The 95,981-nt window shown below is 59.0% G+C and carries 87 protein-coding genes and 2 pseudogenes (1 of these 89 only partly in view); 39 read left to right on the top strand and 50 right to left on the bottom strand.

Features of this window, described 5'->3' with window-relative positions; translation table 11 throughout:
* Positions 1-809 precede the first annotated feature (809 nt).
* The 4 genes from ACXAIC_RS12225 to ACXAIC_RS12210 all read right to left on the bottom strand — a co-directional run bounded on the left by ACXAIC_RS12225 (position 810) and on the right by ACXAIC_RS12210 (position 6,721).
* Positions 810-1,889 carry an IS5 family transposase gene (locus ACXAIC_RS12225; RefSeq protein ID WP_475178780.1) on the bottom strand — a complete coding sequence of 360 codons (1,080 nt, stop codon included), beginning with the start codon at positions 1,887-1,889 and terminating at the stop codon, positions 810-812.
* Between the two features lie 418 nt (positions 1,890-2,307).
* Entirely contained in the window at positions 2,308-3,357 is a 1,050-nt protein-coding gene (locus ACXAIC_RS12220) for a helix-turn-helix transcriptional regulator (protein ID WP_475178776.1), read from the bottom strand.
* Between the two features lie 59 nt (positions 3,358-3,416).
* A complete protein-coding gene (locus ACXAIC_RS12215; protein ID WP_475178772.1) occupies positions 3,417-4,496 on the bottom strand; it encodes an alpha/beta hydrolase in 1,080 nt (359 codons plus the stop codon).
* A 77-nt stretch (positions 4,497-4,573) separates the two neighbouring features.
* Complete coding sequence (locus tag ACXAIC_RS12210) at positions 4,574-6,721, bottom strand: TonB-dependent siderophore receptor (protein WP_475178771.1); 2,148 nt, start codon at positions 6,719-6,721, stop codon at positions 4,574-4,576.
* Positions 6,722-7,468: 747 nt separating this feature from the next.
* Between ACXAIC_RS12210 and ACXAIC_RS12205 the strand changes: the two genes are divergently transcribed.
* Genes ACXAIC_RS12205 through ACXAIC_RS12195 form a run of 3 tightly spaced genes read left to right on the top strand, consistent with a single transcriptional unit; the run spans position 7,469 to position 8,405 of the window.
* The gene (locus ACXAIC_RS12205; protein WP_475178766.1) at positions 7,469-7,678 is read left to right on the top strand and encodes a hypothetical protein; all 210 of its coding nucleotides are present in this window, start codon (positions 7,469-7,471) and stop codon (positions 7,676-7,678) included.
* A gap of 5 nt (positions 7,679-7,683) precedes the next feature.
* A complete protein-coding gene (locus ACXAIC_RS12200) occupies positions 7,684-7,893 on the top strand; it encodes a hypothetical protein (protein ID WP_475178763.1) in 210 nt (69 codons plus the stop codon).
* The gene (locus tag ACXAIC_RS12195; protein ID WP_475178759.1) at positions 7,893-8,405 is read left to right on the top strand and encodes a hypothetical protein; all 513 of its coding nucleotides are present in this window, start codon (positions 7,893-7,895) and stop codon (positions 8,403-8,405) included. The genes ACXAIC_RS12200 and ACXAIC_RS12195 overlap by 1 nt, the downstream gene beginning before the upstream one ends.
* Here the strand turns inward: ACXAIC_RS12195 and ACXAIC_RS12190 are convergent.
* Both ACXAIC_RS12190 and ACXAIC_RS12185 read right to left on the bottom strand, forming a co-directional pair.
* Positions 8,326-8,898 (bottom strand): hypothetical protein, encoded by a 573-nt coding sequence (locus ACXAIC_RS12190; protein WP_475178757.1) that lies wholly within the window; start codon positions 8,896-8,898, stop codon positions 8,326-8,328. The genes ACXAIC_RS12195 and ACXAIC_RS12190 overlap by 80 nt on opposite strands.
* A gap of 906 nt (positions 8,899-9,804) precedes the next feature.
* Positions 9,805-10,008: a hypothetical protein gene (locus ACXAIC_RS12185; RefSeq protein ID WP_475178753.1), complete on the bottom strand. Its 204-nt coding sequence runs from the start codon at positions 10,006-10,008 to the stop codon at positions 9,805-9,807.
* Positions 10,009-10,266: 258 nt separating this feature from the next.
* Here ACXAIC_RS12185 and ACXAIC_RS12180 point away from each other — a divergent pair, with 258 nt between their 5' ends.
* The 3 genes from ACXAIC_RS12180 (at position 10,267) to ACXAIC_RS12170 (ending at position 14,813) form a co-directional block, all read left to right on the top strand.
* Positions 10,267-11,502 carry a cytochrome P450 gene (locus tag ACXAIC_RS12180; protein ID WP_475178750.1) on the top strand — a complete coding sequence of 412 codons (1,236 nt, stop codon included), beginning with the start codon at positions 10,267-10,269 and terminating at the stop codon, positions 11,500-11,502.
* Between the two features lie 39 nt (positions 11,503-11,541).
* Entirely contained in the window at positions 11,542-12,741 is a 1,200-nt protein-coding gene (locus ACXAIC_RS12175; RefSeq protein ID WP_475178748.1) for a glycerophosphodiester phosphodiesterase family protein, read from the top strand.
* 581 nt (positions 12,742-13,322) lie between these two features.
* Positions 13,323-14,813, top strand: a complete 1,491-nt coding sequence (locus ACXAIC_RS12170; RefSeq protein ID WP_475178745.1) for a hypothetical protein — start codon at positions 13,323-13,325, stop codon at positions 14,811-14,813.
* A gap of 288 nt (positions 14,814-15,101) precedes the next feature.
* On the opposite strand, the gene ACXAIC_RS12165 is transcribed toward ACXAIC_RS12170, so the two are convergent.
* The 6 genes from ACXAIC_RS12165 to ACXAIC_RS12140 form a co-directional block, all read right to left on the bottom strand.
* The gene (locus ACXAIC_RS12165; protein WP_475178741.1) at positions 15,102-15,686 is read right to left on the bottom strand and encodes a MerR family transcriptional regulator; all 585 of its coding nucleotides are present in this window, start codon (positions 15,684-15,686) and stop codon (positions 15,102-15,104) included.
* 10 nt (positions 15,687-15,696) lie between these two features.
* Positions 15,697-16,011: an integration host factor subunit alpha gene (locus ACXAIC_RS12160; protein WP_023003819.1), complete on the bottom strand. Its 315-nt coding sequence runs from the start codon at positions 16,009-16,011 to the stop codon at positions 15,697-15,699.
* A 143-nt stretch (positions 16,012-16,154) separates the two neighbouring features.
* Positions 16,155-17,132: a beta-ketoacyl-ACP synthase III gene (locus ACXAIC_RS12155; protein ID WP_475178738.1), complete on the bottom strand. Its 978-nt coding sequence runs from the start codon at positions 17,130-17,132 to the stop codon at positions 16,155-16,157.
* Entirely contained in the window at positions 17,129-18,193 is a 1,065-nt protein-coding gene (gene plsX / locus ACXAIC_RS12150) for a phosphate acyltransferase PlsX (protein WP_475178736.1), read from the bottom strand. The genes ACXAIC_RS12155 and plsX overlap by 4 nt, the downstream gene beginning before the upstream one ends.
* A gap of 212 nt (positions 18,194-18,405) precedes the next feature.
* Entirely contained in the window at positions 18,406-18,984 is a 579-nt protein-coding gene (locus ACXAIC_RS12145; RefSeq protein WP_475178732.1) for a YceD family protein, read from the bottom strand.
* A 77-nt stretch (positions 18,985-19,061) separates the two neighbouring features.
* Positions 19,062-19,610, bottom strand: a complete 549-nt coding sequence (locus ACXAIC_RS12140; protein WP_475178730.1) for a ubiquinol-cytochrome C chaperone family protein — start codon at positions 19,608-19,610, stop codon at positions 19,062-19,064.
* A gap of 114 nt (positions 19,611-19,724) precedes the next feature.
* On the opposite strand from ACXAIC_RS12140, the gene ACXAIC_RS12135 reads away from it, so the two are divergent.
* Positions 19,725-20,162 (top strand): outer membrane protein assembly factor BamE, encoded by a 438-nt coding sequence (locus tag ACXAIC_RS12135; RefSeq protein WP_475178728.1) that lies wholly within the window; start codon positions 19,725-19,727, stop codon positions 20,160-20,162.
* 433 nt (positions 20,163-20,595) lie between these two features.
* On the opposite strand, the gene ACXAIC_RS12130 is transcribed toward ACXAIC_RS12135, so the two are convergent.
* Positions 20,596-20,763, bottom strand: coding sequence for an HPF/RaiA family ribosome-associated protein (locus ACXAIC_RS12130; RefSeq protein WP_475178726.1), 168 nt, complete (start codon positions 20,761-20,763; stop codon positions 20,596-20,598).
* A gap of 361 nt (positions 20,764-21,124) precedes the next feature.
* On the opposite strand from ACXAIC_RS12130, the gene ACXAIC_RS12125 reads away from it, so the two are divergent.
* The 6 genes and pseudogenes from ACXAIC_RS12125 to ACXAIC_RS12100 all read left to right on the top strand — a co-directional run bounded on the left by ACXAIC_RS12125 (position 21,125) and on the right by ACXAIC_RS12100 (position 25,689).
* Positions 21,125-21,568, top strand: a complete 444-nt coding sequence (locus ACXAIC_RS12125; protein ID WP_475178722.1) for a nuclear transport factor 2 family protein — start codon at positions 21,125-21,127, stop codon at positions 21,566-21,568.
* 185 nt (positions 21,569-21,753) lie between these two features.
* Positions 21,754-22,104: pseudogene (locus ACXAIC_RS12120) on the top strand (dioxygenase family protein); the annotation flags it as partial.
* A gap of 357 nt (positions 22,105-22,461) precedes the next feature.
* Positions 22,462-22,772, top strand: a pseudogene (locus ACXAIC_RS12115) (integrase core domain-containing protein); the annotation flags it as partial.
* A gap of 292 nt (positions 22,773-23,064) precedes the next feature.
* On the top strand, positions 23,065-24,009 hold the full coding sequence (locus ACXAIC_RS12110) for a UDP-glucuronic acid decarboxylase family protein (RefSeq protein ID WP_475178718.1): 945 nt from the start codon (positions 23,065-23,067) through the stop codon (positions 24,007-24,009).
* 6 nt (positions 24,010-24,015) lie between these two features.
* Positions 24,016-25,014, top strand: a complete 999-nt coding sequence (locus ACXAIC_RS12105) for a glycosyltransferase (RefSeq protein WP_475178715.1) — start codon at positions 24,016-24,018, stop codon at positions 25,012-25,014.
* Positions 25,015-25,068: 54 nt separating this feature from the next.
* Entirely contained in the window at positions 25,069-25,689 is a 621-nt protein-coding gene (locus ACXAIC_RS12100; RefSeq protein WP_475178711.1) for a hypothetical protein, read from the top strand.
* Between the two features lie 142 nt (positions 25,690-25,831).
* Here ACXAIC_RS12100 and ACXAIC_RS12095 read toward each other — a convergent pair whose 3' ends face one another.
* From ACXAIC_RS12095 to ACXAIC_RS12020, 16 genes are all read right to left on the bottom strand, one after another.
* Positions 25,832-27,970 (bottom strand): sodium-translocating pyrophosphatase, encoded by a 2,139-nt coding sequence (locus tag ACXAIC_RS12095; protein ID WP_475178706.1) that lies wholly within the window; start codon positions 27,968-27,970, stop codon positions 25,832-25,834.
* A gap of 218 nt (positions 27,971-28,188) precedes the next feature.
* Positions 28,189-29,424 carry an MFS transporter gene (locus tag ACXAIC_RS12090; RefSeq protein ID WP_475178704.1) on the bottom strand — a complete coding sequence of 412 codons (1,236 nt, stop codon included), beginning with the start codon at positions 29,422-29,424 and terminating at the stop codon, positions 28,189-28,191.
* A gap of 245 nt (positions 29,425-29,669) precedes the next feature.
* On the bottom strand, positions 29,670-30,668 hold the full coding sequence (thiL, locus tag ACXAIC_RS12085) for a thiamine-phosphate kinase (protein ID WP_475178701.1): 999 nt from the start codon (positions 30,666-30,668) through the stop codon (positions 29,670-29,672).
* Between the two features lie 2 nt (positions 30,669-30,670).
* Entirely contained in the window at positions 30,671-31,189 is a 519-nt protein-coding gene (nusB, locus tag ACXAIC_RS12080; protein ID WP_475178696.1) for a transcription antitermination factor NusB, read from the bottom strand.
* Positions 31,190-31,195: 6 nt separating this feature from the next.
* A complete protein-coding gene (ribH, locus tag ACXAIC_RS12075) occupies positions 31,196-31,645 on the bottom strand; it encodes a 6,7-dimethyl-8-ribityllumazine synthase (RefSeq protein ID WP_475178691.1) in 450 nt (149 codons plus the stop codon).
* Between the two features lie 163 nt (positions 31,646-31,808).
* Positions 31,809-32,420 (bottom strand): riboflavin synthase, encoded by a 612-nt coding sequence (locus ACXAIC_RS12070; protein ID WP_475178687.1) that lies wholly within the window; start codon positions 32,418-32,420, stop codon positions 31,809-31,811.
* Position 32,421: 1 nt separating this feature from the next.
* A complete protein-coding gene (gene ribD / locus ACXAIC_RS12065) occupies positions 32,422-33,546 on the bottom strand; it encodes a bifunctional diaminohydroxyphosphoribosylaminopyrimidine deaminase/5-amino-6-(5-phosphoribosylamino)uracil reductase RibD (RefSeq protein ID WP_475178683.1) in 1,125 nt (374 codons plus the stop codon).
* A gap of 23 nt (positions 33,547-33,569) precedes the next feature.
* Positions 33,570-34,043 carry a transcriptional regulator NrdR gene (nrdR, locus tag ACXAIC_RS12060; RefSeq protein WP_475178681.1) on the bottom strand — a complete coding sequence of 158 codons (474 nt, stop codon included), beginning with the start codon at positions 34,041-34,043 and terminating at the stop codon, positions 33,570-33,572.
* 31 nt (positions 34,044-34,074) lie between these two features.
* Positions 34,075-35,382, bottom strand: a complete 1,308-nt coding sequence (gene glyA / locus ACXAIC_RS12055) for a serine hydroxymethyltransferase (protein WP_475178676.1) — start codon at positions 35,380-35,382, stop codon at positions 34,075-34,077.
* Between the two features lie 218 nt (positions 35,383-35,600).
* The gene (locus ACXAIC_RS12050) at positions 35,601-35,828 is read right to left on the bottom strand and encodes a DUF6898 family protein (RefSeq protein ID WP_475178674.1); all 228 of its coding nucleotides are present in this window, start codon (positions 35,826-35,828) and stop codon (positions 35,601-35,603) included.
* A gap of 97 nt (positions 35,829-35,925) precedes the next feature.
* Positions 35,926-37,152: a L,D-transpeptidase family protein gene (locus ACXAIC_RS12045; RefSeq protein ID WP_475178670.1), complete on the bottom strand. Its 1,227-nt coding sequence runs from the start codon at positions 37,150-37,152 to the stop codon at positions 35,926-35,928.
* A 490-nt stretch (positions 37,153-37,642) separates the two neighbouring features.
* The gene (gene ldtR, locus ACXAIC_RS12040) at positions 37,643-38,158 is read right to left on the bottom strand and encodes a transcriptional regulator LdtR (protein ID WP_475178666.1); all 516 of its coding nucleotides are present in this window, start codon (positions 38,156-38,158) and stop codon (positions 37,643-37,645) included.
* Between the two features lie 153 nt (positions 38,159-38,311).
* The gene (mmsB, locus tag ACXAIC_RS12035) at positions 38,312-39,229 is read right to left on the bottom strand and encodes a 3-hydroxyisobutyrate dehydrogenase (RefSeq protein WP_475178794.1); all 918 of its coding nucleotides are present in this window, start codon (positions 39,227-39,229) and stop codon (positions 38,312-38,314) included.
* A gap of 138 nt (positions 39,230-39,367) precedes the next feature.
* Complete coding sequence (locus ACXAIC_RS12030) at positions 39,368-39,781, bottom strand: DUF6163 family protein (protein ID WP_475178662.1); 414 nt, start codon at positions 39,779-39,781, stop codon at positions 39,368-39,370.
* Between the two features lie 18 nt (positions 39,782-39,799).
* Positions 39,800-40,834: an enoyl-CoA hydratase/isomerase family protein gene (locus tag ACXAIC_RS12025; protein ID WP_475178657.1), complete on the bottom strand. Its 1,035-nt coding sequence runs from the start codon at positions 40,832-40,834 to the stop codon at positions 39,800-39,802.
* 53 nt (positions 40,835-40,887) lie between these two features.
* Positions 40,888-42,027 (bottom strand): isobutyryl-CoA dehydrogenase, encoded by a 1,140-nt coding sequence (locus ACXAIC_RS12020; protein WP_475178653.1) that lies wholly within the window; start codon positions 42,025-42,027, stop codon positions 40,888-40,890.
* A 270-nt stretch (positions 42,028-42,297) separates the two neighbouring features.
* On the opposite strand from ACXAIC_RS12020, the gene hemB reads away from it, so the two are divergent.
* Complete coding sequence (gene hemB / locus ACXAIC_RS12015) at positions 42,298-43,293, top strand: porphobilinogen synthase (protein ID WP_475178790.1); 996 nt, start codon at positions 42,298-42,300, stop codon at positions 43,291-43,293.
* Positions 43,290-44,543, top strand: coding sequence for a threonine ammonia-lyase (locus ACXAIC_RS12010; RefSeq protein ID WP_475178649.1), 1,254 nt, complete (start codon positions 43,290-43,292; stop codon positions 44,541-44,543). The genes hemB and ACXAIC_RS12010 overlap by 4 nt, the downstream gene beginning before the upstream one ends.
* 215 nt (positions 44,544-44,758) lie before the next feature.
* Here the strand turns inward: ACXAIC_RS12010 and ACXAIC_RS12005 are convergent, their stop codons facing one another.
* Positions 44,759-45,271, bottom strand: a complete 513-nt coding sequence (locus tag ACXAIC_RS12005; RefSeq protein WP_475178646.1) for a hypothetical protein — start codon at positions 45,269-45,271, stop codon at positions 44,759-44,761.
* Positions 45,272-46,019: 748 nt separating this feature from the next.
* On the opposite strand from ACXAIC_RS12005, the gene ACXAIC_RS12000 reads away from it, so the two are divergent.
* Positions 46,020-46,523 (top strand): RDD family protein, encoded by a 504-nt coding sequence (locus ACXAIC_RS12000; protein ID WP_475178644.1) that lies wholly within the window; start codon positions 46,020-46,022, stop codon positions 46,521-46,523.
* Positions 46,524-46,546: 23 nt separating this feature from the next.
* Here ACXAIC_RS12000 and ACXAIC_RS11995 read toward each other — a convergent pair whose 3' ends face one another.
* Complete coding sequence (locus ACXAIC_RS11995; RefSeq protein ID WP_475178642.1) at positions 46,547-47,032, bottom strand: TspO/MBR family protein; 486 nt, start codon at positions 47,030-47,032, stop codon at positions 46,547-46,549.
* Positions 47,033-47,303: 271 nt separating this feature from the next.
* Between ACXAIC_RS11995 and ACXAIC_RS11990 the strand changes: the two genes are divergently transcribed.
* The 6 genes from ACXAIC_RS11990 to ACXAIC_RS11965 all read left to right on the top strand — a co-directional run bounded on the left by ACXAIC_RS11990 (position 47,304) and on the right by ACXAIC_RS11965 (position 53,681).
* On the top strand, positions 47,304-48,461 hold the full coding sequence (locus ACXAIC_RS11990) for an ABC transporter substrate-binding protein (RefSeq protein ID WP_475178640.1): 1,158 nt from the start codon (positions 47,304-47,306) through the stop codon (positions 48,459-48,461).
* Positions 48,462-48,513: 52 nt separating this feature from the next.
* Complete coding sequence (locus tag ACXAIC_RS11985) at positions 48,514-49,584, top strand: FecCD family ABC transporter permease (RefSeq protein ID WP_475178635.1); 1,071 nt, start codon at positions 48,514-48,516, stop codon at positions 49,582-49,584.
* Positions 49,581-50,354, top strand: coding sequence for an ABC transporter ATP-binding protein (locus ACXAIC_RS11980; protein ID WP_475178633.1), 774 nt, complete (start codon positions 49,581-49,583; stop codon positions 50,352-50,354). Before ACXAIC_RS11985 ends, ACXAIC_RS11980 begins: the two co-directional genes overlap by 4 nt.
* A complete protein-coding gene (locus ACXAIC_RS11975) occupies positions 50,338-50,829 on the top strand; it encodes a pseudoazurin (RefSeq protein WP_475178630.1) in 492 nt (163 codons plus the stop codon). Before ACXAIC_RS11980 ends, ACXAIC_RS11975 begins: the two co-directional genes overlap by 17 nt.
* Positions 50,830-51,019: 190 nt before the next feature.
* On the top strand, positions 51,020-52,855 hold the full coding sequence (locus ACXAIC_RS11970) for an SLC13 family permease (RefSeq protein ID WP_475178628.1): 1,836 nt from the start codon (positions 51,020-51,022) through the stop codon (positions 52,853-52,855).
* A gap of 52 nt (positions 52,856-52,907) precedes the next feature.
* Positions 52,908-53,681: an arginyltransferase gene (locus ACXAIC_RS11965; RefSeq protein WP_475178624.1), complete on the top strand. Its 774-nt coding sequence runs from the start codon at positions 52,908-52,910 to the stop codon at positions 53,679-53,681.
* A 59-nt stretch (positions 53,682-53,740) separates the two neighbouring features.
* Here ACXAIC_RS11965 and ACXAIC_RS11960 read toward each other — a convergent pair whose 3' ends face one another.
* Complete coding sequence (locus tag ACXAIC_RS11960; RefSeq protein ID WP_475178619.1) at positions 53,741-54,403, bottom strand: uracil-DNA glycosylase; 663 nt, start codon at positions 54,401-54,403, stop codon at positions 53,741-53,743.
* 9 nt (positions 54,404-54,412) lie between these two features.
* Positions 54,413-55,006, bottom strand: coding sequence for a LabA-like NYN domain-containing protein (locus tag ACXAIC_RS11955; protein WP_475178615.1), 594 nt, complete (start codon positions 55,004-55,006; stop codon positions 54,413-54,415).
* A gap of 388 nt (positions 55,007-55,394) precedes the next feature.
* Between ACXAIC_RS11955 and rpoZ the strand changes: the two genes are divergently transcribed.
* The 9 genes from rpoZ to recO all read left to right on the top strand — a co-directional run bounded on the left by rpoZ (position 55,395) and on the right by recO (position 63,631).
* Complete coding sequence (gene rpoZ / locus ACXAIC_RS11950) at positions 55,395-55,796, top strand: DNA-directed RNA polymerase subunit omega (protein ID WP_475178610.1); 402 nt, start codon at positions 55,395-55,397, stop codon at positions 55,794-55,796.
* 108 nt (positions 55,797-55,904) lie between these two features.
* Complete coding sequence (locus tag ACXAIC_RS11945) at positions 55,905-58,205, top strand: RelA/SpoT family protein (RefSeq protein ID WP_475178607.1); 2,301 nt, start codon at positions 55,905-55,907, stop codon at positions 58,203-58,205.
* A gap of 147 nt (positions 58,206-58,352) precedes the next feature.
* On the top strand, positions 58,353-58,934 hold the full coding sequence (pyrE, locus tag ACXAIC_RS11940; protein ID WP_475178602.1) for an orotate phosphoribosyltransferase: 582 nt from the start codon (positions 58,353-58,355) through the stop codon (positions 58,932-58,934).
* A gap of 32 nt (positions 58,935-58,966) precedes the next feature.
* Positions 58,967-59,569: a DUF2062 domain-containing protein gene (locus tag ACXAIC_RS11935; protein ID WP_475178598.1), complete on the top strand. Its 603-nt coding sequence runs from the start codon at positions 58,967-58,969 to the stop codon at positions 59,567-59,569.
* A gap of 62 nt (positions 59,570-59,631) precedes the next feature.
* A complete protein-coding gene (gene acpS, locus ACXAIC_RS11930; protein WP_475178594.1) occupies positions 59,632-60,063 on the top strand; it encodes a holo-ACP synthase in 432 nt (143 codons plus the stop codon).
* Between the two features lie 116 nt (positions 60,064-60,179).
* Positions 60,180-60,932 (top strand): signal peptidase I, encoded by a 753-nt coding sequence (gene lepB / locus ACXAIC_RS11925; protein ID WP_475178590.1) that lies wholly within the window; start codon positions 60,180-60,182, stop codon positions 60,930-60,932.
* 112 nt (positions 60,933-61,044) lie between these two features.
* Positions 61,045-61,752 carry a ribonuclease III gene (gene rnc / locus ACXAIC_RS11920; protein ID WP_475178585.1) on the top strand — a complete coding sequence of 236 codons (708 nt, stop codon included), beginning with the start codon at positions 61,045-61,047 and terminating at the stop codon, positions 61,750-61,752.
* A 91-nt stretch (positions 61,753-61,843) separates the two neighbouring features.
* Positions 61,844-62,770, top strand: coding sequence for a GTPase Era (gene era, locus ACXAIC_RS11915; protein ID WP_475178786.1), 927 nt, complete (start codon positions 61,844-61,846; stop codon positions 62,768-62,770).
* Between the two features lie 99 nt (positions 62,771-62,869).
* Positions 62,870-63,631 (top strand): DNA repair protein RecO, encoded by a 762-nt coding sequence (gene recO, locus ACXAIC_RS11910; protein ID WP_475178583.1) that lies wholly within the window; start codon positions 62,870-62,872, stop codon positions 63,629-63,631.
* 44 nt (positions 63,632-63,675) lie between these two features.
* Here the strand turns inward: recO and lepB (ACXAIC_RS11905) are convergent, their stop codons facing one another.
* A complete protein-coding gene (lepB, locus tag ACXAIC_RS11905; protein WP_475178579.1) occupies positions 63,676-64,338 on the bottom strand; it encodes a signal peptidase I in 663 nt (220 codons plus the stop codon).
* A gap of 229 nt (positions 64,339-64,567) precedes the next feature.
* Here lepB (ACXAIC_RS11905) and parC point away from each other — a divergent pair, with 229 nt between their 5' ends.
* Entirely contained in the window at positions 64,568-66,820 is a 2,253-nt protein-coding gene (parC, locus tag ACXAIC_RS11900) for a DNA topoisomerase IV subunit A (protein WP_475178577.1), read from the top strand.
* 86 nt (positions 66,821-66,906) lie between these two features.
* Here parC and ACXAIC_RS11895 read toward each other — a convergent pair whose 3' ends face one another.
* Positions 66,907-67,818 (bottom strand): AraC family transcriptional regulator, encoded by a 912-nt coding sequence (locus ACXAIC_RS11895; protein ID WP_475178572.1) that lies wholly within the window; start codon positions 67,816-67,818, stop codon positions 66,907-66,909.
* Between ACXAIC_RS11895 and ACXAIC_RS11890 the strand changes: the two genes are divergently transcribed.
* Positions 67,817-68,224 (top strand): DUF2000 family protein, encoded by a 408-nt coding sequence (locus tag ACXAIC_RS11890; protein ID WP_475178569.1) that lies wholly within the window; start codon positions 67,817-67,819, stop codon positions 68,222-68,224. The genes ACXAIC_RS11895 and ACXAIC_RS11890 overlap by 2 nt on opposite strands.
* Positions 68,225-68,355: 131 nt before the next feature.
* Positions 68,356-68,814 carry an acyl-CoA thioesterase gene (locus ACXAIC_RS11885; RefSeq protein ID WP_475178567.1) on the top strand — a complete coding sequence of 153 codons (459 nt, stop codon included), beginning with the start codon at positions 68,356-68,358 and terminating at the stop codon, positions 68,812-68,814.
* A 222-nt stretch (positions 68,815-69,036) separates the two neighbouring features.
* Here the strand turns inward: ACXAIC_RS11885 and smpB are convergent, their stop codons facing one another.
* Together smpB and dapA are read right to left on the bottom strand one after the other, a co-directional pair.
* Positions 69,037-69,516: an SsrA-binding protein SmpB gene (gene smpB / locus ACXAIC_RS11880; protein WP_475178564.1), complete on the bottom strand. Its 480-nt coding sequence runs from the start codon at positions 69,514-69,516 to the stop codon at positions 69,037-69,039.
* Positions 69,517-69,651: 135 nt separating this feature from the next.
* Positions 69,652-70,530 carry a 4-hydroxy-tetrahydrodipicolinate synthase gene (dapA, locus tag ACXAIC_RS11875; RefSeq protein ID WP_475178561.1) on the bottom strand — a complete coding sequence of 293 codons (879 nt, stop codon included), beginning with the start codon at positions 70,528-70,530 and terminating at the stop codon, positions 69,652-69,654.
* A gap of 672 nt (positions 70,531-71,202) precedes the next feature.
* Here dapA and ACXAIC_RS11870 point away from each other — a divergent pair.
* Positions 71,203-72,132: an alpha/beta fold hydrolase gene (locus tag ACXAIC_RS11870; RefSeq protein WP_475178556.1), complete on the top strand. Its 930-nt coding sequence runs from the start codon at positions 71,203-71,205 to the stop codon at positions 72,130-72,132.
* 265 nt (positions 72,133-72,397) lie between these two features.
* Here ACXAIC_RS11870 and ACXAIC_RS11865 read toward each other — a convergent pair whose 3' ends face one another.
* The 10 genes from ACXAIC_RS11865 to phnC form a co-directional block, all read right to left on the bottom strand.
* Positions 72,398-73,594: a porin gene (locus ACXAIC_RS11865; protein WP_475178553.1), complete on the bottom strand. Its 1,197-nt coding sequence runs from the start codon at positions 73,592-73,594 to the stop codon at positions 72,398-72,400.
* 652 nt (positions 73,595-74,246) lie between these two features.
* Positions 74,247-76,394: a penicillin-binding protein 1C gene (pbpC, locus tag ACXAIC_RS11860; protein WP_475178550.1), complete on the bottom strand. Its 2,148-nt coding sequence runs from the start codon at positions 76,392-76,394 to the stop codon at positions 74,247-74,249.
* Between the two features lie 6 nt (positions 76,395-76,400).
* Complete coding sequence (locus tag ACXAIC_RS11855; RefSeq protein WP_475178546.1) at positions 76,401-81,941, bottom strand: alpha-2-macroglobulin family protein; 5,541 nt, start codon at positions 81,939-81,941, stop codon at positions 76,401-76,403.
* Positions 81,942-82,202: 261 nt separating this feature from the next.
* Complete coding sequence (locus tag ACXAIC_RS11850) at positions 82,203-82,613, bottom strand: hypothetical protein (RefSeq protein WP_475178542.1); 411 nt, start codon at positions 82,611-82,613, stop codon at positions 82,203-82,205.
* Positions 82,614-82,764: 151 nt separating this feature from the next.
* Positions 82,765-83,406 carry a ParA family partition ATPase gene (gene parA, locus ACXAIC_RS11845; RefSeq protein WP_475178537.1) on the bottom strand — a complete coding sequence of 214 codons (642 nt, stop codon included), beginning with the start codon at positions 83,404-83,406 and terminating at the stop codon, positions 82,765-82,767.
* Positions 83,407-83,545: 139 nt separating this feature from the next.
* Positions 83,546-84,745 carry a lytic murein transglycosylase gene (locus ACXAIC_RS11840; RefSeq protein ID WP_475178535.1) on the bottom strand — a complete coding sequence of 400 codons (1,200 nt, stop codon included), beginning with the start codon at positions 84,743-84,745 and terminating at the stop codon, positions 83,546-83,548.
* Between the two features lie 156 nt (positions 84,746-84,901).
* A complete protein-coding gene (gene phnE, locus ACXAIC_RS11835) occupies positions 84,902-86,242 on the bottom strand; it encodes a phosphonate ABC transporter, permease protein PhnE (protein WP_475178531.1) in 1,341 nt (446 codons plus the stop codon).
* Positions 86,243-86,253: 11 nt separating this feature from the next.
* Positions 86,254-87,126: a phosphonate ABC transporter, permease protein PhnE gene (gene phnE / locus ACXAIC_RS11830; protein WP_475178528.1), complete on the bottom strand. Its 873-nt coding sequence runs from the start codon at positions 87,124-87,126 to the stop codon at positions 86,254-86,256.
* 114 nt (positions 87,127-87,240) lie between these two features.
* Positions 87,241-88,170 carry a phosphonate ABC transporter substrate-binding protein gene (gene phnD / locus ACXAIC_RS11825; protein WP_475178524.1) on the bottom strand — a complete coding sequence of 310 codons (930 nt, stop codon included), beginning with the start codon at positions 88,168-88,170 and terminating at the stop codon, positions 87,241-87,243.
* Between the two features lie 58 nt (positions 88,171-88,228).
* Positions 88,229-89,062, bottom strand: coding sequence for a phosphonate ABC transporter ATP-binding protein (gene phnC, locus ACXAIC_RS11820; protein ID WP_475178521.1), 834 nt, complete (start codon positions 89,060-89,062; stop codon positions 88,229-88,231).
* 403 nt (positions 89,063-89,465) lie between these two features.
* Here phnC and ACXAIC_RS11815 point away from each other — a divergent pair, with 403 nt between their 5' ends.
* The 4 genes from ACXAIC_RS11815 (at position 89,466) to ACXAIC_RS11800 (ending at position 91,966) form a co-directional block, all read left to right on the top strand.
* A complete protein-coding gene (locus ACXAIC_RS11815) occupies positions 89,466-90,092 on the top strand; it encodes a DapH/DapD/GlmU-related protein (RefSeq protein WP_475178517.1) in 627 nt (208 codons plus the stop codon).
* Between the two features lie 61 nt (positions 90,093-90,153).
* Positions 90,154-90,513, top strand: a complete 360-nt coding sequence (locus ACXAIC_RS11810; protein WP_475178514.1) for a VOC family protein — start codon at positions 90,154-90,156, stop codon at positions 90,511-90,513.
* Positions 90,514-90,693: 180 nt separating this feature from the next.
* Positions 90,694-91,266: a helix-turn-helix domain-containing protein gene (locus ACXAIC_RS11805; protein WP_475178511.1), complete on the top strand. Its 573-nt coding sequence runs from the start codon at positions 90,694-90,696 to the stop codon at positions 91,264-91,266.
* A gap of 64 nt (positions 91,267-91,330) precedes the next feature.
* The gene (locus ACXAIC_RS11800; protein ID WP_475178509.1) at positions 91,331-91,966 is read left to right on the top strand and encodes an HD domain-containing protein; all 636 of its coding nucleotides are present in this window, start codon (positions 91,331-91,333) and stop codon (positions 91,964-91,966) included.
* 22 nt (positions 91,967-91,988) lie between these two features.
* Here the strand turns inward: ACXAIC_RS11800 and ACXAIC_RS11795 are convergent, their stop codons facing one another.
* The 3 genes from ACXAIC_RS11795 to ACXAIC_RS11785 all read right to left on the bottom strand — a co-directional run.
* Positions 91,989-92,777 carry a class II glutamine amidotransferase gene (locus ACXAIC_RS11795; RefSeq protein ID WP_475178506.1) on the bottom strand — a complete coding sequence of 263 codons (789 nt, stop codon included), beginning with the start codon at positions 92,775-92,777 and terminating at the stop codon, positions 91,989-91,991.
* A 23-nt stretch (positions 92,778-92,800) separates the two neighbouring features.
* On the bottom strand, positions 92,801-94,267 hold the full coding sequence (locus tag ACXAIC_RS11790) for an aminotransferase class V-fold PLP-dependent enzyme (protein WP_475178504.1): 1,467 nt from the start codon (positions 94,265-94,267) through the stop codon (positions 92,801-92,803).
* Positions 94,268-94,544: 277 nt separating this feature from the next.
* A protein-coding gene (locus ACXAIC_RS11785) for an SH3 domain-containing protein (protein WP_475178500.1) crosses the window boundary here: on the bottom strand, positions 94,545-95,981 show its 3' portion. 1,245 nt of this gene lie beyond the right edge of the window; only the last 1,437 of its 2,682 coding nucleotides appear in the window; the start codon falls outside the window, past its right edge; it ends in the stop codon at positions 94,545-94,547.

Here is a 95,981-nt window from a genome sequence, read left to right as displayed (position 1 = left end):
CGCGTCTGCGATAGACGCAGTCACGCCCTCAGAGGCAAGAAACTACTTCGCTGCCGCAGGATATGAGCCGGAGTAAGCGGGAAACGCTCTAATGGGCGCAGAGCTCTGCAGTTATCCATTCCAAATACCTATACTGCGACTTTGCTCGTGCCCAGGCTACGAAGATCAAACGCTCGCCAATGCAATTGTTGACAGGCAGCGTCAACTTGGGAATTTACATTTTTTTCGAGAAGCTATTCTTCTCGGATTTCAACAAATGGATCGCCAGCGTGTCAGGCGTTTAGCAACTGAAGTTTTTGGCAATTCAGCTCCACCGCTACAACGCGCAATCGCTTACGCTGTAAGGAATTATGAACGAATGAATGATCAACAGAGAAACCCGCTTTTGAGAAACCTCTTACAAAGCTCACAAGACTGGTTCATCAGTCGACTTTAGAATCGTTTTCAAAATCAGAACCACCGAATTCTGCGCTCATAAACCACTCAAAAACTGGCTATTTTTTTGTACTTTTCATCGGTATTTGTTTGTAAAAACGGCTGATTACTGCGTTTTTTTCTGAAACATCACTCTCTGGGGGTGAAGGGGTCGTCGGTTCAAATCCGGCCTGCCCGACCATTTTTCAAAAATTCCCCGAAATATTCGAATTGATCCGGCCTGGAGCTGGACACCCGCAAAAACCCTCCATTTTGATGCGGCATTCGCGGGTTTCGGCTTTTTCAGTCTGGTGAGTGCGATTTTTCCGCGTTTTCTCTGGTTTTGGGGGTTTTTGACCCGCCAAAATGCGCTCTGCGCCCGATACCAGACGCACCTATGCTGTGGCCTTGGCGCGTTCAGGGAAAATCAGACGGTCAAAGTTGTAAGCCAGGTTGGCCAGCGTCAGTTTCGCCTCGGCGCGTGCGAGGCCGATCGTGCGGATGAACAGACCGTAGCGGTTTTTCTGATGGGCAAAGACATGCTCCACCCGCGCGCGGACCGTGGACTTCTTCGCATTGGCGCGCGCGGCCGCCTCTGGCATGGACTTGTTCGCAGGCTTGCGCCGGTGGATGCGGCTCACCAGCATGTTGCCTGCCAGCCATTTCTCGTTTGTCTGCGAACGGTAAGCGCTGTCGGCCCAAACATCCGAGGCCGTGTTGTCCTTGGTGACGACGTGCTTCAATTGCCGGCCATCGGCATCCGCGGCCGATGTCACATGGCATCCCCGGATGAAGCCAAAACGCCGGTCAATGCTGATATGACTTTTGTAGCCGAACACCGGCAGGGCGATTTGCGGCAGCGGCGTGCCATCGGGCCGAAAGCGCGGCTTGCCGCCAACCTTCAGCGTCCAGCGGGCATTCGTGTCCTTCTGAGCCGCCTTGCTGGGCGCATCCGGCCAGATTTCCTTGGCCGTTTTACCCGCCTTGACCGCTTCCTTCTCGTCTTCGGTATTACGCTGCTTGGGCGCGGGAACCAGGGTCGCATCGACGATCTGGCCGGACATGGGGATGTAGCCCTTCTTCTTCAGTTGCCAGTCGAAGGCCTTCATGACGCGCTTCAAGGTGCCGGTCTCCGTCATCCGGTTGCGGAAGTGACGGATCGTGTTCTCATCCGGCGTGGCCCCGCCCAGTTCAAACCCCAGGAACCGCATCCACGACAACCGGTCCCGGATCATGAACTCCATCTTGGCATCGCTCAGATTGTGCTGCGCCTGAAGGATCAGCACCTTGAACATCGAAACAGGATCGAACGGCGGGCGCCCGCCCTTGGACCCATTGCCGTATCCCAGCCCCTCTACGAGCCAGTCACGGAAATACTCAAAATCGACTGTGGCAGACAGAACCTCAAGCGGGTCGCCGTCCTTGCTCAGACGTTCAAGATGCTCGGATAAACTGAAAAGGCTCATTGGATGCATCACCGCACCTCCATGGAGCCAGTGAATCAGATATCACCGCTCAACGCGAGGGTTTTTGCGGGTGTCCAGCTGGTTGCATTGGCGTTTTGCGGCGCTCGTTGCATTTGCCGTTAGCTGAAGAAGCAAAAGCGTACTTGGCGCGATCCGCGCCCCATCAACACATGCGCTGCGACGGACATAATTGCTTTTTCCGGATACGGGAACCTCACAACTCAAGTTCAAGGCCACTTGCACATTATTTCCGGCTAGATGTTGAGCCTCAGGCGATCAATCTGCACAGGCGGAAAAACGATAAGTCCAAGAACGTTGCGGCCGCCAGCGTCCCATTGCGGTCGAACCAAAGCATCAATCCCAATAAACGCAGCGGCCAGAACAGACCGGTAAGCAGGTAAAACAGCTTTGTCTTCGATATCCGAGCCTACCGTTTCGACAGCGCGCTTGGGCAGATGTTGAAGTGGCGTTTGAAGGCGGTGGTGAAGTTGCCGGGGGAGGAATAGCCCGCCAGATAGGCGGCTTCAGCTATGGAGACGCCGTCCATCTCAAGCGCCTGACGGGCATAGGCCAGCATGAAGGCGCGGATATATTTGCCCGGCGACATGCCACGGGCCGTCAGGATCAGGCGGCGCAGGGCGTTGAGGCTGAGCCCCACCCCCTTGGCCAGGTCCAAGGCGGACACGGTCTGTCCGGTGTGACTGTTGAGGAAATGGTCAATGGCCTTCAGCCGCTCGTGGTCATGGGGCCGCAGCCGAGACGCAGGGCCCTCCTGACCGTGCGTGCGCAGCTGGCTGAACGCCTCGCTGATCAGCGCCAGAACCCGGCTTTCCAGGGCGAGGCGGCGGACATGCTCCGGCCCCTCTGGCAGGCTCAGGATCTGCTCGGCCTGGGCAATGCTGTGGGCGGAGGGCTCCCAGGACCGGATGGCCAGATCCGTGCCGCTCAGATGCGTCTCCCTGACCGTCTGACCGTCGGTCTCCTGGCCTGACAGGTTGACAAGAGCCTGAAGGTCGGTGCCGCTGGCCTCCGCCAGCTTTGCCAGCCAGCCGGCGGTCATGGTGATAACGATTTTCCGCAGGCGGTCGCCACGCCGGCTCTGCCGCCTGAAGGGCTGGGGCTGTGCGTTCCACCTGAGAAGCGCCACTGGCTGCCACGCCTTTTTCTCAGCGCAGTAGACCGGCATGGGGATCGGCAGGCCGCCAAAACTGGCCGAGATATGGCCTTGCAGGAAAATCGACAGGACGAGCCGCGGATCGCAGACATTTTCAACCGTCATGCCCTTCAGCTCTTCCGTATCGGCGAAATGTACGCTCAAGCCGGGCTGAAGCTGCAAATAGCCGATATTGCCGCGCAAAAGCCTCGTCTCCCCTGCCAGCGCCGGTTCGACGACCTGCCAGCCGGGCGCCGTCAGGGTCAAAGTGTCGAGTTTTTGGCGCGTGACATAGTGATTGCCGTGGCTGACGGGCACAAACATGCTGCTCTCATAAGTGTATCTTTGCTGATTACCTCTAATACTTGAGTTTAAAAGTCAAGTTAATCTTTGCCGCTGTCAGCCCCGCCCGCTTTGAACACATCCGGGTCGGCGGCAAATTGCACCGCATGATAGAGCGCCGGCAGGCTGGCGGGCATGTGCTCCAGTCCGGAATAGACTTCAAAGGAGACATCAACAAACCCGTCCACCTTTTTGAGGTGGCTGGCAAGCTCCGACGCGTTTGTGACCATCTGATTGGCGTCAAGCCAGGCCTGCCGGTCTTTCGCAGACATGCCGCTCTTCAGCGCCCAGCTGGAGATTTTTTCCTCATGGCCACCAACACTGAGGCGCAGGGGAATTTTCCTCTGGCCGCCGCCAGACCCCTTGCTCGGCCCCTCCTCCTGGCGCGCCATCAGCGCGGTCATGGTCGCACGGCCGTTGAACCAGAGCGACGGGCTGGCCGCCACATAGCGGTCAAAGGCCTCCGGCCGGGTCAGAAGAATATGGAGGGTCAGGAGCCCGCCCAGAGAATGCCCGGCCAGGGTCTCATTGTCCGGATCGATTTGATAGCGCGCGGCAACAAAGGGTTTGATCTCGTCAATCAGAACCTTTGCAAAGGCCTCCCCTCCGCCCAGTTTTGGCCAGGGGCGGCCATTGGGCCGCTCGGGAAGATCATAGCGGTCAGCAGGCGGGGTCAAGTCATAGGTGCGGCGTGTTTTGAAATCCGCCGGGTCCTTGTAGCCGATGCCGACAATCAGTGGCGGTGTCAGACGCGCGCGCCGTGCGGAAAGCGCCGTCAGGCGGGCAATGCCAGCGAGGGGAATGAATGACAGATCCGCGTCAAAGACATAGAGCACCGGATAGCCCTGAGGCGGCGGAGGGCCCTCCGGCCTGGACACATAGAGGGTCAGCCCGGTTTCAAGCCCCTTTGGCGTGAAGGGATAGGCCACCGCCCCAGGCACGGCGACGGCCGCAGGCAGGGGCTCTGCCGGTGCTGCGGCTTTGGTTTTTGCCGCTGCCGCTTCGGTGACTGTGATGGTGGTGGTGCTCTTGGCCGGGGTGCCGGAACCAGCATCCGCTGGCGGCGCGCAGGCAGACGACAGGAAAATCATGGTGATGGGGACCAGAGCTTTTTTGAGCATTTTTCTCATATTTGGAATCGATAGAAGGCCGTGCTGTTCGACACTCCGCCGGGCTGGCGCGCGGCAGGGCGCGGCGGTCAGAACTTGACCGCCAGCTTGAGATTGAAGGTGCGCGGCTTGCCATAGAAATTGAATACGGTGGTGCCGCCGATCCGCTCGTAATATTTCTTGTCGAAGACATTATCGACATTGAATTGCGCGCTCAGGTGCTCGTTGAGGTCATATCCGGCAAAGGCATCCACGACCGCATAGCCCGGCGCTTTGATGGTCGTGCCCCGGCTGACATTGTAAAAGTCGGAGAATGCCCGCAAGCCCGCGCCGACATAAAGCCCGTCCAGATGTGCGTTGAACCGGTCGTCAAAGGTGTATTTGGTCCAGAGCTGTAACATGTGGCGCGGTGTAACGGTGCTGAACGCCTCACCGCTGTCCAGGTCTTCGGTGTCCGTATAAGTGTAGCCGGCCATGACATCCCAATTCTCCAGCGGACTGCCTGACACCTCCATCTCCACCCCGCGCACCCGGACCTTGCCTTGCGACAGATAGGCGCCCGGATTGTCCGGATCGGAAATCGCCCGGTTGGTGTCCTCGATCCAGAACAGGGCCGCGCTTGCAAACAGGCGGTCATCCAGAAACTGGCTCTTCAGCCCGGTCTCATACTGATACCCCTCGCGCGGATCGATGATGTTGCCGTTGATGTCAGTCTCCGACTGGGGCTGGAAGATGGCGCTGTAGGAGCCATAGACCGTGGCATAGTCGGTCAGGTCGAACGTCGCCCCGGCATAGGGGGTGAAGTGGTTGTCGATGTCGATCTTGTCGGAGACATCGCCGGTGGTGTTGTCCGTGGTTTCCGAATTGTACCAGGTGAGCCGGGCTCCGCCGACCAGCGTCAACCGGTCCATGGGCCGGATGCGCAGCTGGCTGTACAGGCCCAACTGGCTGGGATCGGAGCTTGTGTCGGTGGAATAGTCGAGATCCGGTTCGGCAACGGCCGTGTTCCAGTTGTAGATATTGAAGCTGCCGCTGATATTGCCGCGTGCCTGCTTCATGTCGCTGATCACCTTTCGGTAATCCGCACCGACAATGATATTGTGCTCCTGGCCGAACAGCTCGAACGGCTTGCTGACATGGGCATCCAGCGCCAGTGACTGCTCATGGAACTTGCGCCCCAGATAAGACATGCGCGACACGTCGCCATTGGCGGCCGCTGAACTGCCCGCATAGCCATAGAGAAAATCGACATAGCGGTCTGAAAACCGGCCGGAAACCTTGGCGTGGCCGCCGCCGTCAAACTCGTGCTCCAGCTCCGCGATGTAATCGGTCACGTTGTTGTTGAACCGGTTCCAGTCGGCAATGGTGGTGGTGGAAATATCGACATCCAGCAAAGTGCCATCCGCCAGGGTTGGCAGGCCGTTGAAAGGGGTGATGTCCTTTTGCATATGGCTGACGCTGAGGGTGGCCTTGGTGCTGTCATTCAGATCCGCCTGGAGCGTGCCATAGGCCACCCCGACCCCGTTCTCAACGCCGTCCACCCAGCTGTCCTGATGCTGCAGGGCACCGACAAAACGGCCGCGCAAGGTGCCGCTTCCGTTCAGGGGTCCGGTCACATCCACATCCCCGCGGATATTGCCGTAGGACCCGCCGGAAACGGATCCGGAGGCGCCGAACACATCCCGGGCCTGTTTCAGGCGCATGTTGATCGCCCCGGTCGGCTCGCCCGTGCCACCAAAAAGACCGGACGGCCCGCGCAGGATCTCCACATGGTCGATGATCGCCATATCCGGCTGAGTGCCGTAAATGCTGGAAAGGGGCGCGGGCAGACCGTTGAAATAGAGCACGTCATATTCAAAGCCCCGGGAATACAGGCTGGAGCGGCCATCATCATTGGCCAGCACCAGCACGCCAGGCGTTTCCCTCAAGGCCGTATCGAGGGACGTATAGCCGCCATCTTCCAGCTTCTCCCGGGTGATCACATGGGTGGATTGCGGGATCTCACGCACCGGGACCACTTCCTTTTCCCCCACGCTCACCAGCTCGCTGGCATAGCTTTCCGTGCCTTCCGTCTCATAGCTGGTCCCTTTTACAACGATTGTTTCCAGCACCGTTGCCTCTTCGTCTTCTGCCAGCGACGCGGACGGCGCCGCCCCCAGAATGGTGCTCGCCATCAGCGCCGTCATGAGAGAGCTGCGCGCTCTGCGGCCGGTTCTGTGTGCGGTTTCGTATGTCATCGTGACAGCCCCCAAGCAGCGCAAGCTGCATAAACATGAGTATTCTTTTCAGGTTTGCGCAAGCTACGGAGACGGGCCTTAAGGCTCAAGACCGTCCCCCTCTGCCAAAACACCGATTTCCTTTGCGAAATGCCCCCTTGCCGATTGCTTCCATCCGCACTGACCAGCGCTGCGGGGAGCTGCCCGCTCCCTTTCTTGCCTTTCTCGTTTGAGGCAAATTTCTGTATTGAATAGGCTTTTCCCTTCCAGAATCTCCCAAGGGCAAATCCGGGGGAAACACCCGGCTCGTCCTGCGCGCAGAAGAAAGGGATTTCGGGGATGTCCCCCGCCAGACAGAAGCCGGACACAGGACGGTGGCGAATTTGAAGGGGCCGGTTTGAACAGGGCGTCGCCCTTCAAAATTCCGTCCTGCTGGCGCTTCGGCATTCCCGAGAGGGAGACGCATGGTCGCAGACGAGCCAAGAATCACCATCGCCCCGGATGCGGGAGACGCATGCTCCAACACCTGATTCCGCTAGGTCACTCTCGGGAAAATTACAACCACAAAAGGAGAAAATTTGACGATTTACGCAACATATTATCCATTTAACGAATTTTCCCTGGGTTTCTTGTTCAAATTTCCTTGCCTCTACCCCAAATGAAAAGAATTGTTAGTTTTCCTGTTGCACACATGGCCAAGGGTCGTGATGCAGCAGAGTAGCGGCGCCCCGCGTTCCCAGTCGAGACGTGATTCCGGACCTGTGCTCTATGTCCCTGTTTGAAGACATGATTGATGAGCTGACCAGCGGCCCCAGCGGGTCAGGTGCCGGGGGCTATGCGTGCATGAGCGATGACGTGCTTTTGAGCGACCTGCGCGAACGGCTCGACATGCTCTTGAGCCGCCGCCAGCAGACCCTCTCCATGGAGGTCTACACTTTTGTTGTGCTGCGGGCCTTCCGCAGCCTGAAAGAGGCCTAAGCGCGATGGATACGCACAGCTTTCTTTCCAGAGAGGCAGAAGCCTATGCGGACCTCTTCGATGGCGGTTTTGTCATCCGCAGCTTTGTGCGTTCCGTCATTGAAGGCTATGATGGCCGTACGGACTGGCGGGACTTTTCGCCCGAAGAGCGAACCGAGATCCTGCTGAATTGCCACAGAATGATCGAACTCTTGCGTCAGGCGGAGGCGCATTAATGCATATAAAACGCGTAGATCCTGCGAATATGCAAGGCTTGGCCGGAGACTATATCCGGGAGCTGGAAGCGTTCTTGCGCCATACTGGCAGCGTCTTTCAATCCCACATGCCTCAATTCCACCGGGTGGTCTTCACTTCGGCCGCTGCCGATGGCGATCATATTCCGCAGATCGGCTATGTGGGCAAGGAAAGCTACATCAAGAACGTGATGGAAGGGCATTTCGGCAGCGACATTGCCAGTGCAATCCGCCATCAGGACCCGGCATTCGACCGGGCCGTGGCCGGAGGCTTTGCCAGAGCCACCCAGGGCGACCGGGTGTTTGAGCTTGTGGAAATGGATGTGGCGCCCCCCGGCGCCCTCACCCACCTGCCTGTCAGCTACTACCGATATATCGAAAAGCTTTGGCTGGGAACGCCAAAGCCGGTTCTGGTCAATCTGACGCTTCCGACGTCGGCCCAGTTTCACGACAATCTATTTTTGCGAGATAAAGCACGTCTCTTGGCAAATTGAAGAGAAAAACATCATCCTGTTTGCGGTCCTCCGGCGGATTGAGCCAGCGCGTTGCATAGGGATAGGTGTGGAACGCCCCATAGACGCCGCCGAGGGACTTGCTCACCCGGTCCGCCCGCGCCAGCCCCAGGCAGGCAGTTGCATCCTTCCAGGTGGCCAGTCCCAGATAAAGGTTCATGCGCGCAATCAACCCCAGACGCTCCAGAGACTTGCGGGCCGAGCCATGCCCGGACACGTTGAGCGCATCTCCTGAATAAATCACCTTGCCCTGAATGTCGGTCATCGGTGGACAGACCCAGTCCAGATCGACCGGATATTCGGGCCCGTAAAGCCGGCTCAATTGCGTGCGGTGATACGCCAGATAAGTCATACTGCCGGTGTCGAACAGCTGGCTGCAATAGAATGACACCGGCTCATCGCCCTCCAGCGCCACATGGCAAAACCCGTTATGGCCGTTGAAATCAAAAAACCGGGTGTGGAAAAAAGGAGTCACATTCTTTCCGCACGCCTCAAGCAGCGGCACAACCTCGCCGAAGTCCCTCAGCACCCTCACGGAGCATCCAAGAGTATAAAGCCGCGCCCGGCAGGCGGAATAAGCGTTAAACAACGTAGAGACGTCTTCAGGTCCCAAGGAACCCCCCATTTGGCTGACAAACTGATCCGAATGGATGCGGACGGTGAGAATAAACGGGACGATCTTTTTCCAGTCTTCCTGAGAAACCGGCTGCTCACGGCCCCAAAACAGCGCCAAGCAACCCCTGACTTCAAGGGGACACATTTAATCGGTATCGTTTTTTTTGACTAGAAAAAAGTACCTAATTTACCATAAATTGAAGATTTCTTGGAAAACAGAGCCGCCTCAATTTCAGTAAAATTTTATATATTTTAAGAAACCATCAAAAATCCGCGCGACACTCGCACCCTAATACAGAATTTTGTTAGGATGCAGCCTTAGATATACCACCTCAAGAGCATTCAAGATGCTAAATCTATTTAAGTATTCAAATACAGTCAAAGCCACAACTATGACATGAACATTCCCTGGAAAGACGCAATCACTCTCCTGCCCGGCAGCTGAGCGTATTCTGAAGATGAAGAGCAAAGCGGCATTTCTCCCAACCAGCCTTGCTAGACATCGGTCAGGGAACGCTCAGCTGGAGGCAATAAACAGGCTCCTCACCGCTGCTGATCATTGCGCCGCAAGTCACGCCGCAGATGCAGCGCCAGCAACCCGGGCTCCAGTGTGTACCGCATTCATCCGGATTGAACCCACTTTGTCTTTCACGTTGAAAAATCTGAAGGAAAGGCAGCGAAAGGCCAGCCTGTTCGCGGGTCGACAACCTCCAAGCCGCCTCTCAAATCCCGGCTTGCGCCTGATGGACTTCGATCAGCCCGTTCCTCAAGCCGCTTCTTCGGCATTGCTGGTCACCTTGCCGATAAATTCGGACAACCAAGCGATTTCCTTGAGATAAACTTCCATGCTGAGGGAGGCGAGTTCCATGAGCAGTGCTTGAGGATCCGGATTGTCGAAGCCGGTTTCCTTCAAAAAGGTATTGTACTCTTCCCTCAAAGCCTTTGGCACTTGCATTTCGGCCTCACGCATATTTGGTCGCCACACACTCACCGGCGCCCCACCGACACCCGTTAAGGCATCGTTAAGAACCTCCAGCCAAAGCCGGTATCGTCAGTTTTTCCCTTTCCACGCTATCCCCAGTTCTGCACAGTGCAGCTCTGAAAAACGCAAGAAATTGGCGAAAACTCAGATACAAAGCCTTAAACCTCTTGCAATATCGCGGCCGAATCTTCGACCGTGATAAGAATCGCAAGTATAAACCCTTAAAGCCTCGCTGATGAGCCCGGAATGAGCCAGTCCACAGACCTTTCATTCGATCCCCTGTCGGCCGCCTTCGCGCAAGACCCCTACCGGTTCTATGCAGATCTTCGCGCCCGGCCCGGTTTGACTTATTTCAACGCGTTCGATGTCTGGCTCGCCTCCCGGTTTGAGGATGTCAGTCAGATCGTGATGCATGACAAAATGGTCCGGTCCATGGAGGACATCGCATCTGCGGAGGAAATTGCGGCCCAGAAGCGGGCTGACAACTGGCATGACATGCCCCATCATGCACGCTTTGTGCAGTTCTCCCTGCTCGATAGCGACGGGCCGGTCCATGACCGTTTGCGCAAACAAGTGTTCAAATTGTTCACTCCGAAAATGGTGAACACGCTTCGCGAGCACATCCAGACCTATGTGAGCGGCCTGATCAACGGGCTGGCGGAGCGGGACGGGATTGACTTCATCGAGGATCTCGCCGCCCATGTCCCGGGCCACATCATTGGCCGGGTTCTGGGCCTTCCCGACGAAGACTGCCCGCAATTGCGCATCTGGTCGGAGAACATCGTCCAGTTTTTCGACATTGACCGGTCCGATGCCCGCAAGGAGCTGGCGGAGCGCAACACAACCGAGTTCTACCTGTATCTTCAAGAGCTGAAGGCCAAACGAGAAGCCGCACCGAAGGACGATCTCCTCTCCCTGATGATCGAAGCGGAACGCCAGGGGCAGATCTCCCATGACGAGTTTTTCTCCACCGCCATGCTGATCCTGATGGCCGGTCACGGCTCGACCATCGATGTTCTGGGTAGCGGCCTTCATGCACTGCTGACCTTCCCGGACCAGATGCAGCGGCTGCGGGAGGAGCCCGCCCTGATCAAGACAGCGGTCCAGGAAATGTTCCGATATGAATCACCCCTGCCCTTTTTCCACCGCTACGCGAGCGAAGAGGTGGAGATTTGCGGCCGCATGTTTGCGCGCGGAACCAAATTCGGTGTGCTTTACGGATCTGCCAACCGGGATCCGGCGCAGTTTCCGGACCCGGACAGATTTGACGTCGGCCGCGCGCCCAACTGGCACATCGCCTTTGGCCGCGGCGCCCATTTCTGCCTTGGCAACCACCTGGCCCGGCTCGATATGGATATTATTTTCTCATTCCTCCTCAATCGGTTCAAGACAATCGAGCTGGCCGATGCCACAGTGCCCTACAAACGCGGGCTCTCTGTGCGCGGGCCGGAGAGACTTCGGATTGCCTGGCAACCGGCATAGCTGAGCGCAGATACACAAACGGACAAAAGGCTGACTTTGATGCGCTTCTGGACATTTCTCATTGCCTTTGCAACCGGCAGCTTTCCAGCCGCTCTTCTTGCAGACACGATCTCTCTCGGGCCCCGCCCTGCCTATCTGGTCAGCCAGATGGCGGACACACCCTTGAAGGAGAAGCTGGCAAGCTGCATCGGCCAGCCGGTAAAACGGAGCCTTTTTTCCATCAGCCATCGCGGCGCGCCGCTACAATTTCCCGAACACACCGAAGAAGGCTATCGCGCAGGAGCCATGATGGGGGCTGGCATTCTGGAATGCGACGTCACCTTCACCAAGGACAAGGAACTGGTCTGCCGCCATTCCCAGAATGATCTGCACACCACAACCAACATTCTGACCACGGACCTTGCCGGGAATTGCACCTCCGGTTTCACGCCTGCAAAAGATGGTACGCTGGCCTCTGCCGAGTGCCGCACGTCGGACCTTACCCTTGCCGAGTTTAAGAGCTTGCGTGGCAAGATGGACAGCGCCGACAAGACGGCCCAAACGGCAGACGACTACCAAAAAGGCACGGCACCCTGGCGCACGGAGCTTTATGGCGGCACTGGCACTCTGTTGTCGCACGCGGAGTCCATTGCCCTATTCAAGCATCTGGGGGTCAAGTTCACCCCCGAGCTGAAAGCGCCCAAAGTGGCCATGCCCTTTGACGGCTTCACCCAGGCCGCCTATGCCCAGAAACTGATCGATGCATACAAGGACGCGGGCATTCCGCCCGAAGATGTCTTTGCTCAGTCCTTTAATCTCGATGACATTCTCTATTGGATCCAAAACGAACCGGACTTCGGCAAACAGGCCGTTTATCTCGATGGGCGCAGGGATCTCGACCCTCAAGATCCGTCGACCTTCCAACCTTCCATGGCGGAGTTGAAGGCCATGGGGCTGAACTATCTGGCCCCGCCGCTCTTTGTTCTGTTGAGCCTTGAGGACGGCAAAATCGTGCCATCCGTCTACGCGCGGGAGGCCAAGGCCGCCGGGCTCAACCTGATCACCTGGACCCTGGAACGCTCCGGACCTCTGTCCAGCGGCGGCGGCTGGTACTATCAGACGGTGAGCGCGGCCATTAACAGTGATGGCAAGATGCTGGAAGTGCTCGACGTGCTCGCCCGAGATGCGGGTGTCAAAGGGGTCTTTTCGGACTGGCCGGCAACAACCAGTTTCTACGCCTCCTGCATGGGCTTACCCTGACGCGCCCCTGCCGCCCGTTGCCGCCTGCCTCCGCCGCTGCCCGGCTCCAAAACTGGCAGACTTCTGCCGGTTGCCAGCCGGTTTTTACAGCTCATTTCTAGTCTGCCCGTAGATTTCCAAGCCTGTGTGCGGTCAGACACTTGAAAACATTTCCGCTGCATAACGTAAACGGCCAGCTTCTTCATTCGCAAACCGCCCCTCTGACCGTGTCAGATAGGAATACCAACCGCAATGAACAGGACCCCATCTCACCTTGTGCTCAAGTCAGTTCATATGGTGGGCGTTCCAGAGGAAAGCTGCCGCCTGCTTTCCAGTGCCAATGATACGGATGTGGAAATGCTGATCTGTGGTGATGCGATGAACCTCATCCTGTCCGGTTGTACCGTGCACAGATGCGCACCCCCTGCTCGATGTTTCCACACGCCCTGTCCGGCCGCTGCGTCACTTAAGTTCCATCAGCAACCCTGCAGCCCTCGCGGCCTCTAAAATTCAAATCAATTTGTTTCGAAGTCTGATAAGTACTTCTTCACCTATTCTGTTTACGCTTCGTCCGATTTCGTTGAACATTTATGGTCAAACCGTTGAAAACGCACCCGCTTGCAAGCGTGGACTGTCAGGTCCTTTTCCGGGACCTCCAGCCGCTCCCCCGTCCCGCCCTCACGGCCCTCGTCGAGGAAGCTGCAGCAGGCATCGGCCTTGAGCCCGAAACCTGTTCGCTGATCGCAAGTTCTGCGAATCTGGATTTCTGTTTTCTGTGCGGCGGCCTGCAGCTTCAGATTACCCAGTCAGTGCCGTTCAAGGAAGATGACTATCTCCAGATCGCGCTGGACACATTTTCCTTTGAAAGCAATGTCAGCTATGCACCCTCCATTGATCCGGACCTGATCGCCTGTACCCATATTTCTGTTCAGCCGCGCTCCACGGCCTCCAGTGAAGACGGCCAGGCCGGTGGAGCAAAAGCCGCGTTTGAAACCGCTGCTGAAAGTTTCAAAGCCATGGCGCTGGCAAAGGCGGTTGCGCTTCTGATTCTTGCAGAAACAGACGCCGAGGCTGTCTTCTGGGGCCCAAGCACATTTTACCTGGACGCCGCATCATTCAAACGGATCGCCGAAGCCAGCAATCCGTTGCTGCTCTATCTCCATTGCCTCATCCATGTGCGCAAGGACCCCCATACGGGTGAAGCGCTTACCGGCGTTGCCACATCCGGCGCCCAATGGCTGACGGGTCACATGATTGACATTCCGCCCTGTCCGGAACCTGCGAACGTTCTGGTGGAACAGGCGTATGACTTTGTCGCCCAGTCCCTGAAGGCCGGGGACGTTGTGCGGGAGGCAAGCCAGTTGGAGACCGGCGCTCTTGATCTGCCCCTCACCCGGCAACCCGCGGAAGGGGTGCGGCCCGCACGGACCACCCTCACCTTTCAGCCGCCTTTAGCGCCCAGCCATATCTATACGCCGCCTGCTCTGGACGAGGACGAGAGCGCCTTCGCAGAAGACGGGTTGAAAGAGCCGCAAGACGAACTGGAAGAGGTGTTCGCTGATACAAGCCCTGGCAATCCGGACACCACGCCCGAGCCGAAGCTTGATCCGGGTGACCCGATTGATGCAGCCATCTTGGACCGGCTTGCGGCGATAAAATTTACGCCCCCGGAGGAACGCGGCGCGGACGAAGCCCCGCAAGCCGCTGAAGATGCTGTCCCGGAAATGTCCGGCCCCGCGCCGGAGATCACCCCGGTGGCGCATAGCGGCGAGGATGACCACACTCCCTCTCCTGACGACTTGCCGGAGCCGGAAACGGCTTTCACCGAAGATGCGGCTGCGCTGACTGCCCGGCTGGCGGTAACAGAACCGGCGAACACCGGCACTCCTGTTCCTGACACCCCGCCCTCACCAGAGAGCAGTCGGCCACAGCCCGTCAAACGAGCGAATGGGCGTATGTCCATGGCCGAACTCAGGGATTTCGCCCGGGAAGCTCAGGTCAGCCTACCGATAGAAAAATCCCGGCGCGCGAAAGCAAACGGGGCCAATGGCTCCCGCCTCATGGGTAAGATTTTTCCAAGAAAATCCGGTTGACCGCCGGATCAGCGCCATCGTGGCAAATCGCGTTTTAGCGAAGCTGCCCTTGGCGGCCTGATACATAGCGTCATTCCGGCGGTCACTCTCCTGATACATAGCGTAATTCCGGCGGCCACTCTCCTGAGCCTATGATGCGGGGTCGTAGCACACGCCCCAAGAGGGCTTAAAGGAGAGTGAACCCCGGAATGACGCTATGTATGAGATCAAAGAGTTAAAGTGAAAGGCAAGACTGTTTGTCTTCACAATAACGCGGCAGGTTCCAGCGTTCTGCCCGCCTAAGAAGCGTCAGCGCGCCTGGTCCAGAGTGCGCTTGCATTCCAGCAGTTCGAACAGGGTTGCCTGTAGCCGACGGATATCTTCCCGGGACACGGCGGCCTGCCCCACTCCCTGGGAGGCTTTATCGCCCCGCAAACGGTTGAGAATGTTCAGCCCACCAGTTTGAGAATGCGCCTGGGCGGCGTCCGGCCCGTCATCCGCCAGCACCCCGCTTGGCAAGGCGTCTGTGTGAGCCGGCATCTGTGAAGGCGCTGGGGCTACGGCCTCCTGGGCATCATTTGCCTGACTGGCCACGGCCTGGAGCGGCGAGGCGTCTTCCCGCCAGATCTGCATAACAAATCGCTGGCCCTGCTCCTTCAGGATGCGCTGGACACCCTTGATCGTATAGCCTTCGCCATAGAGCAAATGGCGAATGCCTTTCAGGAGCTCGACATCATCAGGACGGTAATAGCGCCGTCCGCCTCCCCGTTTCAGCGGCTTGATCTGGGAAAATCTGGTCTCCCAGAACCGGAGCACGTGCTGCGGCAAGTCCAGATCTTCTGCGACTTCGCTGATTGTTCGAAAGGCGTCCGGGCTTTTGTCCTGAGAGCTCATTCCGTTCCGATTACTTGCTTGCCTGTCCTGTCAGCGCATCATTGATCCGCTGTTTCAAAACGTTGGACGGCTTGAAAACCATCACACGGCGCGGTGAAATCGGTACTTCCTCGCCGGTCTTCGGATTGCGGCCTATGCGTTCCCCTTTGGAACGGACCACAAACGACCCGAAGCTCGACAATTTTACCGATTCTCCAGTCACAAGACAGTCTGAAATTTCAGAAAGTACACGTTCGACCAATTCTGACGATTCTGTGCGCGACAAGCCGACTTTTTGATAAACGGCTTCGCACAGATCCGCACGGGTAATAGTCCGATTGCCCATAACCCCTCCACAATGACGCCATTGATCTGGCTGATTTTGAAAGAGAACTTCAACGCAGGCGCTTACGGTATTGCCTCAAAGCGGGCCGGTCAACCGCAACTCTGCCTCAAGATCACATTTGTCGGAAAAACGCGTCCGGCGTGCTACCAGCGCAACAGAACCGAGCCCCAGGTAAACCCGCCGCCCATGGCCTCCAGCATCACAAGATCGTTCTTTTTGACACGTCCGTCCCGCACCGCCGTATCAAGGGCAAGGGGAATGGATGCGGCCGAGGTGTTGCCATGCAGTTGCACCGTCGTCACAACCTTTTCTGACGCAATTCCGAGCTTCTTTGCGCTGGCATCAATGATGCGCTTGTTAGCCTGATGCGGGATGAACCAGTCCAGATCGTCCGATGTCAGTCCCGTGGCCTTATAGGCATCTTCAATCACATCCGTGATCATGCCCACCGCATGTTTGAAGACTTCCCGGCCTTCCATGCGCAGGTACCCGACAGTCTGGGTAGAGGACGGCCCGCCATCTACATAAAGCTTGTCCTTGTGGCGCCCGTCGGAGCGCAGATGAGACGTCAGAACGCCACGGTCGCTGTTCAGGCCGGCCCCTTCGCTGCGCTCCAGAACCACGGCCCCAGCGCCATCGCCGAAGAGAACACAGGTCGTCCTGTCTTCCCAGTCCAGAATGCGCGAAAAGGTCTCCGCGCCAATCACCAGGCAGCGCCTGGACAGACCCGCCCGGATATAGGCATCCGCCGTGGTCATGGCATAGACGAACCCGGAGCAGACCGCCTGCACATCAAAAGCAAAGCCTTGGGTGATGCCCAGCCGGGCCTGCACGGTGACGGATGTGGCCGGAAAGGTGTTGTCCGGGGTCGCCGTCGCCAGAATGATGGTGTCGATCTCGCCCGCCTCGCGGCCGGCACTCTCAAGCGCCCGTTGCGCAGCCGCAAAAGCCAGATCGGAGGTCACTTCACCATCGGCAGCCACATGGCGCTGGCCAATTCCGGTGCGTTGAACGATCCAGTCATCGGAGGTGTCCACCATCCGGGCCAGATCACTGTTTGTCAGAATTTTCTCCGGCAAATAGCTGCCGCAGCCTGTCACGATTGAACGAATTACGCTCACAAATCACCTTCCACTGCCGGCCCGGCTTCTGCGAAGCGGCCACGATGGTAATGCACAAGATCCTGGGATATTTTTTGTGTCAGGTCGTTTTTCACCATGTCATAGGCCAGATCGATTGCAGACGCATAGCCTTCCGCATCCGTCCCGCCGTGGCTTTTGATCACGATGCCGTTCAGCCCCAGAAAGACGCCCCCATTGACCTTGCGCGGGTCCATTTTCTCCCGCAGCAAATCAAAGGCGCCCTTGGCGAACAGATAGCCTATTTTGGACATGAATGTCCGGTTCATGGCCGAACGCAGGTAACTGCCGATCTGTTTGGCCGTGCCTTCTGCCGTTTTCAGGGCAATGTTCCCGGCAAAGCCTTCCGTCACCACCACATCGACCGTGCCCTTGCCAAGGTCATCCCCTTCCACGAAGCCCGCATAGTCAAGTGAACGCAGCGGGGTTTCGCGCAGCAACCGGCCTGCCGTGCGCACTTCTTCCAAGCCTTTGACCTCTTCCACACCAATATTCAACAGGCCAACGCTCGGGCGCTGAATGCCAAACAGGGCCCGGGCCATGGCGCCGCCCAGAATCGCAAAATCGATCAGCTGCTGGGCATCGGCGCCAATGGTCGCCCCCACATCCAGAACAACCGACTCCCCACGCGTGGTCGGCCAGATGGCCGCAATGGCGGGGCGCTCGATATTGGCCATGGTGCGAAGGCAAAATTTTGACATCGCCATCAATGCACCGGTATTGCCGGCAGACACGGCAACCCGGGCATCCCCGGTTTTGACCGCTTCGATCGAGCGCCACATGCTGGAGCGCCAACGGCCCTGCCGCAGCGCCTGGCTGGGTTTGGTGTCCATTGCAATCGAGATGTCGCAATGATGCAGCTCCGAAGCCTCCCGGACACGCGGATATTGATCAAGAAGCGGGCGGATGACTTCCTCATTGCCATATAGCAGAAACCGGATATCCGGGTGGCGCACGAGTGCGATTTCCGCTCCGGGAATGACGACGTCTGCCCCGTTATCACCGCCCATGGCATCCAAGGAAATCGGAATTGTGTTCGCCATTCAAAAGGTCTTTTAACGTTTCGCTATTGCAGGCCTCACCGGATGGGACGCCCAGGAAGTACGGCCTTTTCCGGAGGGCCCGGATCGGGCGCGAACATAACGGTTTTGGTCCGGGTGACAACCGTTTTCATGAAGTCTTGCAGAACTGAATGTCAAAACCGGTCTGCAAAACTGACCTTGTACACATATTCCTTAGTCATTCGCTTTCCAAATCAGTCTTCGGCTTTGTCTTTCAACGCCTTCAGCGCCGCAAAGGGGGATGGCTCTGCTCCGCTGTCGTCTTCAACCTCGAGCTCTGCTTCCGTGCCCCCGCCGAATTCCGCTCCGGGCTTTCTGGGAAAGGTGTCGAGCGACAGGGCCAATTCCTCGCAGATGACAGCGCCGAGATCCAGAACGCCATCCATCATCACATCGGGCGGATCAAGAGAGTCCAGGTCAATTTCGATCTCACCGTCGTCATTCAGATCTTTGATCTTGCGGGGACGGCTGGACACGGGTTCAAACGTGCGGTCGACTTCCAGCGCAAGGTCCGTTTCAAACGGCTCCAGAGAGACAACACAGGTCTGCCGGATCCGGGCCTTGAGGGTTCCAACCACCCGAACCCCTTCCTTCCGGTAGGGCTTCAAGGTGAAGCGGGCTGCCAGAGCCGGAAGGCCCAGAAGGTCATAGGTGCTGGCGATATGCTTCAAGGCAGCTTCGTCCGGCTGAACCGTCAAGGTCTCGTCCTTGTCCACCACCCGCTTTGCCGTGACGGGAAAGGAATAGGGAAAGCTCTCTGCTGGGTTTGTCATTCTTGTTCTTTCTGCTTCATCTTTCATGCGTCTTCTGACGCCTTCAATGTGCGGGCATTAAGGGCGCGCAGCCGCATCTAAACAGGCGCTTTGGAAAAAGGGGCCGGATCGGGCCAGTCCAGTCCCCCTGACAAAAGGTCTGCGGCCGGCTGGCTGGACAAGCGGTCTGCGACCTCCAAGGTATAAAGCGCCAGACGCATTTGCGCGATGGGCTCTTCCTGCCCGGGAAAGAGGTTCCGGCCGATTGCCGCTGCCAGGGCGTCCGCGTTCCGAGCGTCAATGGCGGGCATATAGGCGTCAGCACGGCCATAAAAAGCCTCGCCCATCGCCTTGATCTTTTTCGGCACCCGGGTGTCACTTACGCCCATTTCGCGCAAGGAGGCGTCCATATCCTGGAAAAACAGGTCAAACACCTCCTGCGCAAACCCGGATGCCTCTGCGTCTTCACCGCGCATCCGGCGGAAATACATGACCGCATGCAGCACGATCAGGTCGAAACGCCCGTCGATCGTGTCGGGCACAAGAAAGTCTGTGTAAAACACCGGTTGCCGCGCTTGAGCCACGATTTCACAGTAGATCTTGTGCTCTGCGTCTCGGGACCGGCGGCGGAACAAGCCAAAAACCATCTCGGGTTCCTTGTAACTCAGGTGTTGCCTTGTGCCCTATCCCAAGATAGTGACTTTTAAAAGCAACGAAATTCAAGATAAGCCAGACAGGTCTGGCGAAACGGGACTTCTTAGATGAACCTCAAGGCAAGCGCCCTGTTCCTTCCGCTTCTGGCCACGCTGCCGCTTGGTGGCTGCTTCACCTCCACCTATACACATGGACATGTGGTCACCACTTCCATGCTCAACCAGGTGCAGGTCGGCTCCAGCCGCGAGCAGGTGGAACTGGTTCTCGGGTCCCCGTCGACTACGTCCAGCCTCAGCGGCGATGCTTATTATTATATCTCCCAGAAAACGGCGACCACCGCCTTTCTGGCCCCCGACATTGTCGAACAGCGCGTCGTTGCGATCTATTTCGACAAGGATGGCTATGTTCAGGACATCGGCAACTACACACTGGAAGACGGCAAGATTGTCGACATCGTCACCCGCAAGACCCGCACCGGCGGCGCTGATTACGGCTTCCTGACCCAGATCCTCCGCGGCGCCACAAACCCAAGCCTCGGGCTCTAAACCGGGGGGCAGCCCCCTCTCCCCTATCAAGGGGTTGGTTTGACCGGTGCGGGACGCAGTTGTGAGCTTTTTTGGATTTGCTGCTGAGTTTCTTCCAGCGGAATTGCAGCAAAAAGGGTCCCGACGGCTAGGACACTGCACCGGACAGAAAAGTTTTTCATTTTCGCAAAGTGGTTTAATACAGCGATCAGAGGTGGTCGCGCGGAAGAAGAAGCGTCGGCCGTTTGCCTCCTCAATGAAACCATAGGCCTCGTCGCGGAAGAGATCGGTCACCTTGCCCCTGGCCTTGCGGACATGGTCCTCCAGCTGCTGCTGGGCGGCGTTGAAGGCATCGCGGCCCCGCAACGAGGATGTCCTAGTGGGCATGGTTCCTGCCGTGCTCCCTGTTGACGACGATGGCCCGTTACGGCACCTGGATGTCGATGGCGCCCCTTTAGATATCGCCTTTCCGCCCGTGGTACTGCAGTGCTTCGACCGTTACCCGGCAGGCCGTGATACGGTCATGAAATTCTTCGAGCTTCTCGATCCGCTCGCGGATGTTTGCTTCCACATGCGGCGCCGGTTCAACACCGCGAAAGGTCACTTGAGGCTGCACCTGCACGGTCTTTGTCCCCATTGGAACGACGCGGGGTTGTCATCGTCGGCCAGTCGCGCTGGACTTTCATTGACGAAGGTCAACCGGTCTGTGCCGCCTCAGCCCAGTCAGGGCCAGATCGACGAGTTCGAAACTCCGGAAGCGCCTCGCCGCTTCGCGCCCCTCACGTGGCCGGACTTTGGCAAAGGCGCTGGTACGCGTTGGGTCGTAGCCCAGGCGAGATCAAGATGACATCCAGAAACTCCGCCTTTCGCAAAGCTGTTAAAAATATTGTGATCAAACTTACTTTTTGGTGGGTACTTTCTTTTTTGCAGTTTTTGTGGCCCCTCTTCGGCACCAGTATCGGCAACTTGGAGGGACAACCACAATGCCACTGAAATCGACACTTTCCGCAGCCGTTCTGGTCGCGGCGCTCGCGATGGGGCCGAGCCCTGCCTTTGCAGAAACAACCAAGGAATTGGTGGTAAGGGCGGTTACAGAATTGTTCGGACAGGGCGACCTTTCCGCGCTCGATCGTTATTGGGCCGAAGACTACATCCAGCACAATCCAGGACTGGCGTCGGGCCGTGATACGCTCAAGCAGGCTCTTGCCAACATGCCTGAGAACATGACCTACGAAATCGGAATGGTGATTACGGAAGGCAATCTTGTCGCCATTCACGGTCGATACTCCGGCTGGGGTCCGAAACCGATGATCGCCGTTGACATCTACCGGGTGGAAGACGGAAAGATCAAGGAACACTGGGATGTTTTGCAGGAAGAAGTGCTTGAAACCGCTTCTGGCAACCCCATGTTCTCGGCTCCGAACTGATACATGGCAAGTGATACAAGTCTCGGGACCGCCGGCAAACCGGCCGGGCCCGGGACACCCAAAGGGAGCAAGTCCTTACAATGAACAGGCGTTCGTTTCTGGCTTTCCTTTCCACGCTTTCCTTGCTCTGATCGGCAAGAAACGCTCATGCACAGCGCACACCTCAAGCGAGCGAGGGACCGTACTACCCGACCCGCGCGATGCGCTTTGCCGATGCCGACAACAACCTCATACGCATCACCGGCTTGGTTCGGGATGCCGGCGGTGAGGTGATGATCCTGAAAGGCCGCGTTCTCGGCCCCGATGGAAGCGCCGTCGGCGGGATACGAGTGGAAATCTGGCAATGCGAAACGAATGGCATATACCTACACACACGCGACAGAAATCGCGGCGGCTATGACGAGGCATTCCAGGGGTTTGGACATGTGACGACAGGCTCTGACAGCGCCTATGCCTTCCGGACCATCAAGCCAGCCGTCTACCCGGACGCAAGCCACATATTCACGTTAAGGTCTTTACCCAGGGCCGTGAGTTGACCCCCCAGTTCTATCTATCGGATCATCCGTTGAACGAACAAGACAGCGTCTATCGTCGACTGAGCGCAGACGAACGTGAGGCGGTCACCATGCGTTTTTCAGACGGGCCCGACGGACCGGAAGCAACGGTCAACATCCTGCTTTGACTGCAGAGCGGTCCGCTGCGGCAATCAATGCCGCTCCGTCAAAAGGCTCGTGTCCGGACGGGACTTGACGTGGACCCCGCCAATCACACGGTCTTTCTCCCTATTGGAACGACGCGAGTTCACCATGGCCGGCCAGTAGGCCAGAATTTCATTGACAAAGGTCAGCCGGTCCGTGCCGTCTCACCCAGGTTTGCCCTGGAGGTAGGGCACCGCGCCGTCCAAACCGATGCAGAGCGGCTTCGTGCGGAGCTTCAACGGCCGAATGCGCTATGAACTGCTCAACGAGGCCCTATTCCGCAACCTTGCCCATGCGCGTGCCGTGATCGGCGCCTGGGCGGCAGACGACAACACCGAGCCCCGCACACGGCCCTGGACTATCAGACACCGGCTGACTATGCACAGACCCTGACCTCCGCAATCGCCCACCACGCTACGCAAGATGAAAGCTCCACACGTCGGGCGATTGCTCAACCTGCGCCAATCGGCGTAAACACAAACCGGACTCCGGTCCCGGCTGGATGAAAGTTCAGTGGCAGGTCACCGGCTAACAATCAAGGCGGGTTCTCACTGAAAGGGCTAACCCGGTTCCAACTGCTGACAGTGCCCTCCACAGAGGTGGTTCCCGATGCAGTCTACGGTGTTCGTCCCAGAGATGGTGACGGATGCTGGACTGCAAAACACTGCAGTCCATATGACAGACCTGCTCCGCAAGAAAAGTCGGGCTACTTGTTTTTTGCTCCCGTCTCTGACTAACACTAGCGGTCCTGGGCAATACACACGCCAACCAAGCCAATGCGACTAAGGCATCGACGAAATGAAAGTATCTAACCGCAAAAGAACACTTGTAACCGGTGGAGCGGGTTTTCTTGGATCTCACCTGTGCGAACGCTTGTTGAAAGACGGGGCAGATGTCTTGTGCCTGGACAATCTTTATAGCAGCACCAAAGACAATATATCTCACTTGCTCTCCGACCCGCATTTCGAGTTTCAGAGGCATGACGTTACGTTTCCCATCTATGTAGAAGTCGATGAGATCTACAATCTTGCATGTCCCGCCTCTCCCGTTCACTATCAGCGCGATCCCGTCCAGACGACAAAGACAAGCGTGCATGGCGCAATCAACATGCTTGGACTGGCCAAACGAACGGGTGCGCGCATTTTCCAGGCTTCAACGAGCGAAGTTTATGGTGATCCGGAAGTTCATCCGCAAAGGGAGGACTATTGGGGCCGGGTCAATCCAATCGGCGTCCGCTCATGCTACGACGAGGGGAAGCGCTGTGCCGAAACCCTTTTTTTCGATTATCACCGCCAGCATGGCATGGACATCAAGGTCGCGCGAATCTTCAATACGTATGGCCCCCGAATGCACCCAAATGACGGACGGGTCGTCAGCAATTTCATCGTTCAGGCCCTGCAGGGCAAGGATCTCACCCTGTATGGAGACGGGCAGCAAACCCGCAGTTTCTGCTTTGTCGACGATTTGATTGAGGGCTTCGTTCGCCTTATGGCGACCCCCGCAGACACAACCGGCCCGGTCAATCTTGGCAATCCAGTTGAATTTACAATTCGGGAACTGGCGGAAACGGTTCTGGAGCTTGTTGGTGGACCTTCAAAGCTGGTGTTCCACCCGTTGCCGCACGATGACCCAAAACAACGGCAACCAGACATCTCACTTGCACGTCAGCATCTTGACTGGACCGCAGAAATCCAGCTCAAAGAAGGCTTGGAACGCACTATCGCCTATTTCAGGAACAGGTAGCTTGACATGATCCCCAGCGACGCACACGTCGTCATTGTAACGCCGGTCTACGAGGACTTTGACGCCAGCAGCCGCTTATTCATGGAGCTGCACTCGGAGTTCGGAGACCGCGTATATGTTGTTGCCGTTGATGACGGTTCCGTTCATCAGCCCCTTGATCGGTCTGGACTGGAGAAGGCTGGTGCACGGGGCGCTATCCTGAAGCTAAGACGCAACGTTGGCCATCAAAAAGCAATTGCCATAGGTCTTGGCTACGTTTCAGCGCATCTTCAGGATCACCAGCGCGTCGTTGTGATGGATTCTGATGGGGAAGACCTTCCCGGTTCTATCGGGAGTTTGCTGGCACAACTGCGTTCCGAAACTGTCGACGTTGTCGTTGCACGAAGAAAAAACAGGGTGGAGACGGCCCGTTTCAAAACATTCTACTCCATCTACAAACGGCTGTTTCGTTTGGTCACCGGCAGAACCATCAGCTTCGGAAATTTCATGGCCGTTTCGCCGCAAGGCGTAAAACGCCTTGCTTCAATGCCGGAAACCTCCATTCATGTTGCCTCTGCTGTTCTGGCCTCGAAGCTGCGCCTTCAGACATGTCCTCTTGACCGGGGTCCGCGATACGCCGGGAAATCGAAAATGAATTTCGTCGGCCTGGCTCTTCACGGTTTCAAGGGAATGATGGTCTTCGCAGAAGACGTTCTGGTGCGCGTTGGAATCGCCTCAGCATTGGTAGCTCTCTTGTCTGTTGCCGGTGGGGCGGCTGCGATCATTCTGAAAACCATCGGGTACTCAACACCGGGCTGGTTTTCCGTGGCCTTTGGTATCCTCGTTCTCATGTTCATGCAGACGGGTGTTCTCGCCCTGATGACCCTCATGCTCACAGGCGTCGTTCGCAGCGGCACTGTAACTTCAGAGCTGGACTACCGGGACTTTATCGACGAAATCCTGTTGGAAGAGAACACCAATCCGTCAGAAATCGCAAAGCAACCGTCGCAGCCTGTCGCCGTGTGATTTTTGAACCAGCCACACTCCGGACCGCATTCTCCGCAACAAGGCCAACTCATATTGAAAATTGTCTCCAGCCTTATCGCTACTTTGGCGTTTATTCTGTTCTTGCTGGGGGCCTATTGCCTGCACGTCTGGTATTTTCCAGTCAATGTCGTTTTCTATGCAGCGCTTGTTGACGCACTGATAGCGGCCTTTTTGGCTGCACTCCTCCTGTTCGGAAGCCACCTATGCGCCCGGCTCAGCACATTTGAGAAAAGCCAGCTTGTCGCAATCTGGCTGCTGGGTGGATATGCCTTTGCGATTTCTATCCCAACCGTGGTCGACCGTTCCCTGTCCTTCTACATTCTGGAAAAACTGGATCAAAGAGGCGGGGCTATCAGAGCCGACCGGTTCGAAGATGTCTTTACCAAGGAATATATGCACGAATACAGACTGGTGGACGTCCGGCTGACGGAACAGGAGGAATCCGGCACCATCGATATCAGGAACGGCTGTGTTGTTTTGACAGCCCGTGGCCGCAGGCTTGCCGCGATGAGCAGATTTTTCAGGACCCACCTGCTGCCCCCGCAACGGTTGTTGCGCGGTGAGTATACCGACGCTCTCACCGATCCATTCAAAAACAGTATCGAAGCTCCGGACTACACTTGCAACGCAGGCTCTGAGGAGGCCCAAGACTAAGCCTCTGGTGGTTCAGTTCTCCTCCGTGCGAACATGCATCGCGACAAGAGGAAAACCAATTTTATCAACGTTATACATAGCTCAGTTCCTTGCCCCCTCAAAAGCGGCCGGCCGGGCAGACGCCCGGCCGGATTTGCGTTTGTCAATGGGCCAGGATGGCCAGAAGCAGGAGGGCCATTATGTTGGTGATCTTGATCATGGGGTTCACGGCTGGCCCGGCTGTATCCTTGTAAGGATCGCCGACCGTGTCGCCGGTCACCGAGGCCTTGTGGGCCTCCCCGCCTTTTTGATGGGTCACACCGTCCTTGTCGGTGAAGCCGTCTTCAAACGACTTCTTGGCGTTATCCCAGGCGCCGCCACCGGCGGTCATGGAGATGGCCACGAAGAGGCCGGTGACGATCACTCCGAGCAGCATGGCCCCCAGGGCGGCAAAGGCATCGGCCGGGGTTGCCACCGCGCGCACCACATAGAAGACGACGATGGGCGACAGGACCGGCAGCAGCGAGGGAATGATCATTTCCCGGATCGCAGCCTTGGTCAACATGTCCACCGCCCGGCCGTAATCCGGCCGTTCCGTGCCCTGCATGATGCCCGGCTTTTCCTTAAACTGGCGCCGGACCTCCTCCACCACGGCCCCGGCAGCCCGCCCGACGGCGGTCATGGAAATACCGCCGAAGAGATAGGGCAGCAGGCCACCAAACAGGAGACCGGCCACCACATAGGGGTTGGAAAGAGAAAACAGGGTATCCACATTGATCCCCGCGAAGATCGACCCCTCTTCAGCGGTGCTGGAAAAGTATTTCAGATCCTCCGTATAGGCAGCAAAGAGCACCAGCGCCCCGAGCCCTGCCGAGCCGATGGCATAGCCCTTTGTAACCGCCTTGGTGGTGTTGCCGACCGCATCCAGCGCGTCCGTGGTCGTACGCACTTCGTCCGGCAATTCGGCCATTTCCGCAATGCCCCCGGCATTATCGGTGACCGGACCGAAGGCATCAAGCGCCACCACCATGCCCGCAAGGGCCAGCATCGTGGTCACCGCAATGGCAATGCCGAACAACCCGGCAAAGCTGTAGGTCACCAGAATCCCGGCAATGATGATGATGGCGGGCAATGCCGTGGCCTCCAGCGAGACCGCGAGCCCCTGGATCACATTGGTGCCGTGGCCGGTGACCGAGGCCTGGGCAATGGAGCGGACCGGCCGGTATTCCGTGCCAGTGTAATACTCCGTCACCCAGATGATCAGCCCGGTGACAACCAGACCGGCCAGACCGCAGATGAAGAGGTCAAACCCGCTGAAAGTGGTGCCGCCGGATGTGGTGTATTCGGTGCCGCCTCCAAGCCAGCCGAACACAATCACGGCCAGGGCGACGGCGGAAAGCACCGCTGTAGCGATAAAGCCCTTGTAGAGCGCCCCCATGATGGAATTGTTCACGCCCAGCTTGACGAAAAACGTTCCGATGATGGACGTCACCACACAGCTGGCGCCGATTAACAGCGGTAGCAGCATCAGATCCGTTGCCTGGGTTCCGGTGAAGAAGATCGAGGCCAGAACCATGGTGGCCACGACAGTCACCGCATAGGTTTCAAACAGATCCGCAGCCATGCCCGCACAGTCGCCGACATTGTCACCCACATTGTCGGCAATGGTGGCCGGATTGCGCGGATCATCTTCAGGAATGCCCGCTTCCACCTTGCCGACCAGATCACCGCCGACATCAGCGCCCTTGGTGAAGATGCCCCCGCCAAGACGGGCGAAGATGGAAATCAGGGAAGCCCCGAAGCCCAGGGCCACGAGCGCGTCGATCACGGTCCGGTCGGTGGCCTGGTAGCCCATCACTCCCGTCAGCAGCGCATAGTAGACGGCGACCCCCAACAGCGCGAGGCCGGCAACCAAAAGGCCGGTGACGGCACCGGCCTTGAACGCAATTTCCAGCCCTGCCCCGAGGCTTTGGCTGGCGGCCTGGGCCGTGCGCACATTGGCGCGGACCGAGACCATCATTCCGATGTAGCCGGCTGCTCCGGACAGAACTGCCCCAATGGCAAACCCGATGGCCGCCGGACCGGACAATAGGATCCAGGCCAGAACGAACACAACCGCTCCGACAATGGCGATGGTTGTATACTGACGGTTGAGATAGGCACCGGCGCCTTCCTGAATCGCTTCTGCGATTTCCCGCATACGGGCATTGCCCGCATCCGCCGCCATGACGGACTGAATGGCCCAGGCGCCATAGGCGATGGACAAGAGGCCACAAACAATGATGACAACAAGCTCGATCATGCTTCCTCCCAGAGCTGCGGCGGACTGATTTCATTGTATTTTTGGCCGCCTGACTGCACTTCACGGCCATTCCCTGACGTGAAGACCCACACGATAGCAGCAAAGCAGCTTGGCTCGTCAAGCTCTCCCATCGTTTAATTTTTAAATTACGCTACGTAATTTATTTGATGCACCGCAGTAAATATGCTGCACCAGCGAGGGCTTTTTTCGAGAATGCTTTAACCGGTTGTAACGCCTCGTCTTTCAGCCAAAACGAGCCAGACAAGAAGTCCTGTGCACAGCACAACAAACGGGAAAACCAGCATGTTGACGGCGAACCAGCCAAACGCATTCAACAGGGCCCCGGAGGAAAAAGAAGCGGCTGCAACACAGCCAAAGACGAGAAAATCATTGACCGCCTGCACCAGATTGCGCTCTTCGGGCCGGTAGGTATCGGTCAGCATGGCGGTTGCGCCGATAAAACCGAAATTCCAGCCGAGCCCCAACAGGATCAGTGCGCCCCAGAAATGCGCCAGGTCAATGCCGGTCAGCGCCACCGCAGAGCAACCGGCAAGCAATGCCAGGCCAATGGCAACAATCCGTTCCTTGCCAAACCGCGTGATCAGGCCACCGGTGAAAAAGCTAGGCCCGAACATGGCCAGCACATGCCACTGAATGCCAAGCGCCGCCTGTGTTTCGGAAAAACCGCAACCGATCATAGCCAAAGGCGTTGCGGTCATGACCAGGCTCATGAGCGCATAGGAGCAGATCCCGCAGGCGGCCGCCACACCAAAGCGGGGCTGCAGCATGATCTCCTTGAGCGGACGGCCTCCAGCCTGGACCCGGGACTGGCGGGGCGGCTTCGGAATCTTGACAAAGGCGACGAGGCACAGGGCCGCCAGCGCCAGTCCGGCCTGTGCCAGATAGGTCCCGGCAAACAGCAGCGGGGCAAACAGGTCCTTGGTGGCAATGACCGTTTGCGGACCAACCACCCCGGCCAGAACGCCCCCGGCCAGCACCCAGGAGATGGCTTTGGGCTTGAACGCGTCACTGGCCGTATCAGCGGCGGCAAATCGGTATTGCTGGACAAAAGCGCCGGCAATACCGCCCAGGCAGCAGGCCAGGGCAAACAGGACAAACTGATCCAGATAAACCGCAAAGGCGGCCAGTAGGCCGGACCAGATCCCCAGGAAAGCAGCCCCGGTGAACCCGGCCCGGCGGCCGAAGCGGCGCATGATCATGCCCGCCGGAATGGTGCCAAAGGCGGTGCCGAGAACCATCGCGGAGACCGGCAGGGTTGCCAGGGACTTGTCGTCCTCCAACATCATGTAGCCGACGAGCGGCCCGGTCGCGATCACGATGGATGCAGATGCCCCGCCCAGCGCCTGGGCAAGAGCCAAAAGAACGGCATTGCGTTTGGCAAGACGGTCATCGACAAAAGGAGTCTCAACAGAGGAAGCCTGTGCAGCGGTCATTTTGGGATCAGCTTTCGGGGTTGGCCAAGAGAAGCAGCGGCGTCGCAGTCAGATCGCCAGCAGGACATGCCCTAGCATGACGCGAAGCTCTCTTGAAAGGAAAGACTTTGACCCGGACGCGTCACGCTGTCCGGACTCCGCCGCTGGCGAAAGCCGCGTTCATCGCGTCTTTCTTTCGCTGCCTGACATCAAACATGCCAGCTCAAAAGACAAAATGGTTTGGTACCAAACAAAGGTGGCACGCTTTAGAAATGCGTAAACCCGCCGTCTTCACCGGTCTTAACAGGATGCCCGTCCTGCAGCAGCGAAACCTCTCCCGGCCCGTCCGTCACACAGCCAATGGCGGCCATATCGCAGCCAAGCGCGAAGGCCTTGCGCTGGAACTCTGCCGAGACATCAGCAGGCACCGTTGCCAGAATTTCGTAGTCATCGCCGCCATTCAGACAATTTGCGAAGATCCCGGCCGCACGGGTTCTGAGCGCGCGCAGGGCATCGGACAGCGGAACTTTTTCCATATGGATCTCAAGCCCGGCGCCAGAGGCCTGCGCCATATGCCTGCTGTCGGCCAGCAACCCGTCCGAAACATCCATGGCTGCGGTGGCATGGGTGCGCAACAGATCCGCCAGACATTGCCGGGGCCGGGGCAGCAAATACCGGTCGAGAATATGCTGCTCCTCCTGCGCGGTGAGCCCGTTTTCGCGGCATAGAAGCGGATCCAGGCGGGCCAGAAGCCCCGCAGCCGCATCGCCAATGGTTCCCGACACGAAGAGCACATCCCCCGGCCGGGCCCCGGAACGGCGCACGGCCTGCCCCGCCTCCACTTCCCCAAGCGCGGTGACGGAAATCTGCAGGCCGTTTGAAGAACGGATGGTGTCCCCGCCCAGAAGCGTGATGTTATAGGCCGCCTGATCCGCCGTCAGCCCCAGGCAGAACCGGCGCAGCCAGTCCTCCGTCCAGTCCTCGGGCAAGGCCAGGCCGAGCAGATAGCCCCGGGCACGGGCGCCCTTGGCAGCCAGATCGGACAGGTTTACCCTAAGGGCCTTGGCCGCGATGGCCTCGGGCGCATCATTTTCAAAAAAATGAACATTGGCGGCCAGCAGGTCCTTGGTCAGAACCAGCTCGCATCCGGGCGCGGGTGCCAGAACGGCTGCATCATCGCTCAAGCCAAGGCTGCCCGGCTCCCCGGCCAGAGGCGCAAAATACGCCTTGATCAGTTCAAACTCCCCGGGGCGCCCTTCAGCCATGATCAGCTGATACCATCCGCCTTGCCATCATCCAGCTCTGCGTCGCGCAGTTCATGGGCCAGCCGGTCCAGAACCCCGTTGACCAGACCCGGTTCGTCATCTTCGAAAAACGCTTTGGTCACGTCGATATATTCGGAAATGATGACCTTGGCCGGAACATCCTTGCGGCGCAGCAGCTCATAAGACCCGGACCGCAAGATGGCGCGCAGGAGACTGTCGATCCGCTTCAGCGGCCAGTCTTCCGTCAGCGCCGTGTGGATATAGGGATCCAGGAATTTCTGATCCTGAACCACCCCGGCCAGAATTTGCTTGAACCATTGCTCGTCCGCGTCGCGGTATTGTGCGCCGTCGATTTCCTTGCCGAGGCGAAAGGCGGTGAATTCGCTGACCACACTGGTCAGGGGCGCTCCGCCCACATCCATCTGGTAAAGGGCCTGCACGGCGGCCAGCCGCGCAACACCGCGCTTGTTGGCAGGGCGCACAGTCTTAGCCTGGTTCTCCGGGTCGGCTTTTCCGGTCATGCTCTCTTAAACTCCAAGCCGTTCACGCAGGGCGATCATGTCAAGCGCCGCCCTTGCCGCTGCGCCGCCCTTGTTCTTGTCGCCCACTTTTGCGCGGGCCCAGGCCTGGTCGCTGTTTTCAACGGTCAAAATACCGTTGCCAACCGCAAGATCCGCATCGACGATCAGGTCCATGATGACCCGGTTCGACTCGTTGGCGACAATGTCGTAATGGGTGGTTTCGCCGCGGATGACCACACCCAGCAGCACAAAACCGTCGTAAAGCTCACCGTCATTTTCCATCGCCGTCATGGCCATGGACAGTGCCGCCGGGATTTCCAGAACGCCCGGAACGGCGATCCGGTCAAAGCGCGCACCCGCAGCCTCGATTTCCTGGACCGCACCTTCGGCGAGGGCATCGGCGAGATCCTCATAGAAGCGGGCTTCAATGATCAGCAGTTTCGGTGCAGCGCTCATGTGTCATGATATCCTATTCAGGGCCGCGACAGGAACCACGTCCGTCCCGGTTTGTCCAGTCTCAATCCTGCAGGGCAGCCAGAACCTGACAGTATGCTTACCGCATCAACTGGCGCGCTCTGCCTGCGCTCTGGCCGGTTGGTCACTGGTGGTGCGTTGTCCCCTACCCGGCTTTAGGGAATTCCGCAAGCCGCGCCGCGTAGCGAGCCATCATATCCACTTCCAGATTGACGCTGTCTCCGGTCTGGCGCGCGGACCACGTGGTCACATCCAGCGTGTGCGGAATGAGAAAGACCGAAAACAGCGTACCGTCCACCTCATTGACCGTCAGCGAAGTGCCATCAAGGGCCACGGAGCCCTTCCTGGCGATGAAGGGGGCTGCCTCTCGCGGCGCCTCGAACTGGAAATAGACAGATTGCGGATGATCCTGCCGTTTGACGACCCGCGCCAGCCCGTCCACATGGCCCAGCACCAGATGGCCGCCCAGCTCCGCACCCAGGGTTAGGGAGCGTTCCAGATTGAGTTTCTGGCCGGTTTTCCACTGCGATACATTTGTCAACGCCAGCGTTTCCGCTGCGCTTTCAACCTCGAACCAGTTGCCATCGGCTGTATTCTCCTTGGCGGTCACCGTATGGCAGACACCCTGGCAGGAAATTGAGGCGCCAATGTCGAAGGTCTGTGTGTCATAGGAGGTTTTGATCCGCGTGCGCTGTCCCACCGGGATGGGGTCAATGGAGAGGATTTCGCCGAGATCGGTCACAATGCCGGTAAACATGTCAGGCTTCCCGCCGTCTGAGATAAATGTAGGTGTCGGAGCCGAAATGCCCGGCGTCGATCCGTTTAAATTTGGGGTCGGCGCATACATCCGCAAGGCTCATGCCGTGCAAGGCAGAGATGCCGCCAGCGCCGATGGTCGTGTCTCCGGTCACCACGCACAGATCGTCCACGAGGTCCGCAGCGAGAAAAGCAGACGCCATGCGTGCGCCGCCCTCGACCATAACCCGCGTGATGCCCCGTGTCGCCAGGGCGCCCAGAAGGATGGCCGGGTCGATGGACGTCTCTGCCGCCGGCACACGGATCACATTGACGCCAGCCGCCGCCAGCAGCGCCAGCTTGTCCGGGTCCGCATCATTGCCGCTGATCAGCCAGACCGGCACATCCGCACAGGTTCGCACAAGTTTCGAGTCAAGCGGAAGGCGCGCACAGCGGTCGACGACGACGCGCACCGGCGATCGTTCAGACAGTCCCGGCAGGCGGCAGGTCAACTGGGGATCATCGGCAAGGGCTGTGCCCGAACCCACCAGAATGGCATCATACTCGGCCCGGAACCCGTGCACCTTGCGCATGGAGAGCGGTCCTGAAATGCGGACCTGCCCCTCCCCCGCCCGGCCGATATAGCCATCTTTCGAGGCGGCAAATTTCAAGAACACCTGCGGACGCTGCTTCAGCTGGCGCAGGGCAAACCCGGTGTAAAGAGCCCGTATCCGGGCCTCCCGGACCCCAACCGTAACCTCAATTCCGGCCTCGCGCAGCATCGCCACGCCCCGGCCCGCGACACGCGGGTTAGGGTCCAGCATACCGACAACGACCCGCTTGACGCCCGCCTTGATCAGCGCCAGGGAACAGGGCGGCGTGCGGCCATAGTGGGAACAGGGTTCAAGCGTGACATAGCACGTTGCCCCCGCCGCAAGGGCCCCGGCCTGGCGCAGGGCATTGACCTCCGCATGGGCAAGCCCGGGCCGCGAAGTCACACCGCGTCCGGCCAGAACCGGCGTTCCGCTATCCGTGCGCACGATGAGGGCCGCAACAGAAGGGTTCGGCCAGACCCGGCCAAGCCCCCTCCGGGCAAGACGTTCTGCGGCGGCCATGAAACGGCTGTCAATCGTGTCCTGAAGCGGCATGAAGGTCCGATACTACTCTTCGCTCAGCGGTTCTCTTCGAGATCCTCGGAATCGCTGAGTTCATCCAGCAGCGCTTCGAAATCCCTGGCCTCGCGGAAATTCTTGTAAACGGAGGCAAAGCGCACATAGGCCACATCATCGATGGCCTTCAGCCCTTCCATGACGTGGTTTCCGATGGTTTCTGCCGTGATTTCACTTTCGCCCGCGCTTTCCAGCTGGCGGACAATGCCGCTGACCATGCGCTCAATCCGGTCCGGATCAACCGGCCGCTTGCGCACGGCAATCTGAACGGAGCGCATCAGCTTTTCCCGATCGAACGGCACCCGGCGGCCGGAGCGTTTGAGCACCATCAGCTCGCGCAGCTGAACCCGCTCGAACGTTGTAAAGCGGCCGCCGCAGGTGTTGCAGATCCTGCGGCGGCGGATGGCTGTGTTGTCCTCGGTGGGGCGGGAATCCTTGACCTGGGTTTCCTCACCCCCGCAAAACGGACATCTCATGTTTCAAAGCTCCTGAGCGAGCCGGCTATGATCATTCCCCGTAGATCGGGAACCGGGCTGTCAGTGCTTCTACCTTGGCTTTAACGGCCGCTTCAACCGCCGCATTGCCCTCTTCACTGTCTGCGGCTTTCAAACCGTCCAAAACTTCCGTGATCAGGGAGGCCACTTCGCGGAATTCGGCAACGCCGAAGCCCCGTGTGGTGGCCGCAGGGGTGCCAAGGCGCACGCCGGAGGTCACAAAGGGCTTTTCCGGGTCAAACGGAATGCCGTTCTTGTTGCAGGTGATGTTGGCACGGCCAAGCGCCTTTTCGGCAATCTTGCCGGTTGCGTTTTTCGGGCGCAGATCCACAAGCATCAGGTGATTGTCCGTGCCGCCGGACACGATATCGAAGCCGTTTTCCTTCAGCGCTTCGGCCAGGGCCTTGGCATTCTCGGCAACCGCGCGGGCATAGGCCTTGAAGTCCGGCTGAAGCGCTTCCTTGAAGGCCACCGCCTTGGCGGCAATCACATGCATGAGCGGCCCGCCCTGAAGGCCCGGGAAGACAGCAGAATTGACCTTTTTGGCAATCACCTCGTCATTGGTCAGGATCAGGCCGCCGCGCGGTCCGCGCAAGGATTTGTGCGTGGTGCTGGTGACCACATGGGCATGGGGCACCGGAGAAGGATGCACGCCGCCGGCCACAAGCCCGGCAATATGGGCCATGTCGACCATAAGATAAGCCCCGACACTGTCGGCAATCTCGCGAAACTTCTTCCAGTCCCAGATGCGGGAATAGGCGGTGCCGCCCGCCAGGATCAGCTTCGGCTTGTGTTCATGGGCCAGGCGCTCGATCTCTTCCATGTCGAGCAGATGATCGTCTTCGCGAACACCATAGGAGACCACGTTGAACCATTTTCCGGACATGTTGACCGGCGAGCCGTGGGTCAGGTGACCACCCGAATTCAGGTCAAGGCCCATGAAGGTGTCGCCCGGCTGCAGCAGCGCCAGGAACACGGCCTGGTTCATCTGGGAACCGGAATTGGGCTGGACATTGGCAAACTGGCAGCCGAACAGTTCCTTGGCCCGCTCAATGGCCAGCGTTTCGGCGATATCGGCGAATTCGCAGCCACCATAGTAGCGCTTGCCCGGATAGCCTTCGGCATATTTGTTGGTGAAGATCGAGCCCTGCGCTTCCAGAACGGCGCGCGAGACGATGTTTTCAGACGCAATCAGCTCGATTTCATGCTGCTGCCGCCCCAGTTCCTTTTCAATGGTGCCGAAAATATCCGCATCGGCCTCGGCAAGACTGCGGGTGAAGAAACCGGAAGAAGACGGGCCGGAGCTTTCCATCAAAGACATCGCATGATCCTTGTGTTCAGATACGGGGCACCGGACCCCGGCTCCGCACCCGGTTTGCTGGGGGCGCCCGCCGGGCGGCAACATGGCGCGAGGACTTAACACAGCCCCTCAGAAGAACCAAGAGGCATAGCGACGCGGCCGACTTTGATTGCGACACTTGCGGGCGCATTGGGCGCCTTTGGAGCCAATGATTCCGGTTCGGCAGCGCAATCAAGATATCAATAAAGGTTCGGATCCGCCTGTTGCGCGCTCTGGGCGGCGACTTGCTCAATGCGCCGCTGCAGCTTGCGCACCGCAATGCGCCTGAGATCCGTCTGGGCGGCGGAGGCCGGACCGAAGGTGGAGACTTCAATGCCGGTCGCCGCGTCGATCGCGGTGACTTTCACCTGCTGACCGATCGGATGAAATTCAAGATAGATCTCGCCCGGCCGCGGCTCGCGACTCATGCTGTTACTCCGGCTTTGCTTTGCCCCAAAAAGCCACGAAACGCCGAACTGATCAAGACCGGCGTTTCTAGAAGAGCTCGATAGACCCGTCTTGGCTTTACAGGCGGGCTTGGCTTCCGGTCCCGGACAGATCGTCCCGGTTATAGATGTCTTCGCGGAAGTGAACCACACCGTCCGCATTGGCCCAGGCCGTCACATAGGTCAGGTAAAGCGGAATGGTTTTTTTCAGCTTCACGTCTTCCCGCTCTCCGGTCCGGATGACTTCATCCACCCGCGACCGGTCCCAGTCCGGCGTGGTCGACTGCAGCAGCCAGGTTACCAGCTCGCGCACGTTTTGAACCCGGACACAACCGGAGGAATGGAAGCGGTAGCCTTCGCCGAACAGGGTCTTGGACGGCGTGTCGTGAAGATAGACCTGATGCTTGTTGTGGAAATTGATCCGCACCGAGCCGAGAGAGTTTTCCGCACCCGGGTCCTGAGTGAAGCGGTACTGTGTCGCTTCATCGGTGTTCCAGTCGATCTGCTGCCAGGACAGTTCGTTGCCGCTCCAGTCGAAGATGCGGATGTTATTCTTGGCCAGATATTGCGGGTCTTCCTTCATCTTCGGGATCAGGTCCTTGCGGATGATGGAAACCGGAACCGTCCAGTAGGGATTGAAATTCAGTTCGTAGATCTTGCTGTTCAGGATCGGGGTCTGCCGGTCAATCTTGCCGACTACCGCCGTATGGCGGGAGCGGACCCGGCCGTTTTCCACAGCCTCGATCTCGGCAGCCGGGATATTGACCATCACATAGCGGTCGCCCAGGAAGCTTGACATGGACTTGACGCGGACCAGATTGGTTTCCAGCTGGCGCAGCCGCACATCCGCCGGGATGTTGAGCGCCTTGACTGTATCCTCGCCCATGACCCCGTCCGGGATCAGGCCGTGGCGCAGCTGAAACCGCCGCAAGCCCGCATCCACATAGGAATCGAACGTATCGGAGAGGCCGGCCTGCTGCTCCAGATCGCCAGACACCATCAGGCGGCGGCGCAATTCCACAACGCGCGGGTCGCGCACCCCGATGCGCAGGGCTTTGCCGCCCCCGCTCACAGTCCCCCAGCCCCCCGCCTGGACAATCCGCTGGTAGCGGTCAATGGCGACAGCCATATAGTCGGCGGTTTGCGGCGACAGGGTCGGCGCGGACGACTTTACTTCGGTAATGTGGTCTGTGGCGATATCAAAATTGTCGGTCCACTCAACGTTCTGGCGGTTCTGCTGCAGCGATTGCAGCGCGGTCTGGGCGCTTGCAGACAGGGTTCCGGCCAAAAGGGCTCCTAGTCCCATGGCGCAAACGCTCAAAAACGTTTTTCCCGTCCTCTTTCCGGAGAGGGGATGTGTCCCGGATTGTCCGGCTGCAAGGTGCATTGCCAACCTCTTTCGCTGCGCCTTCAACATTGTCTTCTCATCGTTCAGGCCGATTTAGCACACGGCATAGGGCCGATCTATCTTCGGGGTGCCCCGAGCGTCAACCTTGTCTTGTAACGAATGGGCCTTAACAAATCGCATGATTTTTTAACCATGCCAGGGCCACCAGCGCTGAACAGGCCATTTTTTTGTGACCACAAAATGTCGGTTGCCCTCGCGAAGCAGCAGACACCAATGCGGAAACGCCTGATTTCATGACAGCCACCCATCCATAGGCGGATATGGTTGCAAGACGGCCGCGGGCAAACGCACAATCCCGTGAGACCGGTAAAAAACGTTCACAAAAACCAAGCGCCGCCCATTGGGGATCCCAATGGGCGGCGCTTTGACATCCAGATGAACCGCAAAATTACAAGCGGTAGAGAATCTGATCGGTCCAGAAGCGCTCAAGACGGCGCAGGGATTTGTTGAGAACAACAAAGTCTTCCGAACCGATTTCTCCGACCTGTTCCACGGACAGGATGTGGCGCTCATAAAGATCATTGACGATCTTTGCCACTTCCTGGCCCTTGTCCGTCAGGCTGACGCGGACGGACCGACGGTCCATGCGGGAGCGCTGATGGTGAATGTAGCCGGTCTCAACCAGTTTCTTCAGGTTGTAGGACACGTTTGATCCGAGATAGTAGCCACGGGTGCGCAGCTCGCCTGCGGTCAGTTCGGCATCGCCAATGTTGAACAGCAGCAAAGCCTGCACGCTGTTGACATCGGACCGGCCCATTCGATCGAACTCGTCCTTGATGACGTCCAGAAGACGACGGTGCAGCCTTTCAACGAGGGTCAGAGCTTCAAGATAAAGCGGTTTGATTTCCGCTTCTTCCGCTTCGCCCGGTGACACAGCTTCGACTGCCCTACTTGCGGTGATCATTTGATTGCGCCTCTTGTAGTACCTGTTGTTGGACGGATATTTTCCCGCCTTGATCAGCAATCTAGACGACTGTTTCTAAAATCCGCTTAAGAGACACACTGAATCATTCGTTAACATTCAAAGGGTGTTTGACGGGTCTGATTCAGATTTTGTTCATAAAGATCCCCGGAGGAAATTCACGATGCCGGAGAAGTCCTTTTCGTCCCCGCCCGCGTTGCAGAACAGGGTGTAAAGCGCAGATGCCTCTGCTCCCAGAGGGGTCGCCGCCCCTGCACTGCTGGCAGCTTCCTGGGCCAGTTTCAGATCTTTCAGCATCATGGCTGCCGCAAATCCGGGCTGGTAGTCCCGGTTCGCCGGAGACGACGGCAGTGGCCCGGGCACCGGGCAATAGGAGGTCAGCGACCAGCATTGCCCCGAAGCGGTGGAAGAAATGTCGAACAGTTTCTGAGCATCAAGGCCCAGCTTTTCCCCAAGTACAAATGCTTCACAGACACCGATCATCGAAATGCCGAGGATCATGTTGTTGCAGATCTTGGCCGCCTGCCCGTTTCCGGCCCCGCCCGCATGGACGATGATTTTGCCCATGATATCGAGAAACGGCCTGGCGGCCGCGAATGCCTCTTCACTGCCGCCCACCATGAAAGTCAGGGTGCCGGCTGCGGCCCCGCCAACGCCTCCGGACACCGGTGCATCGACCATTTGCATGGCCTTGTCTTCGGCCGCAGCGGCCACCACACGCGCGCTCTCAACGTCAATGGTGGAGGAATCGATCAGAACCGTGCCGGGCCTTGCACTGGCCAGAATGCCGCCATCGCCCTGATAGATCTGGCGCACATGTTTGCCCGCCGGCAGCATGGTCACCACCACGTCAGCCTGCTCTGCCATCTCTGCGATGCTAGCAGCCGTTTCACCGCCAGCGGCCGCGTGGGCCTCCAGGGCTGCCTCCGACAGATCAAATCCCAGCACACGGTGCCCGGCCTTGACCAGATTGGCGGCCATCGGCCCGCCCATATTTCCAAGACCGATAAAGCCGATCGTGCTCGCCATTGGTGTTCTCCCGAATGATTTTATGAGTCCTTTGAATCGGTTGCCCGATTCCGTTGAAGGGGTTTTTCAGGTCCTCGCTGATCACAGCGCGCTCGACCCACCAGGCCAGAACAGCCCCCTTCAGGCAGTCCGGCCTGTCAGACGCTGCCGCCTGACAGGCCTTTAGGCAGCCCGGGTTTCCCGGTGCGTCAGATAGGCAAGCCCCGCATAGACCGCGATGGTGCCCAGCAGAAAGGCGATCTCGTAAGGCCGGCGGCCATAGAGATCGGAAAAGGCCGTGTGCATCACGATCTGGCAAAAGCAGCGGAAGATCCACATGACCGTGCCCCAGGACACGGCGAGCCACAGACCGGTGGCCGCAACCAGATCCAGAACGGCAAAAAAAACGATGGCCACCTGAAGGGCAATTGGCATTTCCCAAAAGAAATGCCCGCGCCATTCCACAATGCCGACAATGCGGGCCCAGTAGATGACCCCGCCCCCGATCAAGATGACGGCGATGACCCGCAGATACCAGACCAGGATCGAGTTCCAGGGCGGGCGGGCGTCAAGAAGGTCCTGAAAACTGGTGATCATGGCCGGTCCGGGTTCGGGTCAAAGGGGCAGGTCTCCGTCAGACGGTTCCTCGAAATACGACGCCAGATCCGCGCTGTCCACTTGTCCCATGTCATTAGGCGACCATTTTGGCGCATGATCCTTGTCGACCAGCACGGCACGGATGCCTTCGTAAAACTCCGTGCCCTTCAAGATGCGCGACACGATCCGGTATTCCAGCCGCATGCAGTCTTCAAAAGTCATCTGCGCTCCGCGCTGCATCTGCTCAAACGCAATCAGGACGCTGGTGGGCGATTTTGACCGGATCGCCTCGGCCGCCTTGTGCGCAAACGGGTCTGCGGATCCGTCCAGCCGCGCCAGGATGCCGTCCACGCTTTCAGCCGAAAAAGCCGCTTCGATCAGGTCCTCATTCGGCTTCAGCTCGCCGCCTTCGGGCGCGGTTTCAAACGGCGCCAGGGCCGCATCAATATCGTCAGCCGTCTCCAGCACCTTTTCCAGCTCCGGCAGACTGTCTGAAGAGACCGCATGGGTCAGAACCCCCGCCCACAGCGCATCGGCCTGTTTCAGCCGCCCGGCGCTCAAGGCGCAATAGACACCTGCTTTGGCCGGCAGGCGCGGCAGAAAATAAGTGCCGCCCACATCCGGAAAGAACCCGATGGCGGTCTCGGGCATGGAAAACAGTGTTTTTTCCGTGCCGATCCGGTGGCTGCCATGCACCGACACCCCGACACCGCCGCCCATGACAATGCCGTCGATCAGCGCAATATAAGGTTTGGGGAAGGTTTTGATGAGCGCGTTCAACAGGTACTCGTCCCGGAAGAACGCGCTGAGCTCCTCCCCGCCCCCGGCCATCTTGGCGTCATAGACACTGCGGATGTCACCACCTGCACAAAAGGCTTTTTCCCCGGCCCCGCGGATCACCACATGAGCCACCTTCGGGTCCTGTGCCCAGCGCTTCAGCTGCTCCGACAAGGCTGTGACCTGCCCATGGCTGAGCGCGTTCAGGGCGCGGGGCCTGTTCAAGGTGATGAACCCGGCCTTGCCGCGCAGCTCAAATAGGATGTCTTCGTTCATACTCTAGCCTGACAAAAAGGAGTCTTTTCAAAGGGAAGCGGAGCGTCGGTCCATCAATCTTTCAACAGATGGCGGGCAATGATCAACCGCATGATCTCGTTGGTGCCTTCCAGGATCTGATGAACGCGCACGTCGCGGAAAAACCGCTCGATCGGATAGTCCCGCAAGTATCCGTAGCCGCCATGAAGCTGCAAGGCCTCGTTGACCACCTTGAACCCGGTATCGGTGGCCAGACGCTTGGCCATGGCCGCAAGTTTGGTGGCTTCCGCCGTCTTGCCGTCCACAGCGCTGGCGGCCTTGTGCAGCAGCAGACGGGCTGCCTCCAGCTCCGTGGCCATGTCCGCGAGGCGGAATTGCAAGGCCTGGAATTCGGCGATCGGTTTGCCGAACTGCTTGCGGTCTTTCACATAGGACAGCGCGTGCTCCAGACAGGCTTGCGCGCCTCCGAGCGAACAGGCGCCGATGTTCAGGCGGCCGCCATCCAGCGCGGCCATGGCGATCTTGAAGCCCTGGCCTTCTTTTCCGACAAGATTGGCCTTGGGCACCCTGCAATCCTGGAAATTGACCTGGGCCGTCGGCTGGCTTTTCCAGCCAAGCTTGACCTCATTCGCGCCGAAACTGAGCCCCGGCGTGCCTTTTTCAACCAGAAGGCAGGAGACCCCGGAGGGGCCCTCGCCGCCCGTGCGCACCATCACCGCATAAAGATCGCTGACACCGCCGCCGGAAATGAAGGCCTTGGATCCGTTGAGCACATAGTGATCCCCCTCTGCGCGGGCGCTGGTGCGCAGGCTGGCCGCATCGGAACCCGATCCCGGTTCGGTCAGGCAATAGCTGGTCAGACACTCCATGGCGCACAGCCGACTCAGATATCTCTGGCGCAGCTCTTCAGACGCGAATGTGTCAATGATCCAGGCGACCATGTTGTGGATCGACAGATAGGCCGCCGTGGAGGTGCAGCCCTTGGACAATTCCTCAAAGATCAGCGCCGCATCCAGCCGGGTCAAAGCGGACCCGCCCACGTCCTCGCGCACATAAATGCCACCAAAGCCAAGCTCTGCGGCCTGTTTCAGGGTCGGGACCGGAAAGTGGCTTTCCTCGTCCCATTGTTTGGCATGGGGCATAAGAGCGTCCCGGGCGAAATTCGCGGCCATGTCCTGAAAGGCGCGCTGGTCCTCATTGGGTGTAAAATCCACAAGTGTCCTCCCGTTCGTGCCGGAGCATCCGATTCCGGCCCTGAAGCCTCTTTGAGCGTTCGGGCTGCACTAAAGCACATTTGACGCAAACGTCAAACAAACTCTTTTTCCTTATACTTTTCAGCTATCTTGACACAAGTTGGATTGCGCCGATCTGCGTGATAGATTGGCGCTCCGCTGTTGTTAAACAGGCGTCTTTCCACCGCCATTGCCGAGTTCGAATTCTCCATGCCGTCCAAAGCCCCGCTCCCGCCGATCACTTCCGACCATATGGACACGCTTTTGTCGGGCGTCCGATTGCGCCGGAACCGGCGCACCGACTGGTCCCGGCGGCTGGTCCGGGAAAACACGCTCACCGTGGATGACCTGATCTGGCCGATCTTTCTGGTGGACGGGGAGAATGTGCGCCAGCCGGTCACCTCCATGCCCGGCGTAGAGCGCCTCTCCGTGGATGAAGCAGTACGCGAGGCGGAACGGGCGGTCCGGCTGGGCATACCCGCTCTTGCTCTCTTTCCCTATACGGACCCGGACCTTCGGGACGCCACCGGTTCGGAAGCCTTGAATGACGAAAACCTCACCTGCCGCGCCCTGAGAGCGATCAAGGCCGAAGGACTGGACGTGGGGCTGATGACCGATGTGGCGCTGGACCCCTATACAAGCCACGGCCATGACGGGCTGATGGCCGGGGAAACGATCCTCAATGACGAGACCGTCGACCAGCTGTGCCGCCAGGCCCTGGTCCAGGCTGAGGCCGGGTCCGACGTGATTGCCCCGTCCGACATGATGGACGGCCGGATCATTGCCATCCGGCAATCCCTTGACAAGGCCGGCTTCCGCGAGACACAAGTCATGTCGTATGCAGCCAAATATGCCTCGGCCTTCTATGGCCCCTTCCGCGATGCGGTCGGCACCTCAGGCACCTTGATAGGCGACAAGCGCACCTATCAGATGGACCCAGCCAATACAGATGAAGCCCTCCGTGAAGCCGGCCTGGACATCGCGGAAGGGGCGGACATGGTCATGGTCAAGCCCGGAATGCCCTATCTCGACATTGTCAGGCGGATCAAGGACCAGTTCCAGGTCCCAACATATGCCTATCAGGTGTCAGGAGAATACGCGATGATCATGGCGGCAAGCGGCAATGGCTGGCTCGATGGCGAGCGGGCCATGCTGGAAAGCCTTTTGGCCTTCAAACGGGCCGGTGCCGACGGCATCCTGACCTATTTCGCACCGAAAGTGGCCGAAAGTCTGGCCGCCAGCAAATGAGTGCCACAGCAGAAAAAGACCACAGCCTCCCGGTCTGCCTGGAAGACATTCAGGCTGCGGCCGACCTTATCCGGGACGCCGTTCTGGAAACCCCGTTTCTGGAAGCTCCCAGACTGTCCCAGCTCACCGGGGCAGAGGTGTTTGTCAAATACGAGAATATGCAGGTCACCGGCGCCTTCAAGGAACGCGGCGCCCTGGTTAAGCTCTCCAGCCTGAGGCCGGAAGAAAAGGCGCGGGGCGTCATCGCGGTCTCCGCAGGCAACCATGCGCAAGGGGTCGCCTATCACGCAGGCCGCCTCGGCATTCCGGCCACCATCGTCATGCCGGTCCTGACACCCTTCGTGAAGATATCGGCAACGCGTGGCTATGGCGCGCAGGTGGTTCTGGCCGGCAACACGCTTGCCGAAGCCAAGGCAGAAGCGGACCGGCTGGCACAAGACAACAATCTGGTTTGGGTGCATCCCTATGACGATGCCCATGTAATCCAGGGCCAGGGCACGATCGCCCTTGAAATGCTGGCAGCCCGGCCGGATCTCGACATGATGGTCATTCCCATTGGCGGCGGAGGACTGATTGCCGGCATGGCAACCGCTGCCAAGGCACTGAAACCGTCCCTGGACATTATCGGTGTGGAAACCACCCTTTATCCGGGCATGTGGGGCGCCTTTTACGGCAAGGAGGTGCGCTGCGAAGGCGCCACCATCGCCGAGGGCATCGCCGTGCGCGACATCGGCACGCTGACCACCCGGATCGTCAAGACCCTGGTTGATGATGTGGTTCTGGTCTCAGAGACCAGCATCGAACAGTCGATCAATGCCTATCTGACCTTGCAGCGCACGATTGCCGAAGGGGCCGGAGCCGCGGCCCTTGCCGCGCTGCTTTCCGACCGGAAGCGTTTTTCAGGCAAGAAGGTCGGTCTGGTCCTGTGCGGCGGGAATATCGACCCAAGGCTTCTGTCCAAGATCGTGGTGCGCGAGCTCGCCCGGGATGGCAAGCTTGTCTCCATCCGGATCGACACGCCGGACCGGCCGGGCACTTTGGGAGAAATCGCAACCGTGATCGGCGATCTTCAGGGCAACGTCGTCGATGTGGAACATCACCGGCTGTTTTTAAATGTTCCCGCCAAGGGTGCCACGCTGGACGTGTCTTTTGAGGCTTTCGACCGGGACCATGGCGAGCGGATCGTAGCAGCCCTCCGCGCGCGCGACTATGTGGTGCGGTATCTGGAAATCGGTGAACGCATGGACTGATCGCCAAGAGCATGCCGCGTTCATCCGGTTTCAAACTCGTTTTGTCTCTTGCGCTGACATCTGCGATCTCAGGCTGCGAATCACAAATCAGATGAAACGCGATTTGCTTACAGCGATCCTGTGCCGGAAAATCAGCTCTGGCGGCCCGCAGGCAGCGGGCCATTTGAGATGTTGGCCGCCCGCGTCAAAAGCCCTGCCTGCGGCAGACAGAAAATTCAGGCTTTCCTGCCCTTGCGCCCCCTCCAGACCAACAGGCCGAGGCCTGTCGCCAGCAGCGGCAATCCGGCAGGTAGCGGCACAATGGCCGGCGCAGTGAAGCTGTAGGTCAGTTTCAACGCCTCCGTGTCCGAGTCCGCGCTCGTCGGAGTTCCTGAATAGTATGGACTAAACCCCCGGGCCGTTGCGAGATTTCCGGCATTCAGGATCAGCTGAGCCCCGGAAGCGAACTCAAAGATCAGGTCGGACATGAGGCGCAATTGTGCGGAATAGCAAAAACAGCCCGCCCCGCCGAGAGAGTTGATTTTCGACCGGTAAAGTCCGGACAAGGTTGCGGACTGGGACAGTGTTTCCGTGCCATCACTCACGGTCACCGTTACCGGCTGGGACAGACGCGCAGTCCGGTTGGCATTGACCGCAAGGGCCGTAATCGTAGACGTTGAAGATGTGGCGCTTTTCCTGAAGTCTCCATCTTCGGCCGAAAAGGAAAAATTCAGCGGATTCCAGGTCATGAGTCCAGACAAACCGGCACCGGCATTTGACGTCACCGTAAGTGTTGCCGCATTTCCAAGAGCCGGCAATAAACAAAAAACAAGCACTGCAACGTATTTCATGAAACCCATAATAAACACCTCTCAGCCACAAAAATAAATACATTCACCACATTAACTTAATATTATTTTAATCTCAAGTTCTTTTAGGTTATTTTTAAAAAACTCACCAATGAAACAAACTTTTTTCAACCAATTTAAAATTTTTCAATTTAAAATTGAATCATTTTCGAAACTCTATCTTGGATAGCCTTCCGCTCTGAGATCGGCAATTGCACCGTCAAGCGGTTCCTTACGTGCCGCCTTGAAAGGTCTCTTCATCAATTTCCGGGGCTTAGAGCCCGGCCCCATAAAATTACGCCTTCAAGCCGCAGAGGAAGTGAGTTTCTTCAAGGCGTAAAAGATCAGAAAATCTATATAGTTTTCAAGCTTTCTCAACACTGAAGAGGGCTATTTCCTACAAGATTTTCAGACGCAAACCGGATTGTGGAAGACTTAGTCAAAAGCTTTTCCCCATGCCTAGCATTGTTCCGCAGGTTTTTCCTGACTTTCTATGTCCGAATGACGCCTGGACACCAAATTCGATAAATCCATCCATAGTCCGCCTTTTAGGCAACTTGTAGACACACTGTCTCTGTATTTTGGGAAATTTGCCTTTTTGAGCATAAACCCCCACATGACGGTTCAGACATGTACAAGGAGCTATTTGATGACTGCCGCCACAGCCGACCAGCCGCGCCAGGATGTTTTTGATCCGGGTCAGCATCCGGACCTGTTTTCGGGCGTACGCAGCCGTCGGATCTTTGCCTTTTTCATTGACGCGATTGTCATTGCGATGCTGATCTGCGGCGCAGCCATTCTGGTGTTCTTTCTCGGGATTTTCACCCTAGGACTCGGCTTCCTGCTCTATGCTATTCTGCCCGCATCGGTCGCCCTGCTTTATGTCGCCTTCACCTTGGGCGGACCGCAGGCCTCAACCTTTGGAATGCGCGCCATGGGTCTTGAAATGCGCCTGTGGTATGGGTCCAAGCCATATCCGTTGCTGGCAGCCGTCCATGCCCTTTTGTTCTGGTTTTCCGTCTCGCTGCTGACACCTCTTGTGCTGCTGGTTTCCCTGTTTTCTGACCGCAAACGTCTGCTCCACGACATCATTCTCGGCGTGGTGGTGATCAACTCGGAGTATCACCGCAGCTTTGTGCAAAGCCCCGCCTGATCAGGGCGCGTGCAAGACCTGCGTCAGTTGAGCCAGCCGAGCGAGACATTCAATAGAGCGGCAAAGCCGACCCAGAGCGCATAGGGGCAGAACAACAGAGCGGAGACCCTGTCTGCCCGCCATGCCGTGCGGATAAACAGCACAACCACTCCCAAAAGGGCCATAATCACCCCAAAACCGGCCCACATCAGATGCAGCCCGAAAAAAACCGGTGACCAGGCCCAGTTCAGCCCCATCTGAGCGCCCCAAAGCGCCATCCCCAGGGAGCGCGGCGCCCGCATCGCTGTGCGCCAGCCTGCAATGGCGATAAAGATGTAAAGCACCGCCCAGACCGGCCCGAAGATCCAGTCCGGCACGATAAAGACCGGTTTATGCAGCCTTTGATACCAGCTGCCAGGTGTGACCATCAGCCCAATGGCAATGCCCACCCCGAGAACACTGATCACAAACACCGCAAACACTGCAACAGAACGCAGGGTTGAGAGCGGTTTGGGCGCAGCAGCAGGCACAGGTCAGGGTCCCGACACATTAAAAGAGCCTCAGACTTGCGCAAAAGTCTGGACGGATTCAAGCGCCTGCCCGTGTTCGTATGTGCCCCAGACCATCCGCGACTTCCAGGCGACAATGGCCTCAAAGCCTCTCAAACGATCAAATTTCTGAGTCTCAAGCTCCATTTTTTGAAAATAGCCTGTGCTCAACCTCAAAACATGAATATTAGAGTCAATTTTACGGTTCAGCTTTGCTAACGCTGCGCCGCTAACAAACCAACAGGAACATCAAATGTCCCTTTTCAAACGCGTTGGCGCAGTGACATGCGCATTCGTGGCCGGTGCCCTATTGGCTGCACACTCCACATCCGCTTCGGCAGAAGCCCTGACCTTTACGGATATTGCGGGCCGCGAAGTCACCCTCGCGGACAAGCCTGAGCGCATCATCCTTGGCGAAGGCCGCATGATGTACGGCATCTCGGCTGTCACCGAGGGAAATCCATTCGAAAAAATCGTCGGCTGGAACAATGATCTGATCCTCTACGACCCGGACGGCTACAGGAAGTTCCGGGAGGTCTTTCCGGAGGATGTCGACCGGCAAATCAATTTCGGCAACCCTTATGCTGGCGACTTCAGCATCGAAGCGGTTCTGGAAGCGGATGCGGATCTGGTGCTCCTGGAAGCCGGCAGCCTGTTCAAGGCCCAGGAAACCGGCCTGATTGACAAGCTCGGCACTGCGGGCGTTCAGGTCGCCTTTATCGACTTCCGCCGTAACGCGACCGAAAACGCAGTGCCCTCGCTGCTGATTCTCGGACGCCTGCTGGGGGAAGAAAAGAAGGCCGCCGAATTCATCGATTTCTACATCGCCCAGATGCGCAAGGTCACCAATATTGTTGATTCGATTCCGGCTGAGGACCGCCCGCTGGTGGTGGTTGAAAACGCTGCCGGCTGGCAGACCGACTTCTGCTGCTGGTCCTTCGGGCCCTATAATTATGGCCGTTTTGTCGAGCTGGCTGGCGGCCTGAACTATGCCTCCACCCTGGCCAATGCCTATTCGGTGACCTTGAACCTGGAAGGGATCATTGACGCCGATCCGAAACATTTTGTGGCCACCGGCGCCAACTGGGCCGAATCCAAGCCCGAAGTGACCTCGGTTCTTCTGGGCTACGAAGCCGATGACGCGGCCAACACCAAACGCCTGGAAACGCTGGCCGCCCGCGGTGGCTTTGCCGATCTGGATGCCGTCAAGGACGGCAACTATCACGTCATCTTCCACCAGTTCTACAACTCGCCCTACCATTTTGTTGCCATCCAGCAGCTGGCAAAGTGGTTCCACCCGGACGATTTCGAGGATCTGGATCCTTGGGCCACCTTCGAAGAACTGCATGAGCGGTTCCTGCCCTTCAAACCCTCCGGCACATTCTGGATGTCGGCATCCGCTCCTCAATGAGGCGGCCGGCTCGCGGGCCCTGCCCGCGGGCCGCTTGGAGACTTCTTTCAAAATGAGCGAACATTTGCTGGCCAGTGAGCCCCAATCCCTGGTGAAGGCCTATCAGAAACGGTCCGGGCGCCGCCTCGCGCTGGTCGCCCTGGCCTGTCTGGCGCTGGCCGCCCTGGTGATTTTCGACATCACCACCGGGCCTGCCAATCTCAGTTATTTCCGGGCCCTGCATGTGATCCTGGATCCGTCCATTGCAACTCCGAAGGAAACGGTCATCATCTGGCAGGTGCGGCTGCCCGTGGCGCTGCTTGCGCTTTTTGTCGGCGCAATGCTGGGCGTGGCCGGGGCGGAAATGCAGACCATCTTGAACAATCCGCTGGCCGATCCCTTCACCCTGGGCCTCAGCTCTGCCGCCAGTTTCGGTGCAGCCCTTGCCATTGTTCTGGGCTGGTCCGTAATTCCCGGTGCCGGTGGCCTGTTCGTGTCGGGCAACGCCTTCGTCTTTGCCATGCTCACCTCCTGCGCGCTCTACCTGTTCACCCGCCTGCGCGGCGCGACCCCGGAAGCCATGATCCTGGTGGGCATAGCCATGCTGTTCACTTTCAATGCGCTTATGGCCTTCCTGCAATATGGCGCCTCAGAGTTTCAGCTGGCCCAGCTGATCTTCTGGCAGCTGGGTTCCCTCGCCCGGGCCACCTGGCCCAAGGTCGGGGTCTGTTTCCTGATCCTCATTCTGGTCCTGCCCTGGTTCATGAGCCGGTCCTGGGCCCTCACAGCCCTGCGCATGGGGGAAGAAAAAGCCGCTGCGCTCGGGGTCAATGTGGGCCTGCTACGGATCACGGTGCTGGCAGGGGTATCCCTGCTTGCGGCCGTGGCCGTGTCCTTTGTCGGGGCAATCGCCTTTGTCGGTCTGGTCGGTCCGCATATTGCCCGCATGGTGGTTGGCGAGGACCAGCGTGGCTTTCTGCCCCTGTCGGCCCTGTGCGGCGCGCTGATCCTGTCCGGCACCTCCATCGCCTCCAAGGCGATCACGCCGGGCATTGTCTATCCGATTGGCATGATCACGTCGCTGATCGGTATCCCGTTTTTCCTTCTGCTTATCCTGGGTCAGCGCAAGAGGCACTGGCAATGAGCGCTCTGTCAGCTGAGGGTCTGCGCTTTGCATATGGCGCGCGAACGGTCTTTGACGGGATCAGTTTCGCCCCTGTCACCCCGGGCCAGCTCACCGCTCTGATCGGACCCAATGCGGCGGGAAAGTCCACCTTGTTCCGGCTGATCTCCGGGCTGTTGAAGCCTGCCTCGGGCAAGGTCTATCTGGACGGGGAGGATCTGGACCGCCTGTCGGTGCGCACCCGGCTGCAACGGGTCTGCTTCATGCCGCAGTTTTTCACGGCCAATGCGGCCCTGACCGTTTTTGACGTGGTCATGATGGCCCACAAGCAGCTGAAAGGCTGGCGGGTCTCCGAAACGGACATGCAAACTGTTGCCGCCGCACTGCACGAGGCCGGGATCGGACATCTGTCGGACGCCTATGTGAGCGAGCTGTCCGGCGGGCAATCCCAGATGGTCTCCGTTGCCCAGGCATTGATCCGCAAATCGGATGTCTACCTGTTCGATGAACCCACCTCGGCGCTCGACCTGCGCCACCAGCTGGATGTTCTCGCCCAGATCAAGGCGGCCATCGCCCGGCGCGGGGCTATCGGCATTGTCGCTCTGCACGACCTCAATCTGGCCGCCCGCTTTGCCGATCACCTGATCCTGATGGGCAATGGCCGCATTCTGTCCCAGGGCACCCCGGCCGATGTATTGAAAGCCGAAGCCATTTCACAGACCTATGGAGTGGCCATTGAAACCTCCACAGGCCCAAGAGAAGAACTGATTGTCCATGCTTACCCGTCGTGACTTCGTTCTGTGCATGACTGCCATGGCAGGCGCCAGCTCCGCCCTTGCCTGCCCCGCCCCGGCACCGGTCAAGGGGGCTGAGGGCCGCGCCCACAGCCTCTTGATGCTCAATGCCGGGTGCGGCGATCCGGACACACCCAATGTGTTCGAACCGGCAATCCTGCGCATTCAGCCGGGCGACAGCGTGACCTTTGTTCCAACCGATGAAGGCCACAACTCGGCCTCCAAGCGGGGCATGATCCCGGACGGGGCCGAGCCCTGGAACGGGGCGCTGAACGAGGCACTCACGGTCACTTTCACCGTGCCCGGCCTTTATGGCCATATCTGCCTGCCACATTATGAATGGGGCATGGTCGGACTGATTGCCGTTGGCACCGAGTGGCCCAATCTGAAGGCCGCCCGTAAGGTCCGCCATCCGGGCCAGGCCCGTAAAGTGTTCAGAGCGCTGTTCAAGGACCTGGAGGCAGAAGCCTGATCAATCCCGTCCTCGTCCGGCCGGGCTGTCAGACGTCCGGCGGCCGTGTGGGCATGTGCCCTGGCCGTCTTTCAACTGTGATCTGCCCCTTTCCAGAGTCCACAGGTTAGCATTAGCTCTTTCAATGCACTGTCCGCCTGATCTAAAGTGCCCGTCCGGCAAATCGCCACATGAGGTTTTGGGCAGGTGAATGCATTCCGTTGATATTGCGATGGCGCTAACCTTTCTGGTGCTTGCGTCCACCGTCATCCTCTACGCTCTGGAGCGCTACCCGATCGAAACAGTCGCTCTTGGGTCCGTGACAGCGTTCATCCTGATCTTTTCAGTCTTTCCGGTCGAAACTGCCACAGGCAAGGCGGTCACGACGGCTGACTTCCTGATGGGATTTGCCAATCCGGCGCTGGTGACCGTGATCTGTCTGCTCATCATCGGCCAGGGTCTGTTTCAGACCGATGCCCTGGAAGGCCCTGCCAAAACCATCGTCCGCATGACACGGGGGCGCTCGCATTACGCCGCCATTCCGATTCTGGCGGCCGTCGCCGTTCTAAGCGCCTTTTTGAACAACACGCCGGTTGTGGTCATGTTTCTGCCGATCCTGACCGCTGTTGCGGCAACCGGTGGCCAATCCCCGGCCCGGGTCCTGATGCCCCTCTCCTTCATCGCGATCCTGGGCGGCATGACCACGTTGATCGGCTCGTCGACCAACCTGCTGGTTGCCAATTACGCTACCCAGAATTCCGGTGTGAAACTGTCCTTCTTCAGCTTCACCCCGATTGGCCTGATCGTGGCCGGAACCGGGGCCGTCTATGTGCTGTTCTTGATGCCCCGGCTGATGAAAACCCGCCAGACCATGGCTGAAGAGTTTCAGGCGATCTCCGGCAAGCAGTTTATCGCCCAGATCGAGATCACCTATGGCCACCCACTTGTCGGGGTGGAATCGGTTTCCGGCATGTTCCCCCAGCTTAAGGATATGACCGTCCGGCTGGTGCAGCGCGGCCAGAAGCCGATCCTGCCACCCTTTGAAAATGTGGTCCTGTCCCCCGGCGACACTGTGATTGTTGCGGCCACCCGCGCGGCCCTTGCCAATGCGCTTGCCCTCCGCCAGCCCCTGATGGAAGCAGAGACGGACTCAAACGGCTCCGGCCGGGATCAGGCGGCGCCCCAACCCGGCTCGATCAGCCTGGCGGAAGTGGTCGTGGCCCCGGCGTCCCGGCTCATGGGCCGCACCTTGCCACAATCAGGCTTTTATGCCGAAACGGGCTGTCTGGTCATGGGGATCCAAAGACGCAGCCGCATGCCGCGCATGGCCATGAACGATATCCGCCTGGAAGCGGGCGATGTGCTTCTTGTGGCCGGCAATGAAGACGAGATCGCCCGCCTGCGCGGCAACCGGGATGTTCTTCTGCTGGACTGGTCAACGGCCGAGGTGCCCCGGCGCCGCTATGCGCCGCGGGCGCTGGTGATTTTTACCTGTGTCGTGGTACTGGCGGCCTCTGGCCTTGTTCCGATTGTCTCAACCGCCATCGCCGGTACCTTTGCGATGATTGCGTCGGGCTGCCTCAACATCCGCCAGGCCATGCGTGCCATCGACAGCCGCATCTTCATGCTGGTTGGCGCCTCGCTCGCCGGGGCCGTCGCGCTGGAATCCACCGGAGGCGCCACGGCCATTGCCGGAGGCCTGGTCGAGCTGCTGCAAGGGGCCTCTCCTGCCATGGTCTTGTCCGCCCTTTTCTTCATTGTCATGGTGCTGACCAACTTCCTTTCCAACAACGCGGCCGCCGTTCTCTTCACGCCGATAGCGCTGAAGCTGGCGGATCAGATCGGCCAGCCTCCAGAGGCCTTTGTGGTCTGCCTGATCATTGCCGCCAACACATCCTTTGCAACCCCGGTCGGCTATCAGACCAACCTGATTGTTATGGGCCCCGGCCATTACCGGTTTGTCGACTTCCTGCAGGCAGGCGCTCCCCTGGCCCTTATTTTGTGGTTGACCTTCTCTTTGGTCGCGCCATGGTATTATGGGATGTAGACTGAACCAGACTTCACACCTCCAGACGCTTGAGGTTTCGCGGGACAAAAAGGTGACACGGCACCCCACAGATCATCCGCAATTCTATCTGACGGCCCCTGCGCCCTGCCCTTATCTGGAGGGCAAGCACGAGCGCAAGGTGTTCACGCATCTGGTCGGCCATGGCGCTCTGGCGCTGAATGAGGTTCTGACCCAGGGCGGGTTCCGCCGCAGCCAGAACATTGCCTACCGCCCGGCCTGCGAAAACTGTCAGGCCTGCATCTCCGTAAGGGTGCGTGTGAATGATTTCAAATGGAGCAAATCCTTCAAGCGGGTCTGGAAAGCCGGGGCGGATCTGGTTGGGGCCCGCCTTCCGGCAAGCCCCTCCGCTGAGCAATATGATCTTTTCCGGGACTATCTTCAGGCCCGCCACGAAGATGGCGGCATGACGGAAATGAGCGTTCTTGACTATGCCATGATGGTCGAGGACACCCATGTGGAGACTCTGGTGATCGAATACCGCCGCCGGGGGCCGGACAGTTTCGTGACCGGAGCCGGGCACGGCCCGCTGCTGGGTGTTGCCTTGAGCGATCAGCTCAGCGACGGCCTTTCCATGGTCTATTCCTTCTACGATCCCGGCTTTTCAGACACCGCGCTCGGCACCTACATGATCCTGGATCACATTGAGCGTGCCCGCAAAATGCGCCTTCCTTACGTCTATCTCGGCTATTGGGTCGAGGGGTCGGCCAAAATGGCCTACAAGGCCCGCTTCAAACCCCAGGAACATCTGGGACCGAATGGCTGGACGGTGGTGGAAGCGGACAGCTCCGCGGCGGAGCCAGGCTGACGGCAGCCGGACCCGGCACACCTCTGCGCAGGTCCAGTCAAACCCTTCCTTGCGTCCCTCTATTCCGGTAGATAAGCGCTGATCTTGTCAAAGACCGAGCGGAACATCTCTTCCGTCAGGCGGCCCGTATTGGTGTTGTAGCGGGAGCAGTGATAGCTGTCGAAAAGGGCCAGCTCATATCCCGGCAAGGGATGATGGGCTCCATGGGCGAAGGGAAACTGTGCACGGCGCAGCTCCAATGCCGACAAGAACGTCTCATGGGCAATCCGCCCCAGCGCCAGAACGGCCCGAATGGAAGGATTGGCGGCGAGCGTGGACAGAAGATAGGGCCGGCAGGTCTTGATTTCAGGGCCCGTCGGCTTGTTCTGCGGCGGCAGGCAGCGCACCGCATTGGTGATCATGGCGTTGCGCAGCTTGAGGCCGTCATCTGGCCGGGCCAGATAAACCCCTTCGGCAAAGCCGTAATCCAGGAGCGTCTTGTAAAGAAGGTCGCCTGCATAGTCGCCCGTGAACGGACGGCCGGTGCAATTGGCCCCCTTCATGCCCGGGGCCAGCCCGATCACGAGCAGCTGCGGCTTGATGGACGTAAAGGAGGCAACCGGGGCGTTGTGCCAGTCTGGATGGGCAAGCTTCAGCTCTTCGCGGAATGCGACGAGCCGGGGGCATTCCGGGCAATCCAGAGGCGGATCGACCGGTACGTCATGTGCGTCAAAAACCGGCATCACCCTGTCTTAGTAATCGTCATCCTCATCGTCCTCATCATCATGGGACGACAATTGCGGGCGCACAGGGCGCTCGGACGGATCGCGGCCGATCTTGTTGGCCAGGCTGGCCAGATCGATGAAGTGGTCGGCCTGGCGGCGTAGATCGTCGGCAATCATCGGCGGCTGGGTTTTTAGTGTCGACACAACACTGACCTTGCGCCCCTTGCGCTGCAGAGCCTCAACCAGAGACCTGAAATCGCCGTCGCCGGAAAACAGAACGATATGATCGACAGATTCCACAAGCTCCATGGCATCGACAGCAAGTTCGATATCCATGTTGCCCTTGACTTTCCGCCGCCCTGCACTGTCCACAAATTCTTTGACCGGCTTGGTGATCACCTTGTAACCGTTATAGTCCAACCAATCGATGAGCGGGCGGATGGACGAATATTCCTGATCTTCGATCAACGCAGTATAGTAATACGCGCGAAGCAGATATGCTTGCCCTTGGAATTCTTTCAGCAACCGCTTGTAGTCGATGTCGAATCCAATTGCCTTAGCTGTCGAATACAAGTTGGCTCCGTCAATAAACAAAGCAACTTTTTCTCGAGCGTCAAACATATGATGTGAAACCTTTCCGAGTTAAATGCGTTGTTCATGAAAAGCAACGGAGTGGCTGGATCCCGCAGCCAAACCGGTTTTCTCCACCGTTCAAACAACACATTTTACTGAGGGGACCAGCAACGCAGCCGCTACTCTCAGCTTATTGTTTTCTTTTTCCCACCGACCTGTTGATTCTTATAGGCCCCAAATATTGCCCTACACTATATTATTGGAGCGCTGCAACGCAAAAGCGAGCAGGGTTCATAAAAAAATCGATAAAATTCAAACAAAACCGGATGGGCCTCCCGAAGCCCCTCACCTGCCAAAGTTGACTGGGGCTTGCATTTTCCAAGTGTGGCCACTATACGCTGGTTTTTCAAGTTCATTTAACCTATGGAGACGTCGAATGGCGCGCGTGACCGTCGAGGACTGCATCGACAAGGTCGAAAACCGGTTTGAGCTGGTGCTGCTTGCTGCGCATCGCGCTCGCATGATCTCGAGCGGTTCGCCGCTGACCATCGACCGTGACAATGACAAGAATCCGGTCGTTGCCCTGCGCGAGATCGCCGAGCAGACCGTCAGCCCGGAAGATATGAAAGAAGACCTGATCCACTCTCTGCAGAAATTTGTGGAAGTGGACGAGCCCGAGGCCGAAGCCGTGCCTGTGGTGCCGTCTGCCAATCAGCATCAGGTCACCCAGGTCAATGCCGTCGATGACAGCGCGGTGGAATTTGACCGCATGTCGGAAGAAGACCTGCTGCGCGGCCTGGAAGGGCTTGTGCCGCCGGAGCGGACTGACGACGTCTGATCCATCGTTCAAGAGCCGCCTGAAATGCAGCCAATCCGGTAACGCGTTTCAGGCGGTCTTTCCTTTCCCTGCTGAAGTCTCAGCCGGTTGCCTGGGTCGGTTGCGGCCATGATGCGTCAATACGAACTCGTTGAACGGGTTACGCGTTACAATCCGGAAGCAGATGAGGCCTTGCTCAACAAGGCTTATGTCTATGCCATGCAAAAGCATGGCTCGCAGATGCGCGCCTCCGGCGATCCCTATTTTTCCCATCCGCTTGAAGTTGCCGCGATCCTGACCGACCTGCGTCTGGACGATGCGACCATTGCCGTCGCCCTTCTCCATGACACGATTGAGGACACGGACGCCACCCGGGCCGAAATCGACGACATGTTCGGTGAGGAAATCGGAAAGCTGGTCGAGGGACTGACCAAGATCAAGCGGCTCGATCTTGTATCCCGCAAAGCCAAGCAGGCAGAAAATTTCCGCAAGCTTCTGCTTGCCATTGCAGATGATGTGCGCGTGCTTCTGGTCAAGCTGGCCGACCGGCTGCACAACATGCGCACGCTGCACCATATGCCGGAGCACAAACGCGGACGGATCGCCGAAGAAACGATGGAAATCTATGCGCCGCTGGCCGGGCGCATGGGGATGCATGACATGCGCGAGGAGCTGGAGGATATTTCCTTCCGCACCCTCAATCCGGAAGCTTATGAGACCATCACGGACCGGCTGGCGGATTTGCGGGAAAAAAACCGGGATCTGATTGCCGATATCGAGACCACCTTGAGCGAGCGCCTGAGCGAGCGCGGCATGGCAGCCGAGGTCAAGGGCCGGGAAAAGCGCCCCTATTCGATCTTCCGCAAGATGCAGCGCAAGGCCATCGGCTTTGAGCAACTGTCCGATCTTTACGGCTTCCGGGTCACGGTCGGCACGGAAGAAGCCTGCTACCGGGTTCTGGGGGTCATCCATACGACCTGGCCCACCGTTCCGGGCCGGTTCAAGGACTATATTTCCACCCCGAAGCAGAACGATTACAAGTCGATCCACACGACCATTGTCGGCCCCTCGCGCCAGCGGGTTGAATTGCAGATCCGCACCATCGCGATGGACCGGGTTGCCGAATACGGCATTGCCGCCCATGCGCTTTACAAGGACGGGGAACTGGGCGGGCGCAACATTGCGCGCCACACAGAAGACTGCCGGGCGTTTGAATGGCTGCGCCGCACCACCGAGCTGCTGGCCCAGGGCGACACGCCGGAAGAATTCATGGAGAACACCAAGCTGGAGCTTTTCCACGATCAGGTGTTCTGTTTCTCACCCAAGGGCCGGCTGATCGCTCTGCCCCGCGGGGCGACCCCCATCGACTTTGCCTATGCAGTTCACACCGGCATCGGCAACACCTGTGTGGGCTGCAAGATCAACGGCAAGATCATGCCGCTTGTGACCGAGCTGCATAACGGGGACGAGGTGGAGATCATCCGCTCTCCGGCCCAGACCCCGCCCCCGGCCTGGGAAACGATTGCAGTCACCGGAAAGGCCCGGGCCGCGATCCGCCGGGCCACCCGGGAATCGGTGCGCAAGCAGTATGGCGCGCTCGGTGAACATATTCTAAAACGGGCCTTTGCCCGGGCCGACAAGGTCTATTCGGAAGATCTTCTGGAGGCGGTTCTGGGCGAGCACCACCAGTCCACCGTCGCCGATCTTCTGGCTGCTGTAGGCCGGGGCGATCTCAGCGCCCAGTCGGTCTTAAAATCCGCCCATCCCGACTATCAGGACGAACGGGTCGCCATGACCGGCCCGCCGCTGGAAGAAGGCTGGTTCGGCCTGAAACAGGGGCACGGGCTTAAATTCCGGATCCCGCCCGGTGAGCTGGGGGCGGAGACGGAGACACAGTTGCAGACGGGCGCGCAAATGGAGGCTCCAACGGGAACACAGACCGGTGGTCCGGAGGGGGACGGCGGCTCTGAACAAGCCCCTGCACTGGCCATCCGGGGCCTTTCAGGGGACATTCCAGTCAGTTTCGCCCCCGATGGCGGCGCTGTGCCCGGCGACCGGATTGTCGGCATCTTGACCCCGTCGGAAGGACTGACCATCTATCCGATACAGTCACCGTCGCTCAAGGCCTATGACGACCATGCGGAGCGCTGGGTCGACGTGCGCTGGGACATTGACGTGAACAACCCCGAGCGGTTCCCGGCCCGACTTGACATTTCGGCCGCGAACGAGCCCGGATCCCTGGCCACCATCGCCCAGGTCATCGGCGAAAACAGCGGGAATATCGACAACGTGAAGATGGTCCAGCGGGCCCCGGATTTCCACCAGATGATCATCGATCTGGAAGTCTGGGATCTCAAACACTTGAACCGGATCATCAATCAGCTGCGGTCCAAGCCGAACGTCTCAAGCGTCAGCCGGGTCAATGGCTAGGTCAGGACCGTCCGGCCGCACTGGCTGGAGATCCGGACTTGGAATGCGCTCAATGGTTTAAAGCCTTTTATGTGCTCAGCCAGTCTTCAATGTGCTGTGCCAGAGCAGATCAGGCGAAAGAATGAAGACTGAGAGGAAACCTGTTTCATGACACGCGATGAAGTGTTGTCTCTGTTCCGCGAAGCCGGGGCGATTCTGGAAGGCCATTTTATTCTGACCTCCGGGCTGCGCAGTCCTGTATTCCTTCAGAAAGCCCGTGTGTTCATGTATCCGGACAAGACTGAAAAACTGTGCAAGGCACTGGCTGAAAAAATTGAAGCCGTCGGCCTCGGTCCGATCGACTATATCGTTTCCCCGGCCCTGGGCGGGCTGATCCCGGGCTATGAAACCGCCCGGCACCTGAAGGTTCCGGCCATGTGGGTGGAGCGCGAGGACGGGGAGTTCCGCCTGCGCCGTTTCGACCTGCCGCAAGGCGCCCGGGTCATTGTTGTTGAGGATATCGTAACCACGGGGCTGTCGAGCCGCGAAACGGTAACCTCGTTGAAAGCTCTTGGTGCTGAAGTTCTGGCAGTGGCCTGTCTGATTGACCGGTCCGGTGGAGAAGCAGATGCCTCCGTTCCGGTGATCGCGCTGGCGGAATACAAGGTGCCGGCCTATGAGCCGGACAATCTGCCCCCGGAACTGGCCGCCCTGCCTGCGGTGAAACCGGGAAGCCGTGGCTTGACCTGATCTGAGATGCCCCGAGGGAGAGACTGATCTAAATGCTGTTCCAACGCCGACATAGACCCTCGCGTATCGAACGCCTGCGCGTTGCCGTCTGGCCCCGGAACAGCTGGTCCCGCTCGACCCGCTATTTCGGCAAAAGGGTGCTGCGCCTGACCGCAACGCCCCATGCCATCGCCATTGGCTTTGCCGCCGGGGCCTTTGCCTCCTGTACCCCTCTGGTCGGATTTCACTTCCTCACGGCCTTCGCCTGCGCCTATATCGTGCGCGGCAATCTGATCGCCTCCGCGCTTGGAACCTCGATCGGAAATCCACTGACCTTTCCCTTCATCTGGGCCTCGACCTTCAAGCTGGGACAGTGGATTTTGTACGGCCGTGCCCCGGAAGCCGACCCGCACCAGGTGCATCAGCGCTTTCAGGAGGGCCTGTTCGAACGCTCTTTTGATGCGCTCTGGCCCATGCTCAAGCCCATGTTTGTGGGCTCCGTACCCATCGGGCTGGTGGTCGGCACCGTCTCTTATTTCATCGTCTATAAAAGCGTGGAAGTTTACCAGCGCCGGCGCAAGCAGACCCTGGCCGAACGGGGCAAACGCGCCTTTCCCCCTCCGGGCCCGCCTCTTGAGGGCGATGGCGGTGCTTGAGTTTCCAGGCCAAGTCCCCACCTATGGGGACGGCCCATTTGTGAAACCGGATTTCTGACAGTATGATCCTTGGCATTGGCAGCGACCTGATCGACATAAGGCGCATCGAAAAGACGCTTGAGCGTTTCGGCGCGCGCTTCACCAACCGGGTATTCACGGAGATCGAGCAGGCCAAGTCGGATCGGCGCGCGCAGCGCGCAGCCTCCTATGCAAAACGGTTCGCGGCCAAGGAAGCCTGTTCCAAGGCCCTGGGCAGCGGAATACGGATGGGCGTGGCCTGGCGAGAGATGGGCGTTGTCAATCTGTCTTCGGGCAAACCGACCATGGCCCTGACCGGCGGCGCGGCCGAACGCCTGGCCACGATGGTGCCAGACGGGTTCAAACCCGCCATCGACCTGACCATCACGGACGATTTCCCCCTCGCCCAGGCCTTTGTCGTGATTTCCGCCTGGCCGGAGACCTGGCCTGATCCCCCCGCTTCCCGCCCGGACTAAACTGTTCGCGGGCACAGTGCACACCGCATTGCGTCCAATTGGGTTACCCTTTAAGAGTTGCGCGTGGCAGCGACCCTGTCGTCCCGAGCCACAGTCAAAATATTTCAAGGATTGTTATGAGCGTGTCGGAAAACAAAAAGAGCAAGGATGGCGGTCTTTATGAACTCGTGAAGGTTGTTGTTCAGGCACTGCTGCTTGCCCTCCTTGTGCGCACCTTCCTGTTTCAGCCGTTCAACATTCCGTCAGGGTCCATGAAGGACACGCTGCTGGTTGGCGACTATCTGTTCGTCTCCAAGTTCAGCTACGGCTATTCGCGCTACTCCTTTCCCTTTGGCTTCATTCCCTTTTCCGGCCGGATCTGGGAAACGGATCCCAAGCGCGGGGATGTGGCCGTGTTCAAGCTGCCAACCGATACCAAAATCGACTATATCAAGCGGGTGATCGGCCTGCCCGGCGACACGGTTCAGGTGCGCCAGAGCGTTCTTTACATCAATGGCGAACCGGTGAAGAGAGAACGGATCGATGACTATATCGAAACGTCGGAATCCGGCCTTGTCCGGCGGGTGCCGCGCTACCGCGAGACCCTGCCCAACGGGGTGTCTTACGATACGCTCGATATCACGCCGCGTGGTGCGCTTGACAACACCCGGGAATTCAAGGTGCCGCCCGGCCACTATTTCATGATGGGCGACAACAGGGACAATTCCCAGGACAGCCGGGTCCTGTCCCATGTAGGTTATGTTCCGCTGGAAAATTTCATCGGGCGGGCAGAGGTCCTGTTCTTCTCCGTTGAGGACGGAAAGGCGGGCTGGCAGTTCTGGTACTGGCCGTGGTCCGTGCGCTGGAGCCGGATTGGTACACTCCTTTAGGTCCCAGCCGGCAAACCGCGTTTCCTTTCTGAAATTTTATCAGGCCCGGATACGGAACTTTGTTCCTGTTCCGGGCTTTTGCCTTGTGCACTCTCTGGTATAAGCAGGCCGCATGACACAAAAGCAGACGCAAAATGCGATTTCGCGCCTCAAGGCGGCGCTTGACCACGATTTCAAGGATCTGGAGCTGCTCCGGGTCGCCCTCACCCATGCCAGTGCGCTTGCGCCGTCAGAAACGGTTTCGGGCAGCTATCAGCGGCTCGAATTTCTGGGAGACCGGGTGCTCGGGCTGGCGGTGGCCTCCATGCTGCACCAGCATTTTCCAAAGGCCGATGAAGGAGAACTGGCCCGGCGGTTCAACCATATGGTCAAACGCGAGACCTGCGCGGACATCGCCCAGGAGCTTGGCGTCGGTGATGCCATGCGGATCGGCCTTGCCGAGGCCCAGACCGGCGGGCGGAAAAAGACCGCCCTTCTGGCCGATATTTGCGAAGCGCTGATTGCCGCGATCTATCTTGATGGCGGCTTTGACGCAGCGGAGCGTTTTGTCAGGCGCCTTTGGGAGCCGCGCATGTTATCCTGGACCGGCCCCTTGCGGGACGCCAAGACAACATTGCAGGAATGGGCCCAGTCCAAGAGCCTGCCAACGCCGCGCTATGAAGTGACCGGACGGGATGGACCGGACCATGCCCCCAGCTTTACCGTGGCCGTTATCGTGAAAGGGCTGGAGCCGGGTGAAGGCATAGGCGGCTCCAAACGGATTGCTGAACAGAATGCAGCCGAGGCTGTTTTGCGCCGAGAAGGCGTTTGGAAGGAATGACACGACTTTGAGCGACGACCATCAGACCGGCGACGACATGCAGCCGGAAGACGAAGACACCGGCTTCATTGCCCCTGCCCCACGGTTCGACATGCCGTTGCCCGAGCCGCTGCCTGTCATGCCCGCAGATACGAAAGCCGGGTTTATTGCCCTGATTGGTGCACCCAACGCAGGCAAGTCGACCTTGATCAACCAACTGGTCGGCACCAAGGTCTCCATCGTCACCCATAAGGTTCAGACCACCCGCTCGATTATTCGCGGGGTTGCCATGCATGACGCGGCCCAACTCGTCTTTGTCGACACGCCCGGCATATTCAAACCGAAGCGGCGGCTCGACCGGGCCATGGTGGACACCGCCTGGGGCGGTGCCCGGGACGCGGACCTGATTGCCCTCCTGATCGATGCCCGCAAGGGGATCGACGACGAAGTCGAATCCATTTTAAAGCGCCTGAAAGGCCAGTCCGCCCCCAAGGTTCTGATCCTCAACAAGACCGATGTCGCCAAGCGGGAAAAACTGTTGCAACTGGCGCAAAGGGCCAATGAGTTTCTTGAGTTTGAAGAGACCTTCATGATCTCCGCCCTGACCGGCGATGGCACCCAGGCAATTCTGGACCATTTTGCCGCCAAGGTGCCGGACGGTCCCTGGCTCTATCCGGACGATCAGCCTTCGGACCTGCCCTTGCGCATTCTGGCGGCAGAAATCACCCGCGAGAAGCTGTTTGAGCGGCTGCATCAGGAACTGCCTTATATTTCGACGGTGGAGACCGAACAGTGGCAAAGCCGCAAGGACGGCTCTGCACGCATCGAACAGACCATCTATGTGGAGCGGGACAGCCAGAAAAGCATCGTTCTGGGAAAAGGCGGCCAGACGATCAAGGCGATTTCGAAAGCGGCCCGGGAGGAACTCTCGGAGATCATCGAAGCCCCCGTGCATCTGTTCCTGTTTGTGAAAGTGCGCGAGAACTGGGCCGATGATCCGGAGCGCTACCGGGAGATGGGGCTTGAATTTCCCAAGTAACCGGCCCCACAACTGTCCTGTGGCAGATCAACGATCTGGCGCGGGAGCAGACCCCTTGACCGTAAAGACACGGAACGGCTCGAACACAGGACGCAGCCTTTGGAATGGAGCAGCCGCGGCGTGGTACTGTCCACCCGCAAACACGGCGAAAATGATGTCATTCTGGAAGCCCTGACCCTGGACCATGGCCGGCACCTGGGGCTTGTACGCGGCGGGCGATCCCGGCGCAACCGGCCCATTCTGCAGCCCGGCAACGAACTGGACCTGACCTGGTCCGCCCGCCTGTCCGACCATCTGGGGTCTTTCCGCCCGGAACCGCTAACCCTGAGGGCGGGCGGCCTGATGACCAGCGCCCTTGGCCTTGCCAGCCTGCAGCATCTTGCCTTTCTGCTGCGGCTCTTGCCCGAACGCCATCCCTATCCAAGGCTGTTTCAGGCGCTTTCGGTGGTTCTGGAACATTTGGAAGCACCGGATGCTGCGGCAGCGCTTCTGATCCGGTTTGAGCTGGAACTGCTTCAGGACCTCGGATCCGGTCTGGATCTCAGCGCCTGTGCAGCAACCGGGCACACGGAGGATCTGATCTATGTGTCACCGAAATCGGGCCGTGCGGTCAGCCGGGAGGCGGGCACTCCCTATCACGACCGACTGCTTCCCCTGCCCTCCTTCCTGCTGGACGGCCAGCGCCAGCAGGGCAGTGAACTGACCTGGCGCGATGTCGCGCAAGGTTTTGAATTAACTTCGTTTTTCTTGCAGATCCAGCTGGAGGAGTACGGCAAGGACAGCACCGCGACCAAAACCGCCCTCCTGAGTGCCCTCGAAAAACGCTACCGCCAGGACTTCCCCTGGAATTTTCCGGACTAGAGCGTCGACAAGGATATGCCGCCCGGCGTGAGGAGGCCGGAAACCTATGGAATGTCCGGCTCAAGCGAACGCCAGACGAATTCGCGCTGCGGGCCGGAATAATAAACATCCCTCGCAACACCCGTGACATCCTTGATGGGAATATACCCGATAGCGCCCAGGACCCGGCTGTCCTGCGAACGGTCCAGATTGTCCCCAAGGACAAACAAATGGCCTTCGGGCACCAGATATTCCCGGGTATTGTCCAGTGCACCGTCAGGCGCCACGTTCAGAACTTCATACGACCGGCCGTTGGGCAGTGTGATCCTGTCCTTTTCATAGATTTCCTCAGTCCCATCGTCACTTTTCATGACATAATCCGCAGTCCGCATAGCTGGCAACGGGGCCCCGTTCAAGACCACCTGCCCATCCCGCATCTGAATGGTTTCGCCCGGCAGGCCAATCAGTCGTTTTACGTGGTCTAACCCTCGTTTCGATTTGAAAACAATAATATCCCCCCGGACCGGGGCGTAGGTTTCTCCGAAACCGGGATAGACAACCGAGGCAAAAAACTGGTCCCCCACTTCCAAGGTGGGCAACATGCTGGTGGCCGGCACGGAATAGTTCTTGGCACGCAAGACATAGTAGCCTTGCCGGTCAGCCCAAAAGGCGGACGCCCCCAGGACCAACACGATTGCGACCGTCAAGAAAACCGCTTTTTTGGACATCCGTCCCACAGCTCCGCAAAATTGCCTAGGATCGACACCACCTATCAATATTTTTCCTTTGGTTACAACTTGTTTTGGCAAACGCACGGTCTTCCTCTTGCCGGAGGCGCAGCACCGCCGCCCACAGAACCGGGAAACATGCTGAAATCCGTTGAAAATCGGCCATTTCAGGCTTCGAAATACAGGGAACGAATTGCGCAGGCGGGCCGAACCGGGTAGCAGAAACCTTATGGGAAAAGAGACGACACCACCGCCAAGCGGCATCGAGGGGATCAACCTCAAGGACGCGCTGGAAGAGCGCTATCTGGCCTATGCCCTGTCGACCATCATGCACCGGGCTTTGCCGGATGTGCGGGACGGGCTGAAACCCGTTCACCGGCGACTGCTCTATGCCATGAGACTTTTGAAGCTGGACCCCGGGGCAGGCTTCAAGAAATGCGCCCGTGTGGTTGGCGATGTCATCGGTAAATACCACCCCCATGGGGACCAGGCGGTTTACGACGCTCTGGTGCGCCTTGCCCAGGACTTCGCGCAGCGCTATCCGCTGATCGACGGCCAGGGCAATTTCGGCAATGTGGACGGCGACAATGCGGCGGCCATGCGCTACACCGAAGCGCGCATGACCGACACCGCCAAGCGCCTGCTGGACGGTCTTGACGAGAATGCGGTCGACTTCCGGGAAACCTATGACGGGGAGGACAAGGAACCGATTGTTCTGCCCGGCGGCTTTCCCAACCTGCTCGGCAACGGCTCTTCCGGAATTGCGGTGGGCATGGCCACCTCGATCCCGCCGCACAACGCCCATGAGCTCTGCCAGGCGAGCCTGCATCTGATCAAGAACCCCAAGGCCGAGGTGGACGAGCTGCTGGAGCATATCAAGGGCCCGGATTTTCCGACCGGCGGGCTTCTCGTCTCCGATCAGGGCTCCATCCGCGAAGCCTATGCGACAGGGCGCGGCAGTTTCCGTGTCAGGGCCCGCTGGGCAGTTGAGGATCTGGGCCGGGGCCAATGGGCCATCGTGGTCACGGAAATTCCCTATCAGGTGCAGAAATCGCGCCTGATTGAAAAGATTGCCGAGCTGCTGACCGCCCGCAAACTGCCGCTTCTGGACGATGTGCGCGATGAATCGGCTGAAGATATCCGCATTGTGCTGGTGCCCCGCTCCCGCAATGTGGACGCCAATCTGCTGATGGAATCCCTTTTCAAGCTGACCGATCTGGAAAACCGGTTCTCCTTGAACATGAATGTGCTTTCCATGGGCAAGGTGCCCATGGTGATGGGTTTGAAACAGGTGCTGCGCGAGTGGCTGGACCACCGCAAGGACGTTCTGATCCGCCGCTCCGAGTACCGGCTTGGCCAGATCAATCACCGGCTTGAAGTTCTGGAAGGCTATCTGGTTGCCTATCTGAACCTGGATGAGGTGATCCGCATCATCCGGGAAGAAGATGATGCCAAGGCCGAACTGATCCGCACTTTTGAACTGACAGATGTTCAGGCGGAAGCCATCCTCAACATGCGCCTGCGGTCCTTGCGCAAACTTGAGGAAATGGAAATCCGCAAGGAACATGACAAGCTGAGCGCTGAGAAGGACGAGCTGACCAGGCTGCTCGGGTCCGATGCCCGTCAATGGACCCGGATCTCCAAGGAAATCACCGAGATTGCCAAGGTTTATGGCCCGGAAACGGAGATCGGCCGCCGGCGTACGGACAAATCCGAGGCACCGGAAGCCGATCTGGTGGATATCCAGCAGGCGATGATCGAGAAAGAACCGGTCACGGTCATCATTTCCGAAAAGGGCTGGATCCGCGCCCTGAAAGGGCATCAGAGCGATCTGTCCAGCTTGTCCTTCAAGCAGGGGGACAAGCTGAAACTGTCCTTCCATGCGGAGACGACCGACAAGATCCTTGTCTTCTCCACCGGCGGCAAGTTCTTCACCCTCGGCGCCGACCGGCTGCCCGGCGGGCGCGGCCACGGCGAACCGATCCGGCTGATGGTGGAGATGGACGAGGCCCAGGATGTGGTCAATGCCTTTGTGCACAAGCCCGGCCGCACTCTGCTTCTGTCTAGTTCTGAAGCCCGTGGCTTTGTTGTGTGCGAGGACGATGTGATCGCCAATACCCGCAAGGGCAAGCAGGTGCTTAACCTCAGCGCCCCGGCGGTGGCCTCCCTTTGCGTTGACGCCACCGGTGATCAGGTTGCGATAATTGGTGAAAACCGAAAGCTGCTGGTGTTCCCGATTGCTCAGGTCGCCCAGATGAGCCGCGGACGCGGCGTGCGCCTGCAGCGCTACCGGGACGGCCATATTTCCGATCTGCGGGTCTTCTCCAGTGAGGCGGGCCTCACCTGGACCGACAGCTCCGGGCGCAGCTTCACCCGTACGCTTGAGGAGCTGGCCGACTGGCGCGGGGACCGGGGCCAGGCCGGGCGCTTGCCGCCCACCGGGTTCCCCCGATCCAACAAATTCGGCCCAGGAAAGCTGTAGGGTGCAACTCTTTCAACCCGCCCAGAGGCTTCAAAAGGGCCAACAAGATCTGTCCGGCTGACACGTAGACAGGCGGGCAAGCTGTTTCAAATGCTGCTGGTGGACTCAATGAGCTGCCGCCAGCGTCCAGGAGAAAAGCCATACGTCTGTTTGAAATGGCGGCTCATATGGCTTTGATCCGCAAAGCCGCACTCCAGAGCGCTGGCTGCAAGAGAGGCCCCTCCGCTCAGCAGCGTCTTGACGTTCTCAAGTCTGCGCATGATCAGAAATCGGTGCGGACTGGTGCCATAATACTGTTTGAATTGCCGCGACAAACTGAAACGGTCGAGACCAGACAATTTAGCAAGATCTTCCACCTTCACCGTCTCGTGGCAGGTCTCGCGCAAATACTCCGCACATCGTTTTATGGCGGTCTCATGCACTGCAGAGCGAGCTGGATTTTTGCCGCTGCCATGCTTTGCCAGACAGGCCGCAAGATCCGCAACGAGATCCGTGCGCTTCAGGTCCCCGATCTCGCAACGGATGTCACTCAGCGCAGCGCTCACATCCTGCTGAAACTGCCGATCGGACAGAACCGGAGAGGCGACAAAAGGCAGGCCTTTGATCCCATTCGCGTCAAGCGCCTCCGCTATCTTTTCCGGTGAGATGTAAATCATCCGGTAGCGAAGCCCCAGTTCAGTGCCGGCGCCGCCGTCATGCACCTCGTCCGGATGGATCACAATCATCTGCCCCGGCAACGAAGCCCATGCTTCCCGGCGATAGGAAAATGACTGAACGCCAGCGAGTGTCAGCCCGATGGCATATGTGTCATGCCGATGAGGCTCAAACCCGTTGCCGTGAAAACGCGCTTCGATCCGTTCGATCCCCTGCTCCGGCGGCGATGTCCAAATCGCGTCCTCTCCCCGCCTGCACAAACGTTCAAGACCCGCCCCCTCTGCTGTCACTAGGTTTCTTTGGACGCCCGTTGAACAAATCCCCTTTATGGAGTTCTCCTGCATGTTCGAGACCAAATTTGTCGTTGTGGTTCGAGACGATCTGGCCACCTGGCAAAAACTCAACGTGGTCGGCTTCCTTGCCACCGGCGTGGCAGCGGCAAAACCCGGCATTATTGGCGAAAATTACCGGGATGCAGCCGGAAATCTTTATCACCCCATGAGTGTTCAGCCAATCATCGTCCTCAGCGCGGATGCTCCGGCTTTGAAAAAGATCCACCAAAGATCGATCCAGCGCGAGGTGCAGACCAGCCTCTATCTGGACGAGATGTTCCGCACCGGCCACGATCACGCAAACCGGGAGATCTTTGCCAAATTCACACCAGATGACGCAAAAGTGGTTGGGCTTGCGCTGCACACGGACAAGAAGATCGCAGACAAAATCACCAAGGGCGCACGCATGCATTCCTGATGCGAACATGTTGCCAACGCGCATGATTTTTCTCGACGCCCCTTCCGCCAGACGGCATTCTTCCGTATCGACGCAGGTGAAACCCGCCTGCCGGACCGCCGTTCCATGAAGATACCGCACCGAGTTTCCACATGCCTTCCACACCTCCTCCACAGGCTGCCCGGCCAGCACCTCTGCCAAGAACCCACTTCAAGGCGTTTCGACAGATCCCCACCCGGTGGATGGATGTGGACATCTACGGCCATGTCAACAATGTGCAATATCTGAGTTTCTTCGACACGGCCGTCAATGGTTGGTATGTGGACCAGGGTCTTCTGGATCCGCGGGCGGGAAACGAGATCTTTCTGGTGGTCGAAACCGGCTGCCATTACTTTGCCGAACTCACCTTTCCCGGCCTGGTGACCGCTGGCCTAAAGGTCGAAAAACTCGGTACAAGTTCTGTTGTTTTCCGGGTTGGGCTGTTTTCAGAAGCGGCTGAAACCACGGCTGCCCATGGCCGGTTTGTTCATGTTCTGGTGGACCGGCAGACCCGGCGCCCCTGTCCCATGGGCGAGAGGGTGCAGTGTGCGCTCTCAAGCCTTGCGGATTGACAGCGCCAGCCCGTCCCCTGGCCGCCATTGCACAGGCATGCCACAGGCTATCCCCGGGAAAAACGACGTAAAAGACCTGGTAAACTGCTGGCTTTTCCACAAGCTGCCCACAGCTTTTCCGCAAACTGTCCCCATGATGACCGGAATCAGGAGCGCGCATTTGCTCAAGCGGTGTGGAAAACTGGACAGGTTTCAGCGATCTGTCCGCAGAGACAGCAAAAATCAGCTGAAATTCTTCATCAAGCGGGCTTTTTCCCGCTGCCAATCGCGTTTCTTTTCTGTTTCGCGCTTGTCATGCAGCTTCTTGCCCCGTGCCAGAGCCAGTTCCAGCTTGGCCCTGCCCTGCTCATTAAAATAGAGCTTGAGCGGGACAATCGTCTTGCCTTCCTTTTGAACCGCACCGGCCAGCTTTCCGATCTCCCGCTTATGCAGGAGGAGCTTGCGCGGGCGCCGCGGTTCATGGTTGAAGCGGTTGGCCTGAAGATACTCGGGAATATAGACGTTGTAGATCCAGATCTCGCCGCCATATTCGGCCGCGTAGGATTCGGCAATATTCGCCTTGCCGTTGCGCAGGGATTTGACTTCCGTGCCCTTCAGCTCGATCCCTGCTTCCAGCGTATCCTCGATTTCGAAATTGAAGCGGGCCTTCCGGTTGTCCGAAATGATCGTCCGTCCCGGAACGCCTCCCTTTTTCGCTGCCATTTTTATCCTTCAGAGAGCTTTGCCGAGCGAGAGCAAATCGCGTTTTCTTAAATTTACCTTTTCCCGCTTGAAATCAGGGACTTCAACGCAAAAGATAAACCAGTTTGACTCCATATCACGCGCCCCGCTCAAACCTCAGTTGATCAAGCCTGCATGGGCCATGGCTTCACGAATTTCGCGTTTGGTGTCTTCCGACACCGGCACAAGCGGCAACCTCAGCTCTTCTTCAATCTTGCCGAGAAGCGACAATGCATATTTCGCTCCGGTCGGGTTCGGCTCCAGAAAGAGTGCCCGGTGCAGCGGCGCGAGACGGTCCTGATACTCGAGCGCCTTTGCGAAATCTCCTTCAAGCGTCGCCGCCTGGAAGTCCGCACACAGGCGCGGCGCCACATTGGCTGTAACCGAAATGCAGCCGACGCCACCATGGGCATTGAAGGCCAAAGCGGAGATATCCTCCCCCGACAGCTGAATGAAGTCCGGACCGCACAGATGGCGTTGGCGGCTCGCCTTGGCAAGATCAGCGGTGGCATCCTTCACGCCCTTGATGTTCCCGCAGGTCTCATAAAGCTCGGCCATGGTTTCCGGGGTCATGTCGATCACTGACCGGCCCGGAATGTTGTAAATCAGGATTGGCAGCCCGACAGCATCATTGATGGCCTTAAAATGGGCCTTCAGACCCGGCTGGTTCGGCTTGTTATAGTAGGGCGTCACAACCAGAAGCCCGTCCGCGCCCGCCTTTTCCGCATGCTGGGCAAAATCAATGGCTTCCACTGTGTTATTGGACCCGGCACCGGCAATCACCGGCACCCGGCCCGCGGTTGCTTCCACACACAGCTCAATCGCCCGCTTGTGTTCGTCATGGCTCAAGGTCGGGCTTTCGCCGGTGGTTCCAACGGGAACAAGCCCCATGGAGCCTTCTGCGATCTGCCAGTTCACAAACTCCTGAAACCGTTTCTCATCAAGCGCTCCGTCCTTGAACGGGGTAATCAGCGCTGGAATGGAGCCTTTGAACATCTCGGTTTCCTCTTGGACAAAGCTTGTGATTTTACGAGCGGACCAATCTCCTCTCAATGGAGGCGCAACATACTCATCTGATGTCAAAGGAGCAATGGGTTTGGCTGCTTTCCAAGCCCGGCAATGCACTTTCTTTTGACCTGCCCCTTCCGCGCAACGCTGCCAGACCTGCGCCGCGCCCAGATGGGATTTCTTTAGCCCAACCTCAATAGCTAGGAACCGATCTGACCGTGTTTGGGGACTGTTCGGCAAGGAGCAGGTTGCAGGGCGATGTGGTTTATCGTTCAAAACCTGGGACGCAGCTGAACAGTCCTCAAACACGGCCTCGGTGGCCTGCTCCGGCCCGCCGGACTGCGTTGCGCCGCTTGAACGGCCATAAAGGCCGTCCTGCGCAACGCGCCTTGCCGGCCAATCCGGACCAGCGCCATCAGATGGGTTTCTATCTAGTGAGGTTGGTCTTATTTGGTGAAGGTAGGTACTAGTGGGCGGCCATGGCCATCCCCCAACTCCGTTTGCGCGCAGCGCCCGGCGGACTGATGGCCAAAGGCCCGATGGACTATCTCAACCCTGTGTGGAAGTTACGTAAGGGTTCTTCCCATTGGCAGCCGTTCTCCCTGCCCTCTATCTTGTTACAAAATACAAATTGGATGGAAACGTTTTCGGGAGACCGTCATGACGGCCGCACAACAGGAGGTGTCCGCCCCCCGTGACGCCGCACTTCTTCCAAACGGGGAAGACTTCACGTGGGAAAGTTCCGACGGCCTCTTGCTGTCGGGCTGTGAGTGGCGGCCTGCGCCATCAAATCCCGTTGCGCTTCCGGCCCGCATACCACTTCTCTGCCTGCCGGGCCTTTCCCGGAACACCCGTGATTTCAAAGATATAGCCCTATTTCTTCAGGCAAATGGCCATCGCATCATCGCGCTTGACTATCGCGGGCGCGGCAAGAGCGCCTGGGATAAGGACTGGCAAAATTATGCACTGCCGGTGGAAGAAAACGACATCGCCGCCGCACTGGACACGCTGGGGCTGGACCGTTTCGCCGTGCTAGGCACCTCGCGCGGCGGGCTGCACGCCCTTGCCATGTCCAACCGCTACGGCAATGAGCGCATGGCTGCCGTCATTTTCAACGATATCGGACCGCATATCGAGATGCAGGGCATCCGCCGGATCGCCACGACCCTTGGTCACAAGATGAGATCCGGCAGTTTCGAGGAACTCGCGCATTCTTTGGAACACACGCTTGGTCGGCAATTTCCGGTCTTTTGCCAGAAGAGCTGGCTGAAACTGGCTCACCAGCTGGCGTCCGAACGCAAAGGCGAGGTCGTTCTGGACTATGACCCGGCGCTGGCCTGTCAACTGGCCAGTTTTGATGATGCCACGCCCCTGCCCGACCTGTGGCCTCTCTATCAGAACCTCACCGACAGGCCGGTTCTTGTTCTGCGCGGCGAGCATTCCGATCTGCTCAGTCCTGAAACAGTCCGGCAAATGGCCGCTGATCATCCGAACGCTGAAGTCAGGACCATTCCCGGACAAGGTCATGCTCCCGCACTTTGGGACCGGGACACCCATGAGGCTGTTTCAGACTTTCTGGAACGTCTTTAGAGGAAGCCGCGTTTCACCGGAATTGGGTATCGCAGCCTGAATTTAGAGATTTCAACGCAAAAGACAAACCGGTTTGAACCCGTTTGAACGCAATTCACTCTATGGCAAATCGCGTTTAACCGGATTCAGATCTCACTGTCTCTCGGCTGCGCCTCGAACGCGAAATCTGAAACAGTCTGAATTCAAATAAACGCGATGCGCTCCAAAAACAAGAAAACCCGGCGTCTCCGCCGGGTTTTCCATCAAACCTCTATTCGAGGATTGATTAGAACGTGCGCTGCATACGAACGCCGAACTTGAGTTCGTCAAGATCGTCAACGTTCAGGCTGCCGACGTCACCGCTGGTGTTTGCGTAACCAACGTCTGCACCAAGCAAGAAGCCAGACACCGGCTCCCACTGAACAGAACCGTCGATTGCCCAACGATCAATGTCGCCATCGGTGTTGCCAACAATGTTCTCGATGTCCACGTGAGCATAAGAACCGTCAAGCGCAAGACCGATAGTCGGAGTTGCCTGGATATATGCACCAGCAGACAGAGAGTAACCGGAGTTGGTGTCATCACCGCTGTAGTCAGATACGGAACCGATCTCATCGCCAGTGGTCTTGTTGACCAGGGTCACGCCGGTGATGCCGTTACCGATGTAGGACAGTGCGCCATCAGCATAGAAACCCTGGAAGAAGATGTTCGAGCCAGAGTTCGCGAACGGCAGGTTGAACACGGCGCCAGCACCGATTGCCCAGCCGTAGTTGTCTTCGCCGCCAGTTGCATTGTTGTTAGCAACATCCGGGTAGACCTGATGCAGAGCACCAGACAGCTGTGCAGAGCCCCAGCCCTGGGACACGGCGAGAACACCGACAACGTCCGGAGCGCGCGTGCCGCCATAATCACCAACTTCACGGTCAGAACGATCTTCAAGAGCAAGAGTTGCAGAGAAGCCGTTGCCGAAAGCAGCGGTGTAAGCGATCTGGTTGGTCGTGACATCGGACCAGTCACGGGTCACAACACCAACGAAGGCCTGACCGGTGTAGATGTTGAAGTTGGAACCGAGGTAACCAGCTGTCAGTCCGCCCCACTGGATGTAACCAGCGTCAAGCTTGGATTTAGCTTCACCGTTGGTGATCTCCTGACGCAGAGCAACATAGGCACGCAGCGTGCCGAATTCAGTTGCCGTGCGGGCGTCAAGGTAGACATAGCCGCGTGTCAGCCAGCTGTAGCCGTCAGCATCACGGTCGCCCCAGGCACCATTGTCCATCACGTTGTTGACAACGAACTGCGTGCGCAGACGACCGCCAACGCGCAGGCAGGTTTCCGTGCCCGGGATGTAGTAGAAGCGAGAGCCGTAAGCGTCACAGACGCGAACATAGTCGACCGGCTCCGGAGCAACCGGAAGATCGGCTGCCTGGGCGGTGGAAGCGGTAGCAGCAGCTGCTACGCCGAGCATCAAGCCCTTAAGTTTCATATCTGACCTCCAAAAGTCATTTTACGTTGGAGCCGACCGCTTTTTCCCTAAAGTCGAAGCAGGCTCCGTCCCCGCGATTTCCTTCAAAAACGACTTTGGAATTCATTCCTGATCGTTTTCACTGGCGATTTCTCGCCGTCGCATCACCTTAAAGACCAAACCAAGCGGCAATCTTCAAGCGCTAAACGCCCGGCAGCAGCACAAGCAAATCCCTGTGTGTTTTTTGTGCAACATTTCGTTTACGGGCCTCGGCTTCTCCATTTGACACAACGCATACGCTGCGAAAATATTCAGATTAAAATCAGGTCAATATTCAAACAAAACAAGCGTCATCCGCTTATATTTACCAGCTTCCCTCAATGCCATTGAACTCAATATGATTTAAAATATTTCGATCTTAGAATTTTATATTTTGAACAATACGATAATTTCTTATTTATATTTATTTTTTCGAATTATTTAATGTATTGCTCGGAAAATAAATCCTTCTCCTTCAGTATTCGCTTGAAGCTCTTTCGACGGAAAAGTTAACACGGCTTTTGGTGCATCAGAGGGTTCGACCAGGGAAAAGACGAGCTGCAACGGTAGCCCCGCTGGCTGGAAGCCTTGCGATTCTCCGTTCCGGTTCAGTCTGTTGACGCTTGAGAGCGGGTTACCGAATCTGCACCGTGACGCCCGCACGCTGTCCCCGGGCATCCAGAATCGTCACACTTGCAAAGCCAGGCGCTTCCGGTTGCCAGATCAGCTGACGGTCAAGGGTGTCATACCCGAGCGGGCGTCCATTGATCAGCACCCCATAGGGGGCAGTGCCGCCCTTGAACTTGACCACAAGGGGCTGTGCCGTCTCTGCATCACCTGTTACATCCGACATCCCCAAATCAAGTTCTGCCCCCTCCGGGGGAAACGCGATTCGCAGGTTGGCACGTTCTGTGTCTACGCTCTGCCGGGCGGCCGTCCGTGCGTAGCGCAAGGGTGCCGGTGGCCGGTCCTCCAGCAAATCCTGAAGAGACGGCGGAAGGGCCGGCAGCGGCACGCGCCTGGCGCCCAGCACTTGAAACGTGTCCTTAAGAATCGGCACGGCGGCCGTGCGGCCCGTTTGACCCGGCACAGGCGAGCCGTCCGGACGCCCCACCCATACGGCCACGGCAAACCGTCCGTCATATCCGGCGGCCCAGGCATCCCGGTAGCCGTATGAGGTGCCGGTCTTATAGGCGATCTTGCTGGTTCCAGCGCTTTGCACTTGTGGCATGCCCGTCAGAATACCGCTGACCAGGGCGGCGGCCTTGGGCGACAGAACCGGCGCCTTGCCAACCTTCTCCCGCTTCTCCGTCCCGCATCCGGACCGGCAGACATGGAGCTGGACTGGACGTCCCCCGCCCGCAAGCGCCGCATAAGCTTGCGTCAGATCCTTCAGCGACAGGCCGAGACCGCCAAGGCCGATGGCAAGCCCGGCCCCCGTTTTGCTGTCCAGAACCGGCCGGGCCCCAGCCCGCTTCAACCGGGCTATCAGCCGCGCCGGTCCCACCGCTTCCAGCAATTGGACCGTCGGCGTGTTGAGAGAGGCCTGCAACGCTTCGCTTAGGGTGACGGTGCCTTGATACGCCCGGTCAAAATTGGTTGGCCGGTATCCGCCAATATCGGTCGGCCGATCCACAATCAGGCTCTCCGGCAGGCCGATTCCCTCTTCAAACGCCAGACCATAGATGAAGGGTTTGAGTGTGGAGCCAGGCGAGCGGAGAGCCCGGGTCATATCCACATGCCCGAAACGGGTATCGTCCAGAAGATCCGGGGCACCAACGCTGGCCAGGATCTCACCGCTCTGGTGATCGGCAACCACAATCGCCAGGGAAACAGGCGCTGGCAACGCCTGCGCCCGCCGTCTGGCCAGCTGTTCAAGAGACGCCTGCACATTCTTGTTCAGGGTCAGCCGATGAACCGGCTGGTTTGGCGCTGCAAAATAGGCGGCCCGGCTTTCATGGGGGGCTAGAAAGGGCATGGCGTGCCGCCGGGCCCGCACCGGCTCGGCTTGCGCGGACGCAACTGTTTCGGCCGAGAGGACGCCTGCGGCCTGGGCTCTGGCCAGCACCCGGTTGCGGGCCACACGGGCTCTTTCCGGATGCCTGTCCGGCCGCCGGGCTTCCGGGCTCTGGGGCAAGGCCACCAGCAGGGCCGCTTCTGCAGGGGTCAGGCGGCCCGGTTCCTTGCCCAGCCAAGTCAGACTGGCCGCGCGAACCCCCTCCAGATTGCCGCCAAAAGGCGCCCGGAGCGCATAAAGCGTCAGGATTTCGTCTTTGGTGAGGGTCTGCTCCAGCTGCACAGCCTTCAGGAACTGGTGGTATTTGCGCTGCAGGCTTCGGGTGGTGTGTTCCTCCAGCAACCGGGCCACCTGCATGGTCAAGGTCGACCCGCCGGAGACAATCCGCCCATGCCGGAGGCTTTGCAGGGCTGACCGCACCACGGCCCGGCCGTCAATGCCGCCATGACCGTAAAAACGTTTGTCTTCAAAAGCGAGCAGAAGCTTCAGGTACAGCGGATCAATCTCGTTGAGAGCAACCGGCAGGCGCCATTTCTGATCCCGGCTGATGAAGGCCCGGAGCAGACGGTCCTCCCGGTCCAGAACGACCGCCGACACCGGAACCCCGGCCGGGCTGACCGGCGGCGGCAAGGCCTGATAGTCCCGGACCACCTTCCAGGCGCTCCCAGCCAGAAAGATCCCCAGCAACAGGGCCAGCCCTCCGAGCGCCGCCGCCGTCCGGCGCCAGCCGGCGCCTTGCTTTTGCTGAGGCTTGCCCGCGGCCACGTCCGTTTACCTGACCGGGCCCAGGATTTTGAACCGGCCCGTCTCCGTGATGGCATGCCGGTCAGGCCGGTACATGTCCTCCACCGTTGCGGGCGGATGAACAAACGCCCCCGGAGTTGCCGCCCTTGCCAGATAGGCAAAGGTCATCACCCGGTCGCTGACCCGGTTCTGGTCGACGGCCACTTCAAACCTGTCCTTGAAAACTCCGGCATGCTCGGTGTTCTGAACCATGTTCAGGAACGGCAATCCACCAAGGTCACCGGAACGCAACAGCCGGGGATTGTCGATCACAAGTCCGGCGGGCAGCCGGTCAACGACCATGAGACGGCCCGGCTGGTCGGTCAGCGCACGGACCGTCAGCACGACCGCCAGCCGGGTGTTGACCGCAATGGCGCCGGGATCGACCGGAGTGCCATTCAGATCATAGACGTGACGCTCGATCTCATAGTCAACCCCGCCAGCCGGTTCCGGCACACTGGGCTTTCCGCTCACGGACACCAGCAAATCGACCGGATCCGTGCCCTTGTTTCTGATCAGGGCAGGGCTTGCCTCAAGGCCTGCCCCCTCCATTTGCCAGACCAGCCGCCCGGGCGTTTCCACACCGTTAAAGGCAACTCTTGCATCTTCCGTCTTGTCGTTCAGGGCATTGGCCGCCAGAAGCAGCCAGACCATATCCTGGGTCGAGCGGCGCCCGGCCACTTTCTGGACCGATGTCAGCAATCCAAGTGCTTCGTCTTTCAAATGGGGATCAAGGGACGCGGACACCACATAGTCTGTCACCGCAGCAATGTCGCGCAACTTGGAGCCGAAATCGAGGCGGAACTCAGCGTCTTTTTCCCGGTTCAAGGCGGACAGGGCTGCTTTGAACCCGGTAACCGCCCGGTCTTTTTCCCCGTAAAGGGCCAGGCCGGCCGCCAGCTGGGCCTTCGCAAGGGGCGTTCGGAAGTCTTTCAGCTTCACATCCAGATAGTAGCGCAGATCCCCCATGGACGCCCGCCCGTTCCGGGCCAGAACGTAAAGGGCATAGGCCGTTCCTTCCCCGCCCTGTTCAAAGCCGGTGCTGTAGGACAGGCGGTTTTCAAGATTGTCCAGCGCGGCGATAAAGGCCTGCTCCGGCACGTGATAGCCTTTGTCCCGCGCCTGGGTCAGGAAGTCTGTCGCATAGGCACTGAGCCAGATCCCCCCGTCAATGTAACTGCTCCACAGTCCGAAAGCCCCGGACGACGACTGCCTGGAGAGAACCTGGGTAATGGCAGCTTCGACCTTTTCCTTTACGGTCTTGTCCGTTCCAAGTCCGGCTGCTTCCGCAACCTCGCCCAGATACAGAAGCGGCAATGCCCGGCTGGTGGTCTGTTCGGTGCAGCGGTAAGGATACCTGTCCAGAGCCATCAGCAGACCGGCGACATCGATAGAGGCCGCGCCGCCCAAGGTCAGGCTGACATCCACCGTGTCGCTCAAAAGGCCGTCAAAACTCTCCGGCCCCAGCTCAAGGCTCGCGCCAGCGTTCAGCTGAAAGGACGTGCGTCTGACCACATCCGGCTGGGTGTTGCGCACATTCAAAGCAACCCGCTTCACCACTGCCTGCCCGTCCGGTCCGGTCAGGGCCAGCAGGACTTCACCATTCACCGGGGTGGGCCCAGCGGCAACCGGCAACCGCACGACCGCCTTGCCCCCGGCCTCAAGGTCCAGCAAGCGCTCTGCCCGGCCTGCATTGTCGACCATCAGGCCGCGTGTAGCCGATACATCCAGAGTATAGGACCCGGCCGCGCCGTCCAGATTGTCGATTTCAATGGCAATGCGGGAGGTGTCGGCCGGCGCGAGAAACGCAGGAGCGCTTGCGCTGATCACGACCGGGGAGCGGACTTCGATGTCCTGTTCCCCATGGCCAACCCCGTCCTTGCTCCAGGCCACGGCTATCAGCCTCAGCGCCCCGTTGAAATCGGGAATGTCGAAGGAAACACTTGCTGTTCCATCCGGCCCAGCCTCCACAAGCCCGGAGAACAGCGCCAACGGTTCGTCCTCAGGCGGCGTCGCGTCGAGCCGCTGCGCCATGGCATCCCCGCCAGAGCGGATCCGGCCCGCCGTTCCGGCCATCCGGTCAATCAGCTGTCCGTAAAGATCCCGGATCTCCGTGCCAAGACGGCGCTGGCCGAAATACCAGCCCTCCGGATCCGGGGTCTTGTAGCCCGTGAGGTTCAAGATCCCGGCATCCACGGCGGCAATGGTCAGATACGCCTTTTCACCCGCCTTCAGATTCGCCAGCTTGACCGGCACGTCCAGCACCGTTTCCGGCTTTATCCGCTCCGGCACGCTCAACTCCACCTGGAGCTCGCGCGCGCCCGGGTCGACCTGCAGCCAGGCAAGGCCAATCGCTCTGGACGGCATCCGTTTCTGGGCAAGATCCATGGGCCGGAACAGGCTGGCGGTCACATAGGCCCCTGCCCCCCAGGTCCCGGAAACAGGAATGCTGACCTCGGTTTGCGACCCGGATACTTCAACCGTCTGGCTGGACAGCACGCCGCCTGCCAGCACATTGATGACGGCAATGCCGGCCATCTGCGGTTTCAGCCGCAATTTGGCAATATCTCCCGGCTGGTAGCTTGCCTTGTCGAGCCCCACGTCCAGAAAATCCGGTGTTTCGGAGGTTTCTCCCGCTGAATACCAGCCGGCATTGAACGTCACGCTGGTTGCCGTTTGAAGCCCGGTGCCGCCTTTGACCTCAAGCCGGTACTCGCCCCAATCCACCGGCACAGACAGGTCGACCGGTTTTGAGGCGCTGGTTGAAAGCGCTCCGGCAGCCACCTGTTTGCTTGTTACAATCGGTTCGTAGGACCAGCGTCCGTCCAGCTTGTACCATTGAAAGCGCCGCTCGATCTGATAGAGGGTCCAGGCCAGATCCGGGACCTCCTGCCGCTTGCCATCGGCCCCAAGCACAATGACCGAAAAGTCAGCCGGTCCGCCTTCATCCACATCCCCGTCAAATGCCGGTTTGATGCCGATACGCGGGCCGTCCTGTTCCACTGGCAGATCCAGATGGCGCTCCACGGCCCGCCCGCCAGCCTCCACCAGCCGGGCCACCACGGTGCCATCGTATAGCCCGGTCGTGTCGGTCAGTTCTGGCAGCACAACGTTGAAGGACAAACGGCCCGTTTTGTCGGTCTTCAGGCCATCGGGCAAACCACCCCGCAGGGGATAGCCTTCCTCGTTTTCCAGGCCGAACTGATAGCCGGGAAACGCCTTGTGCGTGCGTACGGGCTGCACAATGACATCGCCTTGCAGCAATTGGCCGCTGGCCGGAGAGCCATAGAGGAACTTGGCTGTCAGGGAGACCGGCGTGCCCCCCTCCCGGCTGAAGGCCTCAACCTTGGTTTGCAGATCAAAATCCACACGTTCGGGCTGATAATCCTCCACCAGGAAAGTTGCCTGAGCCAGCGCGGGGGCTTTCGGATCGGCAAAGACCTGCCAGGACCACTGGCCTTGCTGGGCTGAATCACTCAGGACGAGATCCTGCAAATGCCCTCCCAGACCGCTGTCGGCGACAGTGTATCTGGCATGTTCGACACCATCCGGGCGCGTGAACAGGAAGGTCAGCGGAAACGCTTCCTGTGCGATGGCCTTAGCCGTGCGCAACAGGGCCTGGGCATGAACGGTTTCGCCGGCCTTGTAGATGCCCCGGTCCGTCCAGGCGAAGACATCCAGCGGCCCCGGCGCGGGCCGGCCTTCAACGCCCCGGTCCGAGAGGTCAAAGGCGGGTTTGCGCAGATCCAGGAAGGAATAGTCCCCGTCCCTGGTTTGTGCGACCAGCACGCCGGGAGCAAGACCGCCGCGCCCACGGGTCAGACCGGCGGCGAATTCTGCCCGCCCGTCCGCATCGCTGGTCGTTTCGCCAAGCACCTCATTGTTCACGGCCAGCAGGCGCACCGTCGCCCCTTCGAGCGCCCTGGCTGTTCCAAGAGAACGGATATTCGCGACAATACCATTGTCGCCGGACAAGGCACTCAACCCCAGATCTGAAACCAGAAACCATTGGGTCGCCACTTTGCTCCAGTCGTCTTTCCGGCTCAGCTTCGAGCGGGCCGTCATGGCATAGACACCCGGCTTCAGCGTCAGGCCGGTTTTTGTGACCGGGAAGGCGGTTGTCACATCCTGATTGAGGCGGTTCTCCGTCTCCAGGACACCGGACCAGACCTTTTCGCCCAGCTCGTTTTCAATTTTGTCCGCCTGCCAGCTGCTCAACTGGCGCAGGAAACTCTTGTCCCGAAGGACGCCGGCGACGGACCGGTTGCCGATCCGGTAAATGCTTGCTTCCACCTCGCTTGTATTGACCGTGACCACTGGGATCGTGGGCGATCCGCCGGAGGGCAGGACATAGGAGCGGCTCAGGAACCGGACGGACGGAGACCGGTCCGGCACATAGACAGACAGATCCACCGCCTTTTCAAGGGTCTCGCCATCCAGGGCCGGCAAGCCGCTGCGGATCGTGACCTCGTAGCGGGCGCCGTGCTCAAGCCCCTCAGCACATAGCTGGTTGCCTTGCGCGTCAATGGAGACTGTTCCGGGACCCTGGACAACCATGTACGGGCTGAGATCTTCTCCAACCGGCAGCTTTTGTGACAGGACCACGCAGACCCTCGGTGTCGTTCCCTCCGTTTCAACCGAGTGACTGAGAATCCTGAAACCGTATTCGGCAATAAGCCGATCATAGCGTCGGCGCCGTTCAGGTGTATCTTCCAGGGCAAGGGCTGCCCGCGCTGCCTTGATCGAGCGCATGGGCTTGTCGCTCTTGAGCAACGCCCGGCTGAGCTGCTCCAGCACGAGGGCCTGTTCCCTCGGATTGACAGCGCGCAGATAAGCATTGATCCCGGCCGAAATCGCGTTGCGGCGATTGATCTTCCGCTCGTCCCAGTCCGGCACCTCCCGGATGATCAGAGCCTGGGTCAGCCCCACCCAGCCATCAAAATCCGACGGGTCCAGATTGAGCAGCATCACGAAACTTTTTTTTGCAACGTCCCCTTGCCAGCGCCGCAAAGCCTCCTCGCCCCCCTGGCGCAGAGCGCCGATGGAGGTTCCCCGCGGCCCGCGCCGATGGGCGATGCGTGCGGCAAATGTCTTGGCGTCTTCAAGCTCGTCCGCCGTCAGGAATGTCAGGTCTGCCTTCCGGTCGGCCACAATATCGGCGGATGGTGCCCGCACTTCCACCACCCGGCCGGCAACGGCCCCCGCAAAGCTCTGCAGCGAGCCGAAATCCGACTTCAAAAAGCACCAGCCAGCGGATGTGTTGAAGGTAAAGGCCCGGCATTTTTCGTCCTTGAGACAGGCCGATTTGCAGCCCTCAAGGTCGACCTCCTTGACTGTCTGGTAGTCGCTGCCAAAAAAATCAGCGTCCTCAATGGTGACGATTTTGCGGTCCTGCGCCCGCACCTCGGCCGCCTGAAATGTGGCACTGCCAAAGGCAAGAGCACTGGCTGCAACGGCTAGAAGCGTTTCGCGCGCCAAAAGCGGTTTCACGGAAAAAATCGGGGTGAAGAGATTGAAAATATGCAGCAAGGTCTGCCTCCCGGACCAGGAACTGCACATATGAACGCACTGGCACGTGACAATTGCAAGGCGGTTTTGTGCAGGTTTTATGCAACTTTGTCACAATAAGAGCGCGTCACTCCCGCCATGATTGGTCTACCAACGAGAGCCTAAAACCGCAGTGAAGAGGTCAACACTCCGCACTGCCCCAACACCGCGTTTGATCTTCTCACGCTCCTGTCGAACAGTATTTTCAACTCAAAAAGCCGATCCTGAGCGCTTTTGACAATTTCAGCGTATCGCGTCATTGAGCAGTTGTTGCACTTGCAAAACATCTTCAAGAACAGAAGAAAATACGCCCTCCAGCGGCATTCCTGATCCATCATGAGCACCGAATTGTACAATAGCATTAGCTTTCGGATTGTGAATTACCGAATTTGGCGGAGACACCTCAAAGACACATTGCGCTGAAACATAAACAGGCCGCTCATCGAGCATGCGCAGCTTCACCAGTGGAGCGGCAGCGGCAAACCGCTCAACAAGCGCCTCAAGAGGCTCTCGGCTGAAACTTTGCTGCGACTCCGACTGAATCATCACTTTGTCCCCCGGTTCATAAAAGAAAACCGTTGGCCGGATCCGAATTAAGCTATGAGCTGGAATTGTTTTTGATGATCCATCAAGCAATTGAAAAGCAACAAACATCTCTTCCCCCTATTGAAAGACTATTTGTTCACATGTGTATTTTGAAGGACAATTCTATTCCTCAAAAACGCTGAAATGCGATTGAATTATAAGTAAATAAATTTGAAAAGATATCTTTCAAGCCTAGCTTGATTCGATCAGCACCGCACATTTACCCGGTCCGGGAGACAAGTTCCTCGATCAAGGAGGCCACTTCCAGGGCGGCTTTGCTTGTGGGGGCTTCTTCGGTCACGGCAAAGCCCTTGCCCATGGCGGCTGCAAACACGGTGCGGTTGCCCAGGCGGGTGGTCAGGGTGTCATAGCCGGATTCGACAATTGCGTCGGTCATTTCCGCCGTCAGCGATGCCCGCGGCGGCACACGGTTGAGCACCAGCAGGGCTGGCGTGCTTTCCCGGGAGGCCAGTTCGATGGTCTGGGAGGTCGCCCACAGATCAACCGGCGTCGGCTGCACCGGAACGATGACATAATCTGCCGCATCAATCGCCGGTTTGGCGTCCGTGTCGGTTTTCGGGGGGGTGTCGACCACCACATAGCCATGGGATCTGGCCAGGGACCGGGCTTCCCGCCGGGCGCCCCAGCCCGATGCGGTGCGGAACTCCAGACCGGTCTCATCCTCGCCAAGGCTGCGTTCACGGGCTTCGTACCATGTTCCGAGGGAGCCTTGCGGATCCACATCCAAAATGGCAACAGGCTCGCCGGACTGGCGGGCAAGGGCAACAGCCAGATGGGCCGCCAGCGTTGTTTTGCCGGACCCGCCTTTTTGCTGGGCCACCGTCAAGATTCGACCGGACATCGCATACCTCCGTTTATGCGACCTTATATTGCGACGTCCTTTTTCGCAGCGCAACAAGACATTGCTGTCAAACCCGGAATTAAATCCCGTTACGTCACTTAAATTTCGACCGGTCTGATCAGAAGCCCAGCCCTTGTGACTACCGGCCTCCCAGGGCGTAATAGACATTCCAGGACGGCCGCCCGGTCACCGGCATGCCGAATTTGGCTTCCGCCTTGCGGATGCCGGCGCGCGTGGCCGGGCCGACCTTGCCGTCTGCCTCCCCCACATCAAACCCATTCTTGTTGAGCAGCTTCTGCAGATCCAGCCTTTGGGCGCGGGACAGGCCCGGATTATCGGTCGGCCAGGGCGTCTGGAAAGGTTTGCCGCCGGCAACCAGCTCTGACAGAAGCGCAATGGCCAGCCCGTAAGACGTTGAGGCGTTATAGGAGCGCAGGGCGTTGAAATTACGGGTCACGAGAAAGGCGGGCCCATTCGCACCGGCCGGACGGATCAGGGCCGCCTCGGTCTTGCCGGACACGCGTCCCCCATCCAGCTTGCGCAGGCCCCGTTTGCCCCAGGTGGACAGGGAGGCCCGTTTCTTCAGTCCGCTCGGCCCTTTGTAGCCGCCTGGAACCTTGACTTCATACCCCCAGGCGCGGCTGTCGCGCCAGCCGGCATTTTTCAGAAAGTTGGCGGTCGAGGCCAGCGCATCGGGAACGGAGTTGACCAGATCCTTGCGTCCGTCGCCGTCAAAATCCACCGCCAGACTGTTATAGGTGCTGGGCATGAACTGGGTCTGACCGAAGGCCCCGGCCCAGGAGCCCTGAAAATCGGACACGGGCACATCCCCGCGCGACGCGATTTGCAGGGTCTTGATCAGTTCGCCCCTGAAATATTTCTGGCGGCGCTTGCCCGCACACACCAGATTGGCCAAGGCATGGGGCGTATAAAAATCCCCCTTGAACTGGCCGTAATCGCTTTCAATGCCCCAGACCGCCAGAACCACGTGGCGGTTAACGCCGTAGCGTTTTTCGATCGCTGACAGGGTTCTGCGGTGTTTTTTCAGATTTTTGGCACCATCCTGGATGCGCTGCGCGTCCACTAGAAAGGCCATATAGTCCCAGATCTCGGTCTTGTATTCCGGCTGGGAGGAGGAAAAGCGGATTACCTTTTCATCATAAGAGGCGCCGGACAGCATCCGCTCGGCAATGTTGACGCGCACGCCTGCGGCGACCGCCTGTTGTTTCAGCTTGGCAACACAGCTCTCAATGGCCAGTGCCGGTGCGCCAGAGACAAGCAAACCCAGCGCCGACCCCAACCCCACCCCGGTCAGAAAATTCCAAACACCCAACCGCATTGTCCGAATCCCCTCTTTGTCCTCGCCCGGACACGACCACGCTACCTTCATGGAAATACGGCAGAAACCGCAAGAGGCAAGTTATCAAGAGGAAGAGACAAAAACCGGCCGCATATGGGCCGGTTTTTCCATTTCAGGGCCGTGCTTCCAGGCCGCCTAGCGGCCTTCAATCAGCTTGCGGCGCAGCCATCCGGACAGATTGTCCATCATGATGACGACAATCACCACGAGGAGGATGATGTAGAGGGTGTTTTCCCAGTCCTGCCGGGTCCTCATGGTTTCAAGAAGCTTCAGGCCGATACCACCGGCCCCCAGGGCCCCGATCACCGTGGCCGAGCGGGTGTTGGATTCCAGATAATAGAGCAGCTGGGACAGGAACAGCGGAAGGATCTGCGGAAACACCCCGAAGCGGTATTTTTGAACCGGAGACGCCCCGGTCGCCTGGATGCCTTCAATCTGCTTGCGGTCCACATTCTCGATGGATTCGGAAAACAGCTTGCCGAACGTGCCTGTGTCCGTAAAGAAGATCGCGAAAATACCCGACAGCGGTCCAAGGCCGAAGGCGCGGATGAAGATCAGCGACCAGATCAGCGTATCAATCCCGCGCAGGAAGTCGAACAGGCGGCGGATGGCGAACCGGACCGCTCCGGACGGATTGACATTGCGGGCCGCTGCGAAGGCAAGCGGCAGCGCCAGAATACCGGCGATCAGCGTGCCCACGAGCGCCATAATGACCGTCTGCAGCAGCGCATAGAACACATCCCCGTGCTGCCAGTCCGCGTTGTTCCAGAACTCACTGAGAATAAACTCCCAGTTCGGCAGATCCGGATTGATCCTGTCGCCGGAAAAGGCCAGCCCGGCCAGCTGGGAGAAGGAATAGGCATTCAGGGGGGACTGAAAATCAAACCAGAAATTCTCCCAGCCAATGAAATACCGGTGCACCTCGATCTTGTTCTTGGTGATCCAGATCCGGGCATAAAGGCTCGGGCGCATATCGACCTGCGCCTTGCTGGCCCGCAGCCAGGACGGTGGATTTTCGCCCAGATAACGCGGCGGCACGCCCTTTTCATAGGTCACACGATACGGCTGATCGTCCCCGGCCTTGAAAAAGTCCACCTGATCCTTGCCCACCTCCACATAGCCGATGGCGCCAAGGTCAATGCGCGTGTCACCGCCTTCTTCCTGCACCCATCCGGGGAGCGTTTTATAGGCGGCGCGGCGGCTGCCTTCCAGATTGGCCTGGAAATGATCGTCCTTCAATCTCTTGAAGACGTGGATCTTGTAGGCATAGGAATCGAGCACAAACAGGCCGACCATGTTGGTCCGGGTCTTCGCAATGACATTGTAAACGTCGAAGGAGAAGAAACAGGTGACCAGATAGCCAAGCACCAGGACCGCCACCCCGGCGGGCAGCAGGCGGCGGGAGAGCGGCCGGTCGATCACGCCGGGAAACCGGCTATCGATGTCGGCCATCTGCGCGGGAGTAAGAAGAGACATCTGATCGCCTTTCAGAGCAAGCCGGCTTTGCCGATAAACGCCTTGCGGATCCACCCGGACAGATAGTCGATGCCGGTGATCGCACAGACGAGCAGAACGATGATGGCGGTCACATCGGCCCCGTAGTTCCAGTCCACCACCTTTTTCAGTTCCGCCCCCAGGCCCCCTGCCCCCACGAAGCCCAGGATCGCTGAGGCCCTGACATTGATTTCAAGGCGCAGCAGCGTATAGGATAGAAAATTCGGAATGACCTGGGGCACGATGGCAAAGCGGATCTGCTGCATCCAGGACGCCCCTGCCGACTTCATGCCTTCCATCGGCTTCATGTCCGCATTTTCGTTGCATTCGGAAAACAGCTTGCCGAGCGCGCCGATGGTGTGAAAGGCAACAGCCGCCACAGCAGCCACGGCGGTCGGCCCCAGGGCAAGCACAAGCACCAGGGCCAGCACCAGCTCGGGAAAGGCGCGGGTCACGTCCATCAGGCGCCGCATCCAGAACACGACAAATCGGTTGGAGACCAGATTGCGGCTGGCCACAAAGCTCAGGGTGCCGCCCAGAACAAAGCCGATCAGTGTCGCCAGGATCGCGATGTTCACGGTCTCGACCAGATACGGGAAATAATGGGCCAGAAGGCCGAACCAGGACCATCCTGCATCGAATGTGTCGACCAGCAGATCCCGGGGATAGTCGAAAAAGCTCGCCAGACCGTTGGAGAAGCTCCCGGAATTGGCCTCATCTGCAACCATGAGGCCGCCGATGATGATGATCACACAGACACCAATCAGAAGGGCCGTATAGAGATTTCGGCTCCGGGCCATCTTGCCACAGGCCTCATCGATGGTCTGCAGTTGGGGATGGTCGGACAAGAGGGAGTGTGCGGTCACAGCGGGTCCTTTTCAGCCGGTTGGAGCGGCTTTGCGCGAGGCTGTGGAGCGCCTCAGCGGCTCAAGGCAGGTAAAAGGGGCGGCTCCGGGCCGCCCCTTTCTCAAAAGAAGAAATTAGTTCTTCTTGTTTTCGATCTTTGCCTTACGAGCGGCAATGATGGTGTCGTAGAAGCCAGGCTTGACTTCGACATACTGTTTGATTTCACCGGCAGCGACATTGTACATGCACTCAGGATCGTCCTTGTCGAAGGAGAGCATGGACGCCTTGATCTTGTCCTTGACGTCTTGCGGCAGGGAGGAACGCAGCACGATCGGGCCGTTCGGGATCAGCGGCGAGCGCCAGATTTCACGGATCTGGGACATGTCGAGCATGCCTTTGTCGACCATTTTGCGAAGGTTGCCGGAGGAAAAGCCTTCGTCCCAGTCGCCCACACCGGAAGACCAGGTCACGCCACCGTCCACGTCACCGTTCAGGACAGCCAGGACGTTCTGCTCGTGGCCACCGGAGAACTGTGTGGAGCTGAAATAGGTGTCCGGGTCAATGCCCATTTTTTCGAAGGACACGGACGGAACCAGGTAACCGGACGTGGAATTCGGATCGGCATAGCCCAGCTTCTTGCCTTTCATGTCATCGAGGCTTTCGATGTTGCTGTCGGCAAGGGCGACCATGATGGAGTGGTAGCCGGTGGACCCGTCAACCTGCTCGGTGGTCACGATCGGCTCGACCAGGTTCGGGTCGGCCAGGTAAAGAGATGAATAGCCGGACGCGCCCAGCTCGGCATAGTCCAGGTTGCCGCCCTTCAGGCCTTCCAGCGTGCCGGCATAATCAGCAGCCGGGAACAGTTTGACCGGAACACCGAGCAGTTTTTCAAAACGCTTGGCCAGGCACTCGTTGCTGCGCAGGCGGTCCGCCTCGTTTTCACCGCCCAGGATACCGATACGGAATTCCTCGATGTCTGCGGCGTTGGCAACGGACACATTGACGGCGTTCAGGGCGAACACGCTGACGGCGGCAGCCGCAACGATTTTGGAAAAGATCTTCATGAATTGACACTCCAAGAGGGTCTGTTTCGGATGACATTTGAGAGGATGAGCAAGCGGATCAAACCGTTGCGGCCGCCGGGGTCATCGCTCCGGCGGATTGCGTTGCGCCGGTCCCGCCGGCGTCGATTGCAGTTGAGGTCGCGGCCTCGTTGAAACTTTCGTCGGCCCCGTAGATTTCGCGGGCCGCATCAGTGGTCAGCTCTTCCGGCGGGCCATCGAACACCATGTGCCCGTCGCGCATGCCGATGACCCGGTCGCAATAGGTGCGCGCCGTGTCGAGCGTGTGCAGGTTGCAGATCACCACCTTGTTGTCGCGCTCATGGATTTCGCGCAGCGCGTCCATGACAATCTTCGCATTCATGGGATCGAGCGAGGCAATCGGCTCATCGGCCAGGATCATATGCGGGTCCTGCATCAGCGCCCGGGCAATCGCCACGCGTTGCTGCTGGCCGCCGGACAGTTCCTCGGCCCGTTTGGTCGCTTCCTGGGCAATGCCGAGACGGTCCAGATTGATCAGCGCCAGCGCCCGCTCTTCCCGGGAAAACAGTTTCAACAGGGAGGGAAGCGTTCCGTGCATGTTCAACCGGCCGAGCATCACATTGGTGACCACGTCGAGCCGGGGCACCAGATTGAACTGCTGGAAAACCATGGCGCAGTCGCGCTGCCAGCGGCGCATCATCCCGCCTTTCAGGCTCAAAATGTCCCGCCCCTCAAAGAGGATCTGCCCGGATGTGGCCGGGGTGAGCCGGTTGATCATGCGCAAGAGGGTGGACTTGCCCGCACCAGAGCGGCCAATGATGCCCACCATCTGCGGCTGGTCGATGGTGAAACTCACCTTGTGCACCGCAGTCCGGGCCCCGAAGGTCTTGGTCACATCCTGAAACTGAATCACGCGAGCCCTGCCCCATGAATGTTGAAATGCAGGGCGACAAGAGCCATTTCAGGATTACAATTGCATGACAGGTTTTTGACTTTAAGGTCAAAGATTTATGTCACTTCGGTGACATCTTGAGCTTGATCTTTAGCGGACCGTGCGAAGACAGCGGAAGAACGTCGCGTTGACAACCTTTTTACGGTGTCACATCCGGTGCCGGACTTGCCTGAAATTCAGGCACCGCATCTGGAAAAATTTCCAGAGCATTACATTCAAGAGTTTTGGCGTTGACACCACTCCCGCAAAAGGAGTGCCGCAGCGTTACAAAAACGTCATCAAACCGTCACCCAGACCACCCGCCCGCAGGCTAAAACCCGGTCCCGGTTCAAGTCCCTCCCCCAAAAATCCAGATGGAGTCCCGATGTCCGCCCCCACGCAAAAACAGGCCCTCTCCGAAGCCCCGACGATTCACCCGGACGCCAAGGTGCTCAATTGCGAGATCGGGGCCTGGACAGAAGTCGGAGCCCACACCCAGATGCGCGAAAGCCAGATGGGCAATTATTCCTATATCGTTCAGGAGGGGGACGTGGTCTGGAGCACCATCGGCAAATTCTGCTCCATTGCCCGCCGGGTGCGCCTCAATCCCGGCAACCACGCCACCTGGCGCGCCTCACAGCACCATTTCACCTACCGGGCGGCGGCCTATGGCCTGGGCGAAGACGACGCGGACTTCTTCCAGTGGCGCAAGGATGACTGGGTAACCCTCGGTCATGATGTGTGGATCGGGCACAATGTGACGGTGCTGGCCGGTGTCACCATCGGCACCGGGGCAATTGTTGCGGCCGGGGCGGTCGTCTCCAAGGATGTGGCGCCCTATACTGTGGTCGGCGGGGTCGCCGCCAAGCCGATCAAGCGCCGCTTCAGCGAAGCCCAGGAAGAGGCCCTTATGGAAATCTGCTGGTGGGACTGGAGCCACGATCATCTGAAAGAACGCCTGCCGGACTTCCGCAACCTGACGATTGATGCTTTTATCGAAAAATACCGGTAGCAGACGGCCCCCGAGCCGGCTGTCTGTTTTACCGGCTCCCTCTCGCCGGAGTGTTCAGCCGATGGCTCCCCTCACCCGCCTGATCCTTTATGTACGTGACCCGGATCTGAGTGTCGCCTTTTATTGCCGGCATTTTGGCTACGAGAGGCAGTCTGATCCGGAAGACCGGCTGACGGAACTGGTTCCCCCGCCCGGGGGCGGTGCGCGACTGTTGCTGCACAAGGCTGCCAAATCACAGAAACTTGGGCAAACTGCTGTCAAGCTCGTCTTCGACGTCTGCGATGTCGCAGCCTTTTGCGAGACAGCCGGACAGAACGGGCTGACCTTCGGGTCTTTACACAAGGCTGATGGATATGTCTTTGCCAATGCCAAGGACCCGGATGGCAATTCCATTCAAGTGTCCAGCCGGGCGTTCAAATAAGCCGTGCTCCCGGCACTCCGCATCTTTCCCTTGCACAACCGGCTCCGGTTTCACTGTGGTTGATCTGGTGCGTGTCGTGTTCAAATGGTTTCAAACCGTTTTGTCTTTTGCGTTGAAATTACTGATTTCAGGCAGCGAAAGGCAAAACCGCTTTATCGCGACACGCTATAATCTGCCGTCATGATCACCGAGTGTGCTGTTCTACCCGCCAGTCTCGGCCCGTCCTTGCGCAGGTGGCGGGTGCTGAACTGCGTCAAGCAGCAAGTGCTGGCCGCCGAACTCGGCGTATCTCAAAGCCGGATTTCAAGATGGGAAAGCGGGCATGGGGCTCCGGATCAGAACTGTGCTGCGAAAATCGCCTGGCTCTTGCGCGCCCGGCCACAAAGCGCATCGGACCGGGCACTGCTCGACCTTGTGACCAAGTCTTCATCGCCAGTGCATCTGGTCTGTGACCTCACCCACAGGCTGCTGGCGGCCTCGCCTGCCCGCGCCGCGCAGTGGCATGTGGGTGTTCCGGATCTTCTGGGCAAACCTCTGTGGCGCTTTGCCTCTGAAGGTATCCGGGCCGCAGAGCACCAATTGCAGGACCTGGGCTGGTTCGAGCCGGACAGCCCGGACATTGTCTACCGGACCGAACGGGCGGAATTTCAGGAACTGACGATTCCCGAAAGCTGCCTGCGCATTTCCCGCCTGGTACTGTCAGATGGTGGCTGTGTCCGGCTTGTGCGGGACGAACGCTCTCCAGACGCATAATTTATTCAGGCTTCCGACCAGATGGCTGCTCGCCTGAAACGGTCTGCGGCGCTACCATCGGTCCATGAGCACCACACCCGAAATATCTCCGCCCGACACCCCGGAAGCCGGAACAATTGCCCCCTCCAGGCTTACCGGTATTCTAGCCTTTTTGCAGGAAGCTGAGCGGCTGAAGGACACATTGCGCTCCGGCCAGTCCAGATCCGGCCGTCCGGAAAGCAGTGCGGAACACAGCTGGCGGCTGGCTCTGATGCTGGTTCTTTTTGAAAAGGAGCTGGCGGGGATCGACTTTCTGAAGCTGTTGAAACTGGCCCTGATCCACGACCTGGGCGAGGCCATTTCAGGCGATATTCCGGCCCCCTTGCAGACAGCGGGTGATAACCGGGAGGCCCGGGAGAGACAGGACTTTCAAACCCCGTGTGCGGCGCTGCCGGAAGATCTGACGGACAGCCTGTTGGGGCTGTGGGACGAGTATGCCGCTGCGGCCACAACGGAAGCCCGGCTTGCCAAGGCCTTCGACAAGCTGGAAACCATTTTTCAGCACCATTTGATGCCGCCGCAAAGCGCGGACTTTCACCGGTTCAATCTGACCTACGGGGCTGAGCGAACCGGGGCCTTTGCACTGCCCCACCAGATCCGGGAGATTGCCGATTGCACCACGAAAGAGCTGATGGCAGAGGCAGCAGGGAGCCAAGAGTGACGGCGGTGCGGACCTGAGCCCCTCAGCTCTCCACCAGGTCTTCGTCGCTGATAAACGCCATCTGCCGGACCGTTCCCGCACGGACCTCGATCATGTGGCCATGGGGCACTTCCACCCAGCACTCACCGGCCTGGTCCAGCGGCTCCGACACCACCATGACGCCATCGTCAAACGCCCGGTAATAGAGCGTCGGCGGGAAATTGTCGGAGGCATAGCGCGCAGCATAGAGCGTCTCGCCATCCGACCAGGCTGAGGCAAAGCGCATATGCGGTGCAGTGCCCGCAAATTTGGACAGGGCTTCAGCTTCAAACACTGCCCGTGCCATGGCCGCGCGCGGATGCAGCGGCAGGCCATAGGCCAGCGCGACCAGAAACAGGCACTCACTGTCAGTGCCCCCCATGCGGTGGCGGTAAAGATCATCGGGAATCATGTTGTCGAGCCGCCGCCGCACCTTGTCATAGCCACCCACCTGGCCATTGTGGATGAAACTCCAGCGCCCATGGGTGAAAGGATGGCAATTGTCGCGGATCGTGGCCGTGCCGGTCGAAGCGCGCACATGGGCCAGAAAATGCCCGGAGCGGATATGACGGGCAATCTGGAGCAGATTCGGGTCAGACCAGGCGGGCCGCACATCCTTGTACAGGCAGGGCGTGTCCCGGTCGCCATACCAGGCGACCCCAAAACCATCCGCATTCACCGCCGTCTTGCACGACAAGGCGTTGCGACTCTGATCGATCAGCGAATGCTCGGGATCGCAGATGACCTCTTCCAGATAGCGCGGTGTTCCGCTCCAGGCTGCCCAACGGCACATGGCTCAACGCTGATCCTTGTTTCTTAAGCAGCGTGCTCGATGGCAGTGAACCGCGCCTTGGATTCATCACAGATATACTGCTCCGCCAGAGGATACGGAGCCCGGGCCAGCTCATCGACTGCCGCAATGATCCTGTCCCCCTTCTCCTCCGTCAGGAGAACCGAAAAATTGAGCCGGGTCCAGCCGGGCTTCTTCAGTTCTTCACCGGAAAGAATGCCTGCCCGCATGGCGTCGGACTGCTCCTGTCCGATCTTGAGCAGCCGGTGGGCATAGGGCCCGGCGCAAGCGCAGCCGCCCCTTGCCTGAACCCCATAGGCATCAGATAGCATTCTGGTGACCAGCTGCTGGTGGATATAGCCGCCCCGCTCCAGATCGCGCACCCGGAAGGAAAACACCGGCAGCACATGGCAGGCTTTTGGGTTTCCCATGAGTTCAATTGCCGGATTGGCGCTCCACACCGAAAGCGCCTTCTCCCGCCAGGCCGCATTTCGCTGGTCCATGACCTCCTGGCCGATAGCCTCCTTGACCAGAAACACCAGCGCCGCCCGGATATCACCGACCACATTGGGGGTGCCGGCCTCCTCCCGGGCGGCAATGTCCAGGCTGTAGTCATGGCCCCAGGGGGATACAAAGCGAACGGTGCCACCGCCCGGGAAAACCGGTGCGCTGCGGCAGACCGCCGCCTTGCGGACAATCATGATACCGGACGAGGCCGGGCCGCCAATGAATTTGTGCGGGGAGACGACCACCGCGTCTTTTTGTTCATCGGTTCCCTCGCGCATATCGATGGGAAGATACGGTCCGGAGCCCGCACAGTCCCAGACACTCAGCGCACCATAGGCTTTCAGAAGCCGTGTTACGGCCCGGTCATCAGTGACAATGCCGGTGACATTGGACATTTGCGAAAACGCGCCGATGACCAGCCGGGATGTCCCCGCCCCGCGCAGAACATTCTCCAGATCCTCCAGATCCGGACCGCCTGTTTCGTCTTCTGCAATCTCGACGACATCCGCCCCGCTCTCCCGCCAGGGCAGGATATCGGAGTGATGCTCATAGGGCCCGAGAATCACAAGGGGGGTCTCGCCGCGCCGGGCCGCATCGGCAACGCCCAGAAGATGTACAAGCCGGTTCAGGCCTGCCGTGGCCCCGGAGCCGCAAAAGACAGTGGCGTAGCCGTCCCCGGCACCGCAAATGCGGGCGATTTCCGTACGGGCCGCCGAACGCATCCGGGTCATGGCGCTGCCGCAAAAGGAGGCTTCCGTGTGGCTGTTGGCATAGACCGGCAGGATGTTCTCCAGAACGAAGTTCTCGATCTGGCGCAACGCGCGCCCGGAAGCCACATAGTCGGCATAGATCATTGGGTGATCACCGTGCGGGCTGGAAACAATCGCGCTCTCGCCGATCAGACCCTTGCGCAACCTGTCGGTCAAGCCGGGGCCTTTCAGACTGTCCTTGAAGAGGTCGAGCGCAGTTCCGGTGCTGTGGGGCATGGGTTTCTCCAGTATCATGACCACAATCATATGATCTTCAGACCGGGATCTTCCTTACCTTTCTCCTCGCAAATAGATCAAAAATTGCCTCTTATGATCTTATTTTGTCCAATTTTTCGATCAAATTAACATCTCAAATTTGACACTCGAATCCCTCTCCGCAGCTGCGGCCGGTCACCCCCCCCATCGAAAGCCCCTGCCCCCTTCCAATGCAGTGCGTCCAGCCGGAGGCCAGCGGGAAGCGGGGCCGGCCTGTCTGCCTCCCCGCTCTTGCCGGTCAGCGTCTGCGGTGGCCGCCCGCACGGCGCTTTGAGGCTCCGCCTCCCCCGCGGTTCGGACGCGCCTGCTGGGGCCGTGTGGCCTGAGGACGGGATCGCTGCACATTGCGCTGGCGGTTCACCTGCCGGTTCCCGGCGGATCTTGCCTTGCGGTCCCGGTTCAGATTCGCCGGAACCTGACGGGTCTGCTGGGCCGGTCGAGTCGCCGGTCTCTGGGCCGGTTTCTGAGCCTGGGGCCTTTGCAGGTTCGGGCGCTGGCCGGCGGGCACTTTGGTGGTCCCGCCCCCTGCGGGCCGGTTCAGGTTCGCTCTTTCGCCTGCTGGCCGCTCGCCGGGCCGCCCCACGGGTTTGCCCCGGTTCGTCTCCTGCTGGGATCTGAGCCGGTCGCCCGCAGGCCGGTTGGCCAAAGCGGCCCCGGCGCCAACTGCGGCACCCGCGCCCAGCGCAGCGCCCGCATCCAGACTGCCAAGACGGTCCTGAAGCGCCTCTTTGGAAGGCGCTGACACGTCATCCCAGCGGCCACCTTCAAATTTCTGCCAAGTCTCCCCGTCCCGCCGGTAGACCGAGCCGTCACGCCCGGCAAACACATCGCTGCGCCGGTCGAGGCTGGCGACACGGCCGAGATTGCCGTCCTGTTTCCAGCGCTGCGCGGCCCCGGCCTGAAGATCCCGGGTGCGCGCCCATTGCGGCCCCGACACGGCCGCCCCGCCCCAGGACCCGTAAATGCCCCTTGCCCCACCGGCGACGATCCGGTTGCCGGTGCGCGGATTATAAGCGGAGATGAACCCGGCGCTGCCGCGCGGCCCACTGATGGCGGCCCCGCGAATGTATCCTCCGGTGCGCGGATTGTAGATCCCGCCCCCGGCAATGCCCCGGCGCGGGCCATAGGCATAGCCATAGCGGCCATAGGTGCCCCGGACCGGATTATAAAAGGCACCAATGCCGTAGGTCACCGGACGGGGAAAATAGATCGGGCGCAGGCCCGGCCGGTACCAGGGCCGGTAATACCAGCCGCTGCCATAGACAAAGACTCCCCAGGCCAGAAAGCCGGTGAGATAGCCCATTGTGTAACCGTACCAGACCGCATTGGGTTCTGTTTCATACACCCGGACATAGGTCACATTATAGACCGGGGACGAGGGTGGGATCGTATAGATCTCGTCAGGCACGGACGTGGCAACCACGAAGGGCCCTTCCGGGCTGTCGCCAACAAACCAGACCCCGTTCTGAAGCACATAATATTTGGCGCCCACCTGGATGACTTGATCATTGGTGTTGACCGCATAGGACATGGACGTGCCTTTGATCGGCTCGAATTCCGGATCGCCCGCATAGGCGATATCCGCACTGACCGAGCCGACCTCCACCCGGGCCGTGGTTGGAATGCTGGCTTTCAGCCGGGCTTGCGCCGCCTCTGACGTGCCCGGGATCGACGC

Source organism: Roseibium sp. AWQ4_254, from assembly GCF_056161025.1.
The sequence above is the reverse complement of the archived record's forward strand: the minus strand, read 5'-3'. Positions and strand labels throughout refer to the sequence as shown.

Coding starts and splice junctions, on each gene's coding strand:
- ACXAIC_RS11990 (WP_475178640.1), top strand. CDS start 47,304: ATGTCCCTTTTCAAACGCGTTGGCGCAGTGACATGCGCATTCGTGGCC.
- ACXAIC_RS12195 (WP_475178759.1), top strand. CDS start 7,893: ATGCATATAAAACGCGTAGATCCTGCGAATATGCAAGGCTTGGCCGGA.
- ACXAIC_RS12070 (WP_475178687.1), bottom strand. CDS start 32,420: ATGTTTACCGGCATTGTGACCGATCTCGGCGAAATCCTCTCCATTGAC.
- ACXAIC_RS11970 (WP_475178628.1), top strand. CDS start 51,020: ATGCATTCCGTTGATATTGCGATGGCGCTAACCTTTCTGGTGCTTGCG.
- ACXAIC_RS11885 (WP_475178567.1), top strand. CDS start 68,356: ATGCCTTCCACACCTCCTCCACAGGCTGCCCGGCCAGCACCTCTGCCA.
- ACXAIC_RS12090 (WP_475178704.1), bottom strand. CDS start 29,424: ATGACCGCTGCACAGGCTTCCTCTGTTGAGACTCCTTTTGTCGATGAC.
- ACXAIC_RS11790 (WP_475178504.1), bottom strand. CDS start 94,267: ATGCCCCACAGCACCGGAACTGCGCTCGACCTCTTCAAGGACAGTCTG.
- ACXAIC_RS12025 (WP_475178657.1), bottom strand. CDS start 40,834: ATGAACGAAGACATCCTATTTGAGCTGCGCGGCAAGGCCGGGTTCATC.
- ribD (WP_475178683.1), bottom strand. CDS start 33,546: ATGCCGCTTCAGGACACGATTGACAGCCGTTTCATGGCCGCCGCAGAA.
- thiL (WP_475178701.1), bottom strand. CDS start 30,668: ATGGCTGAAGGGCGCCCCGGGGAGTTTGAACTGATCAAGGCGTATTTT.
- ACXAIC_RS11870 (WP_475178556.1), top strand. CDS start 71,203: ATGACGGCCGCACAACAGGAGGTGTCCGCCCCCCGTGACGCCGCACTT.
- ACXAIC_RS11895 (WP_475178572.1), bottom strand. CDS start 67,818: ATGCAGGAGAACTCCATAAAGGGGATTTGTTCAACGGGCGTCCAAAGA.
- ribH (WP_475178691.1), bottom strand. CDS start 31,645: ATGAGCGCTGCACCGAAACTGCTGATCATTGAAGCCCGCTTCTATGAG.
- ACXAIC_RS12005 (WP_475178646.1), bottom strand. CDS start 45,271: ATGACCTGGAATCCGCTGAATTTTTCCTTTTCGGCCGAAGATGGAGAC.
- ACXAIC_RS12000 (WP_475178644.1), top strand. CDS start 46,020: ATGACTGCCGCCACAGCCGACCAGCCGCGCCAGGATGTTTTTGATCCG.
- ACXAIC_RS12215 (WP_475178772.1), bottom strand. CDS start 4,496: ATGCTCAAAAAAGCTCTGGTCCCCATCACCATGATTTTCCTGTCGTCT.
- ACXAIC_RS12175 (WP_475178748.1), top strand. CDS start 11,542: ATGCGCTTCTGGACATTTCTCATTGCCTTTGCAACCGGCAGCTTTCCA.
- ACXAIC_RS11955 (WP_475178615.1), bottom strand. CDS start 55,006: ATGTTTGACGCTCGAGAAAAAGTTGCTTTGTTTATTGACGGAGCCAAC.
- ACXAIC_RS11810 (WP_475178514.1), top strand. CDS start 90,154: ATGGCTCCCCTCACCCGCCTGATCCTTTATGTACGTGACCCGGATCTG.
- ACXAIC_RS12095 (WP_475178706.1), bottom strand. CDS start 27,970: ATGATCGAGCTTGTTGTCATCATTGTTTGTGGCCTCTTGTCCATCGCC.
- phnE (WP_475178531.1), bottom strand. CDS start 86,242: ATGTCTCTTCTTACTCCCGCGCAGATGGCCGACATCGATAGCCGGTTT.
- ACXAIC_RS11850 (WP_475178542.1), bottom strand. CDS start 82,613: ATGTTTGTTGCTTTTCAATTGCTTGATGGATCATCAAAAACAATTCCA.
- ACXAIC_RS11815 (WP_475178517.1), top strand. CDS start 89,466: ATGTCCGCCCCCACGCAAAAACAGGCCCTCTCCGAAGCCCCGACGATT.
- nusB (WP_475178696.1), bottom strand. CDS start 31,189: ATGACCGGAAAAGCCGACCCGGAGAACCAGGCTAAGACTGTGCGCCCT.
- ACXAIC_RS11980 (WP_475178633.1), top strand. CDS start 49,581: ATGAGCGCTCTGTCAGCTGAGGGTCTGCGCTTTGCATATGGCGCGCGA.
- acpS (WP_475178594.1), top strand. CDS start 59,632: ATGATCCTTGGCATTGGCAGCGACCTGATCGACATAAGGCGCATCGAA.
- parA (WP_475178537.1), bottom strand. CDS start 83,406: ATGTCCGGTCGAATCTTGACGGTGGCCCAGCAAAAAGGCGGGTCCGGC.
- ACXAIC_RS12200 (WP_475178763.1), top strand. CDS start 7,684: ATGGATACGCACAGCTTTCTTTCCAGAGAGGCAGAAGCCTATGCGGAC.
- ACXAIC_RS11795 (WP_475178506.1), bottom strand. CDS start 92,777: ATGTGCCGTTGGGCAGCCTGGAGCGGAACACCGCGCTATCTGGAAGAG.
- ACXAIC_RS12110 (WP_475178718.1), top strand. CDS start 23,065: ATGAAAGTATCTAACCGCAAAAGAACACTTGTAACCGGTGGAGCGGGT.
- ACXAIC_RS11960 (WP_475178619.1), bottom strand. CDS start 54,403: ATGCCGGTTTTTGACGCACATGACGTACCGGTCGATCCGCCTCTGGAT.
- ACXAIC_RS11800 (WP_475178509.1), top strand. CDS start 91,331: ATGAGCACCACACCCGAAATATCTCCGCCCGACACCCCGGAAGCCGGA.
- ACXAIC_RS12185 (WP_475178753.1), bottom strand. CDS start 10,008: ATGCGTGAGGCCGAAATGCAAGTGCCAAAGGCTTTGAGGGAAGAGTAC.
- ACXAIC_RS12165 (WP_475178741.1), bottom strand. CDS start 15,686: ATGAGCTCTCAGGACAAAAGCCCGGACGCCTTTCGAACAATCAGCGAA.
- ACXAIC_RS12010 (WP_475178649.1), top strand. CDS start 43,290: ATGAGTGCCACAGCAGAAAAAGACCACAGCCTCCCGGTCTGCCTGGAA.
- ldtR (WP_475178666.1), bottom strand. CDS start 38,158: ATGATCACCGCAAGTAGGGCAGTCGAAGCTGTGTCACCGGGCGAAGCG.
- lepB (WP_475178579.1), bottom strand. CDS start 64,338: ATGTCCAAAAAAGCGGTTTTCTTGACGGTCGCAATCGTGTTGGTCCTG.
- ACXAIC_RS12125 (WP_475178722.1), top strand. CDS start 21,125: ATGCCACTGAAATCGACACTTTCCGCAGCCGTTCTGGTCGCGGCGCTC.
- era (WP_475178786.1), top strand. CDS start 61,844: ATGCCGTTGCCCGAGCCGCTGCCTGTCATGCCCGCAGATACGAAAGCC.
- nrdR (WP_475178681.1), bottom strand. CDS start 34,043: ATGAGATGTCCGTTTTGCGGGGGTGAGGAAACCCAGGTCAAGGATTCC.
- ACXAIC_RS12030 (WP_475178662.1), bottom strand. CDS start 39,781: ATGATCACCAGTTTTCAGGACCTTCTTGACGCCCGCCCGCCCTGGAAC.
- phnD (WP_475178524.1), bottom strand. CDS start 88,170: ATGAAGATCTTTTCCAAAATCGTTGCGGCTGCCGCCGTCAGCGTGTTC.
- parC (WP_475178577.1), top strand. CDS start 64,568: ATGGGAAAAGAGACGACACCACCGCCAAGCGGCATCGAGGGGATCAAC.
- ACXAIC_RS12220 (WP_475178776.1), bottom strand. CDS start 3,357: ATGTTTGTGCCCGTCAGCCACGGCAATCACTATGTCACGCGCCAAAAA.
- ACXAIC_RS11945 (WP_475178607.1), top strand. CDS start 55,905: ATGATGCGTCAATACGAACTCGTTGAACGGGTTACGCGTTACAATCCG.
- ACXAIC_RS12160 (WP_023003819.1), bottom strand. CDS start 16,011: ATGGGCAATCGGACTATTACCCGTGCGGATCTGTGCGAAGCCGTTTAT.
- ACXAIC_RS11840 (WP_475178535.1), bottom strand. CDS start 84,745: ATGCGGTTGGGTGTTTGGAATTTTCTGACCGGGGTGGGGTTGGGGTCG.
- ACXAIC_RS12050 (WP_475178674.1), bottom strand. CDS start 35,828: ATGAGTCGCGAGCCGCGGCCGGGCGAGATCTATCTTGAATTTCATCCG.
- ACXAIC_RS12205 (WP_475178766.1), top strand. CDS start 7,469: ATGTCCCTGTTTGAAGACATGATTGATGAGCTGACCAGCGGCCCCAGC.
- pyrE (WP_475178602.1), top strand. CDS start 58,353: ATGACACGCGATGAAGTGTTGTCTCTGTTCCGCGAAGCCGGGGCGATT.
- plsX (WP_475178736.1), bottom strand. CDS start 18,193: ATGGCGAACACAATTCCGATTTCCTTGGATGCCATGGGCGGTGATAAC.
- ACXAIC_RS12045 (WP_475178670.1), bottom strand. CDS start 37,152: ATGGGACTAGGAGCCCTTTTGGCCGGAACCCTGTCTGCAAGCGCCCAG.
- ACXAIC_RS11975 (WP_475178630.1), top strand. CDS start 50,338: ATGCTTACCCGTCGTGACTTCGTTCTGTGCATGACTGCCATGGCAGGC.
- ACXAIC_RS11890 (WP_475178569.1), top strand. CDS start 67,817: ATGTTCGAGACCAAATTTGTCGTTGTGGTTCGAGACGATCTGGCCACC.
- rpoZ (WP_475178610.1), top strand. CDS start 55,395: ATGGCGCGCGTGACCGTCGAGGACTGCATCGACAAGGTCGAAAACCGG.
- ACXAIC_RS11985 (WP_475178635.1), top strand. CDS start 48,514: ATGAGCGAACATTTGCTGGCCAGTGAGCCCCAATCCCTGGTGAAGGCC.
- glyA (WP_475178676.1), bottom strand. CDS start 35,382: ATGTCTTTGATGGAAAGCTCCGGCCCGTCTTCTTCCGGTTTCTTCACC.
- ACXAIC_RS11935 (WP_475178598.1), top strand. CDS start 58,967: ATGCTGTTCCAACGCCGACATAGACCCTCGCGTATCGAACGCCTGCGC.
- smpB (WP_475178564.1), bottom strand. CDS start 69,516: ATGGCAGCGAAAAAGGGAGGCGTTCCGGGACGGACGATCATTTCGGAC.
- rnc (WP_475178585.1), top strand. CDS start 61,045: ATGACACAAAAGCAGACGCAAAATGCGATTTCGCGCCTCAAGGCGGCG.
- lepB (WP_475178590.1), top strand. CDS start 60,180: ATGAGCGTGTCGGAAAACAAAAAGAGCAAGGATGGCGGTCTTTATGAA.
- ACXAIC_RS12210 (WP_475178771.1), bottom strand. CDS start 6,721: ATGACATACGAAACCGCACACAGAACCGGCCGCAGAGCGCGCAGCTCT.
- ACXAIC_RS11865 (WP_475178553.1), bottom strand. CDS start 73,594: ATGAAACTTAAGGGCTTGATGCTCGGCGTAGCAGCTGCTGCTACCGCT.
- ACXAIC_RS12135 (WP_475178728.1), top strand. CDS start 19,725: ATGAACCTCAAGGCAAGCGCCCTGTTCCTTCCGCTTCTGGCCACGCTG.
- ACXAIC_RS12225 (WP_475178780.1), bottom strand. CDS start 1,889: ATGCATCCAATGAGCCTTTTCAGTTTATCCGAGCATCTTGAACGTCTG.
- ACXAIC_RS12105 (WP_475178715.1), top strand. CDS start 24,016: ATGATCCCCAGCGACGCACACGTCGTCATTGTAACGCCGGTCTACGAG.
- dapA (WP_475178561.1), bottom strand. CDS start 70,530: ATGTTCAAAGGCTCCATTCCAGCGCTGATTACCCCGTTCAAGGACGGA.
- ACXAIC_RS11805 (WP_475178511.1), top strand. CDS start 90,694: ATGATCACCGAGTGTGCTGTTCTACCCGCCAGTCTCGGCCCGTCCTTG.
- hemB (WP_475178790.1), top strand. CDS start 42,298: ATGGACACGCTTTTGTCGGGCGTCCGATTGCGCCGGAACCGGCGCACC.
- ACXAIC_RS12180 (WP_475178750.1), top strand. CDS start 10,267: ATGAGCCAGTCCACAGACCTTTCATTCGATCCCCTGTCGGCCGCCTTC.
- ACXAIC_RS12140 (WP_475178730.1), bottom strand. CDS start 19,610: ATGGTTTTTGGCTTGTTCCGCCGCCGGTCCCGAGACGCAGAGCACAAG.
- ACXAIC_RS12145 (WP_475178732.1), bottom strand. CDS start 18,984: ATGACAAACCCAGCAGAGAGCTTTCCCTATTCCTTTCCCGTCACGGCA.